The sequence below is a fragment of the Viridibacillus arenosi genome, from assembly GCF_001955655.1.
GTDB lineage: Bacteria > Bacillota > Bacilli > Bacillales_A > Planococcaceae > Viridibacillus > Viridibacillus arenosi.
The window spans coordinates 1-115,343 of sequence record NZ_MSPW01000003.1 but is presented as its reverse complement, the minus strand read 5'-3'; the positions used below and the strand labels follow the sequence as shown (position 1 = coordinate 115,343).

112 protein-coding genes and 3 other annotated features (1 of these 115 running past the window's edge) are annotated in these 115,343 nt (G+C 35.3%); of the genes, 23 read left to right on the top strand and 89 right to left on the bottom strand.

The features are described from left to right. The 6 genes from BK137_RS07180 to BK137_RS07155 form a co-directional block, all read right to left on the bottom strand. Positions 1 to 221, bottom strand: partial view of a M14 family zinc carboxypeptidase gene (locus tag BK137_RS07180; RefSeq protein WP_143691018.1) — the start only. It extends 1,789 nt beyond the left edge of the window; the window shows 221 of its 2,010 coding nt (coding positions 1-221); its start codon is at positions 219 to 221; its stop codon lies beyond the left edge, outside the window. 159 nt (positions 222 to 380) lie between these two features. Next, a complete protein-coding gene (gene acnA / locus BK137_RS07175) occupies positions 381 to 3,086 on the bottom strand; it encodes an aconitate hydratase AcnA (protein ID WP_038181913.1) in 2,706 nt (901 codons plus the stop codon). Positions 3,087 to 3,340: 254 nt separating this feature from the next. Further along, entirely contained in the window at positions 3,341 to 4,051 is a 711-nt protein-coding gene (locus BK137_RS07170) for a LutC/YkgG family protein (protein ID WP_038181916.1), read from the bottom strand. After that, a complete protein-coding gene (locus tag BK137_RS07165) occupies positions 4,048 to 5,478 on the bottom strand; it encodes a LutB/LldF family L-lactate oxidation iron-sulfur protein (protein ID WP_038181919.1) in 1,431 nt (476 codons plus the stop codon). Before BK137_RS07165 ends, BK137_RS07170 begins: the two co-directional genes overlap by 4 nt. Positions 5,479 to 5,489: 11 nt before the next feature. Continuing rightward, a complete protein-coding gene (locus tag BK137_RS07160; RefSeq protein ID WP_038181922.1) occupies positions 5,490 to 6,206 on the bottom strand; it encodes a (Fe-S)-binding protein in 717 nt (238 codons plus the stop codon). A gap of 138 nt (positions 6,207 to 6,344) precedes the next feature. After that, on the bottom strand, positions 6,345 to 7,067 hold the full coding sequence (locus BK137_RS07155) for a FadR/GntR family transcriptional regulator (protein WP_038181926.1): 723 nt from the start codon (positions 7,065 to 7,067) through the stop codon (positions 6,345 to 6,347). A 481-nt stretch (positions 7,068 to 7,548) separates the two neighbouring features. On the opposite strand from BK137_RS07155, the gene BK137_RS07150 reads away from it, so the two are divergent. From BK137_RS07150 to BK137_RS07140, 3 genes are read left to right on the top strand one after another with little or no spacing between them, the layout of a single operon-like run. Further along, positions 7,549 to 8,088, top strand: coding sequence for a TetR/AcrR family transcriptional regulator (locus BK137_RS07150; RefSeq protein WP_038181928.1), 540 nt, complete (start codon positions 7,549 to 7,551; stop codon positions 8,086 to 8,088). Between the two features lie 12 nt (positions 8,089 to 8,100). After that, positions 8,101 to 8,430, top strand: a complete 330-nt coding sequence (locus tag BK137_RS07145; protein WP_038181931.1) for a DMT family transporter — start codon at positions 8,101 to 8,103, stop codon at positions 8,428 to 8,430. 25 nt (positions 8,431 to 8,455) lie between these two features. Next, positions 8,456 to 8,803: a DMT family transporter gene (locus BK137_RS07140; protein WP_038181933.1), complete on the top strand. Its 348-nt coding sequence runs from the start codon at positions 8,456 to 8,458 to the stop codon at positions 8,801 to 8,803. A gap of 60 nt (positions 8,804 to 8,863) precedes the next feature. Here BK137_RS07140 and BK137_RS07135 read toward each other — a convergent pair whose 3' ends face one another. The 13 genes from BK137_RS07135 to BK137_RS07075 all read right to left on the bottom strand — a co-directional run bounded on the left by BK137_RS07135 (position 8,864) and on the right by BK137_RS07075 (position 24,056). Further along, positions 8,864 to 9,265, bottom strand: a complete 402-nt coding sequence (locus tag BK137_RS07135; RefSeq protein WP_038181938.1) for a thiol-disulfide oxidoreductase DCC family protein — start codon at positions 9,263 to 9,265, stop codon at positions 8,864 to 8,866. A 397-nt stretch (positions 9,266 to 9,662) separates the two neighbouring features. Then, complete coding sequence (locus BK137_RS07130) at positions 9,663 to 10,199, bottom strand: GNAT family N-acetyltransferase (protein WP_038181978.1); 537 nt, start codon at positions 10,197 to 10,199, stop codon at positions 9,663 to 9,665. Between the two features lie 112 nt (positions 10,200 to 10,311). Continuing rightward, positions 10,312 to 10,899 carry a 3-isopropylmalate dehydratase small subunit gene (gene leuD / locus BK137_RS07125; RefSeq protein ID WP_038181980.1) on the bottom strand — a complete coding sequence of 196 codons (588 nt, stop codon included), beginning with the start codon at positions 10,897 to 10,899 and terminating at the stop codon, positions 10,312 to 10,314. Positions 10,900 to 10,913: 14 nt separating this feature from the next. Then, complete coding sequence (gene leuC / locus BK137_RS07120) at positions 10,914 to 12,323, bottom strand: 3-isopropylmalate dehydratase large subunit (protein ID WP_038181989.1); 1,410 nt, start codon at positions 12,321 to 12,323, stop codon at positions 10,914 to 10,916. Positions 12,324 to 12,339: 16 nt separating this feature from the next. Continuing rightward, positions 12,340 to 13,440 (bottom strand): 3-isopropylmalate dehydrogenase, encoded by a 1,101-nt coding sequence (gene leuB, locus BK137_RS07115; protein WP_038181991.1) that lies wholly within the window; start codon positions 13,438 to 13,440, stop codon positions 12,340 to 12,342. Positions 13,441 to 13,461: 21 nt separating this feature from the next. Then, positions 13,462 to 15,003 carry a 2-isopropylmalate synthase gene (locus BK137_RS07110; RefSeq protein WP_038181994.1) on the bottom strand — a complete coding sequence of 514 codons (1,542 nt, stop codon included), beginning with the start codon at positions 15,001 to 15,003 and terminating at the stop codon, positions 13,462 to 13,464. Then, positions 14,990 to 16,021, bottom strand: coding sequence for a ketol-acid reductoisomerase (ilvC, locus tag BK137_RS07105; RefSeq protein ID WP_038181997.1), 1,032 nt, complete (start codon positions 16,019 to 16,021; stop codon positions 14,990 to 14,992). The genes BK137_RS07110 and ilvC overlap by 14 nt, the downstream gene beginning before the upstream one ends. Before the next feature lie 47 nt (positions 16,022 to 16,068). Then, a complete protein-coding gene (ilvN, locus tag BK137_RS07100) occupies positions 16,069 to 16,581 on the bottom strand; it encodes an acetolactate synthase small subunit (protein WP_038181999.1) in 513 nt (170 codons plus the stop codon). Beyond that, on the bottom strand, positions 16,578 to 18,332 hold the full coding sequence (gene ilvB, locus BK137_RS07095) for a biosynthetic-type acetolactate synthase large subunit (protein WP_038183081.1): 1,755 nt from the start codon (positions 18,330 to 18,332) through the stop codon (positions 16,578 to 16,580). The genes ilvN and ilvB overlap by 4 nt, the downstream gene beginning before the upstream one ends. Before the next feature lie 330 nt (positions 18,333 to 18,662). Further along, the gene (gene ilvD / locus BK137_RS07090; protein WP_038182002.1) at positions 18,663 to 20,330 is read right to left on the bottom strand and encodes a dihydroxy-acid dehydratase; all 1,668 of its coding nucleotides are present in this window, start codon (positions 20,328 to 20,330) and stop codon (positions 18,663 to 18,665) included. Positions 20,331 to 20,345: 15 nt separating this feature from the next. Continuing rightward, positions 20,346 to 21,245: a branched-chain-amino-acid transaminase gene (gene ilvE / locus BK137_RS07085; protein ID WP_038182004.1), complete on the bottom strand. Its 900-nt coding sequence runs from the start codon at positions 21,243 to 21,245 to the stop codon at positions 20,346 to 20,348. A 301-nt stretch (positions 21,246 to 21,546) separates the two neighbouring features. Then, a complete protein-coding gene (locus BK137_RS07080; protein WP_038182007.1) occupies positions 21,547 to 22,893 on the bottom strand; it encodes a D-arabinono-1,4-lactone oxidase in 1,347 nt (448 codons plus the stop codon). Then, positions 22,881 to 24,056 (bottom strand): alanine racemase, encoded by a 1,176-nt coding sequence (locus tag BK137_RS07075; RefSeq protein ID WP_038182010.1) that lies wholly within the window; start codon positions 24,054 to 24,056, stop codon positions 22,881 to 22,883. The genes BK137_RS07080 and BK137_RS07075 overlap by 13 nt, the downstream gene beginning before the upstream one ends. 387 nt (positions 24,057 to 24,443) lie before the next feature. Between BK137_RS07075 and BK137_RS07070 the strand changes: the two genes are divergently transcribed. Both BK137_RS07070 and BK137_RS07065 read left to right on the top strand, forming a co-directional pair. Beyond that, on the top strand, positions 24,444 to 25,004 hold the full coding sequence (locus BK137_RS07070) for a cysteine hydrolase family protein (RefSeq protein WP_038182012.1): 561 nt from the start codon (positions 24,444 to 24,446) through the stop codon (positions 25,002 to 25,004). A 64-nt stretch (positions 25,005 to 25,068) separates the two neighbouring features. Continuing rightward, positions 25,069 to 25,317, top strand: a complete 249-nt coding sequence (locus BK137_RS07065) for a GlsB/YeaQ/YmgE family stress response membrane protein (protein ID WP_038182014.1) — start codon at positions 25,069 to 25,071, stop codon at positions 25,315 to 25,317. 497 nt (positions 25,318 to 25,814) lie between these two features. Here BK137_RS07065 and BK137_RS07060 read toward each other — a convergent pair whose 3' ends face one another. Further along, positions 25,815 to 26,510 (bottom strand): lytic transglycosylase domain-containing protein, encoded by a 696-nt coding sequence (locus tag BK137_RS07060; RefSeq protein ID WP_038182017.1) that lies wholly within the window; start codon positions 26,508 to 26,510, stop codon positions 25,815 to 25,817. A gap of 45 nt (positions 26,511 to 26,555) precedes the next feature. Then, complete coding sequence (locus BK137_RS07055) at positions 26,556 to 27,992, bottom strand: MDR family MFS transporter (RefSeq protein WP_038182020.1); 1,437 nt, start codon at positions 27,990 to 27,992, stop codon at positions 26,556 to 26,558. 209 nt (positions 27,993 to 28,201) lie between these two features. Between BK137_RS07055 and mscL the strand changes: the two genes are divergently transcribed. Beyond that, positions 28,202 to 28,576, top strand: a complete 375-nt coding sequence (mscL, locus tag BK137_RS07050) for a large conductance mechanosensitive channel protein MscL (protein WP_038182025.1) — start codon at positions 28,202 to 28,204, stop codon at positions 28,574 to 28,576. Between the two features lie 44 nt (positions 28,577 to 28,620). On the opposite strand, the gene BK137_RS07045 is transcribed toward mscL, so the two are convergent. The 4 genes from BK137_RS07045 to BK137_RS07030 all read right to left on the bottom strand — a co-directional run bounded on the left by BK137_RS07045 (position 28,621) and on the right by BK137_RS07030 (position 29,975). Continuing rightward, on the bottom strand, positions 28,621 to 29,217 hold the full coding sequence (locus BK137_RS07045; RefSeq protein WP_038182028.1) for an SCO family protein: 597 nt from the start codon (positions 29,215 to 29,217) through the stop codon (positions 28,621 to 28,623). Between the two features lie 94 nt (positions 29,218 to 29,311). Further along, complete coding sequence (locus BK137_RS07040) at positions 29,312 to 29,437, bottom strand: YvrJ family protein (RefSeq protein WP_076034843.1); 126 nt, start codon at positions 29,435 to 29,437, stop codon at positions 29,312 to 29,314. A 110-nt stretch (positions 29,438 to 29,547) separates the two neighbouring features. Next, positions 29,548 to 29,730, bottom strand: a complete 183-nt coding sequence (locus tag BK137_RS07035; RefSeq protein ID WP_038182031.1) for a DUF2922 domain-containing protein — start codon at positions 29,728 to 29,730, stop codon at positions 29,548 to 29,550. Between the two features lie 23 nt (positions 29,731 to 29,753). Further along, on the bottom strand, positions 29,754 to 29,975 hold the full coding sequence (locus tag BK137_RS07030) for a DUF1659 domain-containing protein (protein WP_038182034.1): 222 nt from the start codon (positions 29,973 to 29,975) through the stop codon (positions 29,754 to 29,756). Positions 29,976 to 30,090: 115 nt separating this feature from the next. Here BK137_RS07030 and BK137_RS07025 point away from each other — a divergent pair, with 115 nt between their 5' ends. Next, on the top strand, positions 30,091 to 30,519 hold the full coding sequence (locus BK137_RS07025) for a DUF2621 domain-containing protein (protein ID WP_051448632.1): 429 nt from the start codon (positions 30,091 to 30,093) through the stop codon (positions 30,517 to 30,519). Between the two features lie 49 nt (positions 30,520 to 30,568). Here BK137_RS07025 and BK137_RS07020 read toward each other — a convergent pair whose 3' ends face one another. The 12 genes from BK137_RS07020 to BK137_RS06960 form a co-directional block, all read right to left on the bottom strand. Continuing rightward, positions 30,569 to 31,060 (bottom strand): CcdC family protein, encoded by a 492-nt coding sequence (locus BK137_RS07020; RefSeq protein WP_038182039.1) that lies wholly within the window; start codon positions 31,058 to 31,060, stop codon positions 30,569 to 30,571. A 22-nt stretch (positions 31,061 to 31,082) separates the two neighbouring features. Beyond that, entirely contained in the window at positions 31,083 to 31,445 is a 363-nt protein-coding gene (locus BK137_RS07015) for a response regulator (protein ID WP_076034842.1), read from the bottom strand. A 60-nt stretch (positions 31,446 to 31,505) separates the two neighbouring features. Next, positions 31,506 to 32,216 (bottom strand): cytochrome c biogenesis CcdA family protein, encoded by a 711-nt coding sequence (locus tag BK137_RS07010; protein WP_038182042.1) that lies wholly within the window; start codon positions 32,214 to 32,216, stop codon positions 31,506 to 31,508. 511 nt (positions 32,217 to 32,727) lie between these two features. Further along, positions 32,728 to 34,515: an ABC transporter ATP-binding protein gene (locus tag BK137_RS07000; protein WP_038182045.1), complete on the bottom strand. Its 1,788-nt coding sequence runs from the start codon at positions 34,513 to 34,515 to the stop codon at positions 32,728 to 32,730. After that, complete coding sequence (locus tag BK137_RS06995; RefSeq protein WP_038182048.1) at positions 34,508 to 36,268, bottom strand: ABC transporter transmembrane domain-containing protein; 1,761 nt, start codon at positions 36,266 to 36,268, stop codon at positions 34,508 to 34,510. The genes BK137_RS07000 and BK137_RS06995 overlap by 8 nt, the downstream gene beginning before the upstream one ends. Before the next feature lie 350 nt (positions 36,269 to 36,618). Further along, complete coding sequence (locus tag BK137_RS06990) at positions 36,619 to 37,731, bottom strand: Ger(x)C family spore germination protein (RefSeq protein WP_038182051.1); 1,113 nt, start codon at positions 37,729 to 37,731, stop codon at positions 36,619 to 36,621. After that, the gene (locus BK137_RS06985; RefSeq protein WP_038182054.1) at positions 37,728 to 38,807 is read right to left on the bottom strand and encodes a GerAB/ArcD/ProY family transporter; all 1,080 of its coding nucleotides are present in this window, start codon (positions 38,805 to 38,807) and stop codon (positions 37,728 to 37,730) included. The genes BK137_RS06990 and BK137_RS06985 overlap by 4 nt, the downstream gene beginning before the upstream one ends. 29 nt (positions 38,808 to 38,836) lie before the next feature. Then, positions 38,837 to 40,291 carry a spore germination protein gene (locus tag BK137_RS06980; RefSeq protein WP_235175694.1) on the bottom strand — a complete coding sequence of 485 codons (1,455 nt, stop codon included), beginning with the start codon at positions 40,289 to 40,291 and terminating at the stop codon, positions 38,837 to 38,839. 346 nt (positions 40,292 to 40,637) lie between these two features. After that, a complete protein-coding gene (argH, locus tag BK137_RS06975) occupies positions 40,638 to 42,011 on the bottom strand; it encodes an argininosuccinate lyase (RefSeq protein WP_038182058.1) in 1,374 nt (457 codons plus the stop codon). Beyond that, the gene (locus tag BK137_RS06970) at positions 42,008 to 43,216 is read right to left on the bottom strand and encodes an argininosuccinate synthase (RefSeq protein ID WP_038182061.1); all 1,209 of its coding nucleotides are present in this window, start codon (positions 43,214 to 43,216) and stop codon (positions 42,008 to 42,010) included. The genes argH and BK137_RS06970 overlap by 4 nt, the downstream gene beginning before the upstream one ends. Positions 43,217 to 43,551: 335 nt before the next feature. Next, complete coding sequence (locus BK137_RS06965) at positions 43,552 to 44,304, bottom strand: SDR family NAD(P)-dependent oxidoreductase (protein ID WP_038182064.1); 753 nt, start codon at positions 44,302 to 44,304, stop codon at positions 43,552 to 43,554. After that, the gene (locus tag BK137_RS06960) at positions 44,291 to 45,235 is read right to left on the bottom strand and encodes an MBL fold metallo-hydrolase (RefSeq protein ID WP_038182067.1); all 945 of its coding nucleotides are present in this window, start codon (positions 45,233 to 45,235) and stop codon (positions 44,291 to 44,293) included. The genes BK137_RS06965 and BK137_RS06960 overlap by 14 nt, the downstream gene beginning before the upstream one ends. Before the next feature lie 119 nt (positions 45,236 to 45,354). Beyond that, positions 45,355 to 45,570: a binding site (T-box leader), on the top strand. Between the two features lie 50 nt (positions 45,571 to 45,620). Here BK137_RS06960 and proC point away from each other — a divergent pair. Then, a complete protein-coding gene (proC, locus tag BK137_RS06955) occupies positions 45,621 to 46,430 on the top strand; it encodes a pyrroline-5-carboxylate reductase (protein WP_038182070.1) in 810 nt (269 codons plus the stop codon). 422 nt (positions 46,431 to 46,852) lie between these two features. Here the strand turns inward: proC and BK137_RS06950 are convergent, their stop codons facing one another. Both BK137_RS06950 and BK137_RS06945 read right to left on the bottom strand, forming a co-directional pair. Next, positions 46,853 to 47,248, bottom strand: coding sequence for a hypothetical protein (locus tag BK137_RS06950; RefSeq protein ID WP_235175695.1), 396 nt, complete (start codon positions 47,246 to 47,248; stop codon positions 46,853 to 46,855). A gap of 109 nt (positions 47,249 to 47,357) precedes the next feature. Then, positions 47,358 to 47,843 carry a GNAT family N-acetyltransferase gene (locus tag BK137_RS06945; protein WP_038182071.1) on the bottom strand — a complete coding sequence of 162 codons (486 nt, stop codon included), beginning with the start codon at positions 47,841 to 47,843 and terminating at the stop codon, positions 47,358 to 47,360. A 292-nt stretch (positions 47,844 to 48,135) separates the two neighbouring features. Here BK137_RS06945 and namA point away from each other — a divergent pair, with 292 nt between their 5' ends. Beyond that, positions 48,136 to 49,155 (top strand): NADPH dehydrogenase NamA, encoded by a 1,020-nt coding sequence (gene namA / locus BK137_RS06940; RefSeq protein ID WP_038182074.1) that lies wholly within the window; start codon positions 48,136 to 48,138, stop codon positions 49,153 to 49,155. A gap of 158 nt (positions 49,156 to 49,313) precedes the next feature. On the opposite strand, the gene BK137_RS06935 is transcribed toward namA, so the two are convergent. The 13 genes from BK137_RS06935 to BK137_RS06875 all read right to left on the bottom strand — a co-directional run bounded on the left by BK137_RS06935 (position 49,314) and on the right by BK137_RS06875 (position 63,406). Further along, positions 49,314 to 52,391, bottom strand: coding sequence for an AAA family ATPase (locus tag BK137_RS06935; RefSeq protein WP_038182078.1), 3,078 nt, complete (start codon positions 52,389 to 52,391; stop codon positions 49,314 to 49,316). After that, on the bottom strand, positions 52,388 to 53,557 hold the full coding sequence (locus BK137_RS06930) for an exonuclease SbcCD subunit D (RefSeq protein ID WP_038182080.1): 1,170 nt from the start codon (positions 53,555 to 53,557) through the stop codon (positions 52,388 to 52,390). The genes BK137_RS06935 and BK137_RS06930 overlap by 4 nt, the downstream gene beginning before the upstream one ends. A gap of 491 nt (positions 53,558 to 54,048) precedes the next feature. Next, complete coding sequence (locus BK137_RS06925; protein WP_038182083.1) at positions 54,049 to 54,360, bottom strand: CHY zinc finger protein; 312 nt, start codon at positions 54,358 to 54,360, stop codon at positions 54,049 to 54,051. 3 nt (positions 54,361 to 54,363) lie between these two features. Then, positions 54,364 to 55,170, bottom strand: coding sequence for an energy-coupling factor transporter transmembrane component T family protein (locus BK137_RS06920; protein ID WP_038182085.1), 807 nt, complete (start codon positions 55,168 to 55,170; stop codon positions 54,364 to 54,366). Continuing rightward, positions 55,170 to 56,045 (bottom strand): ATP-binding cassette domain-containing protein, encoded by an 876-nt coding sequence (locus BK137_RS06915; protein WP_038182087.1) that lies wholly within the window; start codon positions 56,043 to 56,045, stop codon positions 55,170 to 55,172. The genes BK137_RS06920 and BK137_RS06915 overlap by 1 nt, the downstream gene beginning before the upstream one ends. Next, positions 56,030 to 56,842 carry an energy-coupling factor transporter ATPase gene (locus tag BK137_RS06910; protein ID WP_038182090.1) on the bottom strand — a complete coding sequence of 271 codons (813 nt, stop codon included), beginning with the start codon at positions 56,840 to 56,842 and terminating at the stop codon, positions 56,030 to 56,032. Before BK137_RS06910 ends, BK137_RS06915 begins: the two co-directional genes overlap by 16 nt. Positions 56,843 to 56,861: 19 nt before the next feature. After that, the gene (locus BK137_RS06905; RefSeq protein ID WP_051448634.1) at positions 56,862 to 57,674 is read right to left on the bottom strand and encodes an SDR family NAD(P)-dependent oxidoreductase; all 813 of its coding nucleotides are present in this window, start codon (positions 57,672 to 57,674) and stop codon (positions 56,862 to 56,864) included. A gap of 4 nt (positions 57,675 to 57,678) precedes the next feature. Next, entirely contained in the window at positions 57,679 to 58,077 is a 399-nt protein-coding gene (locus tag BK137_RS06900) for a MaoC family dehydratase (RefSeq protein WP_038182093.1), read from the bottom strand. Continuing rightward, positions 58,078 to 58,521 carry an FAS1-like dehydratase domain-containing protein gene (locus BK137_RS06895; RefSeq protein ID WP_051448635.1) on the bottom strand — a complete coding sequence of 148 codons (444 nt, stop codon included), beginning with the start codon at positions 58,519 to 58,521 and terminating at the stop codon, positions 58,078 to 58,080. It abuts the gene before it with no gap. A 2-nt stretch (positions 58,522 to 58,523) separates the two neighbouring features. Then, positions 58,524 to 59,681 (bottom strand): thiolase family protein, encoded by a 1,158-nt coding sequence (locus BK137_RS06890; RefSeq protein WP_038182097.1) that lies wholly within the window; start codon positions 59,679 to 59,681, stop codon positions 58,524 to 58,526. A gap of 4 nt (positions 59,682 to 59,685) precedes the next feature. Next, positions 59,686 to 61,161: an AMP-binding protein gene (locus tag BK137_RS06885; protein ID WP_038182100.1), complete on the bottom strand. Its 1,476-nt coding sequence runs from the start codon at positions 61,159 to 61,161 to the stop codon at positions 59,686 to 59,688. 73 nt (positions 61,162 to 61,234) lie between these two features. Then, positions 61,235 to 61,813, bottom strand: coding sequence for a biotin transporter BioY (locus BK137_RS06880; protein WP_143691014.1), 579 nt, complete (start codon positions 61,811 to 61,813; stop codon positions 61,235 to 61,237). Positions 61,814 to 62,062: 249 nt separating this feature from the next. After that, positions 62,063 to 63,406 carry a sodium-dependent transporter gene (locus tag BK137_RS06875; RefSeq protein WP_038182103.1) on the bottom strand — a complete coding sequence of 448 codons (1,344 nt, stop codon included), beginning with the start codon at positions 63,404 to 63,406 and terminating at the stop codon, positions 62,063 to 62,065. 190 nt (positions 63,407 to 63,596) lie between these two features. On the opposite strand from BK137_RS06875, the gene BK137_RS06870 reads away from it, so the two are divergent. Both BK137_RS06870 and BK137_RS06865 read left to right on the top strand, forming a co-directional pair. Beyond that, a complete protein-coding gene (locus BK137_RS06870; protein WP_038182106.1) occupies positions 63,597 to 64,793 on the top strand; it encodes a multidrug effflux MFS transporter in 1,197 nt (398 codons plus the stop codon). 209 nt (positions 64,794 to 65,002) lie between these two features. Continuing rightward, complete coding sequence (locus tag BK137_RS06865; protein WP_038182109.1) at positions 65,003 to 65,800, top strand: enoyl-CoA hydratase/isomerase family protein; 798 nt, start codon at positions 65,003 to 65,005, stop codon at positions 65,798 to 65,800. 129 nt (positions 65,801 to 65,929) lie between these two features. Here BK137_RS06865 and BK137_RS06860 read toward each other — a convergent pair whose 3' ends face one another. From BK137_RS06860 to BK137_RS06810, 9 genes are all read right to left on the bottom strand, one after another. Then, the gene (locus BK137_RS06860; protein WP_038182112.1) at positions 65,930 to 66,295 is read right to left on the bottom strand and encodes a hypothetical protein; all 366 of its coding nucleotides are present in this window, start codon (positions 66,293 to 66,295) and stop codon (positions 65,930 to 65,932) included. A 549-nt stretch (positions 66,296 to 66,844) separates the two neighbouring features. Next, entirely contained in the window at positions 66,845 to 67,360 is a 516-nt protein-coding gene (locus tag BK137_RS06855; RefSeq protein ID WP_038182114.1) for a GNAT family N-acetyltransferase, read from the bottom strand. 411 nt (positions 67,361 to 67,771) lie between these two features. Further along, positions 67,772 to 68,632, bottom strand: a complete 861-nt coding sequence (speB, locus tag BK137_RS06850) for an agmatinase (RefSeq protein ID WP_235175696.1) — start codon at positions 68,630 to 68,632, stop codon at positions 67,772 to 67,774. After that, the gene (gene speE, locus BK137_RS06845; protein WP_038182116.1) at positions 68,622 to 69,476 is read right to left on the bottom strand and encodes a polyamine aminopropyltransferase; all 855 of its coding nucleotides are present in this window, start codon (positions 69,474 to 69,476) and stop codon (positions 68,622 to 68,624) included. Before speE ends, speB begins: the two co-directional genes overlap by 11 nt. Continuing rightward, on the bottom strand, positions 69,476 to 69,907 hold the full coding sequence (gene speD / locus BK137_RS06840) for an adenosylmethionine decarboxylase (protein ID WP_179078254.1): 432 nt from the start codon (positions 69,905 to 69,907) through the stop codon (positions 69,476 to 69,478). Before speD ends, speE begins: the two co-directional genes overlap by 1 nt. After that, positions 69,908 to 71,407: an aminotransferase class I/II-fold pyridoxal phosphate-dependent enzyme gene (locus BK137_RS06835; RefSeq protein ID WP_235175697.1), complete on the bottom strand. Its 1,500-nt coding sequence runs from the start codon at positions 71,405 to 71,407 to the stop codon at positions 69,908 to 69,910. It abuts the gene before it with no gap. Beyond that, positions 71,404 to 72,594: a methionine adenosyltransferase gene (gene metK / locus BK137_RS06830; protein ID WP_038182118.1), complete on the bottom strand. Its 1,191-nt coding sequence runs from the start codon at positions 72,592 to 72,594 to the stop codon at positions 71,404 to 71,406. The genes BK137_RS06835 and metK overlap by 4 nt, the downstream gene beginning before the upstream one ends. 1,333 nt (positions 72,595 to 73,927) lie before the next feature. Continuing rightward, entirely contained in the window at positions 73,928 to 74,740 is an 813-nt protein-coding gene (locus BK137_RS06820; protein WP_038182123.1) for a hypothetical protein, read from the bottom strand. A gap of 866 nt (positions 74,741 to 75,606) precedes the next feature. Then, positions 75,607 to 76,425 (bottom strand): Cof-type HAD-IIB family hydrolase, encoded by an 819-nt coding sequence (locus tag BK137_RS06810; protein ID WP_038182128.1) that lies wholly within the window; start codon positions 76,423 to 76,425, stop codon positions 75,607 to 75,609. A 130-nt stretch (positions 76,426 to 76,555) separates the two neighbouring features. Between BK137_RS06810 and BK137_RS06805 the strand changes: the two genes are divergently transcribed. Continuing rightward, positions 76,556 to 76,777: a hypothetical protein gene (locus BK137_RS06805; RefSeq protein ID WP_038182131.1), complete on the top strand. Its 222-nt coding sequence runs from the start codon at positions 76,556 to 76,558 to the stop codon at positions 76,775 to 76,777. 21 nt (positions 76,778 to 76,798) lie between these two features. Here BK137_RS06805 and BK137_RS06800 read toward each other — a convergent pair whose 3' ends face one another. The 5 genes from BK137_RS06800 to BK137_RS06780 form a co-directional block, all read right to left on the bottom strand. Then, on the bottom strand, positions 76,799 to 77,170 hold the full coding sequence (locus BK137_RS06800; RefSeq protein WP_038182134.1) for a MerR family transcriptional regulator: 372 nt from the start codon (positions 77,168 to 77,170) through the stop codon (positions 76,799 to 76,801). A gap of 27 nt (positions 77,171 to 77,197) precedes the next feature. Further along, positions 77,198 to 77,614 (bottom strand): hypothetical protein, encoded by a 417-nt coding sequence (locus tag BK137_RS06795; RefSeq protein WP_038182137.1) that lies wholly within the window; start codon positions 77,612 to 77,614, stop codon positions 77,198 to 77,200. Between the two features lie 66 nt (positions 77,615 to 77,680). After that, positions 77,681 to 79,384 (bottom strand): methyl-accepting chemotaxis protein, encoded by a 1,704-nt coding sequence (locus BK137_RS06790; RefSeq protein WP_038182139.1) that lies wholly within the window; start codon positions 79,382 to 79,384, stop codon positions 77,681 to 77,683. A 229-nt stretch (positions 79,385 to 79,613) separates the two neighbouring features. Further along, complete coding sequence (locus BK137_RS06785; RefSeq protein ID WP_038182141.1) at positions 79,614 to 81,299, bottom strand: methyl-accepting chemotaxis protein; 1,686 nt, start codon at positions 81,297 to 81,299, stop codon at positions 79,614 to 79,616. Between the two features lie 340 nt (positions 81,300 to 81,639). Further along, positions 81,640 to 81,882, bottom strand: a complete 243-nt coding sequence (locus tag BK137_RS06780; protein ID WP_038182143.1) for a hypothetical protein — start codon at positions 81,880 to 81,882, stop codon at positions 81,640 to 81,642. 888 nt (positions 81,883 to 82,770) lie between these two features. Here BK137_RS06780 and BK137_RS06775 point away from each other — a divergent pair. The 5 genes from BK137_RS06775 (at position 82,771) to BK137_RS06755 (ending at position 88,410) form a co-directional block, all read left to right on the top strand. Then, positions 82,771 to 84,429, top strand: coding sequence for a peptide ABC transporter substrate-binding protein (locus tag BK137_RS06775; RefSeq protein WP_038182146.1), 1,659 nt, complete (start codon positions 82,771 to 82,773; stop codon positions 84,427 to 84,429). Positions 84,430 to 84,562: 133 nt separating this feature from the next. Beyond that, a complete protein-coding gene (locus BK137_RS06770) occupies positions 84,563 to 85,492 on the top strand; it encodes an ABC transporter permease (protein ID WP_038182149.1) in 930 nt (309 codons plus the stop codon). Continuing rightward, a complete protein-coding gene (locus tag BK137_RS06765) occupies positions 85,492 to 86,436 on the top strand; it encodes an ABC transporter permease (protein WP_038182153.1) in 945 nt (314 codons plus the stop codon). The genes BK137_RS06770 and BK137_RS06765 overlap by 1 nt, the downstream gene beginning before the upstream one ends. A 14-nt stretch (positions 86,437 to 86,450) precedes the next feature. Continuing rightward, positions 86,451 to 87,524 (top strand): ABC transporter ATP-binding protein, encoded by a 1,074-nt coding sequence (locus BK137_RS06760; RefSeq protein WP_038182155.1) that lies wholly within the window; start codon positions 86,451 to 86,453, stop codon positions 87,522 to 87,524. After that, entirely contained in the window at positions 87,499 to 88,410 is a 912-nt protein-coding gene (locus tag BK137_RS06755; protein WP_038182158.1) for an ABC transporter ATP-binding protein, read from the top strand. Before BK137_RS06760 ends, BK137_RS06755 begins: the two co-directional genes overlap by 26 nt. A gap of 65 nt (positions 88,411 to 88,475) precedes the next feature. On the opposite strand, the gene BK137_RS06750 is transcribed toward BK137_RS06755, so the two are convergent. From BK137_RS06750 to BK137_RS06740, 3 genes are all read right to left on the bottom strand, one after another. Next, a complete protein-coding gene (locus BK137_RS06750; RefSeq protein ID WP_155981168.1) occupies positions 88,476 to 88,763 on the bottom strand; it encodes a hypothetical protein in 288 nt (95 codons plus the stop codon). A gap of 150 nt (positions 88,764 to 88,913) precedes the next feature. Further along, positions 88,914 to 89,255, bottom strand: a complete 342-nt coding sequence (locus BK137_RS06745; protein ID WP_051448637.1) for a hypothetical protein — start codon at positions 89,253 to 89,255, stop codon at positions 88,914 to 88,916. Between the two features lie 183 nt (positions 89,256 to 89,438). Continuing rightward, positions 89,439 to 90,098: a DUF4085 family protein gene (locus BK137_RS06740; RefSeq protein ID WP_076034818.1), complete on the bottom strand. Its 660-nt coding sequence runs from the start codon at positions 90,096 to 90,098 to the stop codon at positions 89,439 to 89,441. Positions 90,099 to 90,472: 374 nt separating this feature from the next. Here BK137_RS06740 and BK137_RS06735 point away from each other — a divergent pair, with 374 nt between their 5' ends. Beyond that, positions 90,473 to 90,874: a hypothetical protein gene (locus tag BK137_RS06735; RefSeq protein WP_038182166.1), complete on the top strand. Its 402-nt coding sequence runs from the start codon at positions 90,473 to 90,475 to the stop codon at positions 90,872 to 90,874. 120 nt (positions 90,875 to 90,994) lie between these two features. Next, positions 90,995 to 91,417, top strand: coding sequence for a DUF4395 domain-containing protein (locus tag BK137_RS06730; protein WP_038182167.1), 423 nt, complete (start codon positions 90,995 to 90,997; stop codon positions 91,415 to 91,417). Positions 91,418 to 91,500: 83 nt separating this feature from the next. On the opposite strand, the gene BK137_RS06725 is transcribed toward BK137_RS06730, so the two are convergent. The 4 genes from BK137_RS06725 to BK137_RS06710 form a co-directional block, all read right to left on the bottom strand. Then, complete coding sequence (locus BK137_RS06725) at positions 91,501 to 92,223, bottom strand: nucleotidyltransferase domain-containing protein (RefSeq protein WP_038182170.1); 723 nt, start codon at positions 92,221 to 92,223, stop codon at positions 91,501 to 91,503. 173 nt (positions 92,224 to 92,396) lie between these two features. Beyond that, the gene (locus BK137_RS06720) at positions 92,397 to 92,942 is read right to left on the bottom strand and encodes a hypothetical protein (protein ID WP_038182173.1); all 546 of its coding nucleotides are present in this window, start codon (positions 92,940 to 92,942) and stop codon (positions 92,397 to 92,399) included. Positions 92,943 to 93,276: 334 nt separating this feature from the next. After that, on the bottom strand, positions 93,277 to 94,089 hold the full coding sequence (locus BK137_RS06715) for a DUF1835 domain-containing protein (protein ID WP_038182176.1): 813 nt from the start codon (positions 94,087 to 94,089) through the stop codon (positions 93,277 to 93,279). Between the two features lies 1 nt (position 94,090). Further along, entirely contained in the window at positions 94,091 to 94,606 is a 516-nt protein-coding gene (locus tag BK137_RS06710) for a hypothetical protein (RefSeq protein WP_051448638.1), read from the bottom strand. 111 nt (positions 94,607 to 94,717) lie between these two features. Between BK137_RS06710 and BK137_RS06705 the strand changes: the two genes are divergently transcribed. Next, the gene (locus tag BK137_RS06705) at positions 94,718 to 95,452 is read left to right on the top strand and encodes a DUF981 family protein (RefSeq protein ID WP_051448639.1); all 735 of its coding nucleotides are present in this window, start codon (positions 94,718 to 94,720) and stop codon (positions 95,450 to 95,452) included. A 36-nt stretch (positions 95,453 to 95,488) separates the two neighbouring features. Here the strand turns inward: BK137_RS06705 and BK137_RS06700 are convergent, their stop codons facing one another. The 6 genes from BK137_RS06700 to BK137_RS06675 form a co-directional block, all read right to left on the bottom strand. Continuing rightward, positions 95,489 to 96,010, bottom strand: coding sequence for a tubby C-terminal domain-like protein (locus BK137_RS06700; protein WP_038182182.1), 522 nt, complete (start codon positions 96,008 to 96,010; stop codon positions 95,489 to 95,491). Positions 96,011 to 96,199: 189 nt separating this feature from the next. Further along, positions 96,200 to 96,526, bottom strand: a complete 327-nt coding sequence (locus BK137_RS06695; RefSeq protein ID WP_155981169.1) for a hypothetical protein — start codon at positions 96,524 to 96,526, stop codon at positions 96,200 to 96,202. Positions 96,527 to 96,672: 146 nt separating this feature from the next. Next, a complete protein-coding gene (locus tag BK137_RS06690) occupies positions 96,673 to 97,068 on the bottom strand; it encodes a DUF4279 domain-containing protein (protein WP_038183164.1) in 396 nt (131 codons plus the stop codon). Positions 97,069 to 97,134: 66 nt separating this feature from the next. Further along, a complete protein-coding gene (locus BK137_RS06685; protein ID WP_143691010.1) occupies positions 97,135 to 98,382 on the bottom strand; it encodes a glutamate-5-semialdehyde dehydrogenase in 1,248 nt (415 codons plus the stop codon). Between the two features lie 18 nt (positions 98,383 to 98,400). Next, positions 98,401 to 99,489, bottom strand: a complete 1,089-nt coding sequence (gene proB / locus BK137_RS06680; RefSeq protein ID WP_038182187.1) for a glutamate 5-kinase — start codon at positions 99,487 to 99,489, stop codon at positions 98,401 to 98,403. Positions 99,490 to 99,538: 49 nt separating this feature from the next. Next, positions 99,539 to 99,753: a binding site (T-box leader), on the bottom strand. A 170-nt stretch (positions 99,754 to 99,923) separates the two neighbouring features. Then, a complete protein-coding gene (locus BK137_RS06675) occupies positions 99,924 to 100,916 on the bottom strand; it encodes an HAAS signaling domain-containing protein (RefSeq protein WP_038182190.1) in 993 nt (330 codons plus the stop codon). Positions 100,917 to 102,073: 1,157 nt separating this feature from the next. On the opposite strand from BK137_RS06675, the gene BK137_RS06670 reads away from it, so the two are divergent. Both BK137_RS06670 and BK137_RS06665 read left to right on the top strand, forming a co-directional pair. After that, positions 102,074 to 102,754: a response regulator transcription factor gene (locus BK137_RS06670; RefSeq protein ID WP_038182195.1), complete on the top strand. Its 681-nt coding sequence runs from the start codon at positions 102,074 to 102,076 to the stop codon at positions 102,752 to 102,754. Then, positions 102,751 to 104,592 carry a sensor histidine kinase gene (locus BK137_RS06665; protein ID WP_038182197.1) on the top strand — a complete coding sequence of 614 codons (1,842 nt, stop codon included), beginning with the start codon at positions 102,751 to 102,753 and terminating at the stop codon, positions 104,590 to 104,592. The genes BK137_RS06670 and BK137_RS06665 overlap by 4 nt, the downstream gene beginning before the upstream one ends. Positions 104,593 to 104,988: 396 nt before the next feature. Here BK137_RS06665 and BK137_RS06660 read toward each other — a convergent pair whose 3' ends face one another. The 9 genes from BK137_RS06660 to BK137_RS06620 form a co-directional block, all read right to left on the bottom strand. Then, the gene (locus BK137_RS06660; protein WP_051448641.1) at positions 104,989 to 105,525 is read right to left on the bottom strand and encodes a hypothetical protein; all 537 of its coding nucleotides are present in this window, start codon (positions 105,523 to 105,525) and stop codon (positions 104,989 to 104,991) included. A gap of 812 nt (positions 105,526 to 106,337) precedes the next feature. After that, positions 106,338 to 107,618, bottom strand: a complete 1,281-nt coding sequence (serS, locus tag BK137_RS06655; protein WP_038182200.1) for a serine--tRNA ligase — start codon at positions 107,616 to 107,618, stop codon at positions 106,338 to 106,340. A gap of 122 nt (positions 107,619 to 107,740) precedes the next feature. Next, positions 107,741 to 107,956: a binding site (T-box leader), on the bottom strand. Between the two features lie 87 nt (positions 107,957 to 108,043). Further along, positions 108,044 to 108,229: a type 1 glutamine amidotransferase family protein gene (locus BK137_RS22595; RefSeq protein WP_038182203.1), complete on the bottom strand. Its 186-nt coding sequence runs from the start codon at positions 108,227 to 108,229 to the stop codon at positions 108,044 to 108,046. A gap of 417 nt (positions 108,230 to 108,646) precedes the next feature. Beyond that, positions 108,647 to 108,895 carry a hypothetical protein gene (locus BK137_RS06645; protein ID WP_076034810.1) on the bottom strand — a complete coding sequence of 83 codons (249 nt, stop codon included), beginning with the start codon at positions 108,893 to 108,895 and terminating at the stop codon, positions 108,647 to 108,649. A gap of 34 nt (positions 108,896 to 108,929) precedes the next feature. Then, complete coding sequence (locus BK137_RS22955; protein ID WP_076034809.1) at positions 108,930 to 109,205, bottom strand: M56 family metallopeptidase; 276 nt, start codon at positions 109,203 to 109,205, stop codon at positions 108,930 to 108,932. 88 nt (positions 109,206 to 109,293) lie between these two features. Then, entirely contained in the window at positions 109,294 to 109,668 is a 375-nt protein-coding gene (locus BK137_RS06635) for a hypothetical protein (RefSeq protein ID WP_038182209.1), read from the bottom strand. 323 nt (positions 109,669 to 109,991) lie between these two features. Then, on the bottom strand, positions 109,992 to 110,162 hold the full coding sequence (locus BK137_RS22240) for a hypothetical protein (protein WP_155981170.1): 171 nt from the start codon (positions 110,160 to 110,162) through the stop codon (positions 109,992 to 109,994). Positions 110,163 to 110,173: 11 nt separating this feature from the next. After that, positions 110,174 to 110,383, bottom strand: coding sequence for a hypothetical protein (locus BK137_RS22235; RefSeq protein WP_179078252.1), 210 nt, complete (start codon positions 110,381 to 110,383; stop codon positions 110,174 to 110,176). A gap of 247 nt (positions 110,384 to 110,630) precedes the next feature. After that, positions 110,631 to 113,759, bottom strand: a complete 3,129-nt coding sequence (locus BK137_RS06620) for an efflux RND transporter permease subunit (protein ID WP_038182218.1) — start codon at positions 113,757 to 113,759, stop codon at positions 110,631 to 110,633. 175 nt (positions 113,760 to 113,934) lie between these two features. Here BK137_RS06620 and BK137_RS22230 point away from each other — a divergent pair, with 175 nt between their 5' ends. After that, a complete protein-coding gene (locus BK137_RS22230) occupies positions 113,935 to 114,078 on the top strand; it encodes a hypothetical protein (protein ID WP_155981171.1) in 144 nt (47 codons plus the stop codon). 15 nt (positions 114,079 to 114,093) lie between these two features. Here BK137_RS22230 and BK137_RS06615 read toward each other — a convergent pair. After that, the coding region (locus BK137_RS06615) for a sensor histidine kinase (RefSeq protein ID WP_076066826.1) at positions 114,094 to 115,343 on the bottom strand (1,250 nt) is incomplete at its 5' end.

Below are 115,343 nucleotides of genomic sequence, written 5' to 3'. Positions count from 1 at the left end.
GTTTGTTTTTCTTGTATTTCCGGTTCAACTTTATCTGATGTTTTTTCTATTGTAATTACTTCTTGCGGTACAACTGCTTCACCTATTTCAACTTCCTCATTGTCCTCTTGTTGTTGCTCTACTGGAGCTGCATGAACTGTATTTAAGTATGCAACCGGCACATTAAGAGCAAGGAGGAAGGCAATTGAAGATGCGAAAAGTTGAAAACTCTTCTTTTTCATAAATTCCAATTGGTACACCTCTACTATTTTATTCTCAATTTGACTCAAAATATCATTTATCTTCCATATTCAAATAAAAAAATACATGTGTAGCATACAATTAAGATACGCTACACATGTATACAAGGCAAGGAAGACTCTTAAAGAATCATACCTAACTTATTTTGTTAATTTGTTACGAAGTACCATTTGTAGGATACCGCCGTTACGGTAGTAGTCTACTTCTACTTCTGAGTCGAAACGTGCAAGAGCTTTGAATTCTTTAACAGAACCATCTTCAGCTTTAGCAGTTACAGTTAAGATATCTTGAGGTTTAACACCTTCAGCGATATTAACTGAGATTTCTTCTTTACCAGTTAAGCCTAAAGATTCAGCGCTTTGTCCATCAACATATTGTAATGGAAGAACACCCATCATTACTAGGTTTGAACGGTGAATACGTTCGTAAGATTCAGCGATAACTGTTTTAACGCCTAAAAGGTTAGTACCTTTCGCAGCCCAGTCACGTGAAGAACCCATACCGTAATCTTTTCCAGCAAGTACAGCTAAACCAGTACCATTTTTAGCGTATTTCATAGCTGCATCGTAAATGTACTCAACTTCGCCTGTTGGCCAGTAAGTAGTGTAACCACCTTCTGTACCAGGAGCAACTTGGTTACGGATACGGATGTTAGCGAAAGTACCGCGCATCATAACTTCGTGGTTACCACGACGAGAACCGTAAGAGTTGAAGTTACGTGGTTCTACACCGTTAGCACGTAAGTATTGACCAGCTGGTGTATCTTTACCAATCGCACCTGCAGGAGAGATGTGGTCAGTTGTGATAGAGTCACCGAACTTCGCAAGTACACGTAAGCCAGAAAGCCCTTTAATGTCTTCTGGTTTTGGTGCAAGGTTTTGGAAGAATGGTGGGTTTTGAATGTAAGTTGAATTTTCATCAAATGTATATAGAGAATCAGTTGAAGTTTCAATTTCATTCCATTTTTCGTTCTCGTCGAATACGCGAGCATATTCTTTTTGGAATAGATCACGAGTTACAACTTTGTTAAGAACATTGTTAATTTCTTCAGTTGAAGGCCAGATATCAGCGAAGAATACATCGTTGCCATCTTTGTCTTTACCGAATGAATCATGTTGAAGATCTACATCTACAGTACCAGCTAATGCATAAGCAACAACAAGTGGTGGTGATGCTAAGTAGTTAGCTTTAACTAGTGGGTGTACACGACCTTCAAAGTTACGGTTACCTGAAAGAACAGAAGTTACGAATAAATCATTTGAAGTAATCGCTTCTTCAATTTCAGGAAGTAATGGACCTGAGTTACCGATACATGTAGTACAGCCGTAACCTACTGTGTTGAAACCGATTTCGTCCAAGTAAGAAGTTAGACCAGAATCATTTAAGTATCCAGTAACAACTTTTGAACCTGGTGCTAATGAAGTTTTAACCCATTTAGGAACAGTTAAACCTTTTTCAACAGCTTTTTTAGCTACTAAACCAGCAGCGATTAATACGTAAGGGTTAGATGTATTTGTACATGAAGTGATTGCAGCGATTGCTACAGCACCTGCAGGAATTTCTACATCGCCTTCAGCGAATTTAGCAGTTGCAGTTTTATCGAATTCTTTTTCAGTTAAACCAAAACCTTGTACACCAGAAGGAGCTACTACTACTTCGTGGTAACGTTTTTTCATGTTTGAAAGTGGAATTAAATCTTGCGGACGTTTAGGACCTGATAAGTTAGGTTCGATTTCAGCAAGGTTAATTTCAACAACGTCTGTGTAAACTGGTTCTAATTCAGGATCAAAGAACATGTTGTTTTCTTTTAAGTATTTTTCAACAACTTGGATGTGCTCTTCGTCACGACCAGTTAAACGCATATAGTTTAACGATTCTTCATCAATTGCGAAGTAACCACATGTAGCACCATATTCTGGAGCCATGTTTGAAATTGTTGCACGGTCAGCTAATGGTAATTGAGGAATCCCAGGACCGAAGAACTCAACAAATTTATTTACTACACCTTTAGCACGTAGTACTTGAGTTACTTTAAGAGCTAAGTCAGTAGCTGTAGTTCCGTTTGGAAGATCGCCTGTTAATTTAACACCGATTACTTCTGGAACTGGGAAGTATGAAGGTTGACCTAACATACCTGCTTCAGCTTCGATACCACCTACACCCCATCCAAGTACGCCGATACCGTTGATCATTGTAGTATGTGAGTCAGTACCAACCACTGAATCTGGGAATGTTTCGAAAGTTCCGTCTGCATTTTCATTCACGTGTACAACTGGAGCTAAGTACTCAAGGTTAACTTGGTGAACGATACCAGTTGCTGGAGGTACAGCACGGAAGTTGTCATAAGCTGTTTGAGCCCATTTTAAGAAGTTGTAACGCTCAGCATTACGTTCGAATTCAAGGTCCATGTTAGCTTGTAAAGCTGTTGCAGTACCATATTTGTCAACTTGTACTGAGTGGTCAATTACAAGGTCAACTGGAATTGCAGGGTTAATTTCGTTAGCGTCTCCGCCCATTTCTTTCATAGCAGAACGTAGAGATGCTAAGTCAACTACTACTGGTACACCAGTGAAATCTTGTAATACTACGCGTGATGGTTTGAAAGGAACTTCAGCATTAGGGTCTACATCTGCGCCCCATTTTGCTAATTGATCAACATGATCCTCTTTGATTACATAGCCGTCATATTGACGTAAAACAGATTCTAATAACACTTTGATTGAATAAGGAAGGCGTGATACATTTGCGATACCAGCTTCTTCGATAGCAGCTAAACGGTAGAAGTTATACTGTTTACCATTTACCTCGAATGAAGCACGGCTGTTATGCAAGTTTTTGTTTGCCATAGGTTGGTTCCCCCTCTAATTAACTAATGAAAAGGCTTTAATAATAGCTTCTTTTCTCCACCAACAATAATATACTAAATAGATACATAAGTAAATTACATTAATATTATAGTATGTGATAAGTTATATTTATGACCTTTTCCAAATGCCATAAGCACTCTCGAAAATGTTGATTTTTCATTTTAATACAGAATACATCAAATTTTACGAAATTAAAAAAATGTCTACAAAAGCAACTGTAGACATGTTTTTAATTATCGATCTTCTACTATTATATAAGTTGCTTTTATTGGTCCGTGCACACCAACTACTAGATTCATCTCAATATCAGCTGAATTACTTGGTCCAGATATGAAATTAATACATGGCGGCACTGTTTCACCATTTTGCACTTTTTCAGAGATGATTTGTGCTGCTTGCGTCATTCTTGGGACAATTGTGCTTTTTGGGATAATCGCAATATAGGTTTGCGGAAGCAAACTGACTGATCGCCCTTGACCGCCTGTTGAAAATAAAACAACTGTTGCAGACTCGGCAAGTGTTATATCACTAAATGTAATACCCACATTCGCTTTTTCTGCAAGTATAATATTGTCATCTCCATTTTCTACATTCCATTCATTCACTTCAATACTAGCTTGTGGCCATTCTTCTTCCAATAGATTACGTAAACCGAATGTGTCAAAGCGTTCATCTTTCCAAATAGAAACAGGACCACCTCCATACAAATCTACACGATTTGCTAACACTTCTTTTAATTGGTCTGCAGTTGTTTCAATATAGTCTGTATGAATATTGCTACATTGTTTCTGAAACACTTGCACTAGCTCATCTCGGGATAGATCAGTAAGTGTTTTTGCTTGCGGATTGTACTTCCAGTTTCGTTCAGGCTTTTTTGTTGTATTCATTTCTCGGCCAAGTGCTGTTGCGATATTTTTTATAAATGGTGCACGTTGTTGGATCATTTATTGTCTCCTCCTTCACGGTTTTTATACCAGTCGCGGAAACGTTCATTTTTTGGTGTAGGGAATTCGCGAATCATCGTCCATTCTTTTAATGGTCCCGGTCCTTTAGATATAAACTCTTTGTCTTTCATAAAGGGCTTCATCACTTTTGTTGCGAGTTTTGTTCCTGTTGTATATAGCGGATTGGAGGCTGCCCCAATACCAAACGCCTTCATCATCAAACCTTCAGAAATTGGTGCTTTACCTTCTTTTTCTACTATTATTTGTCGATGTTTGTGAAGTAAATCATGCAACGGAATCTTCACAGGGCATGCTTCTGTACAAGCACCACATAATGTAGAGGCGTAAGGTAATTCTTTAAAGTCATCATATCCTGCAAGTAACGGAGTCAAAACAGCGCCTATTGGTCCTGGATAGATTGAGTTATATGAATGACCTCCAATATGACGATATACAGGGCAGACATTTATGCAGGCAGCACAGCGTATACATTGCAATACTGATTGAAATTCTGTACCTAGAATTTTTGAACGACCATTATCCACGATGACTAGATGGAATTCTTCAGGACCATCAGCATCACCTTCACGGCGTGGCCCTGATAATACCGTGATATAACTCGTTAGTTTTTGCCCAACAGCACTTCGTGTCAATAAACTCACGAGTACTTCTAATTCTTCAAACGTTGGTACAATGCGCTCCATACCCATAACGGTAATTTGCGTTTTCGGAACAGTCGTAGCTAGACGAGCATTCCCTTCATTTGTTACTAAACTAATCGAACCAGATTCAGCAATTGCAAAGTTACAACCTGTAATACCGACATCTGCAGTTAAAAATTCATTACGTAGTGTCTCACGTGCATGACGTGCCAATTCTGTTGGATCGTTAGATTTTTTATAGTTTATTTTCTCTTCAAATACCTTACGAATTTGCTCTTTGTTTTTATGTAATGCAGGTGCGACTATATGGGATGGTGGGTCGTGTTCGTCAAGCTGTAAAATATATTCCCCTAAATCGGTCTCAATCACATTACAACCAGCCTTTTCTAATACAGCATTTAAGCCGATCTCTTCAGTAACCATAGATTTCGATTTGACAATCTTTTTTGCATTTTTCTTTTTAACAACCTCTTCAATATATCGATTAGCGTCATCTGCGGTTTGTGCAAAGAAAACGTGACCACCAAGCTTTTGTACGTTGTCAGATAACTCTTGTAAATAATAATCTAAATTTTCCAGCACATGTTGGCGAATCTCTTCCCCGTGAGAGCGCCATTCTTCCCAGTTCCCAAGTTCCTCAGCGTTTTCTAATCGGCGAGAACGCAGGCGATCCTGTGCACCAGACACCGCACCGCGCATAAAATCATCTTGTAAATTATCTTTTACTTTGTCTTTAAAATTCCCATCCGTAATTTTTACAGCCATACGCTCACCCCTTAATGTGAATTTAATACTTCAGCAATATGCATTACTTTCACCGGTACCTGCCTACGTTGCATTCGTCCAGCAATGTTCATAATGCAACCGCCGTCAGATGCTACTAAAATCTGCGCATTTGTAGAGATTGCAGCATCAACTTTTTCATCAACCATTTGTTCCGAAATATTCCCCATTTTCACGGAGAACGTTCCCCCGAAACCACAGCAATTATACGCATACGGTAAAGGTTTCATTTCTAGGCCTTCTACGTTGGATAAAAGTGTATAGGGTGCATCTTTTATCCCTAATAAGCGTGTCATATGACATGATGGATGATAAGTTGCTTCTCCAGTTAACTTAGCTCCGACATCTTCTACCTTTAATACATTGACGATAAAATCAGTTAGTTCGTACGTTTTTTCAGCCAATAGCCTTGCACGTGCAGACCAACCTGGTTCATCTTTTAAAATTTTTGGATATTCATGAAACATTGTTGCACACGAACCTGATGGTGTGACAACAACTTCCGCTGCTTCAAACGTTTCTATCATTTTTTTAATAGCAGCTTTTGTATGCTCAACATATCCAGAATTGTAAGACGGTTGACCACAGCATACTTGCGCTGTAGGAAAATCAATTTCACAACCAAGTCGCTCCAATAACTCCACAGTTGCTTTTCCCACATTTGTTTCAAACATATCCACAAGACATGTTACAAATAGTGTTACCTTCATGTACATACCCCCTCAAAGATATGGTCATCTGATGACTTGTTTTTTATTAATGATACAGTAATAAACAATGGTTTTCCAATCTTTTTATTGAAAATACGAATTTTTCTGTTAATTTAAAATAGAAGAATGACTTATAGATTAGTCATTTTCCTCTTGGATATATTGTGCTAAAACTGACTCTACAAATTGCAAATGTGCCTTCATCGCCTTTGCTGCACCTTCTGCATCCTGTGCTTCTATTTGTTTGTATATTAAATGGTGTTGTTCGTTTAATAGATCTAATGTTTTTTTTTCATCATACAAACAAATACGACGTGTTTCACGCATAGATTCAGACATTAAATGAGACACATGTTGCATTAATGTACTAAGTAATACATTATTCGCAGCCTTAGCAATGGCTAAGTGGAAGGCTAAGTCAGCTCTCTCCCCTAAATCAGAGTTTTTTTTGTGATTGATCATTTCCATTAAATGAACACGCATCACTTCCAAATCTTCTGCGGTTCTTTTTTGAGCAGCGCTTGCGACAATGCCCGTTTCTAAAATTTGTCGTACTTCTAATAACTCTTGAATGTTTTTATCCGTCATAAGTATTGCACTTTGGATAGGATAAGCTAGATTATCTGCAGTGAATGTTTTGACGAATGTCCCTTCCCCTTGCCGCATTTCAATAAGTCCCATTGCTCTTAAGGAAGTTAGTGCTTCACGAATTGCTGATCTTCCTACTTGAAAATTGACTGCCAATTCTTGTACAGAGTCTAATTGATCTCCTGGTTTCAACTGACCATCTTTAATCATTTCTAATAATATATCAGCCACTTCTTCGTAAATCTTTTTTCTGGTAATCTTTTTATAGTTCAATTGTATGTCACCTCTATTCTATTATAACCAAAGGAAATACTATATTAAAAACTAATGTTAAATAATAATTGTGGATCATCTGATAACATACATAATTGGTTTGTTGTCTATTCTTAAGTTATACGAAAAATCGTTAATGTAATTAATTTATAAAAAGCATTGTTTTCTTTCGAAGTTGTGTTAATCTTTCTTATTAAAATGGTGGTAGAAGTATACATTGATTGATGATAAAATTGTGCAGCAGTGATGTGGTCATAATATAGACTAACGAGGTTTATATATTAACTATATTCAGTTACATAGTGTCTAAAACACATAGTTCATTAGAAGACAGTTAGTGGAAATCAAATGTTTTTCTGCTATAACACCCTTTTTTTCGATTAAGCATAGCATTTTATATTGACAAAAAAACCGTCTAGACGGTACAATGAAAACACAAAAAAGACCATCTGGACGGTTTTATTCAAGGGGGGGCTTACACATGGAATCAAAAGCAACAATCAAGCGCAAACACATTCTAAAATCTGCTAAAGACTATATTTTGGAAAATGATATAAACTCACTAACTTTAGATTCAGTGGCAAAGCAAGCTGGGATTAGTAAAGGTGGTTTATTGTATCACTTTCCCAATAAAGAAGCATTATTATTGGAAGTAACTCAATATATCTTCACAGATTTCACTTCTCGATTTAATGAGCACGCTATGAATGACTCGATAGAAAAAGGTAGATGGAGCCGAGCTTTAATAGAAGCAACAAAAGAGGATTTGAGTAACAATGCCGAGTTAAATGTAGGACTACTTGCTTCTTCTATGTTAAATCCAGATTTATTAACAAACATGTCTAAAAGCTATCAGTATATGCAAAATAAAGTGGAGCAAGATAGTATAGATCCAGTAACAGCAACTATTATTCGATTAGCTATAGATGGACTATACTATTCAGAACTGTTTAATATAGCTCCATTAGATGAAAAATTGCGTGAAGATGTTATTCAAAAATTAATTAGCATGACAAAGTAGGAGGTCAATATCTTGAATCCATATATAATTTTGGCCGTAGCCATTATTAGTGAAGTATTTGGTAGTTCTATGTTAAAAGTTTCAAACGGATTTAAAAGGTTGCTCCCTTCCATTGGTGTAATTATTGGCATGTTTTCAGCTTTTTATTGCTTATCTTTATCACTTAAAACAATACCACTAGGCACAGCTTATGCAATTTGGTCAGGGGTAGGGACAGCCTTAACCGCTTTAGTAGGTGTAATTGTGTATAAAGAGAATTTTAATTTAAAAAAAGCTCTAGGATTAGTGCTAATCATTGGTGGAGTTGTTGTATTAAAACTCTCTAGTGGTAGCGTTCATTAATCTTTAGATATTCGGGGGTTATAGTATGAAAGGTTATATAGCTTTAGGGATTTCCATCATTAGCGAAATATTTGGCACAACAATGTTGAAATTATCAGAAGGATTTACAAATTTAATCCCTTCTATTGGTGTAATAATTGGTTTTGGCGTAGCATTTTACTGCTTATCACTATGTCTTAAAACGATTCCATTAAGTTTAGCTTACGCTATTTGGGCAGGAATAGGGACAGCTATAACAGCGGTTATTGGTATATTGTTATGGGATGATCCATTTAGCATCATGACATTCCTTGGCATAGTATTAATAATTGGCGGAGTAGTTTTATTAAATGCTTCCAATAGTCCGGAAAAACTAGAAGAACCATCAAGTTAAAAGCTCGATGGTTTTTCTTTACTCTATTAAATGAAAGACTACATGTGAATACAAATCGAATTATGGTAATAGTCTTTTTCGTTCATCTAAACTTGGTAAGTGGCAACTAGCAGGTGCTTTCATTAATTTATGACGATTGCGAGCTACCAGGCGATATACTGGATTTCGGACAAATAAGGGAATTAGTTTGAAAATAGTGAACAAGGAAAAAGGTGTTTTTAAATAAGGGAGTAAAAAAAACACAGCCTCTGATTCAGTCAATATGCCAGCTGGACTTTTCACTACAACTGAATCGAGATTCTTCGTAAGATTCAGCGATAATGTGTTTTTTGCAGTTTCACCCTGTAATGGAGCAAAAAGAATATCGTGATTCCGTTCATGTTTTAAGACGAACTGAACTGCCCACTGACAGAATCCGCAACTACCGTCATAAAACAGTATTGGATTTTGATGGTTGGTCATTACTCTCCACTCTTTCTATATGTATTACTAATTATTGTACAATATTTACAACTAATTTAACAAAGAACCGTTTAGAATTTGAGATAATCAAACAATAATTCTGTAAAGATCTCTACAGAAAACTTGTTGGATGACACCTTTGAATCTATTGACTAAGACTATTTAAAGTAAATACTATAGATACGAATCACAGTATAAAGATCCACATAAAAAAAACGAATCGATCTTAACCAATCAATTCGCTTGATGTATTTGATTTATTTTCAGAAAATTCAATTCTGTTATATCTGATTTCCCAGGCAATATGGTAAGATAACTCTCATGTTAGCTCATTTATTCCACTAGAAAAGCGATTAAATTACTATCTAAAATTTTATTTCCTGCCTCGTTTAGTTTTCTAGATGGATTTATCATTTAGTAAAGAGTAAATATTAGTATCATGTGGAACACCATCTTGATACATATAATTTCTCAAAACGCCTTCTTTTTCAAAGCCTAATTTCTCTAATAACTTATTCGAAGAAGTATTTTCCACAAAAACGACCGCTCCAATACGCTTTATGCCAAGCTTTTCGAATCCATAAGTAATTACTTCCTTAACAACTTCAGTTGCATATCCACTTCCCCAGTATTCAGGAGAAAGTGCGTAGCTTATATCTGCTCTCTTATGTTCATGGGACCATTCTTGAAACCCAATTGTTCCAATAATTCCATCCATACCTTCTCGTTCAATTCCCCATTTGATACCTATTTTTTTCTCATAATTCCTCGAAAAATTCCCGATAATTTGTTTCACCTGATCTAAACTTGTTAGTGGATTTTGCCCATAGAAACGTAATACATCAACATTTGAAAAGCAATCTAATATAGCCTGTGCATCATCTTCTATTAGTTCTCTCAAAATTAGCCGTTCAGTCTTTAAAATTGGAAACATTACGTTACATCCCTTTTCAAAAATCAACTAAAAAACAAACAATTTAATATCCCCATAAATCATTAAAAACTACCTAATGCCAATTTAGACACTAGGTAGTTTTTATACTTATTTAATACGCTTTGCGAGTTGCTTCATACTTCGTAATTTGCTCATCATATTGGAATGTTAAAGAAATCTCATCCCAGCCATTTAATAGCATTTGTTTATAGTAAGGGTCAATTTCAAAATTGTATACTTTACCATTCGCTGTTACAGTTTGAGCTTCTAAATCCACCTCTGTTTCAAGTGGTGAAGCTTCGCCTGCTGCAAGTAATTCTTCTACTTCATAAACAGACAACTTAATCGGTAAAATACCGTTTTTGAAACAGTTATTATGGAAAATATCCGCAAAACTTGGTGCGATAACTACATTGAATCCATAATCTAAAATAGCCCATGGTGCGTGCTCACGTGATGATCCACAGCCAAAGTTTTCGTGCGCTACTAAAATTTTAGAGCCTTGATATTGTGGTTGATTTAATACGAAATCTTCAATTGGTTGATCATTTTGATCGAAGCGCCAGTGGTAAAAAACAAATTGACCAAAACCTGTACGTTCGATTCGTTTTAAAAACTCTTTAGAAATAATTTGATCGGTATCAACATTTTTTCTATTAAGTGGTGTTAGTACGCTATTCACTACATTAATTGGTTCCATCCTCTACGCCTCCATTACACAGGTACATTTAAAATTTCGCGAACATCTACGAAGTGTCCAGCGATTGCGGCAGCTGCTGCCATTTGTGGACTCACAAGATGCGTACGAGAACCAGCACCTTGGCGTCCTTCGAAGTTACGATTAGACGTTGAAGCACATCTTTCTCCAGCTGGAACCACGTCCTCGTTCATCGCAAGACACATACTGCATCCTGATTCACGCCATTCAAAGCCCGCATCCAAGAAGATTTTATCTAACCCTTCCTCTTCTGCTTGCTTTTTAACCGTGAATGAACCTGGTACAACAATTGCTTTTACATTTTCATTTACTTTTTTACCTTCAATAACTGCTGCTGCAGAACGTAAGTCATGTAGTCGTGAATTCGTACATGAACCAATAAACACATGTTGAATAGCAATATCAGTTAATGGTGTACCTTCTTGTAAATCCATATATTGTAGTGCTTTTTTATGTGCTTGTTTATCTGATTCTTCTTCGAAATCAGCTGCATAAGGTACGTGATTTGAAATACCCGAACCCATTGAAGGATTTGTACCCCATGTGACAAATGGTTCGATTTCATTTGAATCAATTTCAAGCACACGGTCATATGTAGCATCAGAATCTGACGCTAATGATAGCCAGTACTCACTTGCTTCCTCGAATGCATCGCCTTGTGGAGCATACTCGCGGCCTTTAATATAATCTACAGTGATCTGATCCGGACTGATTAAGCCCGCTTTTGCCCCTGCTTCAATTGACATATTACATATTGTCATTCGTTCTTCCATCGATAATTGATGAATAGCATCACCTGTAAATTCAACAATATGACCAGTACCTACATCAATACCAAACTTCGCAATGATTGCTAGAATGATATCTTTTGCAGTTACACCAAAGCCAAGTTCACCGTTGACACGGATATCCATCGTTTTTGGTTTGTTTTGCCATAAGGTTTGAGTTGATAATACATGTTCCACTTCACTTGTACCGATACCAAACGCAATTGCACCGAATGCACCGTGAGTTGATGTATGTGAGTCACCACAAACGATTGTTTTACCCGGTTGTGTTAAACCGAGTTGTGGTCCGATTACGTGAACTATCCCTTGATCTGGATGTCCCATATCTGCTAATTGAACACCAAATTCTGCACAGTTTTCTGCTAATGTGTTAATTTGTTTTTTAGCGATTGGGTCATTAATCGTAGGTAAATTCTTTGTCGGCACATTATGATCCATTGTTGCAAAGCATAGGTCAGGACGACGTACTTTACGATTGTTTAAACGAAGTCCTTCAAAGGCTTGTGGAGATGTTACTTCGTGAATTAAATGCAAGTCGATATAAAGCAAATCCGGTTTCCCGTCCTCTTGATAAACGACATGTTGATCCCATACTTTTTCGATTATATTTTTTGCCATATAATATCACCTTTTCTTAGATATATGATGTCATAATGCTATCTGAAACGAAGCTAGTGTCTAGTTCATTAATGACTTTTTCAGTCCACTCAGCTGTTGTTAATACGCGACTTCCTGGAGTTGCGAGATCTCCTGTGAAATAACCATCTTCGAATACTGCAGCTACAGCACGTTCAATTTCAGCTGCTTCTTCATTTAAGCCAAATGAATACTTTAACATCATCGCGACAGATAAAATCGTTGCAGCTGGGTTCGCAATGCCTAGTCCTGCAATTTCAGGAGCTGAACCATGGACGGGCTCATATAATCCGAAATTATCAGAACGTATACTTGCAGAAGGTAACACACCTAGTGAACCTGTAATTACTGAAGCTTCATCACTTAGAATATCACCGAACATATTCTCCGTTACAACAACGTCATATGCTGCTGGGTTCGTTATTAATTTCATTGCTGTAGAATCGACTAAACTATGTTCAACTTCGACATCTGGATAACCAACTTTCTTTTCATCTACAATTTGGCGCCATAGTCTTGAAGATTCAAGAACGTTTGCTTTATCAACAGACGTTAATTTCCCTCTACGTACACGTGCTAATTGGAAAGCACTATCAACGATACGTTCAACCTCAAATCGTGTGTACACTAATGTATCTAGAGCCGCTTTTTCCGTACGTTGACGAGGTTCGCCAAAATATAAACCACCAGTTAATTCACGAACGATTAGTAAATCAACATCTTTCACAATATCTTCTTTTAGAGGAGAAGCTTTCAAAAGTGACGGAATTGCTTGCACTGGACGTAAGTTTGAGAATAAATCAAAGTGCTTACGAATGCGTAGTAAACCTTTTTCTGGTCGTAATTCAGCTGGATTTTGATCCCACTTAGGACCCCCAACTGCTCCAAGTAGGATTGCATCACTTTCTTCGCAAAGGGCAATCGTTTCTTGAGGTAACGGATCATTATGTTGATCAATTGCTGATCCACCTATTGCACCATAAGCGATGTGGAATGTATGATGATATCTTTTACCGACTGATTGTAATACTGACACGGCCGAAGCGACAACTTCGGGGCCAATGCCATCACCCGGTAGTACTGTAATTTTCTTTTCCATAAAAACTCCTCCTCTATATGATTAACGAATTAATTCTTTAGCTCTTAAACCCGATTGAATAATCTGTCTATTGATAGCGTTTAAATACGCTTTTGCTGAAGCTTCCAAAACATCTTGTGCTGCATCACGACCAGTAACTTTTTGGTCTTTGTATGTTAAATTAATAACTGCTTCACCTAATGCATCACGACCTTTCCCTACAGAAGTTACACGGTAGTCTAAAATTTCAACCTTAGAATTAATCAGTAATTCCAAAGTATTGAAGATTGCTTCAACAGAACCCGAACCGGTTGACGCTACTGTTACTTCTTCACCGTCTGGTTGAATTACTTGCACGGTAGCAGTTGGAATGTTCTCAGTACCGTATTGAACTTGAACGCTTTTCAGCTCATACACTGATATTTCTTCATATTGAATTTGTTGATCTGTTAGTAAAGTTAATAAATCTTCTTCATTAATTTCCTTCTTACGATCAGCTAACTTTTTAAATTCCGCGAATGCGCGATTGATTTTATCGTCGCTTAAGTCAAAGCCCATCGTTTCAGCACGGTCTTTGAAGGCGTGTCTTCCGGAGTGTTTACCTAATACGAGAGGAACCGCACTTTCTCCAATTAAAGCAGGTGTAATAATTTCATATGTTTCAGGATTCTTTAACATCCCGTCTTGATGTATACCTGATTCATGAGCGAAGGCATTCTTACCTACGATTGCTTTATTTGGTTGAATAACGACACCTGTAAGTTTACTGACGAGTTGACTCGTACGTTTAATTTCTTGCAAGTTAATGCCAGTTTCGATACCGTAAATGTCTTTACGAATGTGCATTGCAACAGCGATTTCTTCTAATGCTGCATTACCAGCACGTTCACCGATTCCATTAATTGTACCCTCAACTTGATTGGCGCCATTTTCAATTGCTGCGATTGAGTTTGCAACGGCCATGCCTAAATCATCATGACAGTGAGCGGAGAAGTTTACTTTGTCACTACCTGTGACATTTTCTCTTAAATATTTAAATAGTGCGCCATATTCAGCAGGGCTTGCATAACCTACTGTATCTGGAATGTTAATAGTAGTTGCACCAGCTTTAATTACTTCATTTATAATACGTACAAGAAATTCACGGTCAGAGCGGAAAGCATCTTCTGCAGACCATTGTACTAGTGGAAATGTATTTTTTGCATATTTGACAGCTTCTACGGCAGCTTCCACAACTTGATCTGGTGTTTTGTTTAGTTTGTATTGCATATGGATTGGACTTGTAGCAAGGAATACATGGATATGTGGTTGTTCTGCTTTTTTAAGTGCGTCCCAAGTAATATCAATATCCTTTTTGCTTGCTCTTGCAAGACCTGTAACGATTGAGTTTTTAACTGTACCTGCAATACGTTGTACAGCTTCGAAATCGCCAGGGGAAGAAGCAGGAAAACCTGCTTCAATAATAGATGCCCCAAAGCGTTCTAACTGTTTCGCAATTTCAAGCTTTTCAGCGGTATTTAGATTAATACCTGCTGATTGCTCTCCATCACGTAGTGTAGTATCAAAAATTTCAATTTTGCGCACTGTTTACCACTTCTTTCTCAATCTTTTTACCGTTGTTTACGAAAGGCATCATTTCACGAAGTTTATCTCCAACTACTTCGATTTGGTGCTCAGATTCTGCTTTTTTAATTGCATTGTATTTAGGTCGGTTTGTTTCGTTTTCGTTGATCCATTCTTTTGCAAATTTACCTTCTTGGATATCTGTTAAAACGTCTTTCATGCGTTCTTTTACAGATGCATCGATTACACGTGGACCAGATACGAAATCTCCCCATTCAGCTGTATCTGAGATTGAGTAGCGCATGTTAGCTAGACCGCCTTCATACATCAAGTCAACAATTAGTTTTAGTTCATGCATACATTCGAAGTAAGCGATTTCTGGTTGGTAACCTGCTTCTACTAAAGTTTCGAAACCAGCTTTTACTAGAGCTGTTGTACCACCGCAAAGAACTGCTTGCTCCCCGAATAGATCTGTTTCTGTTTCTTCTTTGAAAGTAGTTTCGATTACACCAGCACGTGCTGCACCGATACCTTTTGCATAAGCTAGTGCTAAATCTTTTGCGTTACCAGTTGCATCTTGGAAAATACCGAATAATGCTGGTACACCTGCGCCAGCTTCGTATGTGCGGCGTACTAAGTGTCCTGGACCTTTTGGAGCTACTAAGAATACGTCAACATCAGCTGGTGGTACGATTTGGCCAAAGTGTACATTGAAACCATGTGCAAATACTAGTGCATTTCCAGCTTGTAATCCTGGTGCGATTTCTTCTTCATAAACTGCTTTTTGGCGTTCGTCTGGAAGTAAGATCATGATAACGTCTGCTTCTGCAGCTGCTTCTTTTACTGTTTTTACTGTTAAGCCATCTTGCTCAGCTTTATCGAAAGATTTTCCTGGACGGATACCAACTGTAACGTCGAAGCCTGATTCATTTAGGTTTTGAGCGTGTGCATGACCTTGTGAACCATATCCGATTACTGCGATTTTTTTACCTTGTAAAGTTGCCTCGTTGATATCGTTGTTATAGTACATTTTTGCCATTTTAAATTCCCCCTGATTGTTTTAATAGTTTTTTTAGAAGCTTTTTATTATAAAATCGAAAGTTGCGCTGTTGGTTTTACTTGTGCATCACGTACAAACGCTGTAGCACCAGTACGTGTTAGTTCTTTAATACCATATGGCTGGATCAATTCAATGAATGCGTCAATCTTCTCTGGGTTTCCAACAATTTGATAAGTTACAACATTTTTACCCATATCGATAATGGAACCACGGAAAGGCTCGACAATTGAGTTAATCTCCATGCGCAAATTCGGTGGAGCAACAACTTTAATTAGTGCAAGCTCACGTATAACAATTGATTTGTCAGTGATATCATTTACTTTTATCACATCAATTTGTTTTGAAAGCTGTTTGACCAATTGTTCAATTTTATTTTCATCCTCTACATGTACGATGAAAGTCATTTTTGAGATACCCGGTTGTTCTGTATGACCAACCGTGATACTTTCGATGTTAAACTGTCTTTTCATGAGTAAACCTGTGACGCGATTTAATACACCACTTTGGTTGATCACAGTTACTGTAATAACTCTTTTCATCCTTTTTTCACCCCAATCATTTCATCTAATCCTTTACCAGGTGCTACCATTGGATTAACAACTTCAAGTTGTTTTACACGACAATCGATTAGTACTGGCTCATCTGATAACAGTGCTTCAGTCAGTATATTTTCAGCCTCATGGATTGTATTAATGCGGTAACCCTTCACACCGTAAGCTTCAGCTAGTTTCACGAAATCTGGCTGAACTGGCATTAAGGAAGATGAATAACGCTCTTCATAGAACGTTTCTTGCCATTGACGAACCATCCCTAAACAGCTGTTATTTAAAATAACAATTTTCACTGGTAAGTTAAATTCTTTCAATAGTGCAAGTTCTTGAGATGTCATTTGGAAGCCTGCATCACCTACAATAGAGATAACTCTTTGATCAGGTTTAGCAAATTGAGCTCCAATTGCAGCTGGGAAGCCAAAGCCCATTGTTCCTAGTCCGCCAGACGTTACCCAATTGTGGTCGGTTTTAAATTTGTAGTATTGTGCTGTCCACATTTGGTGTTGACCTACGTCTGTTGTGACGATCGCTTCACCATTTGTAATACGGTTTATTAGCTCCACAGCTTGTTGCGGATAAACTGTATCTGGCTCTTTTGCGTCATACCATAATGGATATTCCGCTAAGCATTCTGCCAAATACTCGTGCCATAGCAACGTATTAGGTGTTTCAATCTCTTGTTTCAATAGTGCTTTTAATGCTTCTTTTGCATCTGCAACAATTGGAATATCAGTTGGAACGTTTTTTCCAATTTCGGCTGGATCAATATCGATATGAATTATTTTCGCTTTTTGAGCGAATTTGCTTAGATCTCCTGTAAGGCGATCATCGAAGCGTGCCCCTATATTGATAAGTAAATCACAGTTACTAATCGCCATATTAGACGTAAATGTCCCGTGCATACCTGCCATCCCTAAGAAAAGCTCGTGTTCACCGTTAATACTGCCAAGTCCAAGTAAAGTGTTAGTTACCGGAATATTGTGTTTTTCAGCAAATTCAGTTAATTCAACTGATGCATCTGCCGCTAGTATTCCAGCACCTGCTAAGATCAAAGGTTGTTTTGCTTCACCAATAGCTTTCACTGCTTTTTGAATTTGCAAAAAGTTCGGATGCAATGTCGGCTGATAACCTGGTAAATTAATCGGTGCATTATCATCTACTTCCGATTCGAAGATGGTATTTGCAATATCTTTTGGAATATCAACAAGTACTGGTCCTTTTCGACCAGTTGAAGCAATGTGGAATGCTTCCTTTACGATTCTTGGAATATCGTTAATGTTCTTCACTTGATAGTTATGCTTTGTAATCGGTTGAGTGATGCCAACGATATCAGCTTCTTGGAAAGCATCGGTTCCAACAACTGTTGTTGCAACCTGACCTGTAAAGACAACAAGTGGAAGAGAATCCATCATGGCATCTGTAATACCTGTTACAAGATTTGTAGCTCCAGGTCCAGACGTAGCAATTACGACTCCTGTTTTTCCTGATACGCGAGCATAACCTTCTGCGGCATGAATTGCCCCTTGTTCATGTCTGGCGAGTATATGTTTAATCGGATCTTTGTATAGTGCGTCATATAATGGTAAGACAGCACCACCTGGATATCCGAAAATAATTTCAACATTTTGTTTTTTTAACGATTCGATGAACAATGCAGCACCATTTTGTTGCTTTTTAATTTCTTGTTTGGCCTCTTCCGGTGCTGATTCTCTACTCTTTAGTGGAACTTGTGCATTCATCATATAACTCCTCCCTAATTTTTTATATAAAAAAAGCCCATTTCTCCGCACGCAAAGAAAACCTTTACGTAGGGATGAAAATAAGCTTTTCATGGTACCACCCTTGTTCATAGTCAAAAGACTACCTCTTGAATAGACGAATCTATTCTTTATCTAACGAGCGCAATTGGTTGCGCCCGGGGTTACCTAATTACTTGCGTGTTTAGCAACCCACTCCGAGGGGATGTCGGATATAGTTGTATTACCGGCTCCCAGCACTACCGGCTCTCTGTGAATACTAAAATCTATAACCTTTAACCTCATCAACGATTTCTATATTTAATTGTCATACTAAATTTTCATTACGCCACCTGTAGAAGCGCTCGTTACAAGCTTCGAATAACGTGCTAAGTAACCTTTTTTAATCTTTGGTTCGAATGGTTTTAAATTTTGCTTTCTTTCCGCTAAAATTTCAGCGGAAACTTGTAATTCTATCGTACGGTTTGTTAGATCAATAGAGATTATGTCACCATTCTCTACTAATGCAATCGGCCCACCATCAGCCGCCTCTGGAGAAATATGCCCGATTGATATACCTCGTGAAGCACCTGAGAAACGACCATCTGTAATAAGTGCTACCTCTTTACCTAGACCACGTCCCATAATAGCAGAAGTTGGTGCAAGCATTTCAGGCATTCCTGGTCCACCTTTAGGTCCTTCATAACGAATGACTACAACATGACCTGCTTGAACTGTGCCATTATCGATGTTTTCTTGAGCTTCCTCTTGAGAATCAAAGACAATAGCTTCACCTGTGAATTCTTTGATAGACGGATCAACAGCACCTACTTTAATAACAGCACCTTCAGGAGCAATGTTACCGAAAAGTACTGATAAACCACCTACAGGACTATATGGATTATCTTTTGTACGTATGACATCTGTATTTGTAATTTCATGTCCTGCTACATCTTCAGCAATTGTTTTACCTGTGATAGTGATTCGATCTTTATGAATTGCCCCATCAATTTTACAAAGCTCGTTGACGATTGCACTAACACCACCTGCAAGATGAACATCATGCATTGAATAATTTGAAGCTGGCATTATTTTCGATAAATATGGTACGCGTTCAGCTACCTTATTAATATCTTCTATGTTGTAATCGATTTCTGCTTCATGAGCGATTGCTAATGTATGTAATACAGTATTAGTTGAACCTCCCATTGCCATATCAAGGGCAAAAGCATCATCGATTGTTTCTTTCGTAATGATATCGCGTGGTTTTAAATCATCCTTGATCATTTGGACTAAATGTTTTGCAGCGTCTTTAATTAATTGATGACGTGCATCAGAAGTTGCTAAGATCGTACCGTTGCCTGGTAAAGCCATTCCTAGCATTTCCATTAGAGAGTTCATAGAGTTTGCCGTAAACATCCCTGAGCATGAGCCACAAGTCGGGCACGCGTTATCTTCAATGTCCTTTAATTGCTCTGCAGTCATTTGACCGCTTTTATAAGCACCAACGCCTTCAAATACAGAAGTTAATGAAAGTTGCTCTCCAGTAGAAGAAACACCAGCTTCCATAGGACCACCTGATACAAATACAGAAGGAACATTCGTACGAACAGCTGCCATCAACATTCCTGGTGTGATTTTGTCACAGTTTGGAATGTAGAATACACCATCAAACCAGTGTGCATTAATAACTGTCTCTGCAGAATCTGCGATTAGCTCTCGGCTTGGTAATGAGTAGCGCATTCCGATATGGCCCATAGCGATCCCATCGTCTACACCGATTGTATTGAATTCGAATGGAATCCCACCCGCTTCTCGTATCGCCTCTTTAACAACTTCAGCAAACTTTTGAAGATGAACATGACCTGGAATAATATCAATGTAAGAATTGCAAACTCCTATAAATGGTTTATCTAAATCTTTTGTTTTAACACCTGTTGCATATAGTAAACTTCTATGCGGAGCACGATCGACTCCCTTTTTTATCATGTCACTTCTCATATTAAACGCCCCTCATTACACTACTGTAGTTTTTTCGTCGTAAGCTTTCACGCCATCTTGTTCAACGATTGCACGGAAACCCTCTAAAATGTCATTCGTCACTTTACCAGGTGTACCGTCGCCAATGACACGGCCGTCTACTTTCACCACAGCGATTACTTCAACAGCTGTACCTGTTAAGAATACTTCATCAGCTACATATACATCATGTCTAGTAAATACACCTTCAGTTGCTTCGTAACCTTTTTTAGCAGCAACTTCTAAGATTGCATTACGCGTAATTCCTTCTAAAGCACCGATATAACCTGGAGGTGTGATTAATTTATTGTCTTTAATGATAAAGATATTGTCGCTTGAGCCTTCAGCTACATAACCTTCACCATTCATCATTAACGCTTCAGATACACCTGCTAGGTTAGCTTCTATTTTAACTAAAATATTATTTAAATAGTTTAATGTTTTCGTTTTTGGACTTAATACATCAGAACGGTTACGACGGCTTGAAGCTGAAACAATTTCAATACCAGTTTCGTAAAGCTCTGCTGGGAATAAAGCTAGTGGCTCAGCGATTACAATTACACTTGCTTGCTTACAACTTCTAGGATCTATCCCTAAGTTACCAACACCACGTGAAACGATTAAACGGATATAAGCACTTTGTAGAGAATTTACTTTAATAGTTTCTTTCACTACTTCAGTCATTTCTTCGATTGTGTATGGAATTTCTAGTAAAATGGATTTTGCTGATTCATAGAGTCTTACTAAGTGTTCCTCTAAACGAAAGATATTTCCGTTATATGAACGAATACCTTCAAACACTCCGTCACCATATAAAAAGCCATGGTCATAAACTGATACTTTCGCATCTTCCTTCTTAACAAAATCTCCATCAAGATAAATTAACTGGTTTCCCATACCTATCACTCTTTCTTTAAATAACATAGTCACGTTTTTGAATGTTGTCTCAAACGTTTTTTTAAATTGTTGCTATCATAGTACGTATTTGAACCCACGTCAACCTTATTTTTTGAATTGTTTATCAATTTAAAATATTTAATTATTTGTGTATGCGTTTTCATTCCCTTTTAGTTTGGTTTTAGCTGAATTATGAACGTTTTTTAAATTTTTTGAAGAATTTATAAATTGCATTAATTTAGATATAAAAAAAAGCCCCATCCCATTGTTATGTTATGAATGGAGTGGAGCTCGGAAGGCGTTACATTATTAGACTTTTGCACTCTACTTTTGTAAACAACGTCTTAAAATAAGCTGTCATGAAAACGTCATTTGGATCATATTTGTCACGCTGCTCTAAAAATTTCGGCAGATTTGGATATAATTTTAGCATTCTTTCAGCGGTTAATGCATTTACTTTACCGAAATGAGGTCGACCGTTATACTTCGTCATTAGATGTTGCACCCATCTAAAATAAGGCTTCTCATCCATCCCCTTATACATATGAAATGCTAAAAATGCTGATTCTACTCCTCCTGTAGGACTTAGATATCCCATCTCACCTGACGCCGTTCTGCATTCAATCGGAAAATGTACTCGGAATGGATGTGATAGTAACGTATAATGTATCTCTTCCATACATGCTTCAAAGTGTTCTAATGGTATCGCATATTCACTCTCTAAAAACTTAACATGACGTGGTGTTGGAAAAATTTCATAGCTAAGTCCTGTTTTCATACCGTTTGGCACACTTGATGCAGAAATTTTACTGACGAGAGCTGTTCTTTTTGGCTGTTTACGGCATAGCTCTGACATCAGATAAAACAAACCATTTTCCACAAATTGAGTTTTGACGCTTTCAATCACTTTGGACGATTTCGATTGTTCAATTATTGGAATCATGTTCATCATTTTCACTTGTACTTTCTCACTACCGGGGAAGTAAAACCATTCTAAATGACGATTCTCTCGTATCATTTGTGACCAATCCTGTAATGCTACTGGTAATATGGATTGTGTTGAAACACATTTCAAGCTATATAATGGCACAGTTTGAAGTGTCACTTGAACAAGAACCCCTAATAAACCAAGTGATAAATGTAAGGAATTGGACAATTCATCATCTGCCCTTTTATGTTCATGATATTCTCCTAGTCCGTCTACAAACCCCCAAGCAATCACTTGATTTGAAATGGATCCAAGTGTGATTCCTGTACCATGTGTTCCAGTTGAAACAGCTCCCGCTATTGTTTGCTCCTGAATATCCCCCATATTCTGAAGTGCTAGTCCGTAATCCTTTAGCATTGGCCCAATTTCATATAAATAAGTTCCTGCCCATAAAGTTACTTCCCCTGATGCCTGATCAACATTGATTAATCCTCTCATATTGTGTAAAGATACAGCTATATCATCAGGCATTGCTACAGGGCTAAAAGAATGTCCAGCACCAGTAACTCGAAGCGTTTGACCATTTTCACTTACCTTTTTTATTATCTGCGATAGATGTTCAGTAGAAAGTGGTAATAAGGATCTAGATGGTTTACTGACCACGTTGCCTGACCAATTTGTCCATTCCTTTTGATCAATCCAATCTTTTACAGAAAACATTTCCCGTCCCCCCTATAAGTTGCAAAACTATTTATATATCGATCTTTTCGTTTCGCTTCCAGACAAAGAAAGCGCTCACATAACTCTCCTGCCTTAGCATGACGAAAATAGATTTTATCGCCAATATTTATTTGATGACCACTTCGTACATTAAGAGGAGTTTGCACCTCACCAGCACCTTCTAAATCATAAAAACGATAATTTTGTTCGTCATAGGGTACTGGCTGTTTGTCCCTGCCTATTGAACCAGAAGCGATATATCCTCCTCCATGACAAACAACGATATTCGGTTCAGGATTTCTCGTGACACGTAACGCAAAACCAGCTGCTGGTTGTAAATTCAATGTATGATAGTGATCAAAAAGTGCTGGTGCAAAAAATGCCGATCCTACTGTCACCTCAGTCACTTCTTCTTGAGCCGCTGTATATTGTAAGCTCCCTGAACCTCCTCCATTAACAATTTCTATCGTTGAAAAGCGTGTCAATAGCTCCTCAACAGCTTGTTTACGAAAGACTGCCAACTTTTTCTTCGAGTTATTTTTCAAAAACCGGATCATCGGTGCTTGCAATTTTTGAAGTGGTTTATCGATTACTCCAGCAATTTGCGCCTCATATCCCATCAAGCCCTTCACTACAACATTTGGAAACTTTGTTACTTCTGATAGAAATTGTGTTAGTAGCGGTAAAGAATGTAAAGATGAACGCCTTGTCCCAAAGTAAATAAAGGGGGTTTTCATTGAAAGATTGATATCGATACAAATATGTAAAGATGTGTCGTATTCACTTGCAATGTCTTGCAAGAATTGAATTTGTCTCACATCATCTACCATAAAGGTAATGTCCTTTCCATCTTTCACATGTGTTATAAGCTTTCTAGTACTCTTCGGTTCGAATATGGGGTAGCCAATAAGAAAATGATCAAACCCCTCATTTATCAAATACAACGTCTCTTCTGCAGTAAAAGTCATCCAACCCGAAAAAGATTGTAATTTTGAAGCAATATAAGTGAGAAGATCTTTCGAGCGAATCGATTTTGTCGCAATTCGAATGTTTTTCCCGTTTGTATGTTGATTGATAAAATCAATATTTGCGTCAAGTGCGTCTAAATCAATCCACGCAAATGGACACTCTAAATGTTCAAAGGCACGATCAAACGTTGACATTGCCTCACACCCTATCTATATATTAAAAAAACAAAAAATGCCCCTTTAGCGAGGAACCCATCTAATAATGATGTTTTACTTTTCCAGCTAAAAGGACATTTGAATAATCCTAATCATAATCATTTTCAACTTGTCAGCGACTAACGAATCTCCCATAAATCCACAGTAAGATTTAAGAAGAAAATTGTGTGTATAAGAACAAATACTAATCCTTGTTTATTAAATTTCTTCTTTAAGGTTTGATTCATAAGTATTTCCCCCTTCTTTTTCCATATTATAATCACAAACAACTTATTTTGCAAAAATTCAAACTTATAAGTTTAATATGACAATTCCACCTCTCTATGTAATGATATATGTAAAGGCATGTTTGGAGGTCATAATAATATGAAGAAAGCTTTACTTGTAATCGATTATACGAATGATTTTGTGGCGGAAGATGGCGCTTTAACTTGTGGAAAGGCTGGTCAAGCAATCGAACAAACCATAGCTTCACTAACAGAACAATTTATCAAAGATGGAGAGTTCATCGTTTTTTCTTGTGATCTACATGAAGCAAATGATGACTATCATCCAGAGTCTAAACTGTTCCCTCCTCATAATATTCGAGATACTAAAGGAAGAGAACTCTTTGGTTCATTAGAAAAAATTTTCAAAGATTATCAAGATCAAAGTAACATTCTATGGATGGATAAAACACGCTACAGCTCATTTGCTGGTACAAACTTAGATCAGCTTTTAGCTGAAAGAGGCATTCGAGAAATTCACTTAGTAGGTGTTTGCACAGACATTTGTGTACTACATACTGCAGTAGATGCATACAACAAAGGATTCAAAACTTATATCTACGAAAATGGTGTTGCAAGCTTTGACGAAAATGGGCACAAATGGGCGTTAAACCACTTCAAAAACACACTTGGTGCAGAGGTAATTGCTTTTAAAAAATAAAAAAGGTTTAAATTCACTCCAATAGGGCTATACGAATAATATACATCTAAAGGAGTGATCATAAATGAGTGTTATTTTATATTTAATCGTAGGTGGATTAATCGGCTGGGTTGCTGGCTTAATATTAGGTAAAGATATACCCGGAGGAATCATCGGTAATATGGTTGCAGGGATTTTAGGTTCTTGGCTTGGTGGGAAATTGCTTGGTTCATGGGGCTGGGAAGTTCAAGGCTTCTACGTATTCCCTTCAATTATCGGTGGCGTGATTTTAGTTTTCGTCGCAAGTTTAATTTTAAGAGGCATGAACAAGTAATGAGCACATGAAAGGATAGACGAGGCAAACAATATTTGCCTTATCTATCCTTTTTGTATTTATAATCTTCTCTAGTTGCAAATGTTTTTCCAAAGGTATTTTATAAATTGAACCTATCTTTAATTATTGAAGCAACGTTTTTAGCACTCAAATTTGTATTATTAATTTTTCTTCTTGATTTCATCAGCATCTGAATTCAACCTGTAATTTGGCATTGTTCTTCTTAAATCAGTATAAAATACATCCCCCTGCTAATTCTCTTTATTAATAAAGTAACTTACTACTCAATCCTCACTACAGTCATAGAACATTCGACATTCACCTAAAACAATCCTTTTTAGTTTAATCATCTATAGCAACATTCATAAAATACTCACGTTTAGCAAACTTAATCTTAATAAGTTTACTCATATCTTTAATAACAAAAGAGCACACCACTATGTAAACAGCGGTGTGCTCTTTTTAATTTTTTCTATAGAGAGCTAATACTACTAACTCTATTTTTTTGAAGCCTCTAAAGCGATTTTACTATTAAAAACGAGCTCTTTTTTATGTTTATCATAGAGTTTGTAATAATAGAGTACATTCTCTACGTATACGTCATCATGATTATAATGATATACAGCTTTTTTTATCTTACCATTTGCTGCGCCACTAGCGGCTAAATAATTGGCAGCACTATAAATAGCATCTTCAATATTATATGGATCTGCTTGTCCGTCCCCATTTGCATCTACACCATAACCACCATAACTTTTAATAGTTTTAGGATCAGTCAATTCCTTCTTTTGAATATTGCCTTTTCCAAGGTCTTTACAAGAAGGATGATTCCAGCCAACAAAAGTACAAGGCATAAATTGCATATGACCTACCGCTCCAACGGGTGATTCTAACGTTTTCATAGTCGAAAATCGTGTTTCAATGCGGTGATGTGCAGCAAGTAAAGTCCATGGAATATGGTATTTCTTTGCCGCCTTCTGATAAATCGGAATATACTTATTCGGAATTTCAATATCAAATGCTGGTATATCTTTCATATCTTCAGTACCAAGTTTTTTAATAATCGGCAGCTCTTTTAACTGCTGCCACATGATGATTGTCGTTGTATAAAGTGCAATCGATACCGGGATTAGTAAAATGATCAGCCAGAGCTTCAATTTCATATGCAATTGTTGCTTCTTTTTATTTACCATTTTCTAAACACCTATCATCACATTATTAAGGAATATTATCGACTATTAGATTGGTTTCTTTTTAGCTATAAAGAACGCTAACACAAATGCGACAATCGCAAATGCAAAAGAACCTGAATATACGACACGAATACCGCTAGCTATTATATCGACCAGTTGACCAATTTCTTCACTAGAAAATATATTTGTATCAAAATGACCATTTAAATTGATGTCGCCTTTACCAAAGCTAGCTAATTTTTCACTTGTTGCTAGATTAAACAACATACCAAAAATTGCGGCTCCAACGGATTGACTAAATGTATTAATGAAGGAATTCAAGCCAATAGATGTTCCCAACTGATCTCTTTTAGCAGAAGTTTGTACAGCAATGATTAACATTGGTGCTATTAAACCCATACCAACACCTAATAACCCTGTTCCAACATAAACAAGTATTTCATTTGAATCAGCAGATAAAGTAGTTAAGATAAATGTAGCGATTACTAACAACCCTGTACCAATTTGAATAATTGTTTTAGTTGTTAAACGCCCTATTAAATTACTCCCTAAAATTGCCCCTACTGTCCACATAACAGATAATGGTGTCAACATTAAACCAGCTTGCGTAGCATTCTTACCAAAAACCGACTGTGCAAAAATAGGCAAGTATGCCGAAATACTAATGACAATGGCCATTACAAATAGCGTTAAACCATTTACTATATTCAAGCGGCGATTTCTGAATAAAGAAAGGGGTACAATTGGTTCTTCTGCCTTTAGCTCTACTCGAACAAATATGATTAGTGCAATAGCCGCTACTGCATATAAAATAATTGATTTAGAACCGAACCAATTTTGTGTATTGCTTCCCTCAATAATCGTATAGAGTAATGCAACCATCCCAATTGAGAAAAATAGCGCTCCAGCATAATCGATTTTACGCTTCGCAGTTTGCACTTCTTCCTCGTAGTATTTAGCAATCATGAAAATAGATCCTAAACCAAACGGTATATTCAATAAGAAAATATAATGCCATGTTAATTGGTCAACAATAAAGCCACCAACTAGTGGTCCTATTACACCCGATACGCCCCAGACCATACTAATCCAACCTTGGCCTTTTGCACGTTTTTTTTCAGTGTCAAATAATTCTCCGACAATCGTTAAAGTGATCGGTAAGATCGAACCTGCTCCAATCCCTTGAATTGCACGGAATACGATTAACTGCTCCATCGACTGTGCTAAACCACATAATAATGAGCCTAATAAGAAAATGGATATCCCAATGATGATCATCTTTTTTCGACCAAATAAGTCAGCTAATTTACCGAATATAATCGTCGCAATAGCTGATGTCAGTAAATAAGCTGAATAGATCCAACTAATTAACTCAACGCCTGACAAATCGGTAGTAATACTTGGAATTGCTGTTGCAACAATGGTACCTTCAATCGCTGCAAGTGCCGTTGCAAGTAATACAGCAATAAATACTTTATTCATAAAAAACCTCAATTCTAAAAAAAGTTATACAGTCCTACTAAATAAAATATTATAACACGAAAACAAAAAATTACCTAAATGAGTAATTTTCCGCTAGTTTCTGACAAAGAGGTTTGATACTATAAAAAAATGGGTATTAGTATAAATGTACATAACAACCATTTTACTCTCAATTTGTTTACCCAATTATTTAGGAGGTACATATATATATGTGGGAAGATTTTAAAAAGTTCGCCTTAAAAGGCAACGTAATAGATTTAGCCGTAGGGGTTGTAATCGGGGGGGCATTCGGAAAAATCGTAACTTCGTTAGTAAATGATATTATTACTCCGATAGTCTCTTTATTACTTGGCACAGTATCATTCACTGACTTACATTACAAAGATATAAAATACGGGAACTTTATCCAAAGTGCACTAGATTTCTTCATCATCGCTTTCTCAATTTTCATGTTCATTCGAATCATTTCTAAATTGAGCCTCAAGAAGAAAAAAGAAGAAGTTGTTGTTGAAGCACCACCAGCACCTACTACTGAAGAATTATTAAAAGATATTCGCGATTTATTAAAAGACAAGCAAGCATAATATAGACAAGAAAACGAGCGACTCAATAAGAATCGCTCGTTTTTTTATTTACCATCTTCAATTATTGTTTCCATATCGACGGCAATTGTATCGAAAGGTACATCTTGTGCACCACTATAGTTTTTAACAACAACACCATTTTGATCAACTAAGAAAAAGCTTGTACCGTGGATCACTTGGTCATCTGCTGGATTGTCTTTTACTAACGTTTTAAATGATTTTAAAGCAAAGTCTGCAATTTCATCTTGTGAATAACCAGTTAAAAATTCCCATTTAGAACTATCTGGAACTGGGTAGCTGTTCAAGTATTTGTTTAATACTTGTGGCTTATCGACTTCAGGATCAACACTAAATCCAACAATCTTATAGTCTTCTAACCCTTTGTCTTGGAAAGATTTTTGAATATCCGTCATATTCATCGTCATCGGTGGACATACAGTAGTACATCTTGTGAAAATGAACATACCTAACCAAGGTTTACCTTTTAAAGAATCTAACGATACTTTTTCATTGTTCTGATTGGTATATTCAAATGGTTCTACTTTCCAATCTGTATCCGCTTTAAACTTCCCGTTGCCACAAGCAGATAATACTAATACAAATATTAATAATAATGGCAATGTTAAATGTCTTTTTTTCATGGGTGATTCACTCCTTCATACAAACAATCTTAACGAATTGTATACAATAACACAAGAAGGCTGTACTATTCGTTTAAGACGAATTTGTGAAGGATTATGTTTTTAAAGAGACTAGCACATCGTGAATCGATTCTAGTTTAGACTCCACACGGTGCATCAAGTAAAATGATACAACAATAGGAAAGCCTACTTCCTGTATAAACGTCAGCCATTGCTCCATCTCATTCCCCCCTTTGCAAATAGAAAAGATTGCCCCATCAGCCTTGATGGCGAACGAGACAATCTACTATGCTTATGCTTGTACTTGATATTCAGTCACTTGGCGATCTACTATTTGAGCGCCTTTAATCGTTGTATAGGCTCGCCGTGCACTAAAAATACAGCACTATCGATTATAGCCACCATCGCATCACTAATTTCCTGTTCGGTCAGTGAGTACTTTGGAGCATCGACGTTTAGCGTATAATTTTTGTCACCTGCAGTTTTAAATTGTAACTGTAATACTTTTGCCATTAATAATCCCTCCCTTTCTTAAATTAGTTACTTAGTACTTCTTGTAATTCATTAAACTCAACTTTGCTCATAGCATTGCTTGTTAAACCGGCAATTACATTTGACACTGTTACTAATGCTTCTGCTTGTACACCTTTCTTAATATTGTTGTACGTTTTCTTCTTTTCTACTGGCTCTCCCTTGTCATTTGTACCTACTACGAATGACAAGCGCAGTGTTGCGTTACTAAAATTAAAAGTCGCCATGTTGTTCCCCCCTTTCACTAATTAAATAGAATTTTTTAAAAGAAAAGGAGACAACAGGTGAATTTTTTTCAACTTCCTTTTATAATGGTAGAAGAGTATAGAAGAGGTGAGAGGTTTGTTAACTGGCTGGTTTCTGTGGTTTATATTAATTTGGGTAGTTTTATTCATAGGCTTGATGGCAATTGGCGGATTCTTTATGTTCCGTAAGTTCTTAAAAAGGATGCCTAAAGAAGATGGTAAATCTGCTATGGATTGGGAAGAACATTATGTTGGTGAGACAATCCATTTATGGGGTGACGACTCTAAAGCTTTATTAACAGAGCTTGTAAGTCCTGTTCCTGATTTATTTAGACCTGTTGCAAAGCAAAAAATAGCAGGCAAAATTGGAGAGTTGGCATTAGAGGAAAAAGCGTCATCTATTTCATTTGATTTAATTATTAGAGGATATATCATCGCCTCCCCTAAACGAGATCATAAATTTTTACGTAAAAAATTAACTCAAATGAAAATCGATACAACACCGTACGAACATCTTCTTGATTAGGTAATAAATAAAAAGGTTCTTCTCCATTTCACATAGAGAAGAACCTTTTTTATTTTGCATTTAATTGTTTTTCAAGCTTTTTATAACGAACTAACATCGCAATTCGCCATGGAACTATCATTGAAAATGCTAAAATCCAGAACATGCCGCCAAGTTCACCTAAATGGAATGCACCACTTAGATAAATTTTCGCCACTGTACGGACAATCAATAAACCAGCTAAAATAAAGAAAAATGCTTTAGACGGCTTTAAAAAGATGTCATCTTCAACAATATGAAATTTCGATGTCGCGATTAATACAGTTGAAAAGATAATACCTACTATAATTGCTTCTAACACTTGTGTCCAAGGTACTCTGAAATATTCAAAGCAAAACATTAAAGCACCAGTAGACATCGCAATCGGTGGGATAATGATTTTCTTAGCACTAGCAGGTTTTTTAGCCGATTTGGCTCTCACTGTCATCGCCATAATCCCCATAAAGACAACAGCGACAGTTGAGCCTATGACCATATATTGAGAAGGAATTGAACTCAACATAATAGACCCTCTCCTAACATAACTAATATTCCACTACTTTTACAATCGTAGACATTAAGCGTTGCTGATCAAAAGGTTTCGTAATAAAATCCTTAGCACCAAGCGAGAGTGCCTGTAAAATCATCTTTTGCTGCCCTAATGCACTGATTATAATAATTTTCGCATCAGGAAATTCTTCGATGATCACTTTCGTTGCATCTAAACCCGACATAACCGGCATTGTTACATCCATCGTTACAACATCTGGTAATAATTCACGATACTTTTCAATTGCTTCTCTGCCATTAATCGCTTCGCCAACGACTTCATAACTTGAATCCGCTAACATCGTTTTTATGGCATGACGCATGAACATCGTGTCATCTACTACTAATACCTTCGTCAAACACTCAACCCCTAATTTGAAACTAAAAATACTATACTACTAATAAGTGTAGTAAGCCAATTAAAATCCCATGAAATCACCGAAAATTGGTTGTAATAATCTAATAATCAGTGTCATTCCATCAAAGTATAATAATATCCCAACAATTATCATCACATAACCGCCGATTTTAACGATTTTCTGACTATGATTACGAATCCAACTTAATTTTGTCATAAAGAATGATAAAAGGAAAAATGGAATAGAGAAACCAAGACTATATGTTAGTAGATACCAAATACCTGATCCTGGATTTGTACCCGCTAACGACAGAATACCACCTAAGATAGGTCCAGTACAGGGAGTCCACCCCGCAGCAAACGCTAAACCAATTAAGAAAGAACCAATATAACCTGCTGGTCTATTTTTAAATTGGAATTTGCGATCTTTCATTAAAAAGTCCGGTGTAAAGACGCCAATAATCATTAGTCCAAAAATAACAATTAATATCCCACCAACTTGACGAATCAAGTCATCGTATTTGAAGAAGAACCCTGAAAGATAAGATGTAGTTAGCCCTAAAATGAGGAAGATCATTGTAAATCCTAGTAAGAAAAACAATGTGTGCAAAATGGCCGTTTTTTGAAGCATTCCTTTGTCATTCTTTAACTTATCAAATGACACACCTGTTATGTAAGATAGAAATGCTGGATAAAGCGGCAACGTACATGGTGAGATAAAACTAAGAATACCTGCACCAAATGCTAAAAAATAGTTAAAATCAGTATTCATATTTGTTGTCGCTCCTTAAAGTTTCTGTACCCATCGTACCAAACTTTTCAAGAAATATCTTTTCTTTTGTCTGTGAATTTTTCATGACAAAATTATGCAATGAATATAGCGATAGCTATTTAAGAAAATATGATATATAACTATGAGAAAAAACTCGCTTGATTGGGGTGCCTCTTTGGCGCTACTCGGCTTCCCTTTAGCGTTGCTCGGGCTCCTTTTAGCGCTGTTCGGGCTCCCTTTAGCGCTACTCGCAATCCCTTTGGCTCTACTCGGGCTCCTTTTAGCGCTACTCGCAATCTCTTTAGCGCTACTCGAGCTCCTTTTGGCTCTACTTGCAATCCCTTTGTCGCTGCTCGGGCTCCTTTTGGCTCTGCTCGGGCTCCTTTTGGCGCTACTCGTGCCCTTTAGCGCTACTCGCAACCTCTTACCCCTACTCAACTCCTAAAATCCCCACAAAAAAATCCCCACAAAGCCGCTAACTACCAACAGCTTCCTGGAGACTATACTTGCACTATCCTACTTCTTGAACTAATCCATTTTGTAACTGATACATCTTATGATACAAGCCATTTTTAGCAAGTAACTCTTGATGTGTTCCTCGCTCGACAATTTCACCATGGTGGAGCACTAATATTTGCTCGGCATCTTGTATCGTACTTAGGCGATGCGCGATGGCAATTGTTGTACGACCTTGACGCATTTTGTCGAGACTTCCTTGAATGGCTACTTCAGTTTCTGTATCGATTGTTGCTGTTGCTTCATCTAATACGAGCACTTTCGGATTCGTTGCAATAGTTCGCGCAAATGCAATGAGCTGCCTTTGCCCACTTGAGAATGTGGAACCACGTTCTGACACTTGATGTTTATAGCCATTTGGCATGGATTCGATAAATTGATCTGCTTGCACAAACTCTGCTGCAGCTTTGACATCTTCTTCCGACAGGTTTTCATTAAAGAGTTTGATATTACTTTCAATATTTCCGTAAAACAAGAATGGTTCTTGTAATACTAGACCCATCTGCTGTCTCAACGTTTGTTTCGGGAAATTTTTAATCGACTGCCCATCTATTAAAATCTCTCCTCTTTCAAACTCGTAAAATCGCATTAATAGGTTAATAATTGAACTTTTTCCGCTCCCAGTATGACCGACAAGCGCGACCGTTTCACCAGGTTTAACGGTAAATGAAATATTTTTCAAAACATCAGTCTTACCATCATATGAGAATGTTACATTTCGGAATTCAATATGACCGTCTGACATTTTCACAGAAGAATCATCGAGTTGCTGAGGATCTAATTCCTTGTCGTCCAATAATGTAAAGACGCGTGATGCAGAAACAATCGCTTGCTGGAAAATTGAAAGTCTTTGCATGACTTGATTAATCGGTTCAAAAAAGCGATTAATATAGCTGACAAATGCATAAATGACACCGATTTCTACCGGTTCACTAAAGGATGTTATCCCAAAAAAGCTCAACATTAAAATTAGACCAAACGCATACACCAAGTCAATGACAGGTCTTAATAATAAACCATCTAGTTTAATACTACTCATCACTGCTTTATAATGCTTTTCATTTATCTCGTCAAACTCATCTCGGAAACGTTTTTCCTGACGAAATGCCTGCACAATCGACATACCAGATAATGATTCTGCAAGTTTGGCATTTAATTGACTCAGTCTTTCACGCATATCCATATAATAAAAGGCACTATATTTTCTATAAATATAGACAATACAGAAAAGAATAGGTAGTAAAATAACTGTTGCTAATGCCAGTTTCCAGTTTAATACAAACATTGCAATATATACTCCGATGACTAAAAAGCCACTTTGTACAAAGCCAATTAATACACTAACGAACATATCCATAATGGCTTCCGTATCATTCGTTACACGAGATACGATACTACCAGCTGGTGTTTTATCAAAATAGCGCATACCTAGTTTATGAACCTTTGTATAGACATCTATTCGTAACTGCTGGATTACCTTAAGAGCTAGCACATTGAAACGAAGCATCTGTAAATAACTAATAACCGAATTCAATATTTGAATGCCAATGTATACCGCAGCTAAGGTGATTAACGTATTTGTCGGGAAATGACGTGGTGTTAAATAATCATCCATAAATATTTTAATTAACAATGGTCCGAGTATATCGCCGAGAACAGTAATTAAGAGCAACATTAATGCAATCACAATGGACTTTTTATGTGGTTTCAAATATGTAAGGAGTCGCTTTAATACTTGCCACTGTTCCTTACCTGTTAGGGTGATTTTTTGTTCTTCATTCATGTTGACTCACCCCCTCTTCAACCTGTTGTTCAAGTTGTTGCAATTGATACATTTCGAAATAACGACCTTTAAGTGCCATTAACTTTTCATGTGTTCCTTTTTCTACAACTGCCCCATCATGTAAAACAATGATGAGATGCGCATGGACAAGTGCACTTAATCGGTGGGACGTAATAATTGTCGTAGCGTCTGTTCTAGCTTCTTTTAATGACTCTAAAATGGCTTCTTCTGTCTTTGCGTCAACTGCTGATAAAGAATCGTCTAATATGAGCAGTTCAGGCTTCATTAACAACGCTCGTGCAATCGATATCCGTTGTTTCTGTCCTCCAGAAAGTGATACTCCTCGCTCTCCGACGACGGTATTGTAACCTTCCGTAAAGCGCAATATATCATCATGAATTTGTGCAATTCGCGCAGCATTTGTCACTTCATCTTCACCAACATCCGGGTTTGTAAAAGCTATATTTTGATATAAGGATGCAGAGAATAAGAAATGCTCTTGCGGCACATAGCCAATTGCTTCGCGTAATTTTATTGCTTGATAATCTCCTATGACATGCTCTCCGTAACGAATCTCCCCATCGTAGCCGTCAAATTCACGCATTAATAGTTTTAATATCGCAGTTTTACCTGCTCCCGTCTTGCCGACAATACCGAGTGTTTCACCACGTTTCAACTTGAACTGTACATCTTTTAATGCCGGTGTCTCATCACCAGGGAATGTAAATGAATTAATATTAAACTCGATATCCCCATGTGGTCGAATGGATAATGCATCTTCTTTATCTTCAACATCCATTTTCTCTGATAATAGATTTTGAATTCGGTCATATGATGCACTACCTCGCTCCATGATGTTGAAAAGTAAACCAAATGCCAACATTGGCCACACAAGCAGACCTAAGTATGATGTAAACGATACTAAATCGCCAAGTGTCATATCGCCAGCAACGACAAATTTAGATCCAAATATAATCGTTAAGAAAAATGATATACCTACAACAAGTGAAATTGTTGGATCAAATAGTGAATCCACCTTTGCCACTCGTGTATTTTTCGCAACAACTTCGTCAGATAATCGTTTAAAATCTGCGATATCCTCTTTGTCTTGACCAAATGTCTTCATCACTTTTATACCAGTAATACTTTCCTGCGTTTTATCATTTAAGTCCGAAAACGCGGCTTGCGCATGATGAAAACGTGCATGTAAAAGTTTACCGTAATAATTCGTTGACAGCGCCATAAACGGCATTGGAATTAAAGCGATTAACGTTAGCTTCCAATCGATCGTAATGGCCATTGCCAAGATTACAAAGCCCCCTGTTGTAATAGAATCTACAAGAGTTAAAACACCATTTCCCGCTGTTTGTTGCACAGCTGATACATCATTTGTGGCATGTGCCATTAAATCTCCGATACGACGTTTTTGATAAAAGGACGGTGCCATCGACGTAAAGTGATGAAATAATTTTGCACGTAACCTTTTAGCTAGTGTCATAGACGATCCAAAAATCATAATCCGCCAATAATAGCGAATCACATACATCAATATTGCAGAAGCAGCTAATAGACTCAACCATTTAACTAGCGAGCCCACAGTTAAGTTGCCACCGCCAATTTCATCGACAACAACACCAATAATTTTTGGCGGTACTAACTGTAACATTGCCACCATGATTAAGAGCGAAATTCCCACTAAGTATTGCTTCTTACGCTCTTTAAAGAACCAACCTAATTCAAAAAATACCTTCATCTCTATTCACCTTCTTTTCTTCACAAATACCAGTTTATCAAATATTCTGAAATGATTGAAGATAAAAAATAAAATAATTTCGGTTTCCTAAATATTTTTTTATTTTTCAATTCATTTTAAAATGCCCACAAAAAAATAACCCTTTATTATTTATAAAATCATAAAGGATTACCTATAGTTTTCACATCATTTATTCAATTAGATTTACGGAAGAAACTTAAACCAAACCCATCTTGAACTACCAGAATTAGCAATTGAACCAACTATTCCAATAATTCAAGTGTAATAAAGGTAGATTAAATTTAATACGATAAACCGTTTATGTGCAATTTCAAAAGAAAGTGTCAAATTCATTTTAAAGTACCTGTACTAATAATAGCCGTTTTAACATGGACATCCACAATTAACTTAGCAATGGTTTTTTCCGTCAGTTTTTTATTCCATTCCCCTTTGTAATACATTCGAAAATTTTCACTTAGACCAATTGGGTCGATCTTCAAACCTTTAAGTTTGTCTAAAAAATCTTCAATGTCTTTACTCAGTTGTTTATCAATATCATCTTCTAGAATTGCTATACTTTTTGGCGTATTCAATTCATGCTCTCTTTTACCTTTATATTCACTAAGCGTTCCTTTTACATTTAATGTAATAGTTAGCTTTGGAGAATCATGGTTTTTATTACTTTTTACTTTAACCTTACTTTCAATTAAATCGAGCATGACTACTTCTTTGCCATTACCTTTATTTAAATCTAATGGTAATGGTGCAAGTTTCTTTTTACCTTGTAATGCTTGAATAATGAGTGCTTCACTTGGTGTAATACTCTCGAACATATTTTTATTCTTGAACAAAGCAACTCCCTTAATCTCTATTTTATCGTCGACTTTTTCTATTATCGGAATAATCGGATCAAATACTGGATTTGTTAACGTGTATATAAAATCATGAATATTGGTATTCGGATTAAAAGCAGTATTGATACTAGGCAGTAATAAATCATTTAAATAAAAGTTGATATTTGGTTTGTCCAAATATTCGCCCTTTAACAAATCTTCTCCATTTCCATTAACTACTGCAATAAGTACTTTATTACCTACTTCAGCATCTCTATATAAATTTTGAATGACTTTCTGCACTTTTCCCTTTCGTGCATATTCCTCATTAATAAGAACAACACGTAATTGGTTTAAAATAACTTTTTTATCTGAAAGTTTCTCGATTTTAACAATTCCCTTAGAAACTAAGTCTGTTTTCACTGAGAAAATCTGTGTATTCCGTTGCGCTTCTGGCGAATATTGTGGTATCGCTACGGTTAATTTAGTTGTATCTTCGTCTATATAGTCAAATGCCATTATACCAACCATACCTACTTCTTCTAATGGTACTTTTACCTCTTTCTCTGAACAACCTACCAAAAAAATGAGTACAAAAACAGTAGATATCAATACAATTTTATTGCTCATGCTTGCACCTGCTTTTTTCTAAGTAGATGTACTATGGCCAAGAAAATCGGCCAAACTACCATCACATATCCAACATAGTTGCTTGCTGAAAATAATTTTTCTTGGAATTCTTGAGGAAATGGCATCTTCACAATCAGGAAAATAATTAGTGCAAGAATATAAATATAATTTTTCCTTTCTTTAGATAATAAAGAATCCATCCCTTTCTTCGCACTCCATAAATACACTGTAGCTGTAGACAAAATTAGGAATACCCACAGTGTCATTCCAATAATATCGATTCGTTCAATAAAAGAAAATTCTCCAGCTTTAAACAAATTTAATACCGAAAACTCTACATATTTTAACTGCCATTCTGAGAAATACATCACACTTACTGCTGTTGTTATAAAACAAAGAACTATGCTTATCCAGATCCCTATTAATGCATGTTTATACGCTTTTTTTTGATCTATAATATTCGGGAAATAAAACATAATTAATTCATAGCCTAAGATAGATAAATAACCTTTTTTCATCGCATCATAAAATTCTTTGCCATTAAAATTGAATATAGGAAGAAAATGACTCACATCTCCTTTTTCAATTGCCCAACGAAGAAAATAAAACATAGGCAGAGTTATAAAAAAAGTTAAGATGCAGAACCTTGCTACAGATCTAATCCCTCCACGGACTATATAAATAAGTAATAATAGAAAAAAGAAAGCAGGTGCAGTAATAGTTTGCTCTGGAAGTGCCGTGCTTTGTATAAGATGCATATAATTACTAACAATCCCTGCTGTAAAAACCAAAAATTGCAAGACAATAAATAAATTTACACACTTCCCTAACCATTTTCCTAATAGTATTTCATTGATCCGAAATAAGTTATCATTAGGAAATTTACTATTAATCCATATCATCGGTAATAGTGTTAGACTTGCAATTATCCCAAAAAGGATAGGAAAAAGTGTTTGACTATAACCTAAAGCACTCAGTTTTTGAGGTAGAGTGAGTATTCCAGTACCGATCATTACGCTTTGGACCAAAAAGATAACATGATATCTATTTAAAAATTTCTGTTTGTTAGTACTCAACTTAATCTACCTCAATTCTTTTGAAACATTTACTTTTTCTGTGATTTTGAAATGCCCGTCTTACTTTTTAATAATGCAGTCGGAAATCTTATAATACTATCCAACAAATCTGAAGCCTTTCTAGGAATAATGGGTGCCAAATACGGCGTTCCCAAAGATTTTAACCCTTCTAAATGCGTTATTAGCCAAGCAAATGCCAACATTTGTCCAAACAAACCAAACAAACCTGCAGATAAAATAAAAAAGTATCGAATAAATCTACTTGTATTACTCATTAAAAAAATTGGAGGAAGAAATGAAAGTAATGCAGAAGTTGCAACCAATACTACAAGTATATTACTTATCAATCCGGCTTCTACCGCTGCAGTTCCAATTACAATACCTCCTACGATACCGATCGTTTGCCCTACTTTAGCGGGCATTCGTGAACCAGCTTCCCTTAATACTTCTATGATTAATTCAATAAACAATACTTCAAAAAGTGGTGGAAATGGAACTTTGCTTCTTGATTCTTGTAGATTTAGAAGTAGTTCATATGGAAGAATCTCGGGATGAAAAGTTAATGCAGAAATATACATAGGTGTTATCATGATTGTTAAGAAAAACCCAAAAAATCGTAGCATTCGAAGTAAAGACGCCGTTGTCCAACGATTATAATAATCTTCAATAGAGATAAACATTTCAAAAAATGATGTAGGACAAACGACTGCAGCTTGACTATTATCCATGAAAATAACAATTCTACCATCAATAAGATATCGACTAATACTATCCGGTCGTACACTCATGTAATACTGTGGGAATGGCGATAAAGGATTATCTTCAATTAATTGCTTTAACACGGAAATATCCGTAAATGAAGGATAATCAATTTTATTGATTCGCTTTTTTAAAGTATCTAAACTCTCCTTATTTACAGTATCCTCCATGTACATTATTGAAATTCTTATATTCGCTTCTGTTCCAATGGTTTGATCTTCATTTTTCAACTTCGGATTTTGAATACGTCTTCTAACTAAAGATATATTTGTCTCTAATGATTCTGAAAACGCATCTTGTGGTCCAATAACCGTCGACTCTGTTTCTGTATTCGTTATAGCACGTGTTGGCGCACTATATGTGTCAATAGTTAATATTGTATTTGTTTGATGAAAATACAATAGCGTTTGGCCAGAGTCTAGCTTTGCAGTAATGCCCTTGAGATCAGAAGCGTCGATTACTTCAGATACTTGGTGAATTTGATTTATATGATTAGCTAAAGGTATAAAAACCATCGATTGCAGCGTCATTTTCTCTACAAGTGATGAAGAATAAATGACAGTAACAACGCCTTCATCTGTAGGAATTTTTTTGAATAAAACATCATCTACATTGCGTGTATTTTTCTTTAACGTTTCAATGGTTTGCTCAGCCAGATTTTTCTTGTTATTAGACTTTTTAATAAACTGTTCAACTTTCGTGGTACGGACCAATTTAAATTTCAAAAGTACCACACGCCTTTCTTAAATATTTAAGTAGTTTGCCCAGTTTTTAAAAAATGTATGCCTGAAATTTAATTGGAAATATAACTAGACATTAATACAACCTTATTAGGTACTTGAAAGTAGTAATAACTAATCAATAGTTCCATAAAAAATAGAAATCTATAAACTAGAAGTTAGTTCGTAATAGTTGAGTTAATTGTTATACTAAAGTAGTAAATTGTAAGATTTTCACTTGCAAATACAAAAAACCAACTTCCCTCTGGAAGTTGGTTTTGCTGGAACATATATGTATGCCCATAACTTATGGAATCGGTTCCCCTCTGCGAACGTTCTTCCAATCTATTTTTTATATGCATTCTTTAGCTTTTGCAATCTGAATTTTCACTTGCTCAAAACCAGTACCACCTAAAGAGTGACGACGTTGCACTGCTGCTTCTGGTGCTAATACATCGTACACATCTGATTCAATTAATGAACTTGCTTCTTGCAAGTCTTCAATTGATAGGTCTAACAAGTAAATGCCACGTTGGATACAAAGGAATACAAGTTTCCCCGTAACCTCATGTGCTTCACGGAAAGGCATACCTTTTGTTGCTAAATAATCCGCAAGTTCTGTTGCATTAGAGAAATCTTGATGCACTGCTTTATGCAATGTTTCTTTTGCAACGGTCATTGTACGAACCATTCCTTCGAAGATTTTAAGCGAGCCGACAATTGTATGCAATGTATCGAACATACCTTCTTTATCTTCTTGCATGTCTTTGTTATAAGCTAATGGAATTCCTTTCAAGACAGTTAGTAAGCCCATTAGATTACCGTATACACGGCCTGCTTTACCACGGATTAATTCCGCCATATCAGGATTTTTCTTTTGTGGCATTATACTTGAACCTGTAGAGAACGCATCATCTAACTCGATGAATTTGAACTCCTCACTTGACCACAGAATGATCTCTTCAGCAAAGCGTGATAAGTGCGCCATTAAAAGTGAACCGTTACTTAAGAACTCAACGATGAAATCACGATCACTTACAGCGTCCATACTGTTTTGATAAACTGCAGAGAAACCAAGTAGCTCAGCACTCATTTCACGATCAATCGGGAAAGTCGTACCAGCAAGAGCACCTGCTCCAAGTGGCGAAATATCAGTACGTTTCAATGAGTCTTGGAAACGTTGTTTATCACGTTCTAGCATCCAGAAATACGTCATCAAATGATGTGCAAATGAGATTGGCTGCGCACGCTGTAAATGCGTGTAACCAGGTGCAAGTGTATCAATGTTATCTTCCGCTTGCGTAACAATTGCTTTTTGGAAAGCTTCTATTAAAGAAATAACCTCTTGCAAACGTTTTTTAAGGAACAAGTGCATATCTGTTGCGACTTGGTCATTTCGACTACGGCCAGTATGTAATTTACCGCCAACTGGACCAACTAAATCGATTAGCATTTTCTCAAGATTTAAGTGAATATCTTCATTAGCAATTGAGAACTCAAGAGAGCCCTCAGTAGCTTTTTGTTGTAGTTGATGGAGACCTTCTTTTATCGTGTTGACTTCATCTTGTGATAAAATGCCACAAGCACCAAGCATCGTAACATGAGCAATACTGCCTTCTAGATCTTCAGTTACAAGCTGTTGGTCAAACCCGATGGATGCTCCGAATTCATCTACCCATTGTTCTGCAGAATTTTGGAATCGTCCGCCCCATAGTTTACCACTCATGCTTGCACCTTCTTTTCTCCTTTGTTTACCATAGAGTTCACTTTTGTTGGAAGACCCCATAGTTCGATGAAACCTACTGCAGAAGCATGATCGAATTCATCATCTTTTGTATATGTTGCTAATTTTTCGTCATATAGAGAGTTAGGAGATTTACGTCCTTCAACAATTGCATGGCCTTTGAATAGTTTCACACGAACTGTACCATTAACAAATTTTTGTGTTTCTTTTAAGAATGCTTCTAAAGCAGTTCTTAATGGAGAGAACCATAAACCTTCATAGATAAGTTCAGTTAATTTTTTCTCAATTACTGGTTTGTAATGAGCGATTTCTTTTACTAGTGTAATATCTTCTAATTCTTTATGAGCTAATAGTAAAGTGTGTGCACCTGGAATTTCGTAAACTTCACGTGATTTAATACCAACTAAACGATTTTCAACGTGGTCGATACGGCCAACGCCATGTTTACCAGCTACTTCGTTTAATTTTAAGATTAAGTCAGCTAGTTTATAAGAAACACCGTCAATTGCTACTGGAACACCTTGTTCGAATTCGATTTCGATAATATCAGCAGTATCTGGAGCATTTTCAAGAGATACTGTTAACTCGTACGCTTCTTCTGGTGGTGTAGCCCAAGGATCTTCTAAGATACCACATTCGTTAGCACGGCCCCATAAGTTTTGGTCGATTGAGAATGGTGAATCTAAAGAGATAGGAAGTGGAATATTCTTTGATTTTGCGTATTCAATTTCCTCTTCACGGCTCCAAGCCCATTCACGAACTGGTGCAAGAACTTCTAAATCTGGGTTTAATGCTTTAATAGAAACTTCGAAACGAACTTGGTCATTTCCTTTACCAGTACAACCATGTGCTACTGCAACTGCGCCTGTTTGTTCAGCAACTTCTACTAATTTCTTAGAAATAAGTGGACGAGATAGTGCTGATACTAAAGGATATTTTTGTTCGTACCATGTGTGAGCTTGAAGAGAGATTAATGCGTACTCTTCAGCGAACTCGTCTTTAGCGTCGATCATGTAAGATTCAATCGCACCAACTTCTAATGCTTTCTTTTTCACGAAATCTAAATCTTTACCTTCACCTACGTCTAAGCAACAAGCTACTACTTCGTAACCTTGATCGATTAACCATTGAATCGCAACTGATGTATCTAAACCGCCTGAATATGCAAGAACTACTTTTTTAGCCATGTGACATTCCTCCGTGTCGTGTATGTTTATACGTTTATATTTAATATTTATGCAATTATCATATCACGGAATAAAAATGAACACAAGTGTATTTTCTTGCATTATTAAAAATATTTAAAGTTTCTAAAAAGTCCCCACAAAACCTGTTTGAACACTTATTAAACCTTTGTATATATAATAAAAAGGGCTTTCCTAAGTAGAATACCCTACTAGAATAGCCCTTTTAATGATTAAATCTAATTATACAATCCATGCAGTTTTTTCTGCATAAACCATTATCTGAAAACTAATGTCACGATATACAATTTATAAATCGATGTATATTCATAAGACTTTTACTTCTTATTAAAAAATCGCTTCCCTAATTTTTCAACAAGGGATGGTGCTACGGCATATAGTTTACTTGAAATCGCCATATATGACGGCAAATTCACTTCTCTAACATTACGGCCAATTGTTTTGACCGTCGCTTCAGCTACTTGCTCTGGTGTTAATAACACATTTTTCATTGCATCACGATATGTAGCAGTTTGATCAGCATGATCCAAAAACGGTGTGTCAATTGGACCTGGGTGAATCGTTGTCACCTGCACATTAAATGGGGCAAGCTCCATTCGAAGTGCATTTGTAAAGCCTATGATAGCATGTTTTGTCGCTGCATATACTGAAGCCTTCGGTGTTGCTACCTTTCCTGCTTGTGAGCCAATGAATATAAATTGACCATTTTTACGTTCTATCATTTGGTGTGATAACGCCTTTGTTAGAATGATAGGTGCTTGAATATTCACATGAAGCATTTGTTCTATTTCAGCATCCGTTAAGTCTGTTGCATAAGCAAATGTTCCAACTCCAGCAGAGTAAATGGCAATATCAATTACGGGCAATTTTTCAAGTAAAGCATGATTACCCTCTATAGTAGATAAATCAGCTTGAATCATTTGGATATTTGGAGCAGTAAAAGACTGCAAAGCTTCCTTCGAACGCCCTGTTGCAATGATTGTATGCCCTTCAGTCGCAAGAATGTTTACTATACACTTACCAACTCCACTTGTCGCTCCTGTTACGAGAATGGTTTTATGCTTGCTCATAAAGATAGACGCCCTTATCATTCATCTTCTCTTTAACTAGCCCTTCATCGATTAAATAGTCTAACTGACCAATTGTTTCAGACAAAGTTAAACCTAATTCTTTCTCATAAGCATATGGAAACAGTTCAACATTCAGTTCAAACGTATTTTTGGGGCTACCTTCTAACATTCCGTATACTTTCATCGCACGCTTATGCTGTTTTTCAAGTCTTTCCTTTACTAGTTCATGTACATTTCGAATCTCTTCCCCATGACCGCTATAAAGGACATCAATCGGTAAAGTTAATAATTTTTTCAATGAAGCATTTTGCTGTAATAGCGATTTCGCACGGTTTGCCTTAGGATTAAGTGGTGGCTCAATTAATGGATTTGACGATACATGTCCAATGAGTAAATCGCCGCCTATCATCGCTTTTTTCTCTTTATGCCAAAAAGCTAAATGACTTTGCGCATGACCTAATGTCTCCATTGCTATAAGTCCTGGATGCCCTGGCACTTCGTCTCCGTCATGTAAAATCGCGGTTAATGGGCGAGTCCCTACAAAATCAGTTGACCTTGTCATCTTCTTTACCCAATTAAAATACTCTTCTGGCACACCTTCTTCTTTTAAACGGTCCATATAAAAATCGAAATGTGAGGCGAGGAAAACTGGGTCTCTGCGTAACCAAGCATCGTTGTATACATGTCCTAACACTTTTGCGTTTGGAAATGCATCGACTAACCCCATATGATCTGGATGATGATGCGTTAAAATAACTTGTTCTATATCTTCAAAGCGATAGCCCGCTTCTTTTAAACCCAATTCTAATGCCTCATACGCTTCGGGCGTTTTCGTACCCACATCAAAAATTGATAATGCGTCCCCTTTTAATAAATAGGAATTTACAGTCCCTACTGCAAATGGCGTTGGTGTAATAATCTTATGAAACATTTCAAAAACCCCCTACAAAAATGAATAGATATTCACTTCATTGTACAAGATTAGCTAGAAATCGTCACCTAATAATGTTGACAAAAAATTGTTAAGACACTATACTTGCAATCACATACAAAAAAGCGTAGATGAAGAATAGTACAAATATTGATGGTGTAAAGAGAGTGTGACCACCGGCTGAAAGTCACATGACCCGCTCAATTTTTAGAACCTACTTCTGAGCTGCTATGAAAACATAGCCGTCCCTTAGCGATAATAAGGAGCGAGAGTTGTGCTAAAGTCATTTAGCAAAACAAGGTGGTACCGCGGAAACATGCGTTTTCGTCCTTTTATATAAGGATGGGAAGGCTTTTTTTATTGAAAAAAACAGGAGGCGACAAATATGCAAACAATTGTATTTGCTGGTGCAGGTTCAATGGCTGAAGCGATGATTCAAGGTTGGGTAAAAGAAGGTGTCGTATCACCCAAAAGCATTCATATTATGAATAAGTCCGATCGTCAAAAACTGAATCGTATCGCTGACGCATATGGCGTACAAATTGTTTCTGACAGTCTCGATGTTGTAAAAGTTGCAGATTGCATTATTTTAGCTATGAAACCGAAAGACGTTATAAAAGGAATGGAAGCTTTAGCTCCACTCCTTCAAGAACATACAGCTGTCTTATCCGTTGTTGCAGGTATTTCCATTGCAACGATTGAAAATAGTTTAGGAAAACGACCAATTGCTCGCGTTATGCCAAACACATCAGCTACAATCGGCATGTCAGCAAGCGGCGTATCATTTAATGAACAAATCGACGCAAGTTTAAAACAAGATTTTATGACAATGTTAGAAGCAATAGGCACAGTAATCGAAGTGGAGGAAGATAAGCTACATGCAGTAACAGCTGTCTCAGGCAGTGGTCCAGCATATTTATACTATCTAGTCGAAGCATTCGAACAAGCTGGCGTTAAGTACGGCTTATCACGTGAAGTTGTACGCTCACTCGCCGTTCAAACAATTGCAGGTGCAGCTGAAATGTTGAAACAATCTACAGAAGAACCAACAGAACTACGTAGAAAAGTAACAAGTCCAGGAGGCACTACTGAAGCCGGCATTAAAGCATTAGAAGAAAACCACTTCAAAGACGCGATTATGGCATGCATTCATGACGCAGAAGCGAAATCACGCGAATTAGCACAAAGTGAATAAAGGCTCAAAAGAAGAAACCCTGAAAAGCATCGATTTATCATGCCTTTCAGGGTTTTTTTATCACTAATCCAATTATGTATATATTATGTTTGGAATGTCTTTAAGGCGATTTTATTTTAAAATGAGTCTCTTCATGTGAATAGAAAATCAATACACCAAGATTTATACCTCATTACATTAGTTATGTTGATTTTGCACATTGTGTAAAGTTCATTTTATTGAACAAAATATAATTATAAGCAACTACTTACTACCATCTCATAATTACATCCCTTTAAAAGAAATCTATACTATCCTAAGACAATGTGCTAAATTTTTTCAGCGTTTAGTCTTAATATTGTTTTTTGTGTTCAACATGATAATAGTATAGATAATTCTTGCCCACATTAGGAATGTAGTTCCATTCCAATTTGCTCTACGAATTATTTATTAGAGTGAATACCTGTTGTTTCGAACCGCTTTTTGTTCAGACTTTTAGCAAAGTTAATTGCCACCAATTGAGGGATTAAATTCACTACACTAACAACTACTAAGAAACGAATTGAGCCAATGGGCTTAAAATATCCATCCCACGAGTCAATATTTATCATCTTACTATTAAAATAAAAAGAAATAATGACCGATCCAATATTCCCTATAAATACGGCTATTGTATTATTAGTCAAGCTACCAAAGAATGCAATAATCGTTGTTGCAATGATCATCAACAAATAGCCTGTCATTGAACTATCATTAAAGTCTTGAGATATTGAAAAATAAGCATATGGAAAGCTAAATAAACAGATGATTAAACTATAAACTGCTACTTTTTTCATCATTAAAATCCTCCTAGATATTGCTTTTAAACTATCAAAAAACATAAAACACCCTTATAGTGTAATAATACACTATAAGGGTGTTTTATGTAAACAAGTATCGGAAGTAAGTTTAAAGTCTTTTACTCATGTTATACCAAACTTCACCACCATGCACTGAGTTAGAAACCCCATCTTTGTTATAGCCTTGCTTTTCATAATAGCCAATTAATACTTCTTTACACGTTAACGTAACCGTTTTACGCTTGCATACTGCTGCTGCTCTTTCAAGATGCACGAGGAGTGCTGAAGCAATTCCTTGTTTTTGATATTCTGGAGAAACTGCTAATCCTAATATGCTTTGATATCCACCAGTTGTTGGGTTTTGCTTTATTGCACTGAATAAGTCATCGGTTATTTCAGGTTGTTCAATAACAGGTCCATTGATCAAACCTACAACATTTCCATTCACTTCCGCTACATAAAAGCTATCGGATATTAATTGGATTCTCTTTTCAAATGCATCTTGTGTTGCTGCTTCTTCTTTTGTAAAACATAGATTTTCAATCGTCACAAGTTCAGGTAAATCCTCTAATTTCACATTGCGTATTTTCAACATATTTATATCCCCTCCAAAGTCACATAAATTTCATCTAATTAATTCATTCCATTTATATTAGCAACATAAACTTTCTTTTATTTATTATAAAGTTCAAAGTTTGAAAATAAAGAACTTTCAATAAAAAAGTTGTCTTTTAGTTCTTTGAAGTGGAATTTTATCATTTGCACCCTCTTACTTAGAAATTAATAATACATATGAAACATTCAGATGTACCTAAGTCTTTTTAATAAACCAATCCCTACTATTTTGCTATAATATAGGCAACAAGAGAATTGGAGTGATTTCATTCATGGCAAAATTATTTGAAAATTATAAAATAGGTAATTTAACGCTAAAAAATCGCATTGTAATGTCTCCTATGTGTATGTATGAATGTCATAATAAAGACGGCCTTGTACAAGACTTCCATAAAATTCACTATGCAACAAGAGCAGTTGGTCAAGTCGGATTAATCATTGTAGAAGCAACTGCTGTTCAACCAGAAGGTCGTATCTCACCTCAAGACCTTGGCATTTGGCGTGACGAGCATACTGCTGGTCTTACTGAACTGAATCGATTAATGCATGGTGCAGGTTCCAAAACAGGTATCCAATTAGCACATGCAGGACGTAAAGCTGCGCTTGAAAGCGATATTTATGCACCTTCTGCTGTTGCCTTTAGTGATAACTACAAAACACCGATTGAAATGACAACCGATGATATAAAAAATACAGTAGACGCATTCAAAAAAGCCGCTATCCGATCTAAAGAAGCTGGCTTTGATGTAATTGAACTGCATGGTGCCCATGGATATTTAATCAATGAATTTTTATCCCCACTGTCAAATAAACGTACAGATGAATACGGAGGCTCAGTAGAAAACCGCTACCGTTTTTTACGTGAAATAATTACTGCTGTAAAAGAAGTATTTGACGGTCCCCTATTTGTCCGCATTTCTGCGAAGGATTATGCAGAGGGTGGAATGGAACCTGTCGATTATATTACGATGACAAAATGGATGAAAGAGCAAGGTGTCGATTTAGTGGATGTTAGTTCTGGCGCGGTCGTGCATGCAAGAATTCCAATATTCCCAGGTTATCAAGTACCATTTGCTGAGACCATCAAGCATGAAACACCGATTCCAACAGGAGCAGTCGGTCTGATCACTTCCCCAGTACAAGCTGAGGAAATTCTGCAAAATAACAGAGCAGATCTAATCTTCATGGCAAGAGAATTACTGCGAAATCCATATTGGGCTTACCAAGCTGCCAAAGAATTGGGTGTAGATATTGAAGCTATAAACGATTCATATAAACGAGGTTGGAAATAAGCTCCTATTTGAAAACCAGCATAAATAAATAAATAAATAAATAAATAAATAAATAAACCTACATGATGATTGAGTGTAAATATCCCAATCATCATGTAGGTTTTTTAATAAAGCTTTTACATTTTTTATCTATTCCTTAACTCTAAATAAATCATTTCTTACTTAACATGAAATGTAGTATGACTATGACCTTCTCGTGATTTTGAGACTTCTAAAATAGCAGGCATTGCTGCTTTTAGTTCAGCAACATGGGAGATAACGCCAATCATACGACCGGATTTCTGTAAATCAATGAGTGTATCGATTGCTTTTGTCAATGATTCCTCATCTAAAGTACCAAAACCTTCGTCTATAAACATCGTATCGATTCTAATATTTCCTTGGAAACTTTGAATCACGTCTGACATACCAAGTGCTAAACATAGTGAAGCATTGAACTTTTCTCCGCCGGATAACGTTTTGACATCACGAGTTTGACCCGTATATGCGTCATAGACATCTAAACCTAATCCGCTTTGTTTACCTCTTGCTTCTTGACGATCACTACGAATCAAATTGAATTGACCGTTCGATAGCGGTTTAAGACGCTCATTTGCGGCATGAATAATCTGCTCTAAATACTCGATTTGAACATAACGCTCAAATGAGATTTTCATATGATTTTGACCTCGTAGTAAATCATAAAGACCAATAATTCGGCCACAAGATGCTTCAAGATCAGTTATGTTTTTGCTTATTTCCGATAAATCAATAATCAGTTGGTGTGCATTCTGACGATATTTTTTCGAGTTATTCCATTGTTCGAAGGCTATTTCATATGCTTGTTTCAACTGATTTACTGCCGCAGACAATATAGTAAGATCCATTAATTCTTTGCCTGCAACTTGTTCTTTTTCTTCATCAATTTGTGTCGATAATGCATGTATTGAGTTTTTATATTGCTGACATTCTTCTTTTAGTTTTTGACACTGTGGCTCGTCTCTTCTCGCTGCTAAGTAATCTTTTCCTTTTTCAAAACCAGCATTCTCAACAGCTTGTTTAAAGTCATCTTGCGCTTGTTCAAGTAATTTACGTGATTCCGCTAAATCTGTTATTGCATGTTGTAAATTAGCTTGTGCTGTTGTATTTTGTTCATTTGCTAGTTGCATACGCTTTTGAGCAAGTGTCCAACTTTCCACTAATTGACTTCTTTGCTGTGTAGCTTCATTTGTTAATTGATATAAATGGTGTAGAGATGTTATATCTTGCGGAATAGATTTACGTTTTTCATCATAAATTGCCGTTGCATTATTCAGTGCCTGCAGTTGAGTTTGATAAGTCTTTTCCAGTTGTTGAAGTTGTAGCTGGAATTCGTCTACAGCTTGTTTTTGAGACTTCGTTTTCTCCTTTAGTTGGTTCCAAAGCTCTTTTTCTTTCTTCAATTGCTGAACATTAGCGAATAACTCTTGATATTGATTAGTTAATGTTGGTCCTTCTTCCACTGTTACGCTAAGTTCTTGAAGATTTTGCTCTAGTGCATTAAATGCTTGCATTTCAGCCTGCAGTTGTCCATTAGTCACAAAGTATTGTTGCTCTAAATTTGATGCATATTTGCGAATTTTTTCTAATTGTTGCTCATCAACAACTTCCACTGTTTCTTCATGCTTAGCTACATGTTCCGTACTTCCACATACAGGACACGGCGCACCGTCTACTAACTGTGATGCAAGAATACTCGCTTGGCTGGCAACCCATCTATCATGTTCAGCCTTTGCCTTTTGTTGAGCTTCCATATATACTTTTTCTTTTGTAATGACTTGCTCTTTTAAATCCTGTACTTTTTTTTGTTGTGTAGACCATTGGTGAAAAGCTGCTGCTCGGTCCTTTAATTGAGCCAATTGATCAACTTTGTCATCTAGAGGTTGTATCGTCTCCTCTAAAGTTGCTGATTGTTCTTCTATTGCTTGAAGTGCGAGCATTCGCTCTTCATGTTGTTGAACTTGTGCAGTAAATACTGCTTGCAATTGTTGAACCTCTTGCTGTAATTGGTTTTTTATCTGATTTTGCTTTTCTAAATCTTTAAATATAGGCTCTAAAGATTGTAAATGCATGACCCTTTTTAAACTGTCATTACGCTCAGTTTCTTTTTGTTGTTGAACTACAAATTGAGCAGTTACTTCTTCTAATTGAAGTTTTATTTTTTGTTCTGATTTTTCGGCTTCTTCATATGTACCTTCCTTTTGTAAAACCTTTTGCTTCGCAGCACGGTAATATTGCTCTATCGGTATAATATGACTAGCCTTTTCAGCAGCAGCTAGTTCACGTTCTTTTTCTATGAAAAGTGGCTCTTTTTGTTTTAAATCGAGAAGTTTTTGTTCTTTCTCTTTGAATGCCTCAATTTTTCGATTTAATGTAATGGCTTCAAATTGTTGGCGTTGCTTGTCTTCAAATTGTTTGCCTACCGCTTTATAATTTGCTTCATCTTCTGTAATTTGCTGATCATAAAAGTCGACTTCAACTTTTAATGCATCTACTAGTTGATACATATTGAACTGGTTTATTTCTAGTATCTCGAAAAGAGCAGACTCTCTTTTGGGAAGCGTACTTGCAATTTTACTTGTGTGTAAGTTACGGACTGCTATAGCCTGCTGTAGTTGCTTGTCAGCTTCTTCCTTTTTCATTTTAAGTTGATCCGCAATATGTCGATAAGATTCAGTCTTGAAGATTTTACGTAAAATCGCTTCTTTATTTTCTGTTTCAGAAGTTAGTAATTTACGAAACTCCCCTTGAGGCAACATGACGATTTGTTTAAATTGATCCTTTGATAAACCGATAATGTCTTCAATTTTTTTATTAATTTCTCCAACTTTTTGTGATTCAACGACTGGTTTTTCTCCTGTAGGTAAGATTTCAACAAGTTCAAATGATTCACCAGTTGCAGTTTTATTGCCATTTTTACGATGCGCTAATTGTCGAAGTACACGATATTGACGATTATGGATTTCAAAAATGAGTTCAGCAGATGTGTGGGTATCATCGTCAGCAAAGTCACTGCGAATTTCTTTAATATCTGCGCGATCTTCACCACTAGCACTACCATACAATGCAAAACTAATACCATCGAAAATAGTTGTTTTCCCAGCTCCCGTAGCACCAGAAATAACAAATAAGCGATGGTCGCCTAATTCACGAAAATCGATTATTTCTGTCTTTTTATAAGGACCAAAAGCGGTCATTTTCAGTTGAATTGGCTTCATTTCACATCACTCCCTACTTCTCGTTCTTTCGCTAATCCTTCTTGTAACACTTCTTGGAATAGTTGTTTTGTTGCAGCTTCAACTTCTGCTCCTACTATTTCCTTGTAAAACGCTTCAAAGAGCGTCAAATCATCCATCTTTTGACGAGATATCGTTAGTTGCTCTGTGCCGTTTATATTTTGATGAATCATTTTCCGTTCCACATGCATAGCATTCGGAAAGACTGTACGAATTTTCTCCATTGGTGAGATAATTGGCGTATCATCAAGTAATTTAACGTAAATATAATCTTCACTTACTTCTAATTTAAGTAAGTTATCAATCGTATCCTCAACAGTTCGCATATCTCTGCGAGGTTGCAATAATTTCTTCTCGATTGTTACTTGTCCATCTTCTGCTACATCTACGATTAAATAGCCCTTTTTATGATTCTCTTCAGAAATCGAATATTTTAAAGGTGAGCCTGCATAACGAATAGTTTCATTTAATACGAAATGCGCTTGGTGTAAATGCCCAAGAGCTGTGTAATGAAATGGTTCAAAGAGCGCTGCATCTATACATTCTGTACCACCGATAGCTAACGGTCGCTCAGATTCACTTGTATTCTCCTCTTCTTGACCATGTGAAGTTACAAAAGCATGTCCAACAAAAACATGTCTCTTCTCTGGATCCATTTTCTTTTTCAATTCATCCGTTATACGTTTCATCGCAGATTGATGTGTTTTAATGGAATCATCATCAAACACGTATCGAACTTGCGAAGGATCGGCATACGGTATTAGGTGAAAATGTACCTCTCCAAACTCATCAGTTAGAACGACTGGTGATAGCTTGTCATCAAGATTCCCTACTATATGTAAACCGCTTTCCTTCATTAACTGACTACCAAAATGTAAACGACCTGGACTGTCATGATTTCCTGCAATGCTAATGAGTGGAATATGTCTTTTTAACACAATCTCTGCGAAAATATCATCTAATAATCGAACAGCTTCTGTCGGAGGTACAGCTCTGTCGTATAAATCACCGGCAACAATGATGACATCTGGCTTCTCTTGGTCAATATCAGCCAAAAATTGTTGTAATATATAAGCTTGATCCTCAGTCATATATACCCCTTGTACAAGCTTCCCTAAATGCCAATCAGCTGTATGAAATATTTTCATGAAAATTCCTCCTTTTATATCATATTATCTATTTTAACATTCAATTGATGTGGTTGTGATTGAAAAATAGCACACAGAAATTACTGTAAATTCATTTTATCACAAACACGCTTAAAAGAACGAATGTTCCTGTTTTTTTAACGAATTAAATAACTTTCAATTAGTAGATTTTCTGAGAGATTATATACATTTGGATGATTCTGAATTTCAAAGCTTTTAAGGAGGGAAAAACTTGATTGATGTTAAATAACTTACAATTGACCAGCAAGTATAAAATCAAATATACCTTATAGTTTGATTTTTATTGGGGAGCCGTTTTCTGAGGATAATTTTTTTCATTTGACTATGCTTATGAACAGAATTCTAAGTTACATACACCACTTAAATTGGATTAGGTACTACAAAAACAAAAAGAGCGCTCTCTTATGCCGGATTTCGACTAAAGGACGCTCCTTTTGTTTTTTAACTCAAATACTCTTTCAATACTACTTCTAAACATCAAAATATAAATGATAATGAGCTTCACACCGCTCGTTAAACCTAGATCCACATTGTAAACAATGAGTTGTCCCAACATACTCTGTAATCGTATGTTCTTTGTTACAAATACCACAAAGCACGGCTAACTCATCTGATTCATTCTTTGACCAAACTTCTGGTTCATGAAGTTCACATGCAGCATGACATTCAAAACAAGGATAGTATTTATTACAGCATTTAAATTTCAATGCGACTATATCCTTCTCCGTATGATAATGCAAACAACGCGTTTTATCATCAACAACTAATCCAAACACTTTCATTCTCTAACCTCCGACCATTCTTAGCAAGAAAAAAATACCAACTAATAGAAGACTTGCACCAATCACTAGATAATCTCGGTTCTCAAAATGTAAAACCTTAAAACGTGTTCGTCCACTTCCATCTCCATATGCTCTAGCGTCGATAGCATTTGCCAAATTTTCCGCTCTTTGAATTGAAGTAAACAAAAGAGGGACAATAATTGGTATATAACTAAATACCTTTTTCACAAATGATTTATCTTCGAAATTAACACCTCTCGCTTTTTGCGCATCTATTATTTTGTCCAACTCCATTACTATTGTAGGTATAAAACGTAATGTTATAGCAAGCATTAATGAAAATTGCTCTACTGGAAAATGCAATCGTTTCAATGGTTTGCAAAGTATTTCAAACCCATGAGCTAAGTCCAGTGGCTTTGTTGTTAAGGTTAACAAAGAAGTAATTAATACGAGTAATAAAATTCGTAACACTATGCGAACCCCATCAATAATGCTCTCTTTATATATAGACAAAACACCGTACTGAAATAGTAAATTCTCACCTTTAGTGAACAAAATATGATAGATAACCGTAAATGCTAGAATAAATAAAATTGGCTTTAAACCCTTCAGAAAAAAGCGCAATGGAATTTGTGAACAAGTAATACAGACAACTACTAAAAAACTAGCTAGTAAATATCCTGCTATATTATCTATTAATAAGAATGCAATAACGATAAAAAATAAGCTTATTAATTTCGAGCGTGGATCTAGACGATGGAAAATAGAAGATGCATCAATAAACTGTCCAATCAATACATTTTCAATCACTAAATTTCAGCCCCTTGTTTCTTAAAATAAGCTATTACTTCCTTTAGAACAACTTCTTCCTGTAAAGACGCTACTTCAATATAATCACCAAAACGTTGCTCAATTAGTTGTAGTAGTTTCACGGTATCTGGAATATCTAATCCGAATTCCTTTAATTCATAATCATGGTTTTGAAAAAGTGAAAGTGGCCTTTCTTGGAAAGCTATTTCCCCATTATTCATCACGAGTACTTCATCTGAATACTCAGCAACTTCATTCATCTCGTGTGTCACAAAAATTACTGTACGGTGTCCGCCACCAGCTTTATACCAATCATGTATCAATTGTAAAATCAGTTTACTTCCAAGTGGATCTAGTCCAGCAGTGGGTTCATCTAAAATAAGAACCTTAGGATTCATCATAAGTACAGTTGCTATAGCCACACGTCGTTTTTCTCCCCCACTTAATTGTAAAGGGGCCTTTAGAAAGTACTCTTCGGATAGGCCTACTAGTTTTATCATTTCTTCCGCTCTCTTATTGACTTCTTTCATTTCTATACCTTGATTTTTGGGACCAAATACTAAGTCTTTTATAACAGTTGTTTCAAATAATTGATGTTCAGGATATTGAAATACCAATCCGATATCGTTAATAATTTGAGCTTTGCCTTTTTTAGAAAGCTCATTTACTCTTCCATTGATCAATAAATGACCAGTAGTTGGAGCTATTAAGCCTTTTAATAACTTCATTAATGTAGATTTCCCCGAACCAGTATGACCTATAACGGATATCCACTTACCAGTTTCTATTGATATGTTAATATTTCGCAAGCTTTCGTGACTATTAATTGAAGAGTTTCGATAAATAAAAGAGGCTCTTTCTAATTTGATGTCCATAAATAATCAACAACCCCTTCCAAAGTCATTATCTGTTCAGGTACTTTAATACCCGTTGAACGTAAGCATTGTTTTAATTTCAGAGCAAGAGGCATTTCCAGTTCATTACTTTCAATAACACTGCTATTATGAAAAATAGCTGAGGGGGTTCCATCCGCCACAATAAGACCGTCTTTTAAAACAAGTACCCTTGTTGCCACTAGTACTTCTTCCATGTGATGAGTAATGTGAATGATAGTAATTCCTTCTGTATGTAGTTGTTGCATAAGAGTAATAATATTCTGCCTGCCTTCTGGATCAAGCATAGCTGTTGATTCATCAAATACGATATATTTTGGCTTCATTGCTAATATTGCAGCTATAGCCACACGTTGTTTTTGACCACCAGAAAGTTTATGTGGTTCTACTCCTTTATACGAAAGCATATCAACCTTCTTTAATGCATCTTCAGCAATTAATTTCATATTGTCTGGATCTACCCCAATATTCTCTAAACCAAAAATAACTTCATCAAAAACTGTCGTTGTTATAAATTGATCATCTGGATTCTGAAAAATCAAACCAACAAGTCGTCTAATCTCTCTTAAACTTTTTGGCTTTTGTGTCATTAACCCATCTACCAAAACTTGACCGAGATGAGGTTGGATAAGCCCATTCACCAATTTTGATAGAGTCGATTTTCCAGAGCCATTTGGACCTACAATCGTTAGAAATTCACCCTCATTAATTTGTAGTGATATATTTTTCAATACTAAATGCTGTCCATATGCAAATGACACATTATCAAAACTAAGCAAATCATGCACCTTCTTTTTATCAATCTCTATTAACTATTTTTTTTAATTCCTCTATTGAAAGTTCTGTATGTGAGGGCTTTTCCCAAATACCGATTTTTGAACCATTGACCGAAAAAACTTTACCAGTTACAGTACTGCTATTACTAGCTAATAAAGTGGCTAAATTGGCTACATCTTCAGGTGAACCAACTTTCCAATAATCCGGAAACTCTTTATTTTCTTCCTTGCACTTTGTTTGAATACGTTCTATGACCGGTTTTGTCATATCTGTTAAAGCGGCTGGTGCTATTGCATTAACTCGAATGCCATAACGTTTTAATTCTTCTGCTAATGTAAATGTCATTCCTAAAATACCCGCTTTTGCTGCACTATAATTTACTTGACCAACTGTTCCCATCAAACCTGCAGTTGATGTCAAATTAATAATACATCCCCCTTCACCCCGACTTTTCAAATGTTGAACTGCTGCCCTTGTACACGCAAAAGTTCCTGTCAAATGGACGTCTAGCACTTCATTCCAAGATTGGTCTGACATTTTCACAAGTAATTGATCTCTCGTTATACCTGCATTATTAATGAGAATATCTAGTTTCCCAAAATTCTCTAAAGTTTTATTTACAATTCGTTCAGCGCCATATATTGATGCAACACTCTCACAAATACCAACTGCTTGTCCGCCTCTTGTTTTAATATCATCTACTACGGCTTTAACATTATTTCCATTAGTACCATTCACGGCAATTAAAGCACCTTCCTTAGCCATTTGAATTGCCATACTTCTACCTATTCCTCTTGTAGAACCCGTTATTAAAACTACTTTTTCTTGTAGCATTCCCTCACCCTCCAACATTTGTAAATTGGATGACACCTATAATTGCTACTTTTCCATTTTCTTTAGCTACCTCTATTTTAATTGTAATAATATCTAGGTCTTCTTCTATTACTACATATGAAATAGTTAATAATTCACCAACCAATACAGGGTGAAGAAATTTCGTTTCATAAGAGACGACAAAGCTAGTTGGAAAAACATAAGACAATCTACTTTCTGCTATTCCCATTACAAGCATGCCATGTACAATTTCCCTTTCAAACCCTGCTTCTACTGCACTTTGAAAATCTAAATGAATCGCATTAAAATCATTAGAAGTTTCAGCATAATTCTTTACATCATTTACTGAAATAATAACGCTCTCATTTTCACAAACATAATCACCTCTTGTGAATGAAACCAATTAATCCACCTCATTTCCTTGAAATTCTCGTATAATCAAAGTTGTTTCTGATGTGAAAGATAACTCATCATTTTGATAACCTTCAAGTACATGCTTCAATATCCAAAGTAATCCTGTAGAACCTTGCTTTTTCTTCACTTCTTTTAAATAGATTTTGCATATATATGTATCACCTGCAACAATTGGTTTTATATAGTTAAACTTTTGTTCTCCATGTATTAACGGCACATCCAATTGATCAAGCCAATCTAATTTCGCTATTTGCCAAAATAATATAGGATATGTTGGAGGAGCTAGAAGATTAGGAAATCCAGCATTTTTTGCTTTATGCACATCGAAATGTAATGGGTTTTTGTTTTGTATACTTCTTGCAAAGTTTTGAATATCTTGATGCTTCACAGTTACATAAAAAAAGTCTGAAGTCATTCCAGCTTTAAAAGACATGGCTAGTTCACCCCTTCAAATAATGTTGCGAGTCCTTGTCCTCCACCAATCCCCAAAGTAGCAATTGCTTTATTAATAGTTTTTTTCTGCATTTGAGCGAACAAACGTGTAACTAATATGGCTCCCGATGCACCATAAGGATGACCTAAAGCAATAGCTCCTCCTCCCGCATTTACTTTTGTTGTTGATATGTTCAAACATTTTAATGAGGCCAGTACTTGAGATGCAAAAGCTTCATTAAATTCAATTTGTTCAATTGAATTAATATGTAATTGATTTCTGACTAATAATTTCTCAACAGCGGGAACTGGACCTATCCCTAAATAATTTGGATCTACCCCAGCTGCAACTGCGTCAACGAACTTCATAACAGGTTGCAAACCAAGTTCCTTACATTTATCTCCTGAAATCAGTAATACAACAGCTGCACCATCGTTTACTGGACATGCATTGCCTGCAGTTACAACACCACCTTCTTTGAATATCGGTTTAAGTGTTGCAAGCTTTTCAATATTTGTTGTTCTCCTTGGGCATTCATCCTCAAATACAGTAACGATTTCATTTCTGGATTTATATGTTATCGGTACAATTTCTGTCGAAAAATCTGTTGCAAGCGCCTTTTGATGGCTATCAAATGCATATCTATCCATTTCTTCACGTGAAATGTTGTATTGCTCAGCTACATTTTCAGCTGCAATACCCATATCAGGATCTCCGATAGTATCTGGTGAAAATTTCGAACGCATATATATTTCTGGAGCACTATTACTATACAGAGATGAAGGTTTCTTCATACGCCAAGGCGCTCTACTTACACTCTCAACTCCGCCAGCTAAGTACATATGACCCGCACCACTTTGAATGAGACGAGCTGCGATATTAATTGCCTCTAATCCAGACCCACATTGACGATCCACTGTCACTCCAGGAACTTCAATAGGTAGATTTGCTGTTAGTAAGGCCAGACGCGCAATATTACCACCTGGTCCAATTGTATTCCCTATAATGACATCATCAATTTCGTTGACCGGTAAATTGTATTCATTCACAATATTTTCAATTACTTGTGCTAACAAATCCTCCGGTTCAATGTCCTTTAAGACACCGCCAAGTTTGCCGATTGGACTTCGTTTAGCTAGTACGATAAATGCTTCTGCCATATTATCAAGCCTCCACTATCTGTTTTTGCATCTTATCTCTAGCAATTTTCCCACTACCTGTATATTGGAAATCCTTTACTGACTTTATAATTTGCGGTATTTTATAAGTTGCTAAACGCTTCCTACAATACTCTTTAATTTGAGAATGTGACAACTCTTTGCTCGATTTCCATTGAATGATAGCAACGATTTTTTCACCCCAATACGTATCAGGTTGACCATATACCAAAACTTCAGATACTTCATCTAATGAACGTAATACATCCTCAACTTCCTCTGGAAATACATTTAGACCACCAGTTATCATCATATTTTTTGCTCTACCTACAATGTATAAATAACCTTCCTTATCCTTTAAAGCATAATCTCCAAGTGCTAACCAACTTCCTTGCAATACTTTATCTGTTTCTATTTCATTTTTAAAATAGCAATCAAACACCATATCACTTGAAACAAATAATTGACCTATCTCACCAGTTTCTACTTCCGTTCCATCATCATGACGAATCGAAATCTTCACTTTTGGAAAAGGTTTACCTACTGATTTTGGTTTAATAATTTGTTCAGTAGCTGGTAAATACGCAATATAACTTGCTTCAGAAGATCCGTAAAACTCGAAAACATCACTATTTCTAAATAATTCTAGTACTTCTAATTTAGACTCCTCAGTCCATTTTGCTCCAGAGGAAATAATAGATTTAGGCTCAAAAAAGTTGACTGTATGTTTTCTTAAATAAGAAAGTATGCCTTCTATCATCGTTGGAACTACATAAAGCACTATATTTTCAACTTTTTGCATTTCTTGCACTACCTTTACCGGAGAGAATTTATCAATTAAATGGAAGGTAGCCCCAATGAATAGCGTATTAATAGCGGCGAAAAGTGACATAGAATGTACGAGAGGTCCTGGTGCAATAACATGGTCTTGTTGTTTCATTAAAAATGCATCTTTTGTTGCATAACAACTTTCAATCCACGAATGGTGAGAACGAACGAAACCTTTTGGATCGCCTGTTGTACCAGATGTAAAACCTATGAATAGTGTCGTTGGTTGTTCCAATATATTAGGAATTCTTGTACTATACTGCTGTCTCCACTCAATATAATTTCCCCCTACAACAATGACAGGATAATGTACGTTCATTACCTTTCCCTTAAATTCGTCATCAATTAAAAGTACTGTTGGTTCACAAATACTTAATACATAACTAATCTCCTTATCACTCCATTTTGGATCCATGGGAATAGGTATATAGCCTGCTGAAATCGCGCCTAGGAAAACTTCAAGAAATTCCACTTTATTGTGCATGAAAATTGCTACTTTATTATTTTTTTCAGTGCTTTTACTTAATAGACCATTCCCAACTTGATGGATACAATTGATAAAGTCTTTATATGTAATGGCAACCTCGTTATATTGAATAGCTATTTTATCAGGAGTTGTTTGTGCATAATCTCTTATTTGATCGACAATATTCATAGAATTACCTCACTCTATAAACTAAATAATTTGAAAAATAAGAGGAGAAGTGCTTATCTCCTCTTACACGTTTTTAATTGAAATGCTGCATATTTTGTGATATTACAAGTGTTTTTTTCTTTATAGGACTCACAGCTTTTAACTGAACTGCAATGATTGCTGCAACTACTGCTTTAATCGAATCTCCAGGTAAAAATGCTATCGCCCCTGTAATACTTGCCCAAATAGACGTGTCAGTCATAATAGCCATTACCGGTGCTCCAATGATATTAATTAGTAGAACACCTCCAACGAAGTTTACTATTATTAACTTCCACACTTTCATATTGTCCCAAAATTTTTCTGTTAAATATCCGATAGCGAAAGCTGCGATTAGCCAACTAATTAAATAACCAACTGATGGTCCCATAAAAACTGAAAGACCTCCACGTCCACCTGATAAGAGTGGAGTACCTAACGCAACTAATGCTAGAAAAACTAAGACACTTAATGTGCCTACTTTACGTCCTAAAAAGCTTCCTGCAAGCATAATGCCTAAAGTTTGTGCTGTAATCGGTACAGGTATAAATGATAATGGTATCGGTGGAATAAGTCCTAGAACTGCAATTACTGCAGCAAATAGAGCGGCCATCACCATATCTTTTGTATTCAATCATTTCATCTCCGTTATAGTAGATTTATGTACAATTCTCACATCGTCGACAATGTGAATAATTTCAAAGCGCTTTGAAGAGTCGTGAACGACATCAAGAGAACTCAATTTGATGATGATTATCGTACACAATTATGATAATAAAACTTTTATATCTTTTTGTAAACCTATTTTTAATTTAGGTTAACACAAAATTTTTTATAAAAAAACCTAAGCCGAATTTCCTTAGCTTAGGTTTTGTTAATATGCTTAATATTGAGTTATAGAATAGACAAATACGATCGTAATAATGATTGGCACTACCCAAGTCATTAAGAATTTCCACGTATTAAAATACATGGACGATAACTTACCACCTTGCATAAACTCATCTTTCACAAATGATTTCTTTACTTTATGCATGATGAAAATAGCAATTAGTAAGTTCCCTAATGGAAGCATAATATTACTGACTAAATAATCTGTCGCATCGAAAATACTCTTTTCAAAAATTGTAAAATCACTTAAACTGCTAGACGATAATGCTGCTGGAATAGAGGCAATAAATACGACTACACCTAAAGCAAATGCAATATTTCTTCTAGCATTCGGCCACTTCTCTACTAAAGCTGCTACGATAATTTCATATAAACTAAATGACGAAGTAAGTGTGGCGAATAAGAACAGTAATAAGAAAATCGCTAAGAATAGTTCACCAAATGGCATTTGACTAAATACTGAAGGCAACACCATAAACAATAAACCAGGTCCTTCTGCTGGTTCAAAACCAAATGCAAAAACGACTGGGAAGATCGCTAGCCCCGCGAGTAAAGATACAAAAATATTCATTAATACGACAGACCCTGCTGAATTAGGTAAACTCTCATCTTTTTTCAAATATGAACTATACGTTACCATACACGAAAAACCAACAGCTAATGCGAAAAACGACTGTCCAAGCGCATATAACACGGCTTTACCTGTAATCTTAGAAAAATCCGGCGCTAAGAAGAATTTTACCCCTTCCATTGCTCCTTCAAGTGATAATGCTCGAATAACAAGTATGAAGAAGAATACAAATAATAAAGGCATCATATATTTATTTGCTTTTTCAATACCATTTTGTACACCTAGGGAAATGATAAGCACATTGATCAGTGTGAAAAGTGCTAGTCCAACTAATGTGACCCAAGGTGTCCCTGTTATCATGCTAAACAATTGATCTGGCGCTGTTCCACTTTGAATAACATTTCCGATAACAGCCTTACCACTATATATTAATATCCAGCCCCCTACTACACTGTAAAAGGATAGTAATAAGAAGCATCCTGCTACTCCAAGTCGACCAATCCATACCCATACACTTTTTGGTGCTAGTTTTTTATATGCTGAGATCGCTTCTGCACCCGATCCGCGACCAATGATGAATTCTGAAATTAGCATCGGTAAACCAATAAGTAACGTAAAGATAACAAATAATAAAAAGAAGGCTCCCCCTCCACTTTGTCCTGTTACATATGGCATCTTCCAAATGGCTCCTAGCCCAATTGCCGCTCCAGCCGACGATAATATAAAACCAATTTTCGTTGACCACTGTCCTCTTTTTGAATCCAAAGATAATCCTCCTATACTCTGCTCAGCTCAACAATTCTAACAATTGAAGAGACATAAATAATCACTCCCTATTCTATCATGAAAATACTTAATTTATAAGAAAGTTTATTCTTTATTAAAACATGTTAGACACTATTCATATTTCTCATGTAGACTAGTATTTGCGTAGTATTTTAGAAGGAGATGTAATATGGAAAAAAAAACATTAAATGGGCGCACGATTTCTAAAACGTGGATCGTTCTCATTTTAGGTTCTTTAACAGCTTTTGGTCCACTCTCAATGGACATGTATTTACCCTCTTTACCAACAGTAGCAACTGATTTAGGTACAACGACTTCATATGCACAATTAAGCTTAACTGCTTGCTTATTAGGTCTTGCTTTTGGTCAACTAATTTTCGGACCTTTAAGTGATATAAAGGGGCGTAGAAAACCTTTACTATTTACATTAATTATTTATTCAGTTGCTTCATTACTTTGTGCTTTTAGCAGTAGTATTTGGATGTTAATCGGTCTCCGTTTTGTTCAAGGTTTCTCAGGTGCTGCAGGCATAGTTATTGCTAGAGCTTCTGCAAGAGATATGTATGATGGAAAGGATTTAACGAAATTCGTAGCTTTACTTGCTTTAGTTAATGGTGCTGCACCAATTCTTGCCCCTATTTTTGGTGGCATGGTATTGAAATTCGCTCCATGGCCAATCGTCTTTATCGTATTAGCTGTCATCGGGATTTTAATGCTTATCAGCGTTATTTTTATCTTACCGGAAACATTGCCAGTACAACGAAGAGCGACAGGTGGCGTTTTTGCGACAGTCAAAACTTTCGGTGCATTAGTGAAAGATCGCTCGTTTATAGGCTTAGCATTAACTCAAGCATTCATTATGACAGCCATGTTCGCTTACATAGCAGGATCTCCATTTGTTCTGCAAAAAATTTATGGACTTTCTCCGCAAGCTTTCTCACTGTTTTTTGGACTTAATGGTATTGGTATTATCATTGCTTCTCAAATGACCGGTAAATTGTCTGAAAAAGTAGAAGAAATTAAATTACTTTTATCTGGAATTTTAATCGCTTTTGCAGGCAGTCTACTATTAGTAGCTGTCATTGCATTTAAATTGCCTCTTGTTTTCATACTTATAGCTTTATTTATCATCGTATCGACAGTAGGTATTGTTTCAACAACCGCCTTCTCACTGAGTATGCAAAAGCAAGGAAATAATGCCGGCAGTGCCTCAGCACTACTTGGCTTATTACCATTTATCGGTGGTGCTGTTGTTTCTCCGTTAGTAGGAATAGCAGGCGAAATGAATGCTTGGCCAATGGGTATTATCATATTATCTAGCACACTATTTGCTATCATTGCCTTTTCATCAATACCGAAAAAGTAATCATAAACCGTCCTATTTGATTAACTCCAAATAGAGCGGTTTTTTATATAGTTATCTAACAATATATATTCCATTACAACAATAATTCCGCTATAATTTGTACATTTCTTTACAAATTATTAGTATTTTCTTTCAATTTCAGACTCTTTGACTACAACAGACATCATCTGTACTATAATAGGAGAAAGCACTGATTTAGGGGGATAATAATGAAGGTTATAACTACAAGACTTGAAGCAGAGGATGCAAAAATCGTTTATCAAGAAACAGCTGGTATTGCGATTATTACCATTCACCGCCCACAGGCAAAAAACGCGTTAACAGCGAATATGTGGGATCAACTGCGTAAAATTGCACTACAAACATTAGAAAACCCCAAAAATAAAGTACTTATTATTCGTGGTCATGGTGAACAATTCACTGCCGGCTCTGATATTAAAGAATTCAATTCGATTTCTCTTGAAAAAGCAGAGGAAGCATTTATTCATATGGAAAAAACAATCTCTACTGTTGAGCGCTTACCTATTCCAACAATTGCTGTAATCAATGGACCAGCGATGGGTGCAGGACTCGAATTAGCACTTGCCTGTGATATTCGTATCGGTTCACATAAGGCTAAACTTGGCATACCTGTTGGCAAATTAGGGATTACACTAAACAACCAATTTGCTCAACGCCTTGTCAACTTAATCGGACCAAGTATGACAAAAGATTTAGTATTTACAGGACGCATGTTAAAAGCTGAAGAAGCATTTCGCGTCGGTATGTTAAACTACTTAGTTACTGAAAAGGACTTAGACCGTTACGCAATTCGTATGGGTAAATTAGTAGGTTCAATGTCTCCTGCTTCATTACTTGCTGTCAAGCAATCCGTACAGGAATGTGTTGATTCAGCACCTGTTTTATGGAAGGGATCCACGCCATTTGTTGATGCAACTGATTTCCCTGAAGGCATTCGAGCATTTGTTGAGAAACGTCCACCCGTTTTTGCACGTAAACTACAATAACACCTTCTTAATGGGTTACTTCTCATAGCCCCTCTTTGATGATTTAGATTAAAGGTTGAAAAAAACTATGTTGTAACGCATATTTAGCTAAATACAAAAAGCCATCGTTTTGATCAAAACGATGGCTAGTTATTTATTGGAAATATCGTCAATCGCTTGAATAGCTAGTTCCAACGCTTTAATTCTTCTTTCTAAAAGCGTTCTTTGGGGACTACCAATCTTTGACTTAACATAAATTTTCTCAATAGAAGGAAATAAACCAGTAAGAACATTGTGAGCTTCTGATAAATCTTCCTTGGTGTAATAATGGGGGCTCTGATTCCAAACGTTCTCTAGCATTGCTAAGCCGATGCAAACAGCTTTGAGTCGTTTCTTTACTAAAGTAGTATTTACGCCTTTCTGAGTCATCTGGGACAAGGCATTTTCGAGCTTACTGATTGTCGACTGTAAAGATTTTATTGATTCCAATTTATCTACATTTGATACATTTAGCATAATGGTACTGTCCTTTCTTCGTTTCTGAATTATTTTGCTTGATATTTGATGAAATAGTCAAAACGTGATTTCACTTGCAATATTTTAACATAAATAACTCTCTCTCTTTTAGAGGAGTTTTCAATATTCTGGCCCATTGTTGAACACAATTTAAATAACACTCTTCAACTAAACTGCCCTTTCACAAATATATATTACCATTAAAATCCAATATCCCAATTAACTAAGACTGCCCTTGATCTAAATTAAAAAAGAGCTGTTTAAACAGCTCAACTATCTTCTAACAAAGGGTTTTATCAAAAGTACTTTTAAATAATAAAGGAGAACGTCGTTGCCTCTTTTACTAATGCCTCCGTTATTTGAGTAAAAGGTAATATTCATTATTGAGATAAATGTATGTAATCTAATATTTCAATATTGAACCCTTGATTACTTTTCTATTTATTAAGAGTTTTATCAAGTTTTGTTAAAAAGCTACACGAATGAGTTACTTTATAGATTACTGAAATTCAATGCCTATCTTCTACTGATATGTTCCGGAGTAATTTATTATTGTGATCGACTGTAAATTAAGTGTAGAATGTCTCTACCTCGATAATGCTTTATAAATTCTCCCTCAATTTTCATCCCGATTTTTTCGGCAACTTTACTTGAAGATAAATTATCAGGCCTAATTTGAGCAATAACTTTTTCTGCATTTAATTCATTAAAGGCATAATTCATACAAGCCTCCGCACCTTCAATAGCATAGCCCTTGCCCCAAAATGCTTTATCAAGAATATAGGCAATCTCAATATATGAAACACCCTCAATAGAATCTATCATCGGTCCAATTACACCTATGAACTTGCCAGTTTCCTTTTCAATTGCCGCAAAGTAACTAAAGCCATCTTGTTCATATCGATTTAAATTTTTTTCTATCCACTCATTCACTTCTTCATCTGAAAACGCGTGATCCCATGCGTACATTACTTCTATATCTTGTAGAAAAACACATAAATTATTAAAATCATCTTTAGTTATCTTCCTAAATCCAAGTCGATCAGACTGTAAAATCCATTCCATTATATTCACCTCTTATAAATGTTCTCAAATACGCTAACAATTTCTCTATCACTAGATTAATTCATTCTCCCAGCAACCAAGATAATAAAACTTATAGATTAGAATATCATAGTTTTCTAATTATTACTAAAACAGAGAATTATTATATAACATCTAATAAAATCTTTAAATAAACTCTTTACACTCTCTTCATATTCTCTATCTTAATATTTGATTTATTGACTCTCCCAAAGACTTTTTACTATAGTCAAAAAAAAAATCCATTTTGAATAAACTACATCAAAATGGATTCTTTCTATTTTAATAGTATTTAATAAATTCCACTCACAAATTGTGAATCAATACAATAAAATACGTTACTTATTAACAATACGACTTTCATTTACTTAAAGACCTTTTCATACAAGAAATCTATTTATCTAATGTAAGTAAAAGTTCTCTAATAGTTTTACAAGCCATCGCGGTAGAAGCTCCAGATGGATCATATGGTGGTGATAGTTCTACCACATCCGCAGCCACAATTTGTTTTAGTGTTTGAAATTGGTTGATTGCTTCTAATAATTCACGATACGTAATTCCACCTGGTTCTGGAGTTCCTGTTCCAGGGAAAACACCAGGGTCAAGTACGTCTAAGTCAATTGTAATATAGACTGGAACATCTTGAAGTTCTGTTATTTTCTCTTTTAGTGTATCAAGAGAAAAGCGTTCCATATAAGTATGTTCTTTTGCCCATTCAAACTCTTCTTTTAAACCAGAACGAATCCCAAATTGAAAAATTCTACCGTCTCCAAGGAATTCATGACAACGTCTTATCACAGAAGCATGCGACAATTTTTCACCTAAATAATCCTCACGTAAATCAGTGTGAGCATCGATATGGATTAAGTGCAAATTTGGATATTTTTCGTATGCTGCTTTAATAGTAGGTAAACTAACGAGATGCTCTCCCCCTACCATTAAAAACTTCTTACCATCCTCCAAAACTTCTTGGCAGTAGTCAAAAATTTGATCTAACACTTTTGAAGTATTGCCAAAAGGCAAGTCCAAATCGCCACCATCAAAAATTGCAGCTTCTTCAAGATTTTTATCTAAATAAGGTGAGTAGCTTTCTAATCCAAATGAGTCATTTCTAATCGCTTGCATTGCAAAGCGTGTACCTGGCCGAAAACTCGTTGTTCCATCAAATGGAACACCAAATAATACAGTTTCTGCTTCGCTATATGATTTCTCACAACCTATAAAAGTGTTCATATTTAAAGCTTTATTCCCCACGCTGTAGAGCCTCCTTTACGTAACTCGGTAAACCAAATGCTCCAGCATGTAAATTCGTATTATAATATTTAGTTTTCAGTCCAAACTTTTCCCAAGCTTCAGCATTCAAGTCTTTCAATGGATCAAAGGTTTTAGATGCAAAACCAAATAGCCAATGGCCTGAAGGATATGTTGGCATATGATATTGATAAACATGAGTAATTGGGAAAATATCTTTAATCTTTCTATGTGCTTTTTTCATATTAGCAGCATATTCCGCAAAATAAGGTGATTCATGTTGGTTTATTAAAATACCATCTTCATTTAAAACGCGATAGCATTCTTTATAAAATTCTGTAGTAAATAGACCTTCACCAACAGAAATTGGATCAGTAGAGTCCACAAGTATTAAATCAAAGGATTGATCAGGTGCATTTTTAACATATGCCAAACCGTCATCAAAAAGTAACTTCATACGGCTATCCTCTTCAACACCATTAGCAGTTACTGGTAAGAATTCTTGACATAAACGGAAAACACGCTCATCAATTTCCACCATTACTACTTCTTCAACTGTTGTATAACGCAACACTTCACGCGCTGTTCCGCCATCTCCCCCACCAATAATTAATACTTTTTTAATTGAAGGATTTGTTGCAAATGCAGGATGTACAATCATATCATGGTATACGAATTCGTCTTTCTCATTAACCATCATTAAGCCATCCAAAGTGAAAAATGTACCGAATTCCTCTCCTTGATAAAAATCAATTTGTTGAAATGGAGTTTTTTCACTATAAAGTTCTTTGTCGTAAGCAATTGAAAATTTACATTCATTGCTCCATTGTTCAGTATACCAAGCCATTATTTCACACCTTCTAATTCTATTTTCACTTTAATTTGATCAATTTCTTGTTCTGCAAATTGGCGGATTTTATCAGCCATACCACGGGGAATTTCAAAAGATTCCGTCTTTGTAGCATGCAGTTTTTCAGATAAGTAGTCAGCTGCTTTCCATGGATTTACTGAATCGCCGCAAGTATATACATCTACAGAAGCAAATCCATATTCCGGCCATGTATGAATTGTCAAATGTGACTCTTCAATAATAACCGCTCCTGAAACTCCATACGGATTAAAGTGATGGAAAACAGATTCAACAATAGTTGCTCCTGAGTAGTCCGCCGCCTCGTTCATAAATCTTTCAATCAATGCATTATTTTCAATTACCTCACTTGGACAACCGTAAAACTCAATTAAAACATGTCTTCCTAAAGTTGATAATTCTATACCCATTTACGCTTCCTCCTTGATTACAGTTATATGATTTGCTTCTTTTGCTTCTATCAGAACGTTCCCTAAAGTTTGACAATAATAATCGTATTGCTGGAGAATATCTTGAGAAATCAGTTCTCCTGGAATAACAAGGGGAATACCTGGAGGATAGATCATCAACGAGTCTGCACTTATCCGACCTACTGCATCTTCAATGGCGATTGATTCATGTTCTGCATAAAATGCTTCGCGTGGACTTAAAACCAGTTCATTCACTTGATTGGCTGTTACATAAGTTGATTGAATCGTCGTATTCTTTCCTATTCTCTTTTCAATGTCCTTTAAAGCAAAAACTAATTTGTCAATTGAATTCTTCGTATCGGCACTTGTAATGACCGCCATCACTACATAACCTTCTGCTAACTCCATCTGAATCCCGTACTTTTCTTTTAAAATTGAATACATCTCAAATCCAGTTAATCCAAGATCATTGACCCGTATTACTAATTTTGTCCAGTCGTACGATTGATTAAAATGTGCTTGTACATATTGTGCTGTCAATACTTCATAACGTGAGTCCGTTTCAATTATTCTCACTGCGTCATCTATAATTGGCTTTAAATCAGCAAATCGCTCTTCACCATATATAGACAGCTCTCTTCTAGCCACATCTAACGAGCTCATAAGTAGGTAGTTTGCACTCGTTGTTTGTAGCATGTTCAATACTTTTTGTATGTGCTCTGGTGCGATTTTGTCATTTTTAAGAAGTAGCAAAGAACTTTGAGTCAGAGATCCACCTGTCTTATGCATACTTATAGTAACTGCATCTGCCCCAGCAGCAATTGGGTCTATGATGTCATCAGACATGAACCCTAAATGGGCACCATGTGCGCCATCGACTATAACCGTAATATCACGCTCATGGGCGATACGGCAGATTTCTCGTAAATCACTCATCGATCCAAAGTATGTTGGATATGTTACCAACAAAGCCTTTGCTTCTGGATGTTCATGCAGTGCGTTTTTCACATTCTCAACAGAAATGCCATGTGTAATCCCAAAATGATGGTCGACCTCGGGCTGTATAAATATAGGTTTTGCCCCACTTATGATAAGTCCATCCATCACCGACCTATGACCATTTCGCGGTACCAACAAAGTATCACCTGGCTTGCAAGTTGCCATTATCATTGCCAGTATTCCTATTGTGGTACCGTTAACTAAAAAATAAGAATGATCCGCCCCGAAAGCTTCTGCAGCCAATTTCTGCGCTTCTTTAATAACAGTTTGAGGATGACTCAATAAATCAAGTTCTTTCATGGAATTAACATCCATGCGCAGAGTCATTTCCCCAAGTGCTATTTTCAAAGGATTCATTTGTGCGCCCATTTTATGGCCAGGTACATCAAATGGTGTAACATCTTGCTGAGCATACTGGATTAATGCCTCAAACAATGGCATCTTATCCTGTGCTTCAAATGTTTTTCTCTCGGTAGCAAGCACTTGCATGTCGTTCATCATTGACCAACTCCAGCAAATTCAAAGCTGGATACAAGTTGTTTCAGTTCGTTCACTTTATCTGTTCTTTCCCAAGGTACATCTAAGTCACTCCTTCCGAAATGTCCATAAGCTGCAACCTGTTTATATTGTGGTTTACGTAAATCCAACATGTTAATAATACCCGCTGGTGTTAAATCAAAAGTTTTGCGAATTGCACGAAGTAACTCTTCTTGTGACACTTTTTCAGTTCCAAACGTTTCAACAGCAATACTAATTGGTTCGCTTACACCAATTGCATACGACAATTGAATTTCACATTTTTTTGCTAACTCAGCAGCAACAATATTTTTTGCTACATATCTTGCAGCATAAGCCGCAGAACGATCGACTTTTGTAGAATCTTTACCAGAAAATGCTCCGCCACCATGTCGTGCAGCTCCACCATATGTGTCTACAATAATTTTACGTCCCGTTAATCCGGCATCACCATGTGGTCCACCAACAACAAAACGTCCTGTTGGGTTAATTAAAATACGGAATGTTTGATTTAAACCGAACTCTCTAGCAGTCTCTTTAATTACGTTTTCAATTACGTAATCTTCAAATAATTCTTTATCGAAATCTTCATCATGTTGAATTGACATCAACACCGTATCAATAATTGGTGTACCTGGATTTGTATAATCTATTGTTACTTGTGATTTCATATCTGGGCGTGCCCATTTAAAAGCCCCACTTTTTCTAAGTTGAGATGCTTTTTTCACTAGCGTATGTGCCATTTCGATTGGTAGTGGCATCAAATTTTTCGTTTCATCCGTTGCATATCCGAACATAATTCCCTGGTCTCCAGCTCCAATTGCTTGAGTATCGCTTGATGAATCGATACCCATAGCAATATCAGGTGATTGACTGTGAATTAATACTTGTACATCACAAGTATGCCCGTTGATTCCTAGACGTTCATCAATGTAACCAATTTCAATCAATGTATCTCTCGCGATTTTCTCAATATCTAATTTGGCTGTAGTCGTAATTTCACCGCCTACAATTACTGTGTTTGTTGTGTCAAACACTTCACACGCCACTCTAGAAAATGGATCTTGTTCAAGCGCTGCATCCAATACAGCATCAGATATCTGATCTGCAATTTTATCAGGATGCCCTTCTGATACAGATTCGGAAGTAAATACAATTTTTTCAACCAACATTAACCACTCCTGTAAAATAAATTCATTTTTTAGGCATAAAAAAAGCTCTCCTCCAACCAAAGGAAAGCTTCGATTAATATCAGCTGCTTATCCTCTTATCGTTCACAAAGTTAAACTTTGCGCTCAGGTTGGGCACCCATGATCTGATTCACTCCGAACCAAATTGGTTTGCCACCGTATCTTCGACCCCTCGTCTCAACGGCTATTAATAAGATGACTTTATTTATGATGGTGCTAATGTTAATAGATTTTAATAATCATGTCAATTTATTTTTTTAAGATTTTTTAGTGAAAAAAAAATCTTCTTTAAATAGCAAAAAAAAGTTTTAAGGGATTTCTATGAATCTCTAAATTTCACAAAACCTTAAAGAGTGCCTATCAATTAAATCAACCTTTTACAAGCGCATAATCTATTCACTATTTTTTTGTAAAACAATTTCGTAGTGAAAAATAGTAGCTCAACCTTACAAAACCTAGTAAACCTCTAGGTAAAGATATATACATGAACTTATATTCAATTTATTAAACTCAATAAGAAAATAAAAAAAGAATTTATTTATAAGATCGAGTTTTCGATTCAAATAAACACTACTGAATCTATTTTATTTATTATCTATTTAGCTAAAAAAGTACTCGTAATAAGGTTAATTTACCAATAAAACAAGTGAGTCATATTTTCTGAGTTTGAATAATTACAATTATACTATTTATAAAAAATTTTAAATTTACACAGTTATTCTGATATTTAAACTAATGAAGAATTACAATTTTCCCTATATTTATTTTTACACAATTTCTATTATCGCTAAATTTCCAGGTGGATCAATCGGAATTTCTTCTACCTATTACTCATTACAAAGATAAAACTATCCATCTAAATCCAAGTGAGAAATAAGGTTTTCAGTATAATTAGAAAATTGATTTTTCCCTTAGCTAAGTACCTCTCTGTTCGTTTTTCAGAAAAAATAAAACACATTTCAAGACATAATCACCTTAAAATGTGTTTCTTAGATCATTCCATATTTAATGTTTTTTTGTTTTCTTCGGATAACAAAGCGTAATAGCAATAGTAACTACTAGACTTGTTTGCGCTTGGACCTCATCATTTCCACTTTTATATAAAGCCAAATATAGCATAGTGCTATCAAGATAATAAAAATTATTTTCAACCATATGCTTATTGCCGCATCAATTACTGCAAATACTAAACTTGCAACTAATAAAGTGCCTATAATACTTAATATTTTGTAGATCATTATTTGTAAACCTCACATTGTATGTATTTAGTTAATTGTTTTTTTACGATTTCCTTATTAAAGACCGTAATAGGTAATTAACTCCCAATCATTTGTATCTGATTTACTGTTATTCGTATTTCTGCTAATTCCAGGTCGAAATGAGTATCAAATTGTTGTGCGATATCTTTTTGCAAAGCCATCATAGCATCTGGTATAGAGTAATCTATTGGACCTTTCAAAGCTACTGTTATATGTACAGATGGCAATGGTAATTGCTGATATTGTATTTTACTGGACTTCTCAATATTAGAATTCAGATCGCAAGTAATTTTCACCATATCTGTAAACGCTTTTTTTTGAATAGTGATTGTTTCATCATGAAAATCTGGTTGAACTATCGTTGTTTCACCTATTTTTTCACGCTTTGGTGTGAAAATTTCCACACCCTTTTGAATAAAGCGTTTAAAGAAATTTTGTTCTACCTGCTTCAATGGAATCGGCATAATATGCTTACCTTCTGTTTTACGTATAAACTGCGCAAGCTTCATCTCACCTGAGGAACGTAAATCACTTATATAGTAAAAATGATCTATATCTCCATATCCAAGTCTCTTTGCAATTTGTATCGTCATTTTATTAGAAGTACCAATAAGCAATATTTTCTTTGGTTGATGTTGGTCAATTGCCTCTTGAACATCCTGTAAATGCTCTTCATCCGTGAAAATTGCACGTTTCACAGCTTTAAAAGGAGATTTCTCAAATTTCGCAGATAACCCTGCTACCTTTTCACCATTCACGATCAGTAGCCCATCATCTATAATAGCATCGATTTGATGTGTATGCGCAAACTCAAGCGCTGCAGTGCTTTTACCTGTTCCACTTGGACCACTAAGTGAATAAATCTCCATACTAAACCTCCAATGAAATGACTTCTTTACTTTAATATAATTCAATTATTTGATTTATATTGCCTCTTTTTATAGTTCTTTAAACCATTTATTTTAGCATATTTTATTTATAATGAAATTAAAATTTGAATCAAATCATCTATTATATAGAGCTAATAAAACTTATAGCATAAGGGACAAAACATGTGATAACCAAGATAAACTATTTTTTATTTTTGTTATCATTCATTAACCATCTAATAAATACAAAAAGACAAGTCAAAAGTAAAGCTGACATCATGTTTGTAATCATTTTTGTATCTTCATTATTTATTGACTGTAATAAAAACATACATACAAAAAAGAAAACAATAGCTATTATTTTTCTCCAGTAAGTCTTAAGTAGTTGTTGTGTTTTGCCCAATAAAATAATCACCTCGTCTTTATCATCATTAACTTATAATAAGGTTCTAAATTCCCCTGATTATTACACATTTCTAATAGCGTTATATGCTTATGAAATCTTCATCAATGTTCAAACTACTTTTTTATTACTATGTATTCAAATCTCTTTCTTCAATATATTTCTCTATAGCAGTCTTATCCTTATCTAACTTAAAATCATGCTTCTTCAGTCTATTGTTCACTTCAATAAGTACAAATAGTCCTCTAATCAAAACGCCTATTATGATACCAAAAAAGATTATTATAGCTACATCTCCTAGCGCTAAATAGGCGATAAAGCTAGATATAATGCCATTATTATGTATAACGTTAAATACATATAATTCTCCTTAAAATACACTTTTTTATTATTATACCAAAATATATATACTGGCTCTAGTTAAACAAAAACGCACTCAATTATTTACATTGAGTGCGTTTTATTATTTCAATATGAATTTCTCTATGGCTTTAGCAACCCCTTCATTGCTGTTAGTATCTGTAATATGTTGAGCTATTTCTTTAACAGCTGGAATGGCATTGCCCATTGCAATTGGTAGACCAGCAAATTCTAGCATCGTCAAATCATTCATGGCATCTCCAATAGCCATGACGTTTTCATACGTCACATTCAATGAATTACTTAACTCCCTCAATGCATTGCCCTTATTAGCCGTACTCGAGTTCACCTCAACATTTTGCAGAAACGATGTTGTAATGTTGTAGCCAAGCTCCTCTAGTTGATCCCACATTGCAGCCCGTTCCTCAACATTTTTAAAAAACAGATTAAATTTGTCGATTGGTAATTTTCGTTCAGTGATAAAATCATGAATATTCGGTACAGGTGTGCGCGTTTTGATTATAAAGTCAGCAAAGTCACCTGCGCCGTATTCTATTGGCCGATCATAACAATGTTGACTTATATAGGCTTTACCATCCGCGAATGCTTCTATACGTAAATCTATTGGCTTAAGCAATTGCATAATTTGTAGCGTTTGTTCAAGCGTTAATGTATCTTCGTATATTTTTTGTTGCTTAGCCAAATTCCATACTGCTGAGCCATTCCCGGTGATTGCATATTTGACAAAAGGTAAATCCATGAATACATCCTTTAACTCATCAAGCGTTCTTCCTGTACAAATAGCAACTTCTACATTGCTGTCCACTGTGTTTTTTATGGCTTCAATCGTTGTTTCTGTTAACTGTAATGATGGCGTTAAAGTAGTACCATCCATATCTAAAGCTATTAATTGAATACGCATTTCTTTTCCCTCTATTCCATTTTTGCTATTAATAGTGAATTGACTTAAATAGGTTTTCAATATTAGAACAACCTTCAGTATGATAATATTGAGTTATATGATTGATTAGTTAAAGGAGCTCCATTATATCATGTCTAAAATTGTTCCAAATATGTTAAATCCATTTTGCATTACCATTGTCGTCGTATTAATAATACTATTCGGCAATCAAGCATTGGGGAAATACGCCAATGAATCTTATCCCCTTGCTATTGTATTCTTAATACTTATGATTGCATGTATCACTTTTGCCTTTTATTTAATAAAGGCATTCAGATTAAAATCAAAAACTAGGGAAGTTGAAAATGATTAAAAGCTAGCAAATGCTAGCTTTTTAATTTCCGATAATCGTTAAAGAACCTAAATCCTTTAGCCATTTATCCAATCTTTCTTTAGGATAATATTTTATCTCATCTACTTGTAGGTAAGGTAGACCTTTGTAATCACTTCCATCATTACTTGTTAAAGTATATAAAGTTGGTCCATCAATACCCAAGTATTCTATAACTTCCTCTTCATTTAAAAGTGGACCGTAAGTTGATTGTACAAAACCACTATCATCATTCTCTACAATAATTCTTTGCTCATTAGAATTACCAGTAGTTTTTTCACCAGCCATACATCCTCCAATTACTATACAAATACCAAGAAAGTACAACGGTTTAATGATCGGATTCACTTTTTTATCATATTCTATATTTTTCATCTCAATCGTCTCCTTTTTATAGTACAGTTAAAAAACCTCACGCCATTGTGCATGATTTTTCAAATAAATATCTAATTTTGGATATCTTCCACAATACGCAAAACCTTGTGGTGGTGAAAACTGGTACATTTCTTTTAATATTTTAAGTGGAATAGCCTCAGTTAACTCATATAATTGTAAAATGGGATAGGCATATGTATATTTTGAGTTCCCCTCATTAAAGGATTGATCACCGTAGCCAACCTCTTTTACTTTATCCGGAAAATGAACCGGTGTACCGACTATGGCGCAATATTTTAAAGATGAACTAGGTGCAGACTCATAAATCCAGAAATGATTCACTGGTAACTTCGGGATTTTCGATCGAAACTCATTAACCTTTTCTTGAGACTTTATCAGTTTGCAGTATGGCGGTTTAATGCTAATGAAAATTCCTGTTTGCAATATTTATCACCCCCTTTCTTCCATATTACAGTAAAACCCTCTACTAAAAGTAGAGGGTAGAGAAAACTAATACTTAAATTGACTCACTAAAAGCTGTAGTTCTTCTGACATTTTAGACATCGTTTCTGCTGAAGATGTGATTTCTTCCATTGTAGCAAGTTGTTCCTCTGATGCAGAGGCAACTAATTGCGTTGTACTAGATGAGTTTTTTGCAATGCTCAAATTATCTTCTACTGATGTATATACTTTATTAACAGCATCATACATATTCTTCGCAATTAGGTTAACTTCTTGAATTCTCACTGTCACTTGGTCCACCGATTGAAGGATTTTCTCAAAGCCTTGTTTAGTTTCTTCGACGACTAGCATACCAGAGGCTGTTTCTTTAGTTCCAAGTTCAATTGCTTTTACAGCCTTTTCAGTTCCTTTTTGTGTTTGTAATATCAGGTCAGAAATTTGCGATGCCGATACTTTGGACTGTTCAGCTAATTTTCTCACTTCATCTGCTACTACAGCAAATCCCTTACCATGCTCTCCCGCTCTTGCCGCTTCAATTGCAGCATTCAAAGCAAGTAAATTCGTTTGTTCAGAGATAGCAGTAATAACTGCTACAATGTTACCGATTTCATTTGATTGCTTGCCCAATTCGTCTATAGATTGACTAGCATTTGAAGTAGCATCATTTATGACATTCATTTGATGAATTACTTTTTGTAAAGTATCATTTCCATTTAATGCTTCTTGACTTGTTTCTTTAGCTACTTGTGTAACTGTTGTAGATTGGTCTACAACTTTCTGTAGATTATTACGAACGGTATCTATTGACTGGAAACTAATATTAGCCCCATTCTCTTGCATTTCAGCACCTTCTGCAATATCATGAATCGATTGTGCAATTTGACTTGTCGCTTCAGTTGTTTGTTCAGCATTAGCTGTTAGTTCCTCAGAAGCTGCTGCCACATGTACCGATGAATCAGCCACTTGCTTCATCATTTTACGCAAACTAGCAAGCATTTGATTGAAGGAATGTGCTAATTCACCTGTTTCATCTTCCGTCTTGACAATAAGTTCTTGTGTAAGATCACCTTCACCTTCTGCGATTTCTTTTAACTGGCGATTAATTTGTTTAATAGGTCTCACAAGTGCTCGAGTTAAAAAAATACTACCAAGAATCGCAATTGTGCCTCCAACTAACAATGCCAATACTATTTTCATCACTAAACTCATGGTGATTTCATTAATTTTCGTAATAGGTTCACCTATAAACCACATACCAATCACTTTACCCGAGGCATCTTTTAAAGGTTGATAAACCGTTACATAGGGAGTACCAACTACATCTGCAACCCCTACATAGGTGCTCCCATTCTTAAGAACCTGATCAACAACAGTTTCAGATGCTTTTGTACCAATAGAACGCTGACCATCTACTTGTACATTTGTGGCAATACGTGTATCGCCATTGAATATCGTGACCGCACCACTTACCGTTTTGCCTATTTCATCGACTAAAGTAGTATCATTCGTAAAATTATGCTCTCCTTTATACAATTCTCCATCTTTAATAGTCCAATCGCCTATAAACCGGTCATTTACTATAGTCTCCCCTAAAGTAGATGCCTCCATTGCTCGCTCTTCAAACGTTTCCATCAGGGACTTTTCAATCTCCCATTTTGCTACAATGGTGATCAGAATACATAAAAACAAAATAACGAAAACTTGTAACACATTGAATTTCATACCGATTTTAATATGCTTTAGTTTGTTCAAAAAAACCTCTCCTGTCATATCATGTTATTCAATTTTATTTTTTAGAGCTTAATACATGATAAAGGTCTTAATTAACTTCATAAAAATCCTAATTATTAGATAATTATATATATTATAGTAAGTAGGCATTAAATCATAGTAGGTTTTTACAAATAATTTTGACAATAATAAAACACCTATCTCTCTAGCTATTAAGCAAAGAGATAGGTGTTTAATAGTAACTACTATCTTATACTTTAAATCGTTGAGTTAAAGTTTGTAATTCTACTGCTTGCTGACTTAGTTCTTGTACAACACTGTTTATTTCTTGCAATGTTGCAGTTTGTTCTTCTACAGCACCTGAAATATTTGCAGATTGCATTGCAGCTATTTCGGCATTTGTCGCAATTTCTTCTACAGAGGCAGTTACTTCTTCAGTACCTGCAGATAATTGCTCGGAAGTTGCCGTTATATCTTCAAGCTGCGTTGTCATTTGAGATACAGAGTTTACAATCTGTCCAAATGATTCGTTCGCATTATCCAACACGTAAACACCTTGGCTGACATTTTTTAGTCCTTCTTCTATTGAAGAAGCAACAGTTTTTGTATCATTTTGGATTGTTTGCGTCAAATGAACAATTTGTGATGCCGACCCTTTAGATCCTTCAGCTAGCTTACGTACTTCTTCTGCTACCACAGCAAATCCTTTACCATGCTCCCCTGCACGTGCCGCTTCGATTGCAGCGTTCAATGCTAGTAAATTTGTTTGATCTGTAATATCGGTAATTACTTTTGTCATTTTTTGAATCTCAAGTGTTTGTGCAGTCAGTTTTTGTATTAACTCATTTGTTTCATTTGTCGAATTGGAAATAACATGCATTTGTTGTTTGGCAACTTCTAATATCTTTGTACCTTCACTTGCAATTTTCGTAGTATCAACTGCATGATCAAATAACAATTGTGAAGCTTCAGCAATTCGGCTTACTCCGATTGCTGTTTCTTGCATTGCAATGGCGCTATCCTTCGCTATTTCAACGGAATCGACAGATCCTTTAGAAGTTTTCTCAACGCTATTCGACACACCTTCAGCAGATTGTGAAACTTCAGTTGTACTTGCAGATAGCTCTTCAATTGCTGCACTTAATTGACTTGTATTATCCGATATACTAGTAATCAATTCTTTTAGATAGCGCTTCATTTGATTGAAGGATACTGCTAATTGACCGACTTCATCTTTAGTCTTAACTTCAAAATCCGAATGTGTTAAATCTCCAGTAGCAATTAAATTAGAACCTTTTACAATTGCCATTAAAGGATTAACAACTGTTTTCTTAATGAATATGATGAAGAAAATTGCTAGAATTATGCTAAGTAAAGAGATGATACTCGCTAGACGCATAGCTTGTTCTGCTACTTTATGAACACCTTCATTTGCCTCATCTAATTCTTTTTTCTGAAAGTCCATAATTTCAATAGCAGATTCTAGAATCTTTCCATTTGCTACCGAACCAACTTCTTTCAATTCTTTATAAGCAACGTCTTTATTGCCTTTTTCATATTCTGAAATGACCAAATCTGCAGAATTATCAAATTTGTCTTTGTTTGATTTGATGTCAGACATATAAGAATGCATTTTTTCCGACATTTCTTTACTATTTAAATCAGTTAATGATTGATTAAGCTTTTGCTGATAAATTTGTAAATTCCTTTTTTCTGTATCATTACCTTCTATTAAATAAGAACGTAAATACAAACCTTGCGCAGCAAGATTGAATTGAATATCATTCGCTAATTGGATTTTTTCAAAACGATCTTTCGTTACTTCATCGAAAGCATCTTCAACTGCTGATAAACGATTATAGTTAAATACTAAAATTACTAACAGCATGACAATCATCGTAATAAAGCCTAAACTAATTTTCTTTTGAATAGACATTTGCCTAACCCCTCGCATCCCAAAATTAAGTGAACATATTAATCTACAAAAACTCGACTAAAACTGTCGAATCGTTGTATATCACCAACATAACTATAGCATTATGAATAGTCATAATTACTGATTCAATTGAACCAACATTTGTCCATATTACTAAATTTTTTTACTAACTAGGAGGATCAGTACTAAATCTTTTGAATTATAAATAAGTTAAATTTTGCATTGGTAATTGTTTCTATATTATTTCCATAGTAATAATCTGTTTTCTTATTACAAGAACTATACATATTAAATTTAAAAATCTCTTCATATATAATAGCTATTTTTATAAGCATCATTTTTATTCATCAAATTGTCCTAGATTAAATCGTTGTATTAAATAATTTTTCAGAAACTCTCTACAGCTATTTGAAAGCTCACTTTTTGCTGGATGAATTACATCTCCATATGGTAATTCCCCTACAAAACGTACCATCCCTGTAAATTCCCTTTTCAATTCATCATCGTAACCAGAAAATTTTACAAAGCACGTTTGAGGCCCATTATGTGCAAAATCAACGATCATTACTTTATGATTATTCATTTTCACAACACCTCCTCATTCAATTTCCCATTTAAAATTAACGGTCCATTGCGTTTAAAATACGCAATGGACCCTTTTGGTTGTTGCCCTATTTTGTAGTTCCTTCAATATAATTTCTTACATTTTGAATCTCTTTTAGACAAAACAATATCAAAAGAACACTAGCAATCATGAAAACAATTAATTTTGATGTTAACTCATTGTTCAATATAACTGCTCGATACAAGAAACCAAAAAATTGACGACCCCTACTGCTAAAATAATTACGGTGTAGGAACTTGGACAAACTTATCATCTTCAATATAGAAATGTATATGTTAGTTATATTTAAATCGCACATACAATTACATCATTTTCATATACAGATCCTTAATAATTAGAATAGATTTTTTATTAACCAAAATAGGTGACGAACTCTCCTTTCAATAATAACAAATTAAAAGATGGAGTTAAATCTTAAAATAATACATTTATTCATAAGAGAATACTTTGAATCATATAATTAAAGCGGTAAGTAGTTTACGGAAAAAGTATATTAATGTAGAAATAGAGAGAAATAGAGAGAATTTTCAGTAATTAAAGACGTAGTTATTTCGAACTATTTTTAATATTCTGAAATTATATTTTTTATTATATTGATAACATAATAAATATTCATGTTATCAATTTTCTTTCAAATATTTAAAATATCTATTTTTTATATCATAAAAATACCATGAACACACTTTTATAATTCAGCGCGCTAAATCTACCAATATTACTATTAAAAAGTTATTTTCCTAATAAAATATATTAATGGATTTTATTTGTTTCTATGGAAATCTTTTTTTGTTATATTGAAATTAAGCTTTTCACAAGGGCTTATTATTTTAGATAAGGGGGATTTAAATGGCTAAAAAGAAAAAGTATTTATTGTTCACTCTTTTAGCAATCATTTCATTGATCTTAGCTGCATGTAATTTTGGGGGAGAAACAGCTAAAGAAGAAGATGAAGGTGATAAAGGTACTGGAAGTGAAGTGCAAGAAAAGAAAAAAGCACTAAATTTAGTAATTGCTTCTGAACCACCTGCAATGAATCCGCAGTTGGCTACTGATACAACTTCTGGGAATATTTTATTAAGTCTTTTTGAAGGTTTAACTAGACTTGATAAAGATGCAAAATATGAAAAAGCATTGGCTGAAGATATACAAATTAGTGATGACCAATTGACTTACACGTTTAAATTACGTGATGCTAAATGGACAAATGGTGATTCTGTTGTTGCAGGTGATTTTGAATACGCTTGGAAATGGGCTTTAGATCCAGCTAATACATCTGAGTATGCATCTCAACTTTACCCTATTAAAGGTGCTGAAGAATTTAATACTGGTAAAGGATCTGCTGATGACATTGCTATTAAAGTTGTAGATGATAAAACATTGGAAGTTACTTTAGCAAATCCTACACCTTACTTCCTTGAGTTAACAGCATTCCAAACATATATGCCTATTAACAAAAAGGTTGCTGAAGCAAACAAAGAATGGTACGCAGATGCTGGTGAAAACTACGTTACAAATGGTCCATTCAAATTAGCTGAATGGCAACATGATGCCTCTCTAAAATTAGAAAAAAATGCTGATTATTGGGATGTTGCCAATGTTAAATTAGACGAAGTAAATATTGGCATGGTAGAGAAAGAACCTACAGCGGTTAGTAAGTTTAAAGCTGGTGAAATTGATTATCTAGGTTCTCCTTTCCAAACCGTAGCACTGGATTCAATTGATGAATTCAAAAAGAGCAACCAATTAAATATTCAACCAATGGCTGGTGTATATTGGTACAAATTAAACAATAAAGGTAAATTCACGAAGAATGCTAATATTCGTAAAGCTTTGACATTAGCTATTAATCGTCAAGAGTTAATTACAAATGTAGTAAAAGGTGAACAAACACCAGCGTTAGGAATGGTTCCTTCTGCTATTGCTGGTTTTGAAGAAGACCGCGGTTATATTAAAGACAATGATATTGAAGGTGCAAAAGCTGCACTTGAAGCTGGTATGAAAGAGCTTGGCATTAAAAAAGCATCTGACATTGAAATTGGCATTTCAATTAATACAAGTGAAGCACATAATGCGATTGCACAGTTTATCCAAGAAGGTTGGAAGAAAAACTTAGGTATCAAAGTGAAAATTGATAACTCTGAGTGGCAAGTATTTTTAGATAAGTTAACTAACCTAGATTATGAAGTAGGTCGTATGGGTTGGATCGCTGACTATAGAGATCCTTACACATTCCTAGAAATGTACTCTACTGCTGATAATGGCAACAATGATACTGGCTGGGAAAATCCAAAGTACAAAGAGTTGATGAAGAAATCAGTCTCTGAAAAAGACCCTGCAAAGCGTCTAGAAATTTTAAAAGAAGCTGAAGGAATTGCAATGGGTGAACTACCAGTTGCACCTATCTACTACTACACTAGCCTTTTTGTTAAAAAGGATTCTGTAACAGGTATGGAACCTGACCCAATCGGTAATATCCAGCTTAAAAGAGCAGATATTACTGAATAGTACGCACGCAGTACACGCTGGATAAACTGTTAGATATTCTATCAACAGCAAAGAGCTGCCTCATAGTCGTTTATTCGGCTTATGAGACAGCTTTTTTTAAACTAAACTCTAAGAAAAAAAGGAGGAGTTTCATGTGATTAAATACATTTTAAAAAGACTAATGTACATTTTGCTTGCGCTTTTTGTCATTATTTCTGCCACATTCTTCTTAATGAGATTGGCACCAGGAAGTCCATTTGCAAGTGAGCGTAGTTTTCCACCTCAAATCGAGAAACAGTTAAATGCAAAATATGGGTTAGACAATCCTTGGTATATCCAATATAAAGATTATCTTATCGATTCAGCTTCGTTCGACTTTGGTGAATCGATGAAATATAAAATGCGTTCTACAAATGATATGATTTCTGAGGGTTTCCCTATTTCTTTAACTCTGGGTATTGAAGCCATGCTACTTGCTGTGGGACTAGGCATACTTTTAGGTGTCATTTCAGCGCTTTATCACAATCGCTTTCCCGATTATTTAGCTACTACAATTGCTGTCGTAGGAATATCAATCCCCTCTTTTGTATTGGCTGGTTTATTGCAGTATTTCGTAGCTTTAAAACTAGGATGGTTCCCAATAAGTGGTTGGAAAGGATTTATCTATAGTATTTTACCTGCATTTGCTATTGCTATGACACATATGGGTTTTATTGCTAAACTTACACGATCCAGTATGCTTGAGCAAAATAATAGTGATTATGTCAAAATGGCACGGGCAAAAGGAATTGGCAAATGGACAATTGTTTTCCGACATACATTACGTAATGCCCTGTTACCTGTCGTTACATATATTGGACCTTTAACAGCTGGTGTTGTGACGGGAAGTTTTATTGTAGAACAAATTTTTGCGATACCAGGACTTGGTAAGCACTTCGTTACAAGTATTTCGAATCGTGATTACACAGTTATTATGGGTACTACCGTGTTCTACTCTATCATCCTTTTACTTGCGGTATTTATCGTAGATATTTTATACGGTATTATCGATCCACGTATTAAGCTGAGAGGGGCGAAAAAATAATGTCACAACAACAATTAGAAAAAATCGAAAAAGAAATGTTTGAAATTGTAGGAGGAAGACATGAAGAAACTGAAAAGCTAGCAAAGAAATCTGTGTCTTTTTGGAAAGAGGTTATCATTCGATTTGCTCACAATAAATTAGCTATTTTCGGTTTAATAGCACTTATGGCTATTTTATTAATGGCTATTTTTGCACCTATATTTTCACAGTATACTTATAGTGAACAACTTGGATTATACAATAAGGCTCCATCAGCAGCCAATTGGTTTGGTACAGATGATTTAGGACGAGATGTATTTGTTCGTGTTTGGGAAGGTGCAAGAATTTCTTTGTTCATTGGTATTACTGCTGCTATTATTGATTTAGTTATTGGGGTAGTATGGGGCAGTATTTCAGGTCTAGCTGGGGAACGTGTAGATAATATTATGATGCGTATTGCAGATGTTTTAACAGCAGTTCCCTATTTACTTGTTGTAATCGTTTTATCAGTAGTTTTAGGAAATGGAGCTCTTGGAGATGGTTTGTTACCTATGATTATCGCACTTTCTGTCACTGGGTGGATTAATATGGCTCGTATAGTTCGTGGTGAAGTACTATCCATCAAAAATCAAGAATATGTCTTAGCTGCACGAACACTTGGAGCTAATACGAAACATTTAATCATCAAACATTTAATTCCAAATGCATTAGGTGCTATTTTAGTCACAATGACACTAACTATTCCAATGGCTATTTTCACAGAAGCTTTCTTAAGTTATCTTGGTCTTGGTGTATCAGCACCATTAGCAAGTTGGGGTACAATGGCTTCTGAAGGAAACAACGCTATTACAAATGCGCCTTGGAGACTAATCTTCCCTGCGCTTATGATTTCTTTAACTATTTTTGCATTTAATGCAGTTGGCGATGGATTGCGGGATGCACTAGATCCAAAATTACGTAAATAAGGAGGTTGAAAAGAATGAGTGAACCAATTTTACAAGTAAAAGACTTAAGAATCCATTTTAAAACGTTTGCGGGTTTCGTACAAGCTGTCCGAGGTGTAAATTTTGAATTAAAAGCCGGAGAAACACTTGCCATTGTAGGCGAATCTGGCTCGGGTAAAAGTGTTACAAGTAATGCCTTGATGAAGCTGATTCCAGAACCTCCTGGTATTTATGAGTCTGGTGAAATCATCTTTAATGGTCGTGATTTAATCCCCCTTTCAGATAAAGAAATGTCTAAAGTAAGAGGCAATGAGATCTCTATGATTTTCCAGGACCCTATGACATCATTGAATCCAACTATGCGTGTCGGTAGACAAATTACTGAAGTAATTTTAAAACATAAGAATGTCTCAGCGTCTGAAGCAAAAAAACGCGCTATTAAACTATTAGATCAAGTAGGAATCCCAATGCCTGAAAAACGCTATAAACAGTACCCACACGAATTTTCTGGTGGTATGCGACAACGTGTTGTAATTGCTATTGCTTTAGCAGCTGAGCCTAAACTATTAATTGCTGACGAACCAACAACTGCTCTTGACGTAACTATTCAAGCACAAATATTAGAGCTTATGAAGGATATCCAAAAGACTAGTAATACATCGATTATCTTCATAACACATGATTTAGGCGTTGTTGCTAATGTCGCTGATCGAGTGGCAGTTATGTATGCTGGACAAATTGTTGAATATGGTACAGTAAATGAAATTTTCTATAATCCTAAGCACCCATACACATGGGGATTACTCGGTTCTATGCCAGATATAGATAGTAATTCAGATGAATTATTACGAACTATTCCAGGTTCACCACCTGATTTAACCCAGCCTCCTAAAGGAGATGCATTTGCAGCTCGCAATGAATTTGCTTTAGCAATTGATTATGAAAAAGAACCGCCTATGTTCCAAGTAAGCGAAACTCATTTTGCTAAAACATGGCTATTGCATCCAGATGCACCTAAAATTCCAATTCCTGAAGCTGTAGCTAAACGAATTGAAGGATATTTAGGAAAGGAGAATATGCTAAATGGCGAAAAAACTATTAGAAATTAAAAACTTAACTCAATATTTCGGTTCTTCAAAAGAGCCAGTAAAAGCTGTTGATGGTATTAGCTTCGACATTTATGAAGGTGAAACTCTTGGCTTAGTAGGAGAATCTGGCTGTGGTAAATCTACGACTGGTCGCTCTATTATTCGCCTATATGATATAACGGATGGAGAAATTATCTTTAATGGAAAAGATGTTCATAGTAGTAAATCAGCAAATGAGATGAAGCAATTTAACCGCCAAATGCAAATGATTTTCCAGGATCCCTATGCTTCACTGAATCCAAGAATGAAAGCTGGAGAAATAATTAGTGAAGCCTTTGATATTCACGGTCTATACAAAAACAAAAAAGAACGCCTCGAAAAAGTAGAATCCTTACTAGAAGCTGTTGGCTTAAACAAAGAACATGCAAACCGCTATGCACATGAATTTTCCGGTGGACAACGACAACGTATTGGTATCGCTCGTGCGCTGAGTTTAAATCCTAGCTTTATCATTGCAGATGAACCCATTTCTGCTCTTGATGTATCGATTCAAGCACAAGTTGTAAACTTATTAAAACAGCTACAAAAAGAGCTAAATTTAACTTATTTATTCATTGCTCATGATCTTTCTATGGTGAAATATATAAGTGACCGAATTGCTGTTATGTATCGCGGGAAAATCGTTGAGATTGGTTTAGCAGATGATATTTATCATTCGCCTGTCCATCCATATACGAAATCCTTGCTTTCAGCTATTCCGTTACCAGATCCAATATCTGAATCAAAACGTACACGAATTCCTTATGTACACGAAGAACTAGATGAAAGCGCTTCTTTATATGAAGTTGCTGATATGCATTTCGTTTATGGTACTGCTGCTTCCGTAAAGAAATGGCAAAATACTTAATAATAGGACAAAACCACCGCTCATTATGTGAACGGTGGTTTTTCATTATGTAAGAAGCTATAGAATTAGTTTTCTTTCACCGCAGATTCCTGCTTCACTTTACGCCATTTTAAGCGTAATTCCCAAACAGATATAAGTAATACAAGCCACACAAACCAATTCTCAAAGCTAATACCAGTTACTGATTGTCCTCCGAGCAATTGCAGTATTATCATTGTCAGGACAATATATCCAATTAAGAAAGCTTCCCACTTAAATTCATTTAAAGCATTTGATTCTTTACGCTTAATTGGCAAAAAGGAAATTAATAGAAATATTACAATAAATATTAGAACAGTTCTTCTCGGAATCACTGAAAATATCTCTATTTGTGATAAATAATCCATTATATATAGGATAGTTAATCCACTTAATATTAAAATATTTTTCGTTTTTAAAAAGGACATGACAGCTAGTCTGATGAGACCCCATTATTCTAGTTCATAAGTGAATTTTTATATAATTTATACATTTATTATTTCAACATTGGTTAATTCTGCCTCACGAGAAAGACGTGTTAATTGCATTTTTAATATATTATTATGCCTTACTTTCATAATCACTTTGTGAAAACCAGGTTGTTTATACATTTTCAAAGTTTCACTAAGGTTATCAATGAGATCTGGTGTTACAACTTTCATAGCAGTACAATCAATATCTAAGACATATGATCTTGTATCGATTGATTTCGTTAGACTTTTATAATCTTCAGCAAATTTTCTAGCCTGTTCTAATGTCATTTTATCATTAACAACAACATGAATTACTTTCATTAATTTGTCCTCATGTAATTCATAACCTATCATATGTACTCCCCCTATAAATAGTTATTTTACATGTTTTTCAGAATAATATCGTCAATTTGTTTTTAATTTTATTTAACTAGTAAATAAATTTATAGAGTCTTGCAGAATATAGTGGTCATATACATGGGTAAACAAAAACACGTACGGCATCGATACATATCAATGCCATATGTGTTCTCTTATTTACTGTTTAGATTCAATTACAACATCTTTAGCGACGATAGTAAATTCAGCTAAGGGGCTATCAAATAAAACATTAAGTCTAAAACCACCCTCAACTATTGACACCTCTTCGTACAACCACCATGAGCCATTTCCGACTGATGCGGTACTAGTAAATTCACTAACACCAGTGAAAGTAATTATTAACATATCATTTTCATGATACGTATTTTCTAAATTCAACTTGATTGTACATGTATGGTCTGCATTTCTTTCTATTGTTTGAATTATTGCGTCATGAAATGAGTCAACAAATAGATCATTTACCGCTTTAGGAAGTTTACTTTTAGCTGATATAAAATCTGCTGCACATCTTTCAAATTTTTCATTGGACAAAGCATCAAAATGCTCCAACCAGATTTTTGCCAAGTTACGCAAATTGTCATTTGGTGATCCTGCGATAATAGAACCATCTAGAACAAAAGGATGGAATTCTTCAGGTAAAAATCTTAACAACTTTTCTCGATCACGTTGTAACTCCATTTTTCGTTCCTGTTCTAAATCTATACCATACTCTCTATAATAAGCTTTTTCCTCTTCCCAATCGACCATGGTAACAAGGAAAAATAAATAATTAGATAATTGATTTTCTTCGAACCACTGCTTTGTAAAATATTTCATAAATCCAGTCCCTTCCATAAGTAAAACTTTTATAAACTGGTGAAAAAAACATAGATAAGTGATTGATAAAGCTTAATAAAGATATGGGTAAATATTGGGGTTATTATATAGACTACCGAGGTGTCTATAATTCTATTTTATATTTACATATATTATTATACATCCTTTATTTTCCTTGTAAATATTTAAATTATAAATTTATGGTAATAATGTAAAATATATATTTATAAAGTTCACAAAATATTGATATTATAATAAGTAATTTATAATGTATAAATTCAAGTATCCGGTAATTGTGATATGATGAAAGTAACTATATAGGAATTATCATTCGACTAGATTCTATATGGCTTTAATATCTAGGGGGTTTTTATATGAGCTTATTTAACATTAAACACACAGAAGGTATTCACAGCATTACAGATGTCAAAAAACATAAGAACAATATTGAATTACATACGGTTACAGGAGAAGAATTATATATCGTTGCCTTTTCTGATGAAACATATACGGTGTATGATGATCGCTTTGCGGGTGCTTCAAAGCAAATGAATTCAATCGAAGCTTACGAGATCGATGGAAGCTTCCGAAATTTAGACTTTGATGCGATGCGTAGCTTATTTTCAAACTCATTTGATCGCTTAATGGATGAGCTTTCAACTTATGTAGGGTCGAATAAACTAGTCAATCTGGATGACGTAAAAGAGGAAATTACGAAGGAAATTAAAGGTATTCACTTTAAAATCATTACAGACACAAAGAAATATCAATATTAATTGTGTAAAGCTGCTACCCTTTTGGTGCAGCTTTTTCCTTTTAATTGTATTTTCGTCTTCACAAATTAAACAATTTCGCATAAAATAATATTATTCCAATAAGAAAGGTTGGTTTTTAATTTGAGTACTGTTCCTTTTATTCCAAGGCCATTAGTTCGTGTAAATCAATGGACTATACTTTTAAGCGTTATTTTAACTTGGATTACAGATCAGCCTTGGATACTAGCCATTCCTTTATTGGCAAATTTACTTGGTTTGATTTTTAATTATAATCCCATTATGAAATTTGCTCGTCGCTTTTTGAAAAAAGAACCTTCTGCTTATATACCTGAAGATGTTGGCCAGCAAAAGTTTAATTCATGTATAGCTATTTCTTGCTTATTTCTTGGCTTAATTGGCTATTTAACTAATTGGTCAGTACTTGCATATACATTTACGATCATGGTCGCTGTTGCTTCTTTTATAGCTATTTTAGGGTTTTGTATCGGTTGCTTTATTCTTTTTCAACTCAAACGATTTAAGCATCGAATCAGTAATACTTAATCTTATGATAAATGCTCCATAGAAAGAGACCACTTTAAAGCGTTCTCTTTCTATGGCTCTATTTCATTTTTTAATTCATGATTTTACTTAGCTTTTCCCATCGAAAAGCCTTCAAATAGACGACCTCCATAAGGCTCTAATATCATTTCACTTAAATGAATAACTTTTTTTTTCTCTGCCGTTTTATAATACGTATCGAATGCATCAACAAATTCCTCGGTAAACTTTTCATCATAGTTCTTTAATGCTCGAATTATCCATTTTGAGGATCCTATCCATTGACCATTAGTTCTTAACACAAATTCATGAATAAGCTCAGCTAATGTGTTAGCAATGAAAATTTCTTCTGCACGATTTTTGCAACCTATAAAATCATCTAATACATCTGTTATAAAATATCGCTTCGTTGTAATGATTTCTTCCGTCCATCTGTCAGGTCCCTTATCTAAAATCTCTTTAGCTTCTAGCTTTATCGATTGGATAATCCCTTTATCTTTTAATATAATCCCTTCCCATACCATCCTTTGCATAGAAGGCTTAGCAGCTTTGTAATCGAGTTCGAAAAAGTGTTTGTAAGACGTTAAATTATGTATAAAAACTTCGATTGGCCACCCAAATTCGTTAAAGGACTCTCTATAACTTGAATTTAGACTTTTATCAAATACGACTATGTCGAGGTCAGAAGTATCTGTTCCCTCTCCTCTTACAACACTTCCAGCCAACACTGCTCCTTGACAATTTGGAAAATACTTATTGATAAATAGATGCGCTGCTTCAATTGGGCTTATTTTCTTGAAATCCCCCATGATCATCACCTCGTATTGAGTAAATTTTTTATATTAATTTCCATATTAGCTAATGAACAGTAAAAATACTAGTGAAATCCTGAAAACACAAGATAACAAAGTCAAAAAAAAAAACGATTAATACTCAAAAATGAGTTAATCGTCTTTGTCAGGATGGTCAAAATAAATCACCCTTATTTATTTTTTATTGACACATTATACTTTGCTAGCGCTTCTTCTAAGTTTTTTAAGTATTTCTCGGACATGCTTTTATTCGTAGCATACGTATTCATAAAAAATTCATCTTGGTCATCTGCATATGATTTCAAGCTATTGTATATACCTTTTTGATAACCTATATAGTTATTGAAGGCATGATGAATTTCTTTTTCAGCTTCAGTCTTAGGAGATATGTCGACAGTTTTCAAATACGCTATTTGCTGATTTGCTAGCTTTAGGAATTTTTCTCGATTTTCTGCATTCTTTAAATAAGATTCATCATCAACAATGCTTTTTACAACACTGTGAATTTCTTCTTTAGATGTTGGCAATTCAACTTTTAACACTGCTTCTATGCTTTGCTTAAAGTCATTAGAAACTTTTGCATCAGCCTCAGCAACTACCCCAATGGTTTCTACCTTTTTGGCTGTCTTATCACTACTACAACCTGTTATCAATATTGAACCTGCCATCAAAACTGAGAGGAAAGAAAAAGCTTTCTGTTTAGTAAATTTGCGCATGGATTGCCTCCTAAAGTTATCTTTAATTTCAAATAATTCTAACATTAATGCATTTCTTTTACTATTTTTAAGCTGCAAGGATAATTCATAATTACTAAATAAAATTAATTAGTAACAATTTAGACTTATTCTTATTTTTCAGTCTCACCCTTTTTTGATTTTTTTAACCATATATCCAATAACTCAATAATGTTTTGTTTGCAGCTCTATGAATTTCCGATTTTATATAGATATGCCACTTTTTTTATTTTCTATTCCATAGATGTCGACTTAATGCCTTTTTTATCATCAAGAGCTTATAATCTTAACTTTATAAAAAAAAGACTGCTTCATTTTACATGAAGGCAGCCTTTAATTTTACGCTGTATAAGCGCATAGCACTTGTGTCTCCTTTTACTTCAAACATACCGTTTGCTATTAACTCTCTTAAACGGTACTCAATAAATGCATCACCGATATGATTTTCAATATTGCCAAATGCTTCACCAACTAACCTAGCTGCCTTCATAAATTCTTCAGGCTCTTCTTCAGTCCTATCCTGAAGTTCTTTATGTAAATATCTAGCACATTCAATGATGAAATTATCATAATAATTAGCTTCTGTAGAAATAATTATGCCGTCTTCCAGATAGCGTAGATCATTCATTGTCTTTGAGAGTTTCTGCCACTCTTTAATATAACGAGCTTGATCCGATTTGGAGACTGACTCACCAGATGACGTCATATTAATTAATTTTTCAGGAACCACTTCTCCTGTAGTCCTAGGTACAAACAGCGGCTCTAACTGTTTTAATTGAGTACTAACATTCACTATTTCAATTGGATTTTGGGTATTATTTAATTCATTTATTACAAACCGTAACCCTGTTTGTTCATGCGCACTTTCAGATACCCAAATACAAACAGGTACGTCATCTTGTATGCCTTTAAATTGATCGCTTTGTAAAGGATCATACGACTTTTCCACTTCTCTTATGATGTGTTCTTGCATCCAGTCAATACGAGCCTGTGGATCATTTAATGGTCCTATGGAAAAAACATCTCTAACGACAAAAACCCTTTCCTCCTTTGTTTTTTTCATCAAATGTAGTGCATGTTTTAAACTACCAGCAGCCGAGTCTCCAAATACGATATGTATTTTGTTCAAATTATCGCTCCTGTTCGCTTTCTATTTTAGTCATTTCACCAGAATATGGATAAAACAAATAGCGATTTTCTTTTTCGCCATCTTTACCAATAATTAAATAGCAATCTGTATGTAATGCAAAAGAATCTGTGTTATAAATGGTTTTACCAGTTTCTTCTGTCATTACTTTTACGCTATAATAGTCAGCAATCTTCACTTCAGCTTCAGCAAGTGTATATGTTGGTTTATAAAATTCAAAACTAATAAGTAATATTAGGACGAAAATGATGCTGGAAATACCTAAGCGAGAACTAATGGGTGCATACTGATTTCCTTGTCGCTGCAATATATAATAGATTCCCAATCCCATTAATAAGACAATTGATATTGTTATAAATCTTCCCAAATTATCTATAAACGCATATTGCCTTGCTTTAATGTAAAAATATACAGCTGTTATCAATAAAATTATTGAAGCTATTGGTAACACTCTCTCTTTCAATTCGCTCACTCCTTTTAAAAAAATTAGATACTGCATCTTCGTTCCTCATTCCTACAGTGTCTTTTACGCTTTTCATTTATCTTTCTAAGTATGCATGTTTTTCTCTCTAATGTTGACACTAAGTCCATTCTTTCTTTGTTTGGAGTGATGAACATTACTATAAATTTAGGTACGATACCTCTCAATGGTGCCATAATGTCTATTACAATCGGTGTTGGATTACTGTTAATAGTTCGATTTATGAAGCATTTGAAGAGATCAAAAATTGGACAATTGGAAGGATGGTCAATTGGGTTTGCTATTCCAGGTTTTATTTTAACAATAACTGGAGCGCAAATGTCTTTAAAATGGCCATTATATAAAATAGATTTTCTTTATAACATTATTATCTTCGGCGAGCTTTCATTAGCTTTTGGTGTTTTATTGTTAGCAGTATCAATTCTTCTATGGAGAAAAGCTAATGTTTTCGCGAAAAATAACGTTGATTATATTGATTCAATGACTATTTCTCGAATATTAATGAAAGAAGCACCCATATTGCTAAAACCACTTTCATACTTTACTTTTGCTATGGGTTTAGCTCTTTTTTCTATTACCATTGCAAGTATCCGTCTTCAATTATTCTCAACTTTTAATGATGATCTAATTACGAGTTCCTTTACCAAATACCCTTTAGTTGAAGGACTCTTCATATCCGTTCTATACGGAATAACAGGCATTGGCGCAATATTGTTACCCTTTACTTTAAAACAATATGCAAAACCGAGTATCTTCAATATCATGATCACTTGTTGGAAAATCGCAGGGATTGCCTTTATTTTATTTGGCATGTTGAATTATTTTACACATATTGGTCTAATAGTCCATTCAATGGGCAAATAAAAAACGTAGTAGACATTATATCTACTACGTTTTAATTTATGCACCAACAAACAGAACACATTGACTGATTGCGATGAAAAATGCTGGATTTTGAATTGGCGAATTCTCTTCAATCTCTAGCTCTATCAAGAACTCATCACCTTCTGTTGCCTTCCAACGGGCAATATCTACATCATCAAGTGCAAAGCGGGACCAATCTTCCATTTCCTTATGTATCATCATTTTCATTTGACTATCTGTGATCACAAGGTCTGGAATCAATTCCTTCCAACCATCGTAGGCAAGCATATATTTCTTTTGTTGTTTTAAATCTTTTGCTTCATAAAAAACTTTTCCTTTACGAGTTACCTTTTTACAAGTGAAAAGTGGCTCATCCTGCATATCAAAAACGTCATATCTTAAAAAATAACGATAATCCATTACTTTATCTAGTATACGCTTCAAACTATTTGAGTAGTGGCGTTGAAATGTGAATATAGCCTGACCTGACTCATCAGCTACCGTAATTTTTGGTGTTGTTTCAATCGAATTTGGGTGTAAATAAGTATATCTTTGCATCATTTGCTCCTTTAAATCTAAACGTTTCATAAGTAAACTATAGCATTTTCAGGGCAGGAACGCACTTACTGGCTTATAACGATTTTATAGTAAACTATCAAAAGTATTAACGATGCAATAACAGGACATTGTCAAATTAGACATCATCAACTGGTTTTAGCTTCCTATCGGTAATAAAAATACACTTTTTTATTTCTTTACAGCATTTTCTAAAATATCAAAAAAATCGTTATCATCCACCATTATATATTTTTTTTGTGTCTCATCCACGTATATGATTTTATTAGATGAATCCACAAACAAAGCAAAGTACCCACTTACCGAAATGTTTATGAGGTAATTGTAATGTAGGTCTATATTTGAATCCTCCATTTTCATTTCTTTAAATTTCGCATTTTCAAAAGCCTTTAGTAGTTCTTTTTGTGTTTCTTCCGAAATTTCAACCGTTGCCAACGGAGGAATTTTTTTAACTGTTATATATGAATCTTTTTCATTAAAATCTATTTCCAATATCAATTTTAATATTCAGTGTAAATTTTCCTTTATATAAAAAGATATTATTAGTTGGGAAGTTTGCGTTGGCAAATCAATTTGCTCGAACTTTTTTAGTGAATCATAATCAAAAAAAGCTGTTAGTTTTAAAACTAACAGCTTTTTTCTATTTAACTATATACATATAAATCAAATTGAATTTCCGCATCTATTGAACTAGAAAAGTCTATGATATTTTTCTGCAAATACATTGCAGGTTTATCATTATTTTCTATTTCGATTACAATCATAAATTGAAATTGTAAATCGTATTTCTTCTTTAGTTGTAATAATTCTTTTGTTTTTTCTTTTAGGGATTTTAATATTACATCCAACTGTTCGTTTATATCGAGAGATTCTTGATAGCCCGTACTTAAAGTCCAACTTGTCTCTTTTCTACGTAAAATTTTAGTAGCGAAAGTTTTAATAACATCCCCTTTTTTGTATGTTTCTGTAGGTTCTACATCCAGACCATTTGTTACTTCCTCCAAAGGAAAGTTATCTCCAAACGCACTAAAATAAGCCATTACTTTTGTTTTATCCAAGATGGTATCTCCTTTTTCAGCTAATACACATTTTTTTGTAATCAGTTATTAGCCCCTTACTTGCCCATTCCCATATACAAAATACTTACTCGAAGTCATTGCTTGTAATCCCATTGGTCCTCTTGCATGAAGCTTTTGAGTGCTAATGCCGATTTCCGCACCATAACCGAATTCAAAGCCGTCTGTGAAGCGCGTAGAGGCATTATGATAAACTGCTGCAGCATCAACACCGTTTAAGAATTGCGCTGCTGCAATCGCATCTTCCGTTAATATAGCTTCAGAATGATTTGTACCATATTTATTTATATGCTCGACTGCTTCTACAACATTTGACACGATTTTTACACTAACTGTTAATGCCAAATATTCTGTTGCCCAGTCCTCTTCTGTAGCAAGCTTTGCATCTGAATATGCATTACAAACAGTGCCATCGCCAATAATCTCAACGTCATGTGCCGCTAAAGCTTCTAATAACGCAACACCGTGCTGTGCAAACCATTTTTCATTGATTAATACACTTTCTGTTGCATTACATACAGATGGACGATGTGTTTTTCCGTTAATGACGATATTTGTTGCCATCTCAGGTTTTGCCGATTCGTCTATATAAATATGACAATTTCCCGCGCCCGTTTCTAAAACCGGAACTGTCGCTTCACTTACAACCGTATCGATTAATGCTTTTCCACCGCGAGGAATCAGTACATCTAGATATTCTTTTAGATGGAATAATTCCTTCGCTGTTTCACGATTTGTATCTTCGATTAACTGCACTGCATCTACTGGTAGTGTTGTCTGCTCAAGTGCCTTATGTATCGATGCAACTAGTGCGATATTCGAAAACTTCGCAGATGAACTGCCACGTAAAAGTACAGCATTTCCTGTTTTCAAAGCTAGTGTCGCTGCATCTACAGTAACATTTGGTCTTGCTTCATAAATCATGCCAATCACACCAAGTGGCACTCTTTTTTTCAGAATATGCAAACCATTTTCTTTCTGAATATCCTCTAATACTTCACCAACTGGATCATTTAACTTTACTAATAATAGAATCGCATCTGACATATCTTGAATGCGTTTTTCATTTAAGAATATGCGATCTAAAACTGATTCTGAAAGACCTTTTTCACTACCTGCTTCAATATCCTTGTTATTTTCTTCAATTATATATTCTTTATCTATCAGTAGTTGCTCTGCAATTTTTTGTAATGTTTCATTTTTTTCTTGCGTTGTTTTACTGTTCATATGATAACTTGCTATTTTCGCTAACTTACCCTTTTTTTCTACTTCGCTCATTATGTTACCTCCACTTAGTTATGCTTTTACCCACTTATCACGATGAATGACCTCAATATTTGATACGATTAGTTCGTTTGTTCGTTTCCCCATAGCTTGTTTTAGTTCATCTGCGGAATAGAATACTTCTCCTCTTCCAAGCACGCCATTTTTACCGTAAACTTCAACAACATCGCCTTTTTGGAAATCACCTTCCATTTTATATACACCTGCAGGAAGTAAACTGCTACCTTTGGAGACAAGTGCTTGCTCCGCACCTTCGTCCACAAAAACTTTACCTGAAACAGCTGAAAATAATGAAATCCATTGTTTATTGTTATTTAATACAGGTAGTTCGTCTTTCTCTATATACGTCCCGTCCCCTGTACCCTCCAATACTTGCAATAATTTTCGATCACCTTTTCCGATACCGATAAATACCTTCACGCCAAGTTCATATGCTGTTTTCGCTGCCATTAATTTTGATTCCATGCCACCCGTTCCTACTTTTGAACCTGCTCCACTAGTGAATGACAACATTTCTTCAGTAACTTCAGTTAAAAAATCAATGCGTTTTGCATCTGGATTTTTAAATGGATTCGCATCATACAATCCATTTATATCTGTTAAGATTATTAACTGATCAGCATGTACTAATCCGCTTACTAACGCAGAGAGCATGTCATTGTCACCAAAAGTAAGTTCTTTTACTGACACCGTATCGTTTTCGTTGATGATTGGTAATACGGAACGATCCAATAATTCTGACAATGTAGAATAAGCGTTTTTATAACGATACTTGCTTGAGAAATCCGTTCTAGTTAATAAAATCTGTGCTGTCACAATACCATGTTTGCTTAATTGTTCTGTATATGATTGTACTAAAAGGCTTTGACCAACTGCTGCAGCTGCTTGTTTTCCTTTTAACGTAACAGGTCTTGAAGAGTAACCTAGCTTACGAAAACCACATGCCACAGCCCCAGAAGATACTAATACCACTTCATGACCTGCCTTACGTAGTGTTGCAATTGCATTTATATGATCTTGAAACTTTACTTGATCTATCTCACCCTTCGCATTCGTCAAAGAGCTACTACCTATTTTCACAACAATTCGTTTTTTATCCATCTTTATTGCCTCCAATACAACATAAAAAACCCTTTTCGCCCTCGAATATATCAAGGACGAAAAGGGTTACTTCTCGTGGTACCACCTTAGTTGAATGCATTAAATGCACCCCACTCAACCTCATAACGCTTGAGACTGCGCCTATGTTTGCATAGGAGCTAAGAAGTAGGTTCCGTGTGTTTGCTGTTACGATGTCTTGCAGCCGGTGAACATCGCTCTCTTATACAGTAAGATCACACATACTAGTCTTCTTTTCGCTAAATATTTAATTATAAGCATGCAACAGATTCTTTTAACTGTCAATAATCATTGCATAAATAAAGAAATAATGCTTAATTCAACATCTATTTGTGATACTTCATAATCTTTTACACATAAGAATAATTCATGTAAAAACGACTTAGTCGTTTCCTGTATGATATTTGGTAGGATTGTTACATCTTCGTTCTGCTTACAGCATCTTTTATAGAAAAAGCAGCAGTGATAATAGAAATCACTATGGTAGCTAATACAATCAGTAATACAAATCTGTCCTCCTGCATATCAATAAAATTCAATAAGTACTTTGTGAACTCTGGTTCTATAATATTCGGTCGCGTAATGATTATGATCAAGACAGCAGTAGCAATGAGCTCATAAAACGTTTGGAAAATAACGACTTTTTTACTCCATTGTCCTTGGATTCGTTTATAGAGAGATAATGCAATACCCAAGACAGCAATAATCACAATTAGAATCCAAAAATCATTTAAAATTTGTTGATTAAATGTTGGATATTTAAAAATGAGATCTTCTTCTCTATTCACGTACACTCCAATTAAACGATCCGCATTAAAGTAAATTGAAACCCAAATAGCGGTCCATACTAAACTACCAAAAAACGCATACTTTGAAATAGATTTATGCTTAGTAGTTAGCTGCACTTTGTTTAAATCATCAAGTGTCCATTTTTGAAGACCAGTCAAAATTTCCTCTTTCGGCTCTTTGGCAAATCTTTCGAGAAACGCAAAGATTAAGGTTAACCAAAAGAATACTTGAATCGCAACTTCTAGCATCATACCAATACCATTACCAACAAGTTTGAGGACTACCATTAATAAGGCTTCATCCCCCTCATAACTAAAAGCAAAATCTATGACAAATGCAATAAGAGCAATAGTCATTGCAATCGGAACTATCGTTTTTAAAAGAGATATATAGGATTGAAAATATATAGGACCAATTAAATACATGGGTTTATCCTGATAGGTTTTTGCAAGAACTGCTGGATCACCTAATTTTACAAGCGCCTCTTTGATGTCTTTTTCCGTATAATCAGAAGGCAACATATCTTCAATAGTCGCCTTCAATTCAAGAGCAATAGCTGCTCGATCTTTTTGAGACAATCTTCGAGTTACTTCATGGATATATTTATCAATTAATTCCATTGGTACCATCCCCTTTGTCTACCTTATGTTGATGCATTTTGTATCCCCCATTATTTTACCACTTAATTACATATACATAATATATTAGCCAAATGTATTATATGCACCACACTCATTTTTATATACAGTCAAATAAAAAAACGACTATCTACTTGAAGAGATAGTCATTTCTTAATCATATCAATTTGCATTAATCATTTGTTTTATATGTAAAAACAGTTCTAGAATTGGACAAGGGGCACCCTCAGCATGAGAGTACCCCTTAATTTATAATTAGCTAATTTTAATAAAACTCAAATTTCAACCCAATCATCCGGGGAATATTTACTCAAAAGCCTATAGCTTTCTGTACCGCGGTAAAATTCCACTGGTTAGCTTTCTAACCTAAGCAACGCAAACCCTACCTTCTTTTGCGTCCTTGTGACCCCAAAGTCACTCCAGTGTGAATAAGTATCTACAAAAACATTTAGTAGAATGCCAATATTTATAAACTAGCTAATCAGCATAAAAATTATTATCTCACGAAAAAGCAGTTTTGTCAATAGCGTTGCTTCACTACTTTCTAAAGTTACCTACTATTGATAAGAAACATGCGAATTTGTACGCAAATTGACCAATTGAATACATATTTTCATTTCCCTTTTCTTAAGTATAATATCTACCGTTACGTCAGATGCAACTACTTTAATTCACTTTACAAATAAACGAACACAACCTATTGCGTTCCTCTCTTTTTTATTTTCACTTGTGAAAAATAAAAGGTTTTTTCACTTATGGGGGATTCGAATTCTCATTTTCCATTTATATTCACATTCACTGCTAAATTTTTGAGCTTTTGGAGTTCATTCTCTAATATCTCTAATGGTATCTTTACCTCATCTTTATTTCGTAAGGCTATACTTTATTGAAACAGATTTTAAATTTATTGAAATTCAAATATTGAAAGAAGTTAGCACATAACCATTGGTAAAGAATTAAATAACAATTGTAGAGTTGCAACATTTTTCTTATTACCATGTTTAATGGTTTTTTTCCTTTTATATTTACTCTCTCTCGTAATGGGAACGATTTATTCATTTAAGGATGTAGTAATCGAAGAGTTATTGGATAATAAGAATAAAGAGTATCGTATCAAAAGAGAGTGTGGGGGTTTGAAAATGCAGTACAAAATTTTAATAGTGGAAGATGAAACTATTTTACGTGAGATAGTGAAAGATTATTTATTAAACGAGGGGTATAAGGTAGTTGAAGCCATTGATGGTGAACAAGCAATAGAATCATTTCAAAACTATGCTTTTCATCTAATTATTCTTGATATCATGTTGCCAAAAGTAGACGGATGGACTGTTTGTAGAAGAATCCGTAAGGTATCAAATGTTCCAATCATCATGTTAACCGCACGTATTGATGAGGATGATACATTACTTGGGTTTGAGCTAGGTGCTGATGATTATGTTGCAAAGCCATATAGTCCACCAATTTTATTAGCAAGAGTTAAACGTTTACTTGAAAGTCGATATCGATTGAATGAAGGATCAATTGATACTTTAACTAAAAATGGGATTTCAGTAGATTTTTCTTCAAGGTTAGTAAAGGTAGAAGGTGTAAATGTTAATTTAACACATACCGAATTTGAAATCTTAACGTATTTAATGCAAAATCAAGGAATCGTGATTACAAGAGAACAACTCTTGTATAAGGTTTGGGGACATGACTACTTTGGTGATGATCGAACGATCAATACACATATTCGTAATTTGCGAGCGAAATTAGGAACCAAATCAAAACTGATTTCAACGATTATTCGAACAGGGTATAAGTTTGAGGAGAGTTTATGAAATACGGTATTGTTTTAAAATTATTTTTATTAACAACAACGCTATGTTTGTTCATTACAGGGACAATTTATATTGGTCAGACCATATTCTTTAAGCAATACTATGAAAATCAGAAAGTAAATGACTTGAAATCAAGTATCAAATCATTTGAGAAACAATACTTAAAAAGTAATGGAAATGTGCAATCCATCCAGCAATTAGAACAAGATTTTTATCGTACTAACAATACATGGATAACCACATTGGATAAAAAAGGAAATATCATATCATCAAATGATTACTATGTAAAAATAAAGATAAATGACGAGAAAAATTCAAATCAATTCGTAACGATTCCACTGTATCATTTATTAAAAGGAGAAGATGTTTTTAAAGATACGCCTACCATTACAATGGGTGAGGAAGTGGATCTTTATACGATTGAAAAAAATAATATAATACTCCCGTTTTATCTATATTCTGTACAGAATGATTCTGATTGGTTAAATCAATTTATTTGGACAAGAATTGATAATGAACTCCAAATGAATAGTAAAGAACTTAAAGAATATAATCTACATGAGAAAATAACAATATCAATTAAATATCAAAATCAATATCATCCTAATTTTCGAATTAATCAATTTAAAGGAATCGTACAGAATGTCCGATTTCCTGAACAAAATGATGTTTCCAGTATCATTTATAGTAATAGCTTTTTTATGGAGCGTATTAGTGATTTCCAAACAGGCTTATTGTTTAATGAACAAAATCAATTCACAACATTCACAACAGATAATTATGATACAAATGGAATAAAATATAAACTGTTCATTGACCCGGTTAAAGATAAAAATGGAAACATTAGTTATATTTTTGCTATGGCTTCCTTACAACCAGTAGATGAAGCTGCACAAATGGTCAACGATTATTTTATCTATATGATAGCTTTTGTGTTACTACTAACTATTTTGGCTTCTTTCTACTATTCAATTAAAATTGCAAGACCATTATTAAAAATCAACAATTCAACTAGAAAAATTGCAGGCTTAGATTTTTCAGAACGAATTGAATATTTCTCTAAAGACGAAATAGGCGATATATCTCAGAACATAAATTTACTATCGGATACACTACATTCGCACATTACTCAGCTACAACAAGACATTGAAAAAGAAAAACAATTAGAGAATACTAGAAAAGAATTTATCTCAGGTGTCTCACATGAATTGAAGACCCCACTAAGTATTATGAAAGGTTGTATTTCGATCCTGAAAGACGGTGTTGCTAGTCATAAGAAGGATTACTACTTTGAAGCGATGGAAAAAGAAGTAGACAAGATGGATCGTTTAATAATCGATATGCTTGAACTAGCAAAATACGAGTCTGGAACGTACAAAATGAAAATGGAATCTTTTTATTTAGACAAAGTAATTGAGCATATTTGTCATCAGTTACATTTAGAAATAGAGAAAACGCAATTAACCATTCATAAAGAATTAACTTCAATAAAAGTTTTAGCAAATCAACATCTTATCGAACAAGTCATTACGAACTATATTACAAATGCAATCCGTTATACACCTTTGAATGAGCATATCTATATTTCGACCATCGTTGAGAATGAGCAGGTAAAAGTATGCGTGGAAAATAAAGGATCACATATTCCAGGTGACCAATTAGAAAAGGTTTGGGAACGATTCTATCGTGGTGATATGTCTAGACGACGATCTGAAGGTAGTACAGGATTAGGTCTAGCCATTTCGAAAAATATATTAGATCTACATGGTTTGCAGTATGGTGTCATGAATACTTCGGATGGGGTACTATTTTACTTTTACTTAAATATGAATCGTTGAAATGTACTGTATTTAAACATCAGGTTACCATCATATCTTTCATTTGAAGTAGATGACTGTTATTAAGTGTGGTATGAAAGAAAAAGGCGTCCTCTTAGCGAACTGACCAAGTTAATGAGACAGGGAACAAATCTCAACTATGGTTTGATTTGTGTTTTATTTGGTTTTACAGGTACTCCTGCTCTTAATTTATATTTGCTGGATAACTTACTCTTGTACCCATAGAAAAACACCTCCAAGTTGTCTTAGGTAATACATACCTGTTTTTCAACTTAAGGTGTTTTTATTTGTCTCAAACTATGGGGTCAGTTCCCAGTCAATAAGAGGAGTCTTTTTTGTTTTACAAAAAATTTTAATATTTGAATTTTCTAATCAGTAAAGCGGTGAAACAGAACATTACCTCCAAGGTGTTTCAGTTTTGTGCTCAATCATTTGTAATACTTTCGGTTCAATCTCTTTTAATCGTTGTTCCATTGTATGAGAGTTTTTAGGAATTTCTCCATTTTCTTCACCTTGAATCTGCAGGATAATCTGTGCTTTCGCAATGACCTCAAACACTTGTTGTGTGGAAACATTTTTAGATGATGCAATTTCAACAACCGATTTTCCAGTTGCTAATTCTTGTTTTAATTCTGCCCCATTCATATTTAATAAAGAAAATAGGTCCTGATTATTTAAAAAGTTATCAGCATAGTAATCAGGCTGACCATCACTTGTAAAAAAAGCCTCATCAGTAAAACTAAATTCAGTTGGTATTTTTTTGCTTTCTTGTACTTTTACTTCTTGTTTTGTTGTTTCATTCGATTGTTTGTTAACTATTTGTTCCGCTTTTACTGCCTCATCTTTCTGAATTTGTGTAGCATAGGCACTTCCAGTTCCTACTAATAATGCTGTTGAAATACTAAGTACAGTGAATAAATTCTTTTTACCCATTTAAATTCCTCATTCCATTGTTTTATTTGCCTTACAAAAACGATTATAGTTGGACAATGTTAAGATGAAGTCAAGACGGTATCAATTGGAAATAAAGTTTTTTGTTTTTGCGTAATTTTAACCAAAAGACTGCGATTAACTTACCATAATGATCTTCGTTTGCAGGCGTTTTTGCTAATGTTAGCGAAATCACAATTTAAGGTAATGGATCACCAATCAATGATATTTTCAAATACCAAATTACATATACTTTCGACGTATAAGTAAAGAAAAATGCCCGACTGTTGGACTACCGTCCTTCAGCCGGGTTTTCTTGTTTTTAAAATCAATTTTTTTGTCCCTACTATATCTTTTTCATCAAAAAATTCAACGTAATGTTTCAATAATAATTATTCTGTAACTTCTTCTACTAACTTGCCCCTTTAGTTGAATAAAAAAAGAGCTGTCGTAACAGCTCTCGATCTTTTACTTCAAATGTTTGTTTCTATCTATTTTCATACGTTTAAAGATAAAAAAAGACCTTAGATATAATGTTTTTTCTAACTTGTTTGTTCAACTAAAGCGCCCGATTGCGGAATAGTGGAAATTGCGAAAGAGCTGCAAAATGTCATTTCTAAATTTTTTCTAATGCACCCCATCCTTTATTATAGTAACATCTTTTTTAGTCCCGCTAAATTTCCTTTAAGAAATAAAGCATTTTTTCAATTCCACGACGTTTACACCACCCGATACTATTAAAAGCACCTGTAAATCGATAAAAAGGCAATACAATTACCTGTTAAAGGATATCTAAAATAGCTTTTACCCGTTATTTATTTTGGTGCAATTATTTCTTTACCACCCATGTATGGTCTTAAAACTTCAGGAATTACTACGCTTCCATCAGCTTGTTGATAGTTTTCTAGGATAGCGGCAACTGTACGACCAATGGCAAGACCTGAACCGTTTAATGTATGAACATATTCTGGTTTTGCATTTGGCTCACGACGGAAGCGGATATTCGCTCGTCGTGCTTGGAAATCCTCAAAGTTAGAGCAAGAAGAAATTTCACGGTACATGTTTTGTGCAGGAATCCAAACTTCTAAATCATATTTCTTCGCTGAAGTAAAACCTAAATCAGCTGTACACATTTTTAGCTTACGATATGGTAAGCCTAGTAATTGCAATACTTTTTCCGCATGATTTGTTAATAGCTCTAATTGTTCGTATGATTCCTCTGGTTTTACAAAGCGAACTAGTTCTACTTTGTTGAACTGATGTTGACGGATTAAACCACGTGTATCACGACCTGCAGATCCCGCTTCTGAACGGATGCACGCACTATAGGCAGCAAAACCTTGTGGTAAATCCTCAGCCAGTAAAATTTCATCACGATAGAAGTTTGTTACAGGTACCTCTGCCGTTGGAATCATGAAATAATCTGTTTCCTCTAATTTAAATACATCTTCTTCAAATTTAGGAAGATTTCCAGTACCCGTCAAGCTATCACGATTAACAATGACAGGTGGTAGCATTTCCTCATAACCATGCTCCTCTGCATGTAAATCCATCATAAATGTCATTAATGCACGTTCTAAACGAGCTCCAAGCCCGCGGTAGAATAAGAAACGGCTACCTGTTACTTTTGTACCTCGTTCAAAGTCAACAATCTTCAAATCTGTAGAAAGATCCCAGTGTGCTTTAATGTCAAAATCAAATGTTGGAATTTCACCCCAAGTATATTCTTCTACATTGTCGTCTTCTGTTGTCCCTACTGGTACAGATTCGTGTGGAATGTTTGGCAAGCGCATCATCATATCTTTAAAGCGCTCTTCAACATCATTTAGTTGAACATCTAGCTCTTTAATTTCATCGCCTACATGACGCATACGAGCAATAACTTCATCTGCATTTTCCTTGTTGCGTTTCATAATTGAAATTTGTTCAGATACTTTATTTCGTTCTGCTTTTAATTCTTCTGTTTTAGCAATTAACTCACGACGCTTTGCATCTAAATCCTCAAAGTCATCTAAGTTGCCTAAATCTTCATTACGTGTTAATAGCATTTCTTTAATTTCCGCGAAATTATCGCGTACGCGTTTAATATCTAACATAGTCATACCTCCAGTAGTTTAATGTCATTGCATCCGTTAAGTCTTGGTGTAATTGCGTTGCAAGCTAAACTCGAATAGCTCCGCTTAGAATCAAAATAAACACAAAAAAGCCCCCATCCCTAAAAAGGGACGAGAGCTACCCGCGTTGCCACCCTAATTGATTAGGCATATACCTAATCCACTTATTTCATAACGGCATTTCAGCCGGCTACAGCCTACTTACATTACTTCGACTGTGCAACTCCAGGACGGATTCACAAGTGCTTCTATCAGCTTCCACCAACCGCTGACTCTCTAAAAAAAACGTGCTTGCTACTACTTCCCATCATCGTGTTCAGTTATTTAAATTTTAACCATACTGTACTATATGAAAACAGATTTTGCAAGTCATACCATAAGATACAAAATATTCTAGAATTCTTGAATCACCGGTTAATTCCGGAATGAAATGCACAACCCAATAAATGACCATTTCGCGCTAAGATAATTTTCCCCTCATATTCAGCGAATTTCAACATTTTTACCGACTGCATTAATATGAGGAGCCCGAAGTCTTCAATGGAAAGGTCAGAATAAAACAATTGAATGTTTTCAATATAGTTATAATTCATCTAGAATACCCCTTTTAGTCACTTTCTATTGTTTAGTTTAAGGACAACACTTCACAATCTTTATAGTGATATTAACATAAATATCCAATAAAAAAACATCTCACCTCTAAGAAATCTATAGAGGTGAGATGTTTTTAATCAAACTTTATTATAAATAATCAATCTTTTTTTCAAAGCTACACTTTACGTATTTTGTATAAGTACTTATTTGAATTTAGCTTTGTACTGCAAATAAGAAATCTCTCCTATAATTAACAAAAAAGATCGACTCCTTTAAGGAGTCGATCTTTCACTTTAAATGTTCGTTTGTTTTTATAACTCGTTTATTGAACTAAAGCACACCCTTTTCTCCTACAATCATCAGGAAACTGTTCTCTGATGATTGCTCATTGAGGACTAGTCTTTGGAGTAATTTATTTATTCTTCATTTGTTGCGATTACTCGTGGTTCCGTCGCACTATTTGATGCATCAGTAACTCTAACTGCATTTCGTTCTTTGCCTTTATTTGTTGTGATTACACGTGGTTCTGTCGTACTATTTGGTGTATCAGTAACACTAACTGCATTTCGTTCTTTGCCTTTATTTGTTGTGATTACACGTGATTCCGTCGTGCTATTTGATGTATCAGTAACACTAACTGGATTTCGTTCTTTGCCTTCTTTCAACGTTGGTGACTCTTGGCCAGTTGCCGCAAGACGGTCATCCTCTAATGACTAATGTACATGCGAATGCTGTTTCTAAAACAGACTTTTTCTTTAAGGTCATAATGGACACTATCCTTTCTTCAATCCCGTTTTTACTAAAATGATTACAAAGCGACGTAACCGTATAGGTTTCATCTGCCATATTGATGAGAGATAGTGCATATGCTGACTTTGCCTTATCTCCAAATTGTCTAATAACCCTTTCGTCGCAAGAGAATTCAATGTCTCTGTTTACTAAAAAATACATAAGCCAAACTAATGGAAAATACAAAGTAATAAACTGATAATAGTTAAGCCTGAGTTAACACAAACTGTGAAATAAAAAAAGTTACCTTTTAGCAACTTAGGAGTGAAATCCATTAATTATATTTAGTAAGCCAATCAATTAATTGATCATAGTTACTTGAGAACATTGCGTTGTCTTTTGTATTAGACTGTTCAAGGTGAGTTAATATATCCCCTTCTTCTAATAAAAAAGCGACTGCGATAGTGTTCTCTAAAATATTATTAGCGAACAATTTGTCTTTCCACAATTTTTGTACAGAAAAATGTTCTGGAGTATAACCTTTACGATTAATTAACAACTTATACTTTTTTCCTTGTCTAATAAATGAATAGCACGTTTTTTCAAATGAATTAAACCATGCGTTTACATCTGCAAGGGTTATGTAACCTGTCAAATTAGTAATAATAATATCTTCAGAAATGGATGTACTTATATTTTTAACATTCAATTAAAAAACAACTCCTTTTTATTAGTATAAACCAAATTATGGAAGTTTGTAGAAATTTTAATTTTGCACAGTTCGAAGACCCTACGCTTGTTGAACTAAACTGCCCCTTTAGTAAATAAGAAAAAAGAGCCTCGTATTGATAGCTCAACGACCTTCTACTAAATCCCCGTTAGTAAAAAATTAATTGATATCTCCTGTAGCTTTAGAAAAAAGATTGATCAAAAAGTTTCCTTCAACCTTTATTTAACAGCAAATGCAAAAACTCCATTTTGAAAAAGGATTGTTCAAAATGGAGTTAATTTTTCTAACTAAGTATGAGATTTTTAAAAAATATTTTGATCATTTTCTACTAATGTTACTAAACAGTGGTGCCCTTTTGTTGAGTTCAGATTCATTCGATACAATCCTTTTACATCTAACTCTTCTGCTTTTTCGTCTATCGCATGTTGTTTCATTCCGTACTCTAATTTCCATTCTGCTTCATTTTCTTGCATATGGATTTTCACTACTTTCGTGGAAATCCGTGTCTATTTACACTCCACGCTATAATCAAAACAACAAGCAGCAACATCAACAGCACTCCTGGAAATGACTGTACACCAACAATCTCTAGCAAAGCACCACCAGCAACTGCTAAATTCCATTCAGTGGTATTAATAGGCATTACGACATCAACACCTTCTTCACCGCTTGCATAAGCAAGTGCAGTTTGCAACAGGGTGGCTGCACCTCCGAAAGTAAGTCCCAATAAAGCCACTGCCGAATAAACGATGGATACCGATGTGGCTTCCACCCATAGTACTGCGGCTACCAGCTCAAAACCGAGCAGACTAATCAATACAAGTAGTCGCATTGCCTGTTCATTCTACAACAGTACCATCTTAATAGTATTGATAAGCATCCCAATGCAGCGCTTAAAATTGGTTTATCCGGAGGCGAATTGTTAAATTCCTTATTAGCGGTTATTCAATTGTTTTGTGGCGGTCTTTCTTGAACAATTTTGATAATCCTTCGTAGACAACCGGTACGATAAATAACGTTAAAATTGTTGATGTAATTAAACCACCGACAACAGTAATTCCTAAGCCTTGCGAGATAATTGAGCCACCTGAGCTGCTGCTTAGAGCTAATGGTAATAGCGCGAATACGGTTGCAATCGCCGTCATTAAAATAGGACGTAAGCGCGTTTCAGCGGCATCGATTAACGAATCACGCATCGTTTCGCCGGCAAGTTCGTTATGAATAACGCGGTCGACGAACACGATGGCATTCGTGACAACGATCCCAACGAGCATTAAAATACCGAGCATAGACGATACAGTGAATGATTCGCCAGCAATAAGTAAGCCAAGAACGGCACCGATTAGTGTAAATGGTAATGAGAAGAGAATCGCAAACGGTGCTAAACCTTCTCGGAATGTGACAACTAAAATGAAATACACAAGGAAAATGGCCGCAATAATCGCTAAGCCTAATTGTGTGAATGTTTCTTGGATATCTGCAGATGTACCGCCTTGTTCAAGGGTTACACCTTTGGTAAAGTCGATATCGTTGACTTCTTTTTTAATACGAGTTGAAATCGCAGAGACGTCATCACCCTTAATGCCGGCAGTAACTGTTGCGTATTCTTTATTATCCTGACGGCTAATTGATGATGGTGTTGTTGATTTGTCGATTGATACTAAATCAGACAGTTTCTCCGTACCCTGCTGCGTCGTAATATCTTGTTTTAAGAAGGCTTTCATCGTTTCAAACGTTTTGCTGTCGTCTTGTGCAACGATAACATTTAACGTATTGTCGCCATCTTCAAGCGTTGTGACGATCGTATCACCTGTCGCTTGCATTAACATTGGTGATAATTGGTTAGCTGTTAAGCCATATTGTTTTAGTGCTTTTTCTTTCAAGTTAAATGTATATTGTGGATAGGAATCAGATACGCTTGACTTTGCATCTTTTAATCCTTTGTCGTCATTTAAAACGTCTTCGATTTGAAGGGCAGCTTTTTCGACTTTTGCACGATCTGTACTACTAATCGTGTAGCTCACTTCGTTTGAAGAACCGGTCATCGACATGTCTTGTTGCTTCCAAGTCCCTTTATGACCGAATGATTTTAAATGATCGAACAGTTTTTGTTGTTTGGCATCTAAGTTTTTCACATCTTCATTGAAAATGATGTATAGCATCGAACCAGAGCCTGCCATCATTGACATCGCATCTGGTGAAGCAGAGCTTGATGTGATTGATGATTGTACGAGTGTGACGTCGCCTTGTTTTGCGATGTATTTTTCCGCTTCTTTCACGGATTTATTTACTTCGTCATCTAATTCTCCAGTCGCTGGTGTGTACGTCGTAATCATCGTCATTTGTTGGTCGCTACCAAAGAAGCTAAAGCCCACTTTCGGTAATAGCGCGACAGAGCCGATTAAAATAACGAGCGCAATGACTAATGTAATAATTTTGTGATTTAATGCGGCATTTAACATTTTACCGTATCGAATGGCCATACGACTATGTTTTTCTTTACTGCCGACTTTTTGTTCTGGTGTAGCTAAAATTTCTTTTTTGAACATTGTGTGCGCCATAATTGGTACGACTGTAATGGCCACGATTAACGATATGCCAAGAGCAATAGCCATCGTTATTGCAAATGGACCGAATAATTCAGCGACCATACCATCGATAAAGATGATTGGTGTGAATACCGCGACCGTTACTAATGTAGATGACAGAATCGGTTTGAACATTTCTGTCGTAGCAGACGCGATTAATTGACGACCACGTAACGGCTCGTTTTTATCATACATGCGTCGGTAAATGTTTTCGACAACGACAATCGAGTCATCGATTACACGTCCGATAGCTACAGTTAACGCACCGAGTGTCATCATATTTAACGTCATATCGAGCGATTTAATGATGGCAATCGATGTTAATAATGATAGTGGAATCGAAACGATTGAAATGATTGTTGAGCGGAAGTTACGTAAGAAGATTAGAATGACTAATACGGCGAAAATCGCACCGAAAATTGCTTTTTCAAGCATCGTATTCACAGAATCTTCAATTGGTTGACCTTGGTCGCTCGTAATATCGATATTCATATCGATATTCGCTTTTTCTAAATCTGTTATTTTGTCTTTCACAGCGTTGACAACATCGACCGTATTGGCGTCTTGTGTCGCTGTAAGTTGAATTGAAATTGCTTCTTTGCCGTTGACGCGTGAAATAGAGTCGTGGTTTTCGACTTTTTCAAGTGTAGCCACGTCTTTTAATTTCACTGTTTGAACGCCAGCAGAAGCGGCTTGACCAGCGTCAGTATGCGCTTGGCTTTGTGCAGCGCCTGCACTTGAACCAAACACGATATCCATGTCGTTCAACTGTTTAAGCGATGTCGCTTTATCGTTTACGACAATCGATTTTTTCGTGTCATCTAATGTGTAAAGGCCAAGCTGATTTGTAACGTTTTGACCTTGAATTGCTTGGGTGACAGCTGCAGCTGTAGTGCCAAGCGCTGCTAATTTGTCTTCATCATACGTCAATTCAATTTCGTATGCTTCTTGACCTGTTACCGTTAATTGACCAACACCGTCGATTTTCTCAAGTGCGGTTTTCACATCATCTTCAACGAATTGAGTAGCTGTTTTTAAATTGCCATCTTCGCTAGAGACGCTAAGTGCTAAAATAGGCATCATGCTTGAGCTAAATTGCATGATTGTTGGTTCGTCGACACCTTCTGGTAAGTCGACCGATTTGAAGGCTTTTTCAAGCTTAGTTTGGGCCTTATCTAAATCGGTGTCGTAGTCGTAATTGACTGTCAGTGATGCAACGTTTTGAGACGATTTGCTGTTGACGCTATCGACGCCTTTAATAGAGGAAATCGCATCCTCGAGGGGCTTCGATACATCGTCGGCAACTTGCTCAGGGGTGGCATTCGGATAGACCGCTGATACGCTTAATGTCGGTAATGAAATGTTCGGAATGGATTCGTATTTAATCGTCGTTGACGCAAAAATACCCCAGACAATCAGTAAGACCGTCAAAATCCACACTGCTAGTTTGTTACCAATCATAAAATCAATAATGTGCTTCAATGTTTTCATCCTTTTCTTTATAAATTGAAGGGCAAACCCTTCGATAAGGACTATCATAAAAAGCGAATGTTAACTCAATGTTACGTAATCGGAAAATAATAAAAAAAGAAGCAACCGATTGGACTGACCTAAATATTTTAGACAACATAAAAAAGCACTTTGGAGGTGCTTTTGAATGGGCAAAAAACGTGTATATTCATATGAATTAAAAATGATGGCAATTGAAAGAAGGTTAGCGGGTGTACCGAAAAAACAAATTCAAGAAGAGTTAGGAATCAAAAATGATACACAAATTGAAACATTCACTGTCTCATTTTAGTGAGTCAGTACCCGATTAGTTGGTCGCTTCATTTTTATGCGGTAAAATAACGGTTACTCGTAAGCCACGTTCATAATTTTCAAGCTGGAATGTACCATGATGTTTTCGCACAATATTTTCGACGATTGATAAGCCAAGGCCATTGCCGGTCGATTTTTGATTTTTGGCCTTATAAAAAGGTTCTTTAACGCGATCTAGTTCGGGTTGCTCAATGCCAGGTCCTTCGTCCTCTAGTTGAATCGTGTAATGTTCACCATCACTGCGCAATGTAAGCCCTAACTTACAATTTTCCGGCGTAAAATGAATCGCATTGTTAATTAAGTTGTACCACACTTGATAGAGCAGTAACTCATCTGCTTCAATGATACTGCGCTCGATTTGTACATCAAACTCAATCGCTTTGGTGGCCCAGTGCGGCTCAAGTGAAATGATAACTTGGCGTAGTTGCTCTGCTAAATCGAATGTTCGTTTTTCGAGTGGTTGCGTACCATTTTGCAAGCTCGATAGTTTCAGTACATTACGACTTAGTTGCGATAAACGGGCGCTTTCATGCTCGATAATTCGTAAGTAATAAAGCTGCTTCTCGCGCGACATTTCCTTTTGTTGCAACGCTTTTGTAAAGCCTTTGATCGAAGTCAAGGGCGTTTGGAATTCATGCGAAATATTCGACACGAAATCTTTTTGCGACTGTAGCATTTTCTCTAAGTCATTCGACATCGTCCCGAAGCTTTCGTACAACTGGTCAATTTCATTCGAATAGTTTTTCGTATGTTTAAATGTGAAATTTCCTTTTGCAAACTGCGCGGTATATTCCTTCAGCTTGCGAATCGGGCGCACGATTTGAATCGACGTAAAGATATTTAAGCCGATGCCGACGAAGAGCGTAATCTTTGATAATAAAATAAATGCACTCTTCAGCATATTTTTAAAAATCGTCTGTTTCAAAATAAACTGTAAATATTTCGTGTCACTATGAATTTCAATAGGATAGATATACACTAAATCTTTCGACGTGTCATCGCCTTCTACTGCCTGGCCTTCGCGAATTTTTTTCTTCGACACATTGCTTAGTAGCGGCGAATTTTGCAACGTCTCCATCGATTGATAACTGATATTCGTCAATGAAAATTGGAATAGCTCATTTTGGAATGCATCTTCTGATAGTTGTTGTTCTTCAACCGATTGCGCAATTTTTTGCACATTGTTACTAATTTGCTTCGCAATATGGCTCGGTATCACTTGAAACGTAATAAATATCGCAATAC

Coding starts and splice junctions, on each gene's coding strand:
- BK137_RS06740 (WP_076034818.1), bottom strand. CDS start 90,098: ATGAAATATTTTACAAAGCAGTGGTTCGAAGAAAATCAATTATCTAAT.
- BK137_RS06835 (WP_235175697.1), bottom strand. CDS start 71,407: ATGATGAACGACATGCAAGTGCTTGCTACCGAGAGAAAAACATTTGAA.
- BK137_RS06690 (WP_038183164.1), bottom strand. CDS start 97,068: ATGGCTTATTTTAGTGCGTTTGGAGATAACTTTCCTTTGGAGGAAGTA.
- metK (WP_038182118.1), bottom strand. CDS start 72,594: ATGTTGGTTGAAAAAATTGTATTTACTTCCGAATCTGTATCAGAAGGG.
- ilvN (WP_038181999.1), bottom strand. CDS start 16,581: ATGAAAAGAGTTATTACAGTAACTGTGATCAACCAAAGTGGTGTATTA.
- BK137_RS06915 (WP_038182087.1), bottom strand. CDS start 56,045: ATGGACATCAAATTAGAAAGAGCCTCTTTTATTTATCGAAACTCTTCA.
- BK137_RS07150 (WP_038181928.1), top strand. CDS start 7,549: ATGGAATCAAAAGCAACAATCAAGCGCAAACACATTCTAAAATCTGCT.
- ilvD (WP_038182002.1), bottom strand. CDS start 20,330: ATGAGAAGTGACATGATAAAAAAGGGAGTCGATCGTGCTCCGCATAGA.
- BK137_RS06895 (WP_051448635.1), bottom strand. CDS start 58,521: ATGTCTTTTAAAGCTGGAATGACTTCAGACTTTTTTTATGTAACTGTG.
- BK137_RS07055 (WP_038182020.1), bottom strand. CDS start 27,992: ATGAATAAAGTATTTATTGCTGTATTACTTGCAACGGCACTTGCAGCG.
- BK137_RS06660 (WP_051448641.1), bottom strand. CDS start 105,525: ATGGGTAAAAAGAATTTATTCACTGTACTTAGTATTTCAACAGCATTA.
- speD (WP_179078254.1), bottom strand. CDS start 69,907: ATGGGTATAGAATTATCAACTTTAGGAAGACATGTTTTAATTGAGTTT.
- BK137_RS06965 (WP_038182064.1), bottom strand. CDS start 44,304: ATGAGCAAGCATAAAACCATTCTCGTAACAGGAGCGACAAGTGGAGTT.
- BK137_RS06665 (WP_038182197.1), top strand. CDS start 102,751: ATGAAATACGGTATTGTTTTAAAATTATTTTTATTAACAACAACGCTA.
- BK137_RS06865 (WP_038182109.1), top strand. CDS start 65,003: ATGAAGGTTATAACTACAAGACTTGAAGCAGAGGATGCAAAAATCGTT.
- BK137_RS06855 (WP_038182114.1), bottom strand. CDS start 67,360: ATGGAATGGATTTTACAGTCTGATCGACTTGGATTTAGGAAGATAACT.
- BK137_RS06710 (WP_051448638.1), bottom strand. CDS start 94,606: ATGCAGTATCTAATTTTTTTAAAAGGAGTGAGCGAATTGAAAGAGAGA.
- BK137_RS07045 (WP_038182028.1), bottom strand. CDS start 29,217: ATGAAAAAAAGACATTTAACATTGCCATTATTATTAATATTTGTATTA.
- BK137_RS06935 (WP_038182078.1), bottom strand. CDS start 52,391: ATGAAGCCAATTCAACTGAAAATGACCGCTTTTGGTCCTTATAAAAAG.
- BK137_RS06780 (WP_038182143.1), bottom strand. CDS start 81,882: ATGAATAATCATAAAGTAATGATCGTTGATTTTGCACATAATGGGCCT.
- BK137_RS06800 (WP_038182134.1), bottom strand. CDS start 77,170: ATGAAAAATATAGAATATGATAAAAAAGTGAATCCGATCATTAAACCG.
- BK137_RS22230 (WP_155981171.1), top strand. CDS start 113,935: ATGGGCAAAAAACGTGTATATTCATATGAATTAAAAATGATGGCAATT.
- BK137_RS07140 (WP_038181933.1), top strand. CDS start 8,456: ATGAAAGGTTATATAGCTTTAGGGATTTCCATCATTAGCGAAATATTT.
- leuC (WP_038181989.1), bottom strand. CDS start 12,323: ATGGCAAAAAATATAATCGAAAAAGTATGGGATCAACATGTCGTTTAT.
- serS (WP_038182200.1), bottom strand. CDS start 107,618: ATGTTAGATATTAAACGCGTACGCGATAATTTCGCGGAAATTAAAGAA.
- BK137_RS06705 (WP_051448639.1), top strand. CDS start 94,718: ATGAACATTACTATAAATTTAGGTACGATACCTCTCAATGGTGCCATA.
- BK137_RS06685 (WP_143691010.1), bottom strand. CDS start 98,382: ATGAGCGAAGTAGAAAAAAAGGGTAAGTTAGCGAAAATAGCAAGTTAT.
- BK137_RS07080 (WP_038182007.1), bottom strand. CDS start 22,893: ATGTTTTCTGTAAAAGATTGGATTGATCAAAAGGAATGGACAAATTGG.
- BK137_RS22240 (WP_155981170.1), bottom strand. CDS start 110,162: ATGCAAGAAAATGAAGCAGAATGGAAATTAGAGTACGGAATGAAACAA.
- BK137_RS06995 (WP_038182048.1), bottom strand. CDS start 36,268: ATGAAGGTATTTTTTGAATTAGGTTGGTTCTTTAAAGAGCGTAAGAAG.
- BK137_RS06930 (WP_038182080.1), bottom strand. CDS start 53,557: ATGAAAATATTTCATACAGCTGATTGGCATTTAGGGAAGCTTGTACAA.
- BK137_RS06760 (WP_038182155.1), top strand. CDS start 86,451: ATGAGTGAACCAATTTTACAAGTAAAAGACTTAAGAATCCATTTTAAA.
- namA (WP_038182074.1), top strand. CDS start 48,136: ATGGCAAAATTATTTGAAAATTATAAAATAGGTAATTTAACGCTAAAA.
- BK137_RS07065 (WP_038182014.1), top strand. CDS start 25,069: ATGAGTGTTATTTTATATTTAATCGTAGGTGGATTAATCGGCTGGGTT.
- BK137_RS06765 (WP_038182153.1), top strand. CDS start 85,492: ATGTCACAACAACAATTAGAAAAAATCGAAAAAGAAATGTTTGAAATT.
- BK137_RS07010 (WP_038182042.1), bottom strand. CDS start 32,216: ATGAATACTGATTTTAACTATTTTTTAGCATTTGGTGCAGGTATTCTT.
- BK137_RS06860 (WP_038182112.1), bottom strand. CDS start 66,295: ATGCTAAATGTATCAAATGTAGATAAATTGGAATCAATAAAATCTTTA.
- BK137_RS07060 (WP_038182017.1), bottom strand. CDS start 26,510: ATGGTAAATAAAAAGAAGCAACAATTGCATATGAAATTGAAGCTCTGG.
- BK137_RS06720 (WP_038182173.1), bottom strand. CDS start 92,942: ATGCGCAAATTTACTAAACAGAAAGCTTTTTCTTTCCTCTCAGTTTTG.
- BK137_RS06885 (WP_038182100.1), bottom strand. CDS start 61,161: ATGAATATTGTCGATCAAATAAGAGATTATGCACAAACAACTCCTGAT.
- BK137_RS07160 (WP_038181922.1), bottom strand. CDS start 6,206: ATGAAGGTAACACTATTTGTAACATGTCTTGTGGATATGTTTGAAACA.
- BK137_RS06950 (WP_235175695.1), bottom strand. CDS start 47,248: ATGATGAAAAAAGTAGCAGTTTATAGTTTAATCATCTGTTTATTTAGC.
- ilvE (WP_038182004.1), bottom strand. CDS start 21,245: ATGGGAAACCAGTTAATTTATCTTGATGGAGATTTTGTTAAGAAGGAA.
- BK137_RS07165 (WP_038181919.1), bottom strand. CDS start 5,478: ATGGCTGTAAAAATTACGGATGGGAATTTTAAAGACAAAGTAAAAGAT.
- ilvC (WP_038181997.1), bottom strand. CDS start 16,021: ATGGCAAAAATGTACTATAACAACGATATCAACGAGGCAACTTTACAA.
- BK137_RS07020 (WP_038182039.1), bottom strand. CDS start 31,060: ATGTTGAGTTCAATTCCTTCTCAATATATGGTCATAGGCTCAACTGTC.
- ilvB (WP_038183081.1), bottom strand. CDS start 18,332: ATGAATGCACAAGTTCCACTAAAGAGTAGAGAATCAGCACCGGAAGAG.
- BK137_RS07040 (WP_076034843.1), bottom strand. CDS start 29,437: ATGGAGCAATGGCTGACGTTTATACAGGAAGTAGGCTTTCCTATTGTT.
- BK137_RS07000 (WP_038182045.1), bottom strand. CDS start 34,515: ATGAATGAAGAACAAAAAATCACCCTAACAGGTAAGGAACAGTGGCAA.
- BK137_RS07170 (WP_038181916.1), bottom strand. CDS start 4,051: ATGATCCAACAACGTGCACCATTTATAAAAAATATCGCAACAGCACTT.
- mscL (WP_038182025.1), top strand. CDS start 28,202: ATGTGGGAAGATTTTAAAAAGTTCGCCTTAAAAGGCAACGTAATAGAT.
- BK137_RS06785 (WP_038182141.1), bottom strand. CDS start 81,299: ATGTCTATTCAAAAGAAAATTAGTTTAGGCTTTATTACGATGATTGTC.
- leuB (WP_038181991.1), bottom strand. CDS start 13,440: ATGGAAAAGAAAATTACAGTACTACCGGGTGATGGCATTGGCCCCGAA.
- BK137_RS06670 (WP_038182195.1), top strand. CDS start 102,074: ATGCAGTACAAAATTTTAATAGTGGAAGATGAAACTATTTTACGTGAG.
- BK137_RS06755 (WP_038182158.1), top strand. CDS start 87,499: ATGGCGAAAAAACTATTAGAAATTAAAAACTTAACTCAATATTTCGGT.
- BK137_RS06820 (WP_038182123.1), bottom strand. CDS start 74,740: ATGGAGATTTATTCACTTAGTGGTCCAAGTGGAACAGGTAAAAGCACT.
- BK137_RS06870 (WP_038182106.1), top strand. CDS start 63,597: ATGGAAAAAAAAACATTAAATGGGCGCACGATTTCTAAAACGTGGATC.
- BK137_RS06810 (WP_038182128.1), bottom strand. CDS start 76,425: ATGCGTATTCAATTAATAGCTTTAGATATGGATGGTACTACTTTAACG.
- BK137_RS06960 (WP_038182067.1), bottom strand. CDS start 45,235: ATGTTTCATAAGATTATTACACCAACGCCATTTGCAGTAGGGACTGTA.
- BK137_RS06905 (WP_051448634.1), bottom strand. CDS start 57,674: ATGCTACAAGAAAAAGTAGTTTTAATAACGGGTTCTACAAGAGGAATA.
- proB (WP_038182187.1), bottom strand. CDS start 99,489: ATGGATAAAAAACGAATTGTTGTGAAAATAGGTAGTAGCTCTTTGACG.
- leuD (WP_038181980.1), bottom strand. CDS start 10,899: ATGGAACCAATTAATGTAGTGAATAGCGTACTAACACCACTTAATAGA.
- BK137_RS06925 (WP_038182083.1), bottom strand. CDS start 54,360: ATGAAAGTGTTTGGATTAGTTGTTGATGATAAAACGCGTTGTTTGCAT.
- speE (WP_038182116.1), bottom strand. CDS start 69,476: ATGGCTTGGTATACTGAACAATGGAGCAATGAATGTAAATTTTCAATT.
- BK137_RS07070 (WP_038182012.1), top strand. CDS start 24,444: ATGAAGAAAGCTTTACTTGTAATCGATTATACGAATGATTTTGTGGCG.
- BK137_RS07135 (WP_038181938.1), bottom strand. CDS start 9,265: ATGACCAACCATCAAAATCCAATACTGTTTTATGACGGTAGTTGCGGA.
- BK137_RS06675 (WP_038182190.1), bottom strand. CDS start 100,916: ATGGAATTAATTGATAAATATATCCATGAAGTAACTCGAAGATTGTCT.
- argH (WP_038182058.1), bottom strand. CDS start 42,011: ATGAGTGGTAAACTATGGGGCGGACGATTCCAAAATTCTGCAGAACAA.
- BK137_RS06945 (WP_038182071.1), bottom strand. CDS start 47,843: ATGTTGAAAATACGCAATGTGAAATTAGAGGATTTACCTGAACTTGTG.
- acnA (WP_038181913.1), bottom strand. CDS start 3,086: ATGGCAAACAAAAACTTGCATAACAGCCGTGCTTCATTCGAGGTAAAT.
- BK137_RS07130 (WP_038181978.1), bottom strand. CDS start 10,199: ATGTTTCCAATTTTAAAGACTGAACGGCTAATTTTGAGAGAACTAATA.
- BK137_RS07030 (WP_038182034.1), bottom strand. CDS start 29,975: ATGGCGACTTTTAATTTTAGTAACGCAACACTGCGCTTGTCATTCGTA.
- BK137_RS07075 (WP_038182010.1), bottom strand. CDS start 24,056: ATGTCAACGTTTGATCGTGCCTTTGAACATTTAGAGTGTCCATTTGCG.
- BK137_RS06970 (WP_038182061.1), bottom strand. CDS start 43,216: ATGGCTAAAAAAGTAGTTCTTGCATATTCAGGCGGTTTAGATACATCA.
- BK137_RS06725 (WP_038182170.1), bottom strand. CDS start 92,223: ATGGGGGATTTCAAGAAAATAAGCCCAATTGAAGCAGCGCATCTATTT.
- BK137_RS06990 (WP_038182051.1), bottom strand. CDS start 37,731: ATGAGCAATAAAATTGTATTGATATCTACTGTTTTTGTACTCATTTTT.
- BK137_RS06735 (WP_038182166.1), top strand. CDS start 90,473: ATGAGCTTATTTAACATTAAACACACAGAAGGTATTCACAGCATTACA.
- proC (WP_038182070.1), top strand. CDS start 45,621: ATGCAAACAATTGTATTTGCTGGTGCAGGTTCAATGGCTGAAGCGATG.
- BK137_RS06775 (WP_038182146.1), top strand. CDS start 82,771: ATGGCTAAAAAGAAAAAGTATTTATTGTTCACTCTTTTAGCAATCATT.
- BK137_RS06890 (WP_038182097.1), bottom strand. CDS start 59,681: ATGGCAGAAGCATTTATCGTACTAGCTAAACGAAGTCCAATCGGCAAA.
- BK137_RS06805 (WP_038182131.1), top strand. CDS start 76,556: ATGTCTAAAATTGTTCCAAATATGTTAAATCCATTTTGCATTACCATT.
- BK137_RS22595 (WP_038182203.1), bottom strand. CDS start 108,229: ATGAATTATAACTATATTGAAAACATTCAATTGTTTTATTCTGACCTT.
- BK137_RS07035 (WP_038182031.1), bottom strand. CDS start 29,730: ATGGCAAAAGTATTACAGTTACAATTTAAAACTGCAGGTGACAAAAAT.
- BK137_RS06745 (WP_051448637.1), bottom strand. CDS start 89,255: ATGATAGGTTATGAATTACATGAGGACAAATTAATGAAAGTAATTCAT.
- BK137_RS06700 (WP_038182182.1), bottom strand. CDS start 96,010: ATGCAAAGATATACTTATTTACACCCAAATTCGATTGAAACAACACCA.